The organism is Thalassospira profundimaris, assembly GCF_003326675.1.
Taxonomy (GTDB): Bacteria; Pseudomonadota; Alphaproteobacteria; order Rhodospirillales; family Thalassospiraceae; genus Thalassospira; species Thalassospira aquimaris.
On the sequence record NZ_JPWF01000018.1, the window covers coordinates 1 to 84,281 of the forward strand.

72 protein-coding genes are annotated in these 84,281 nt (G+C 52.3%); 35 read left to right on the forward strand and 37 right to left on the reverse strand.

From position 1 onward, the window contains the following. Positions 1–87 precede the first annotated feature (87 nt). Together TH19_RS19520 and araD are read right to left on the reverse strand one after the other, a co-directional pair. Complete coding sequence (locus TH19_RS19520; RefSeq protein WP_114104039.1) at positions 88–999, reverse strand: dihydrodipicolinate synthase family protein; 912 nt, start codon at positions 997–999, stop codon at positions 88–90. A gap of 91 nt (positions 1,000–1,090) precedes the next feature. Continuing rightward, positions 1,091–2,836, reverse strand: coding sequence for an L-arabinonate dehydratase (araD, locus tag TH19_RS19525; RefSeq protein WP_114104040.1), 1,746 nt, complete (start codon positions 2,834–2,836; stop codon positions 1,091–1,093). A gap of 349 nt (positions 2,837–3,185) precedes the next feature. On the opposite strand from araD, the gene TH19_RS19530 reads away from it, so the two are divergent. From TH19_RS19530 to TH19_RS19545, 4 genes are all read left to right on the forward strand, one after another. Further along, positions 3,186–4,232, forward strand: coding sequence for a type 2 periplasmic-binding domain-containing protein (locus tag TH19_RS19530; RefSeq protein ID WP_114104041.1), 1,047 nt, complete (start codon positions 3,186–3,188; stop codon positions 4,230–4,232). Between the two features lie 156 nt (positions 4,233–4,388). Continuing rightward, entirely contained in the window at positions 4,389–4,814 is a 426-nt protein-coding gene (locus TH19_RS19535; RefSeq protein ID WP_114104042.1) for a tripartite tricarboxylate transporter TctB family protein, read from the forward strand. Positions 4,815–4,873: 59 nt separating this feature from the next. Continuing rightward, a complete protein-coding gene (locus TH19_RS19540) occupies positions 4,874–6,376 on the forward strand; it encodes a tripartite tricarboxylate transporter permease (protein WP_114104043.1) in 1,503 nt (500 codons plus the stop codon). Positions 6,377–6,552: 176 nt separating this feature from the next. After that, positions 6,553–7,593 (forward strand): LacI family DNA-binding transcriptional regulator, encoded by a 1,041-nt coding sequence (locus TH19_RS19545; protein WP_258548051.1) that lies wholly within the window; start codon positions 6,553–6,555, stop codon positions 7,591–7,593. A gap of 11 nt (positions 7,594–7,604) precedes the next feature. Here the strand turns inward: TH19_RS19545 and fdhD are convergent, their stop codons facing one another. The 7 genes from fdhD to TH19_RS19580 all read right to left on the reverse strand — a co-directional run bounded on the left by fdhD (position 7,605) and on the right by TH19_RS19580 (position 16,694). Further along, complete coding sequence (gene fdhD / locus TH19_RS19550) at positions 7,605–8,414, reverse strand: formate dehydrogenase accessory sulfurtransferase FdhD (protein WP_114104044.1); 810 nt, start codon at positions 8,412–8,414, stop codon at positions 7,605–7,607. Further along, complete coding sequence (locus TH19_RS19555; RefSeq protein ID WP_114104045.1) at positions 8,411–8,635, reverse strand: formate dehydrogenase subunit delta; 225 nt, start codon at positions 8,633–8,635, stop codon at positions 8,411–8,413. The genes fdhD and TH19_RS19555 overlap by 4 nt, the downstream gene beginning before the upstream one ends. 94 nt (positions 8,636–8,729) lie before the next feature. Then, positions 8,730–11,609, reverse strand: coding sequence for a formate dehydrogenase subunit alpha (gene fdhF / locus TH19_RS19560; RefSeq protein ID WP_114104046.1), 2,880 nt, complete (start codon positions 11,607–11,609; stop codon positions 8,730–8,732). 4 nt (positions 11,610–11,613) lie between these two features. Next, the gene (locus TH19_RS19565; RefSeq protein WP_114104047.1) at positions 11,614–13,170 is read right to left on the reverse strand and encodes a formate dehydrogenase beta subunit; all 1,557 of its coding nucleotides are present in this window, start codon (positions 13,168–13,170) and stop codon (positions 11,614–11,616) included. Next, positions 13,167–13,640, reverse strand: coding sequence for a formate dehydrogenase subunit gamma (locus TH19_RS19570; RefSeq protein ID WP_114104048.1), 474 nt, complete (start codon positions 13,638–13,640; stop codon positions 13,167–13,169). Before TH19_RS19570 ends, TH19_RS19565 begins: the two co-directional genes overlap by 4 nt. A gap of 131 nt (positions 13,641–13,771) precedes the next feature. Continuing rightward, on the reverse strand, positions 13,772–14,662 hold the full coding sequence (locus TH19_RS19575; RefSeq protein WP_309471255.1) for a LysR family transcriptional regulator: 891 nt from the start codon (positions 14,660–14,662) through the stop codon (positions 13,772–13,774). Between the two features lie 298 nt (positions 14,663–14,960). Next, entirely contained in the window at positions 14,961–16,694 is a 1,734-nt protein-coding gene (locus TH19_RS19580; RefSeq protein ID WP_114104049.1) for an OFA family MFS transporter, read from the reverse strand. Positions 16,695–17,163: 469 nt separating this feature from the next. Here TH19_RS19580 and TH19_RS19585 point away from each other — a divergent pair, with 469 nt between their 5' ends. Next, positions 17,164–17,586 carry a VOC family protein gene (locus TH19_RS19585; protein ID WP_114104050.1) on the forward strand — a complete coding sequence of 141 codons (423 nt, stop codon included), beginning with the start codon at positions 17,164–17,166 and terminating at the stop codon, positions 17,584–17,586. Between the two features lie 24 nt (positions 17,587–17,610). Here the strand turns inward: TH19_RS19585 and TH19_RS19590 are convergent, their stop codons facing one another. Together TH19_RS19590 and TH19_RS19595 are read right to left on the reverse strand one after the other, a co-directional pair. After that, positions 17,611–19,605 carry a cache domain-containing protein gene (locus tag TH19_RS19590; protein WP_114104051.1) on the reverse strand — a complete coding sequence of 665 codons (1,995 nt, stop codon included), beginning with the start codon at positions 19,603–19,605 and terminating at the stop codon, positions 17,611–17,613. Beyond that, a complete protein-coding gene (locus TH19_RS19595) occupies positions 19,602–21,035 on the reverse strand; it encodes a sigma-54-dependent transcriptional regulator (RefSeq protein WP_114104052.1) in 1,434 nt (477 codons plus the stop codon). Before TH19_RS19595 ends, TH19_RS19590 begins: the two co-directional genes overlap by 4 nt. A gap of 290 nt (positions 21,036–21,325) precedes the next feature. On the opposite strand from TH19_RS19595, the gene TH19_RS19600 reads away from it, so the two are divergent. From TH19_RS19600 to TH19_RS19660, 13 genes are all read left to right on the forward strand, one after another. Then, on the forward strand, positions 21,326–22,297 hold the full coding sequence (locus tag TH19_RS19600) for an NAD-dependent epimerase/dehydratase family protein (protein WP_181846489.1): 972 nt from the start codon (positions 21,326–21,328) through the stop codon (positions 22,295–22,297). Positions 22,298–22,538: 241 nt separating this feature from the next. Beyond that, positions 22,539–24,044, forward strand: a complete 1,506-nt coding sequence (locus TH19_RS19605; RefSeq protein WP_114104054.1) for an exopolysaccharide biosynthesis polyprenyl glycosylphosphotransferase — start codon at positions 22,539–22,541, stop codon at positions 24,042–24,044. 10 nt (positions 24,045–24,054) lie between these two features. Then, a complete protein-coding gene (gene galE / locus TH19_RS19610) occupies positions 24,055–25,092 on the forward strand; it encodes a UDP-glucose 4-epimerase GalE (protein WP_114104106.1) in 1,038 nt (345 codons plus the stop codon). A 179-nt stretch (positions 25,093–25,271) separates the two neighbouring features. Continuing rightward, a complete protein-coding gene (locus TH19_RS19615; protein WP_114104055.1) occupies positions 25,272–26,699 on the forward strand; it encodes a mannose-1-phosphate guanylyltransferase/mannose-6-phosphate isomerase in 1,428 nt (475 codons plus the stop codon). An 18-nt stretch (positions 26,700–26,717) separates the two neighbouring features. After that, positions 26,718–27,707, forward strand: a complete 990-nt coding sequence (locus TH19_RS19620) for an NAD-dependent epimerase/dehydratase family protein (protein WP_114104056.1) — start codon at positions 26,718–26,720, stop codon at positions 27,705–27,707. A gap of 27 nt (positions 27,708–27,734) precedes the next feature. Continuing rightward, entirely contained in the window at positions 27,735–28,583 is an 849-nt protein-coding gene (locus TH19_RS19625) for a WecB/TagA/CpsF family glycosyltransferase (protein WP_114104057.1), read from the forward strand. Between the two features lie 3 nt (positions 28,584–28,586). Then, positions 28,587–29,939, forward strand: a complete 1,353-nt coding sequence (locus tag TH19_RS19630; RefSeq protein ID WP_114104058.1) for an oligosaccharide flippase family protein — start codon at positions 28,587–28,589, stop codon at positions 29,937–29,939. Next, on the forward strand, positions 29,914–31,017 hold the full coding sequence (locus TH19_RS19635; protein ID WP_114104059.1) for a radical SAM protein: 1,104 nt from the start codon (positions 29,914–29,916) through the stop codon (positions 31,015–31,017). The genes TH19_RS19630 and TH19_RS19635 overlap by 26 nt, the downstream gene beginning before the upstream one ends. A 35-nt stretch (positions 31,018–31,052) precedes the next feature. After that, positions 31,053–31,931 carry a phytanoyl-CoA dioxygenase family protein gene (locus tag TH19_RS22440; RefSeq protein ID WP_147250798.1) on the forward strand — a complete coding sequence of 293 codons (879 nt, stop codon included), beginning with the start codon at positions 31,053–31,055 and terminating at the stop codon, positions 31,929–31,931. Then, positions 31,928–33,028 (forward strand): glycosyltransferase, encoded by a 1,101-nt coding sequence (locus tag TH19_RS19645; RefSeq protein ID WP_114104061.1) that lies wholly within the window; start codon positions 31,928–31,930, stop codon positions 33,026–33,028. Before TH19_RS22440 ends, TH19_RS19645 begins: the two co-directional genes overlap by 4 nt. Before the next feature lie 9 nt (positions 33,029–33,037). Further along, positions 33,038–34,273, forward strand: a complete 1,236-nt coding sequence (locus TH19_RS19650) for a polysaccharide pyruvyl transferase family protein (protein WP_114104062.1) — start codon at positions 33,038–33,040, stop codon at positions 34,271–34,273. A 743-nt stretch (positions 34,274–35,016) separates the two neighbouring features. After that, positions 35,017–35,490 (forward strand): hypothetical protein, encoded by a 474-nt coding sequence (locus TH19_RS22445; protein ID WP_147250799.1) that lies wholly within the window; start codon positions 35,017–35,019, stop codon positions 35,488–35,490. Further along, positions 35,468–36,655, forward strand: a complete 1,188-nt coding sequence (locus TH19_RS19660; protein WP_114104064.1) for a glycosyltransferase family 4 protein — start codon at positions 35,468–35,470, stop codon at positions 36,653–36,655. Before TH19_RS22445 ends, TH19_RS19660 begins: the two co-directional genes overlap by 23 nt. 53 nt (positions 36,656–36,708) lie before the next feature. Here TH19_RS19660 and TH19_RS19665 read toward each other — a convergent pair whose 3' ends face one another. Next, on the reverse strand, positions 36,709–38,046 hold the full coding sequence (locus tag TH19_RS19665; protein ID WP_181846490.1) for an O-antigen ligase family protein: 1,338 nt from the start codon (positions 38,044–38,046) through the stop codon (positions 36,709–36,711). A 275-nt stretch (positions 38,047–38,321) separates the two neighbouring features. On the opposite strand from TH19_RS19665, the gene TH19_RS19670 reads away from it, so the two are divergent. From TH19_RS19670 to TH19_RS19690, 5 genes are all read left to right on the forward strand, one after another. Further along, entirely contained in the window at positions 38,322–40,619 is a 2,298-nt protein-coding gene (locus tag TH19_RS19670; protein WP_181846491.1) for a GumC family protein, read from the forward strand. A gap of 3 nt (positions 40,620–40,622) precedes the next feature. Continuing rightward, entirely contained in the window at positions 40,623–41,312 is a 690-nt protein-coding gene (locus tag TH19_RS19675; RefSeq protein ID WP_114104067.1) for a tetratricopeptide repeat protein, read from the forward strand. Between the two features lie 251 nt (positions 41,313–41,563). Further along, positions 41,564–42,487 (forward strand): hypothetical protein, encoded by a 924-nt coding sequence (locus tag TH19_RS19680; protein ID WP_114104068.1) that lies wholly within the window; start codon positions 41,564–41,566, stop codon positions 42,485–42,487. Positions 42,488–42,546: 59 nt separating this feature from the next. After that, the gene (locus TH19_RS19685; RefSeq protein ID WP_114104069.1) at positions 42,547–43,809 is read left to right on the forward strand and encodes an outer membrane beta-barrel protein; all 1,263 of its coding nucleotides are present in this window, start codon (positions 42,547–42,549) and stop codon (positions 43,807–43,809) included. An 87-nt stretch (positions 43,810–43,896) separates the two neighbouring features. Then, entirely contained in the window at positions 43,897–44,430 is a 534-nt protein-coding gene (locus TH19_RS19690) for a polysaccharide biosynthesis/export family protein (protein WP_114104070.1), read from the forward strand. A 60-nt stretch (positions 44,431–44,490) separates the two neighbouring features. On the opposite strand, the gene TH19_RS19695 is transcribed toward TH19_RS19690, so the two are convergent. The 4 genes from TH19_RS19695 to TH19_RS19710 form a co-directional block, all read right to left on the reverse strand. Continuing rightward, positions 44,491–45,264 (reverse strand): metallophosphoesterase family protein, encoded by a 774-nt coding sequence (locus TH19_RS19695; protein ID WP_181846492.1) that lies wholly within the window; start codon positions 45,262–45,264, stop codon positions 44,491–44,493. 338 nt (positions 45,265–45,602) lie between these two features. After that, complete coding sequence (locus TH19_RS19700; RefSeq protein ID WP_114104072.1) at positions 45,603–46,415, reverse strand: SH3 domain-containing protein; 813 nt, start codon at positions 46,413–46,415, stop codon at positions 45,603–45,605. Positions 46,416–46,698: 283 nt separating this feature from the next. Further along, entirely contained in the window at positions 46,699–47,457 is a 759-nt protein-coding gene (locus TH19_RS19705) for an SDR family NAD(P)-dependent oxidoreductase (protein ID WP_114104073.1), read from the reverse strand. A gap of 57 nt (positions 47,458–47,514) precedes the next feature. Further along, a complete protein-coding gene (locus TH19_RS19710; RefSeq protein ID WP_181846493.1) occupies positions 47,515–48,258 on the reverse strand; it encodes a TSUP family transporter in 744 nt (247 codons plus the stop codon). 221 nt (positions 48,259–48,479) lie between these two features. Here TH19_RS19710 and aptA point away from each other — a divergent pair, with 221 nt between their 5' ends. Then, positions 48,480–49,799, forward strand: coding sequence for an omega-aminotransferase AptA (gene aptA, locus TH19_RS19715; RefSeq protein WP_114104075.1), 1,320 nt, complete (start codon positions 48,480–48,482; stop codon positions 49,797–49,799). A gap of 30 nt (positions 49,800–49,829) precedes the next feature. Here the strand turns inward: aptA and pdxR are convergent, their stop codons facing one another. Then, positions 49,830–51,344: a MocR-like pyridoxine biosynthesis transcription factor PdxR gene (gene pdxR / locus TH19_RS19720; RefSeq protein WP_114104076.1), complete on the reverse strand. Its 1,515-nt coding sequence runs from the start codon at positions 51,342–51,344 to the stop codon at positions 49,830–49,832. Positions 51,345–51,577: 233 nt separating this feature from the next. Here pdxR and TH19_RS19725 point away from each other — a divergent pair, with 233 nt between their 5' ends. From TH19_RS19725 to TH19_RS19740, 4 genes are all read left to right on the forward strand, one after another. Then, positions 51,578–52,726 carry a substrate-binding domain-containing protein gene (locus TH19_RS19725; RefSeq protein ID WP_114104077.1) on the forward strand — a complete coding sequence of 383 codons (1,149 nt, stop codon included), beginning with the start codon at positions 51,578–51,580 and terminating at the stop codon, positions 52,724–52,726. Between the two features lie 129 nt (positions 52,727–52,855). Next, entirely contained in the window at positions 52,856–53,953 is a 1,098-nt protein-coding gene (locus TH19_RS19730) for an ABC transporter ATP-binding protein (protein WP_114104107.1), read from the forward strand. A 16-nt stretch (positions 53,954–53,969) separates the two neighbouring features. Further along, positions 53,970–54,890, forward strand: coding sequence for an ABC transporter permease (locus tag TH19_RS19735; protein WP_114104078.1), 921 nt, complete (start codon positions 53,970–53,972; stop codon positions 54,888–54,890). After that, a complete protein-coding gene (locus TH19_RS19740) occupies positions 54,887–56,143 on the forward strand; it encodes an ABC transporter permease (protein WP_114104079.1) in 1,257 nt (418 codons plus the stop codon). The genes TH19_RS19735 and TH19_RS19740 overlap by 4 nt, the downstream gene beginning before the upstream one ends. A gap of 81 nt (positions 56,144–56,224) precedes the next feature. On the opposite strand, the gene TH19_RS19745 is transcribed toward TH19_RS19740, so the two are convergent. The 15 genes from TH19_RS19745 to TH19_RS19815 form a co-directional block, all read right to left on the reverse strand. Continuing rightward, the gene (locus TH19_RS19745; RefSeq protein WP_114104080.1) at positions 56,225–56,620 is read right to left on the reverse strand and encodes a RidA family protein; all 396 of its coding nucleotides are present in this window, start codon (positions 56,618–56,620) and stop codon (positions 56,225–56,227) included. Beyond that, a complete protein-coding gene (locus TH19_RS19750) occupies positions 56,613–57,044 on the reverse strand; it encodes an acyl-CoA thioesterase (RefSeq protein ID WP_114104081.1) in 432 nt (143 codons plus the stop codon). Before TH19_RS19750 ends, TH19_RS19745 begins: the two co-directional genes overlap by 8 nt. Before the next feature lies 1 nt (position 57,045). Continuing rightward, positions 57,046–57,735 carry an ABC transporter ATP-binding protein gene (locus TH19_RS19755; RefSeq protein WP_114104082.1) on the reverse strand — a complete coding sequence of 230 codons (690 nt, stop codon included), beginning with the start codon at positions 57,733–57,735 and terminating at the stop codon, positions 57,046–57,048. A 1-nt stretch (position 57,736) separates the two neighbouring features. Then, entirely contained in the window at positions 57,737–58,486 is a 750-nt protein-coding gene (locus TH19_RS19760; RefSeq protein WP_114104083.1) for an ABC transporter ATP-binding protein, read from the reverse strand. Then, complete coding sequence (locus TH19_RS19765; protein WP_114104084.1) at positions 58,479–59,465, reverse strand: branched-chain amino acid ABC transporter permease; 987 nt, start codon at positions 59,463–59,465, stop codon at positions 58,479–58,481. Before TH19_RS19765 ends, TH19_RS19760 begins: the two co-directional genes overlap by 8 nt. 1 nt (position 59,466) lies before the next feature. Then, on the reverse strand, positions 59,467–60,384 hold the full coding sequence (locus TH19_RS19770) for a branched-chain amino acid ABC transporter permease (protein WP_181846494.1): 918 nt from the start codon (positions 60,382–60,384) through the stop codon (positions 59,467–59,469). A gap of 78 nt (positions 60,385–60,462) precedes the next feature. Further along, complete coding sequence (locus TH19_RS19775; protein ID WP_114104085.1) at positions 60,463–61,602, reverse strand: ABC transporter substrate-binding protein; 1,140 nt, start codon at positions 61,600–61,602, stop codon at positions 60,463–60,465. 136 nt (positions 61,603–61,738) lie between these two features. Then, the gene (gene kynA, locus TH19_RS19780; RefSeq protein WP_114104086.1) at positions 61,739–62,584 is read right to left on the reverse strand and encodes a tryptophan 2,3-dioxygenase; all 846 of its coding nucleotides are present in this window, start codon (positions 62,582–62,584) and stop codon (positions 61,739–61,741) included. Between the two features lie 2 nt (positions 62,585–62,586). Continuing rightward, positions 62,587–63,780, reverse strand: a complete 1,194-nt coding sequence (gene kynU, locus TH19_RS19785; RefSeq protein WP_114104087.1) for a kynureninase — start codon at positions 63,778–63,780, stop codon at positions 62,587–62,589. Then, complete coding sequence (locus TH19_RS19790) at positions 63,777–65,402, reverse strand: AMP-binding protein (RefSeq protein WP_114104088.1); 1,626 nt, start codon at positions 65,400–65,402, stop codon at positions 63,777–63,779. The genes kynU and TH19_RS19790 overlap by 4 nt, the downstream gene beginning before the upstream one ends. A gap of 22 nt (positions 65,403–65,424) precedes the next feature. Next, positions 65,425–66,579 carry an acyl-CoA dehydrogenase family protein gene (locus TH19_RS19795; protein ID WP_114104089.1) on the reverse strand — a complete coding sequence of 385 codons (1,155 nt, stop codon included), beginning with the start codon at positions 66,577–66,579 and terminating at the stop codon, positions 65,425–65,427. Next, positions 66,579–67,391 (reverse strand): enoyl-CoA hydratase family protein, encoded by an 813-nt coding sequence (locus tag TH19_RS19800; RefSeq protein WP_114104090.1) that lies wholly within the window; start codon positions 67,389–67,391, stop codon positions 66,579–66,581. The genes TH19_RS19795 and TH19_RS19800 overlap by 1 nt, the downstream gene beginning before the upstream one ends. Then, positions 67,384–67,884, reverse strand: coding sequence for a MarR family winged helix-turn-helix transcriptional regulator (locus tag TH19_RS19805; protein WP_181846495.1), 501 nt, complete (start codon positions 67,882–67,884; stop codon positions 67,384–67,386). The genes TH19_RS19800 and TH19_RS19805 overlap by 8 nt, the downstream gene beginning before the upstream one ends. Beyond that, positions 67,881–68,639 (reverse strand): SDR family NAD(P)-dependent oxidoreductase, encoded by a 759-nt coding sequence (locus TH19_RS19810; protein ID WP_114104091.1) that lies wholly within the window; start codon positions 68,637–68,639, stop codon positions 67,881–67,883. The genes TH19_RS19805 and TH19_RS19810 overlap by 4 nt, the downstream gene beginning before the upstream one ends. A gap of 6 nt (positions 68,640–68,645) precedes the next feature. Beyond that, positions 68,646–70,940: a bifunctional salicylyl-CoA 5-hydroxylase/oxidoreductase gene (locus TH19_RS19815; protein ID WP_114104092.1), complete on the reverse strand. Its 2,295-nt coding sequence runs from the start codon at positions 70,938–70,940 to the stop codon at positions 68,646–68,648. Between the two features lie 203 nt (positions 70,941–71,143). Between TH19_RS19815 and TH19_RS19820 the strand changes: the two genes are divergently transcribed. From TH19_RS19820 to galE (TH19_RS19835), 4 genes are all read left to right on the forward strand, one after another. After that, positions 71,144–71,980, forward strand: coding sequence for an alpha/beta hydrolase (locus TH19_RS19820; RefSeq protein ID WP_114104093.1), 837 nt, complete (start codon positions 71,144–71,146; stop codon positions 71,978–71,980). A gap of 1 nt (position 71,981) precedes the next feature. Beyond that, on the forward strand, positions 71,982–73,937 hold the full coding sequence (locus TH19_RS19825) for a 3-hydroxyacyl-CoA dehydrogenase NAD-binding domain-containing protein (RefSeq protein WP_114104094.1): 1,956 nt from the start codon (positions 71,982–71,984) through the stop codon (positions 73,935–73,937). Between the two features lie 223 nt (positions 73,938–74,160). Then, positions 74,161–74,760, forward strand: a complete 600-nt coding sequence (locus TH19_RS19830) for a class I SAM-dependent methyltransferase (RefSeq protein ID WP_114104095.1) — start codon at positions 74,161–74,163, stop codon at positions 74,758–74,760. A 45-nt stretch (positions 74,761–74,805) separates the two neighbouring features. Then, positions 74,806–75,801: a UDP-glucose 4-epimerase GalE gene (gene galE, locus TH19_RS19835; RefSeq protein ID WP_114104096.1), complete on the forward strand. Its 996-nt coding sequence runs from the start codon at positions 74,806–74,808 to the stop codon at positions 75,799–75,801. Positions 75,802–75,830: 29 nt separating this feature from the next. Here the strand turns inward: galE (TH19_RS19835) and TH19_RS19840 are convergent, their stop codons facing one another. Continuing rightward, a complete protein-coding gene (locus tag TH19_RS19840) occupies positions 75,831–77,015 on the reverse strand; it encodes an SAM-dependent methyltransferase (protein WP_114104097.1) in 1,185 nt (394 codons plus the stop codon). Between the two features lie 11 nt (positions 77,016–77,026). Then, positions 77,027–77,983 carry a fatty acid desaturase family protein gene (locus TH19_RS19845; protein WP_114104098.1) on the reverse strand — a complete coding sequence of 319 codons (957 nt, stop codon included), beginning with the start codon at positions 77,981–77,983 and terminating at the stop codon, positions 77,027–77,029. A 144-nt stretch (positions 77,984–78,127) separates the two neighbouring features. On the opposite strand from TH19_RS19845, the gene TH19_RS19850 reads away from it, so the two are divergent. Both TH19_RS19850 and TH19_RS19855 read left to right on the forward strand, forming a co-directional pair. Continuing rightward, complete coding sequence (locus TH19_RS19850) at positions 78,128–79,327, forward strand: glycosyltransferase (protein WP_114104099.1); 1,200 nt, start codon at positions 78,128–78,130, stop codon at positions 79,325–79,327. Then, positions 79,324–80,493 carry a glycosyltransferase gene (locus TH19_RS19855; protein WP_114104100.1) on the forward strand — a complete coding sequence of 390 codons (1,170 nt, stop codon included), beginning with the start codon at positions 79,324–79,326 and terminating at the stop codon, positions 80,491–80,493. Before TH19_RS19850 ends, TH19_RS19855 begins: the two co-directional genes overlap by 4 nt. A 6-nt stretch (positions 80,494–80,499) precedes the next feature. Here the strand turns inward: TH19_RS19855 and TH19_RS19860 are convergent, their stop codons facing one another. From TH19_RS19860 to TH19_RS19870, 3 genes are all read right to left on the reverse strand, one after another. Then, entirely contained in the window at positions 80,500–81,642 is a 1,143-nt protein-coding gene (locus TH19_RS19860) for a cyclic nucleotide-binding domain-containing protein (protein ID WP_114104101.1), read from the reverse strand. A gap of 12 nt (positions 81,643–81,654) precedes the next feature. Beyond that, positions 81,655–82,290 carry a DUF6962 family protein gene (locus tag TH19_RS19865; RefSeq protein ID WP_147250800.1) on the reverse strand — a complete coding sequence of 212 codons (636 nt, stop codon included), beginning with the start codon at positions 82,288–82,290 and terminating at the stop codon, positions 81,655–81,657. A gap of 105 nt (positions 82,291–82,395) precedes the next feature. Then, entirely contained in the window at positions 82,396–83,271 is an 876-nt protein-coding gene (locus tag TH19_RS19870) for a diacylglycerol/lipid kinase family protein (RefSeq protein WP_114104103.1), read from the reverse strand. 547 nt (positions 83,272–83,818) lie between these two features. Between TH19_RS19870 and TH19_RS23285 the strand changes: the two genes are divergently transcribed. Next, a complete protein-coding gene (locus tag TH19_RS23285) occupies positions 83,819–84,013 on the forward strand; it encodes a MafI2 family immunity protein (RefSeq protein ID WP_473774335.1) in 195 nt (64 codons plus the stop codon). Positions 84,014–84,281: the final 268 nt, after the last annotated feature.

Sequence of the window (84,281 nt, forward strand, 5' to 3'; positions counted from 1 at the left end):
GCGGCTCCTGCAACCCAGTCGCCCGCGATCAGATGTTTTCCTGTCAGGGTATAGGACATGGATGTCTCCTCTGTGCGGCGGGGCCGCTTATTTCACCAGATTGTTTTGACGCATGAAGCCGACCAGTTTGGTCTGCTGTGCGTCGGTCAAAGGCCATGCAGATGGCGGGCGCGTTGCACCACAATCATCACCAAGCAGTTGAAGGGCCGCTTTGACGCCGGTCACGTTCGTGCCGTTCATTTCTTCGGCGCGGACTTCTTCAAAGGCGCTCATATCACGGATCAGATCACGGGCCTTGGCATAGTCACCGGCCTCGAGGGCTGCGTGAATTGCCATGGAACGTTCCGGCCAGACATTGATAAGACCCGATGTAAAGCCACGCGCACCAACCGCATAGAATGCCGGCGCCCAGGTTTCGGCAAGACCGCCAACCCAGACAATATCGGGGTCACAGGCATTGATCGCCTCGGACAGTTTCATGGCGTTGGGGGTTGCCCATTTAACGCCAGCCACACCTTCGATGGCACAGAGATCGGCAATCGCCTTGGTGCCGATGGTGTCATTGCGCAGATACAGCATCATCGGAAGCCCGCCCGATGCGTCGGCAATGCGTTTGATATATTCAACAACGCCGCGCGGGGCGACGAAGGGATCTGGCGGCTGATGGATCATAAGGGCCTCGGCCCCGGCTTCGGCAGATGCCTTGGCAAGTGCGCAAGCGTCACGCACGCCGCGACCAATACCGGCCAGCATCGGCGCACGACCGTCCAGCATCTCGGCCACCGATTTGGCCATGGTGATGGCTTCGTCCGTGGTCAGCGCATAAAATTCGCCGGTATTGCCATTCACCACCGGAAAATGAACACCCGCAGCAAGTGCACGGTCAATAATCGGTTTCAGCTTGGCCGGGGCAAGATCGCCATTTTCGTCATAAGGGGTGACAAGAATGCCGGAAATACCTGACAGCACGCCACGCAGATCGGCTTTGGAAAGTGCCATGGATCAATATCCCTGATTGGTTTGTTTCGTGTCGTCGGGATGGTGCGCCAAACGCCCCATCCCGGTTTCTGATTATGGGCTCCGGATAAGCCTAGAAAATATCAGGCTCGCCCGCGGTTTCACCGAATTCCGGCGACAGGAAGTCAAAATCGCAACCCTCGTTGGCCTGGGTGACATGCTTGCCAAACATCCAGCCATATCCACGCTGATAGCGCGGCTCGGGTGCCTGCCATGCGGCACGACGACGTTCAAGTTCATCCTCGTCGACCAGCATGTCCAAACGACGGTTATCAAGATCAAGCTTGACGATATCGCCGGTTTTCAAAAGGGCTAGCGGACCACCGATATAGGATTCCGGTGCCACATGAAGCACGCAGGCCCCATAAGACGTCCCCGACATACGCGCATCCGAAATACGCAACATGTCACGATGGCCCTGTTTGATCAGTGCCTTGGGGATCGGAAGCATGCCCCATTCCGGGAAGCCCGGGCCACCAAGCGGACCGGCATTGCGCAGCACCATCACATGATCCGGCGTGATGTCGAGATTTTCATCATCCACCGCCTTTTTCATTTCCGGGTAGCTGTCAAAGACAAGTGCCGGGCCCTGATGATTGCGGAAACGTTCATCACAGGCCGCCGGTTTGATCACGGCACCATCCGGGCAGAGATTGCCACGCAGAACCGCAAGCGATCCTTCATGATAGACCGGATTTGAAAGCGGACGGATGACATCATCATTATAAACCGTCGCACCTTCGAGGGTCTGGGCAAGGGTTTTACCCGTAACCGTGGTGACAGATGTATCAAGCTTGTCGCCAAGCTGTGCCATCAAGGCACGCAGGCCACCGGCATAGAAGAAATCTTCCATCAGGTAATCGCCCTTGCCCGACGGGCGGATATTGGCGATCAGTGGCGTGGTGCGGCCAAGCTCATCAAGATCATCAAGGGTGATTTTGATCCCGGCACGGCGCGCCATGGCCAGCAAATGCACAACAGCATTGGTCGAACAGCCGGTCGCCATCGCAACCACAGCCGAGTTCCGCACAGATTCCGGGGTAACGATCTTGTTCGGGGTCAGATCCTCCCACACCATATCAACGATGCGACGACCACACTGGGTCGACATACGGATATGACCGGCATCCGGTGCCGGGATCGAGGATGCACCCGGAAGGCAAAGCCCCATCGCCTCGGCAATGGCGGTCATGGTGGATGCGGTCCCCATGGTCATGCAGTGACCATATGAACGGGCAATACCGCCCTCGACGCCGACCCATTCTTCGTCACTGATGTTACCAGCACGGCGTTCATCCCAGTATTTCCAGGCATCTGAGCCCGAACCCAGAATTTTACCGGCATAGTTCCCACGCAACATCGGACCCGCAGGCAGATAGATCATCGGCACACCGGCCGAAAGTGCGCCCATCACCAGACCCGGCGTGGTTTTGTCACAGCCGCCCATCAGCACCACGCCATCAAGCGGGTGGGAGCGAATCATTTCCTCGGTCTCCATCGCAAGCAGGTTGCGATACAGCATCGAGGTCGGCTTGGTGAAGGATTCGTCCACCGAGATGGTTGGCAGTTCAACCGGGAAACCACCGGCCTGATGCACACCTTTTTTAACGTCGGCAGCACGTTCGCGGAAATGCAGATGGCACGGATTGATTTCCGACCATGTATTCAGGATGCCGATCACCGGGCGACCGGTCCAGTCTTCGGGATCAAGGCCCATTTGCATCAGGCGCGAACGATGCCCGAACGAACGAAGATCATCGGGCGCAAACCAGCGCGCGCTTCTGAGATCTTCTGCGGATTTTTTAATTTTGTCGGACATGGCGTTCCTCCCGTCATTCGGCCGCCGCGAACTCCGTCCACCGGACACAATCAGGGCGGCCTGCACTTTTGATTGATGTATTATGTATGCGCATACATTGACAAGATGTCAAGCAAACTTACATGTCAAAATGGCAGATTTATCATACGTAAAATCGCCGACAGATTCAGCAATTGACAGGCTTTGTCACAAGATGTATCAAAATATGTATGCGCATACATAAAGCTTGAAAATTTACAAGCTGACTAACAACAAGAACAAGCAACACCAACGCCTTATGGGAACCACACCATCGGGCATCGCGGGGATACCCCCACCATTCAGGAATGCGTCATTCGGGAGGACTCTTATGACCGGACTTTTTAAATCCATCGCTGCTGCTGCCGGCTTTGCCGCCATGGTTGCCTCGCCAGTTCTGGCTTCTGCGGCTGATCTGCCGAGCAATATCCGCCTTGTTATCGGTTCAAAATCGACCGGCGGTGACACCTATCAGAACAGCGCGATTGTCGCTGAAGCCCTTGCCAAGAAGCTCGACATCAATGTGAAGGTTGATGCAGTTGGCGCAGGCGAGGCCTTCAAGGCGTTGCAGCGCGATTCGCGCGGCACCACCATCATGATTTTCCATGATCAGTCTTATCTTGCGAACCTGTATGGCGTTCGCGGCTATGACGATATCTTTGAGAACTACGTTGTCGGCCCGACGGTTGCGATCAACCCGGGCAATGCGTATCTGGTTGCCAAAAACTCGCCGCTGCAGTCGATGGAAGACGTCTTTGCAGCCGCAGCAGCCGGTCAGCGCGTGCGCGTTGCCATTCAGGCCGGTGGCGTTTCGGAAATCGGTTTCTCGGCTATGAAAAACGCCGCCAAGGTCATGAACCCGGGTTCGGAAGCAAACATTGTTCCGGTCAACACCGGTTCGCAGGCTGATAAAAACCAGCTGATGTTTGATGGTCAGGCCGATGTCATCAACGGTTCGGTCCAGGCGAACGAACAGTTCACCCAGCTTGCCGCAGATGATCAGAAAGCCATGCGCTTTGTCTGGCTGACCGCACGTGAAGAAACCATCGCACAGGCGAACCCGGAAGGCATGGGCAACACCAACCGCGATGAACTTCTTGCCTTCACCACCCCGAATGTCAGCGTCACCTTTGACGGTTCAAGTGACTTCACCTTCGACAAGGAATTCTTCCTGCTGTTCAACAAGGACATGGATGCAGAACAGATTGCAACCATCGACAATGCGTTGAAGGAAATCTATGCCGAGGGTGAAATTCAGAAAACCCAGAAGGCTTCGTTCTTCATCCCGAACTACAAGCCGCAGGCCGAGGCATCGGCATATCTGAAAGCGAAACGCGATCAGTACCGCCAGGTCATCGACGCGATTGCGACGAACTGATTTCCCGGTTGGCCCGGCATACCAATGCCGGGCCACTTTTGCCTGATCTGGCGATGGCGCAAACCCATCCCACTTCCCGCTAAATAGCCCGACGTGATTTTCAACCTGTTTGAAAATCAGTACGATGGGCAAAACAGGCACATCCGGAGGCGTCCCATGTCGTTTGACTCACCCTTCCATGTGACGGTCGATTTCAGCACCTCGCACATGATTTTTCCGACGATCATTGCCGTGATCCTCGGCATATTGTTCATTTCCATTCTGATCACACGCGGCAGCACCATTCTTGCCACTGTTTCAAACGGCAACTGGTGGCCGGCCGGCATCGACCACAAGCGTTTCTTTGGTACGATTGCCCTGACCGTGATCTATTTTCTGGCCATGCCGGAAGTGGGGGATATTTTCCCCAATACCGGACTTGGATTTTACCTTTGTTCGATCCCGTATCTGTTCGCGCTAAGTACGCTTTATCTGCACGAGCGCAGCCGTCGAACCCTGATGATCGCAGGCGTGAATGCGCTGATCGCGCCAAGCGTGGTCTGGTACATCCTGTCCGAACTTTTCAATATCTCGCTGCCTTAAGGTTTCCGGTACGTCGTATCGGCCCCTTGTTTGGCGCGGATTGATCCAAGAGATTTATCATGGAACTTCTATCGATCCTGACACCGCTGTTTTTCGGACTGGTTGCCGCGGGCACCGTGATCGGCATTATTTTTGGTGCGATCCCGGGCATGACCGCCACCATGGCGGTGGCTGTCTGTTTGCCCCTGACCTATTCACTGGGTCTTGAAAATGGCCTGGCCCTGTTGCTTGGTCTTTATGTCGGGGGCATTTCGGGCGGTCTGGTCCCGGCCATTCTTTTGAATATTCCGGGCACCCCGTCATCGATCACCACCACCCTTGACGGGTATCCGATGACGCAAAATGGCGAAGGCGAGCGCGCCCTTAAGATTGGCATTACCTCGTCACTGGTTGGCGGGTTGATCAGCCTTGCCGCTCTTTATCTGTTTGCCCCGGCACTGGCCGATTTTGCGATCAAGTTTTCCTATATCGAGAAATTCCTGATCATCTTCTTTGCCCTGACAGTGATGGCAGCCCTTTCCAACAGCTTGCTGGTCGGGATTTTCAGCGGTTTTCTGGGCGTCTTTATCAGCCTGATCGGGGCCTATGACATTTCGCGGGGCGGCAATGGCGAGCTGCGCCTTGTCCCGGAATTCCTTGAATATTACCTTGAAGGCGGTTTCTCGCTTCTGCCGGTTCTGATCGGTCTGTTTGGTCTTTCGACCATTCTGATTGATGCCGAAGACGGCATGAAGGAAGGCAAGGGCCTTTCGGGTGTGAAGATCGGCGGCAAGCCGTTCAAATTGTCCGTTTTCAAGGGTCAGATCATTAACCTGATCCGGTCATCATCGATTGGCACCTTTGTCGGCATCCTGCCCGGTGTTGGCGGCAGTGCGGCATCCATCCTTGCCTATAGCCAGGAAAAGAACTTTTCCAAGAACCCGGAAAAGTTCGGCAAAGGCGCACCGGCCGGTGTGATCGCATCGGAAAGTGCCAATAACGGTTTGACGGGTGGCGCACTTGTACCGTTGCTGTCACTTGGCATTCCCGGGGATTCAACCACCGCCATTCTGATTGGTGCCTTTACCCTGCAAGGCGTTCAGGTTGGTCCGCTGTTTATCGGCAATAATCCAATCACCTGGGATGCGATGATCATTGCCATGCTGGCAGCCAATATCATCATGTTCCTTGTCATGGTTCTGGCCATTCGCCATATCGCCAAGGTCGTCACGGTTCCCAAGAACATCCTGTTCCCGATCATTCTTATGATGTGTGTGGTCGGGGCCTATACCATCAATTATGGCGTGATGTTTGATGTCTGGACGCTTTTGATCTTTGGTCTGTTTGGCTATCTCGCCCACAAGATCGGATTGGAAATCGCGCCCTTTATCATCGGCTTTATCCTTGGTCCGTCGGCCGAGATCTATTTCGTCAAAAGTCTGGAATCCTTTGGCACGCTTTCGATCTTCTTTACCAAAAGCTGGATCGCGGCATTGCTGTGGGTTCTGATTGTGCTGTCGATTGCCTTCTCCGTTTCGGTGGCACGCAAGAAAAAGCGGATGGCGGACAATATGGACGCCTGATCATCCGCCTCAAAGACAGGGCAAGAAGCAACAGTCCCTCCCTGTGCTGTAAAGTGGCCCTTACCCGAGCCACGCTTCTTGCCCGCCATTTTGTGCTGATGTAATAACACCTGTGTCAGTCCGGCGAAAAAGCCCGCCCCCTGACATTCAACACCCAAGCAAGAGACCAAAAACCTTTGTCATCTGCGCCCGGAAAAACCGATCAAGCAACCCTTGCCGAAATCAAAAGCGGTACAGTCACGATGGAAACCGTCGGACGTATCGCAGGTGTTTCGCAGGTGACGGTTTCGCGTGCGCTGAATGATCCGAAAAAGGTTTCGGCCAAGACCCTGCAACGCATTCAGGATGCCATCGAGCTTACCGGCTATGTGCCCAACATGGTGGCCGGCGCATTGGCGTCGCGGCGCAGCAAGCTGATTGCGGCCCTTGTGCCATCAATCACCAACGTCATCTATTCCGACCTGATGCAAAATTTCATCAATGTCATTCGCGGGTCGGGTTATCACGTTTTGATGGCGGAAACCGGCTTTTCGCAGGACGAGGAACAGGCGGTTGTTTCGACAATGCTTAGCCGCCGTCCAGACGGGATCCTGCTGACCGGTATCCATCATTCATCGGGCTGCAAGAAGATGCTGCTGGGGGCTGGTATTCCGGTGATTGAAGTCTGGGACATTACGGAAAACCCGCTTGATGTCTGTATCGGCTTTTCACATATCCGGGCAGGCGAAGAAATGGCCCGCTATGCGGCGGGCAAGGGTTATGACAAGGCCCTGATTGTATCGGCAGGCGACGAACGTGCATTACGACGCAAGAATGCCTTTGCCAATCAATTCACACAATTGACCGGCAATGCCCCGATAGAAGTCCTGTATGAAGCAGGTGCAACCATCGAACGCGGGCGTAATGGCCTTCGCAGTGGTTTGGAAAAGGGATTTCAGAGCGGCATTATCATGTGCAGTTCCGACCTTTTGGCGCATGGCATCCTGATCGAAGCACAGGCGCGCGGGATTAAAATCCCCGAGGATATGGCAGTTCTTGGATTTGGTAATCAGGACTTTTCGCCCTTTACCTTGCCCGCGCTGACCACAGTTGAAATCAACCGTCCGGATTTGGGCCGACGTGCCGCCGAGGCACTGGTGGCACGTATTGAAAACCAGCCCCTGCCCGACAAGTCGATTGATGTCGGTTTTGAATTGATTGAACGCGCCTCAACCTGACCCGAAACAGATCAGGCAAAACGCCGAAACAACCCGCGCCGTTCACGACAAATAAGCGTTAGTCCCGCCTGCCGTGCAAGGTTCACCGCGGTCAGGGTCGGCCCGGACAGGGTCACAAGCCCGCCCACCCCACATTGCACGGTTTTGGTGACAATTTCATAAGAACAGCGGCTGGTCATCAGAACAAAGCCGCCTTGTGTATCAATCCCCTGACGGGCAACAGCGCCCAGCACCTTATCAAGGGCGTTGTGACGACCGATATCCTCGCGGACCAGTTTGATGTTACCGCCAGCATCGACAAAGGCGCTTGCGTGCAAAAGCCCGCCACCTTCGCGATTTCGGGTTTGATGATCGGGCAATGCGTCAATGGCCTGTAACACGATATCCTGGGCCATATTGCCCGGCGTTACCTTGCCGATCTTGTCCATTGCCACCGCATCAAGCGATTGAACCCCGCACAGACCACAGCCGGAACGGCCTTCAAGGGTGCGCTGACGATCCGCAAGACGGTCAAACACGTCTTCGTGCAGATCGGCCTCGATCACATAGCCCTGAAGGGTTTTGCGCACATCGCGAAGGGTAATCTGGGAAATGTCATCGGCGATCCCTTCGGACAGGGCAAAGCCGACCATGAAATCTTCCAGATCATGGGGAGATACCATCATCACCGCATGGGATTTGCCATTAAACGTCAGTGCAGCCGGAACTTCCGGCTGCAAGATCATTGGCGCATCGTCATTACCGTCATCACGTGAAATGGCCCGTGCAAGATCAACATCACGGCCATCAAGAATGCGGTTCTCGGAAGGTTTTGGTGTCATGCAGGTTCTTTGACCTTACGGATCAGGGGGGCTGCTTCGAGAACCAGCGGATCAAATCCGTCATGTCCGGCAGCAATCAGGTCAAACAACTGTTTGCGCATCCGCGGTTCCCAGAAATCGCTGATATGACCGGCAACGCCGGTTGCGCCTTCATCCTTGGGCTGGGATTTGAAAAAGGTCGCGATCTGATTGGCCATATAGACAAGCTTGTCAGGTGCCATTGCTGTTCACTCTTTGGCTTATACTTTTCAACAGATACAGGATTTGCCAGATATCGTGCGTAAGGGAGTATAGCACAATATCTGGCAGGGTATCCTATTCGGCGGCATCCACACGCGGTTTGATCCGCCGCGATTGTTCGGCCTGACGGTCATATTCCACCTGCCATTCCGACGGCCCGTTGCTTGACGAGACCTGAACGGCTGTGACCTTGTATTCCGGGCAGTTGGTCGCCCAGTCAGTAAAGTCGGTGGTGATTACGTTGGCCTGGGTTCCCGGATGGTGGAAGGTTGTGTAAACCACACCCGGTGCGACGCGATCAGTAATGGTGGCGCGAAGGGATGTTTCGCCCGACCGCGATGCAAGGCGGATCCAGTCACCTTCGCGAATGCCGCGCTGTTCGGCGTCATGCGGATGGATTTCCAGAAGGTCTTCCTTGTGCCAGGCGGTATTTTCGGTCCGGCGGGTTTGTGCGCCCACATTGTACTGGCTCAGAATACGGCCCGTCGTCAGAAGCAGCGGGAAGCGCGGCCCGGTGCGTTCATCGGTTGCGACATATTCGGTAACAACGAACTTGCCCTTGCCGCGAACAAAGCCATCCATATGCATGACCGGCGTGCCAAGCGGCGCCTTGGCATTACATGGCCACTGTACCGAACCTTCACGTTCGAGAAGGTCATAGCTGACATTGGTGAAACTTGGCGTGGTTGCGGCAATTTCCGCCATAACCTGTGACGGATGGGTGTAGTTCCAGTCAAGTCCCATCGCACGGGCAAGGTTCTGGGTGACTTCCCAGTCGGCAAAGCCGTTCAAAGGCGTCATCACCTTGCGAACACGGTTGATACGGCGTTCGGCGTTGGTGAATGTCCCGTCCTTTTCAAGGAAGGTCGAACCGGGCAGGAACACATGGGCATAGTTCGCGGTTTCGTTCAGGAACAGGTCGTGGACGACAACACATTCCATCGCCGCAAGACCGGCCGCCACATGCTTGGTATCAGGGTCGGACTGAAGGATGTCCTCGCCCTGAATATAGATACCCTTGAAGGTGCCTTCGACGGCAGCATCAAGCATGTTGGGGATACGAAGCCCCGGCTCGTCATTCAGTTTCACACCCCAGATATCTTCAAAGATATCGCGGGTCGCACTGTCCTGAATATGGCGATAGCCCGGCAATTCATGCGGGAACGATCCCATATCACAGGAACCCTGCACGTTGTTCTGACCACGCAGCGGGTTCACGCCAACGCCCGGACGGCCGATATTGCCGGTCGCCATGGCAAGGTTGGCAATCGCCATCACGGTGGTGGAACCCTGGCTGTGTTCTGTCACACCCAGACCGTAATAGATTGCACCATTACGGCCCGCCGCAAAGCTGCGTGCCGCCTTGCGCATAGTTTCGGCATCAACGCCGATCATGTCGGCAATCGCTTCGGGGCTGTGGCGCGGATCGGACACAAAGGTTGCCCAATCCTGGAATTCATCCCAGTCGCAACGTTCGCGAACAAAGGCTTCGTCAAACAGGCCTTCGGTCACGATGACATGGGCAAGCGATGTCAGAACCGCAACGTTGGTGCCCGGGCGCAGGGCGATATGGGCGACTGCTTCGATATGCGGGGAGCGGACCAGATCAATCCGGCGCGGATCAATCACGATCAGTTTCGCCCCCTGACGCAGACGTTTTTTCAAACGCGAGGCAAAAACAGGATGCCCGTCGGTCGGGTTGGCGCCAATCAGAATGACAACATCGGTCTGTTCGACAGAATCAAAATCCTGTGTCCCGGCCGATGTGCCAAAGGTGGTTTTCAGGCCATACCCGGTTGGCGAATGACAGACACGCGCACAGGTATCAACGTTGTTATTACCGAACCCGGCACGGATCAGTTTCTGAACAAGGAAGGTTTCCTCGTTCGTGCAACGCGATGACGTGATCCCGCCCAAGGCACCCTTGCCGTATTTGGCCTGAATGCCCCTGAACTTGTCAGCGGTAAAGCGAAGGGCTTCTTCCCAACTGACTTCCTGCCAGGGATCATCGACACTTTCGCGGATCATCGGATTAAGGATGCGGTCCTTGTGATTGGCATAGCCATAGGCAAAACGCCCCTTCACACAGGAATGGCCACGGTTGGCCTTGCCATCCTTGAACGGCACCATGCGCACCAGTTCCTCGCCGCGCATTTCGGCCTTGAACGAACAGCCGACACCACAATAAGCACAGGTGGTAACAACCGAATGTTCCGGCTGACCAATTTCAATGATCGACTTTTCCTGAAGCGTTCCGGTCGGGCAGGCCTGAACACAGGCACCGCAGGATACACATTCGGAATCAAGGAAATCTTCGTGCATGCCCGGTGAAACACGGGATTCAAAACCGCGACCTTCGATGGTCAGGGCAAAGGTCCCCTGTACTTCTTCACAGGCCCGCACACAGCGCGAACAGACAATGCATTTCGACGGGTCATAGGTGAAATACGGGTTGGTGGTATCCTTTGCCATATAGCGCGGATTTTCTTCGCCGTTCTGGCGGACCTGAACGTGGTTGCCACCTTCATAGCCATAGCGCACATCGCGCAGACCAACCGCACCTGCCATAGCCTGAAGTTCGCAATCGCCATTGGCCGCACAGGTCAGGCAATCGAGCGGATGATCGGAAATATAAAGTTCCATCACCCCCTTGCGGATTTTCTTAAGCCGTTCGGTCTGGGTATGGACAACCATGCCATCCGATGCCGGGGTGGTGCAGGATGCCGGCGTGCCGTTGCGGCCTTCGACTTCGACCAGACACAGGCGGCAGGAACCGAATGCATCGACCATATCGGTCGCACAGAGTTTGGGAACCTGAATACCGGCTTCCATCGAGGCCCGCATCACCGATGTGCCCTCGGGCACAGTCACGTTCTTGCCATCAATGGTCAAGGTGACGGTTTTTTCGGATTTGGCGGCGGGGGTTCCGTAGTCAACTTCTTTGATCAAGGACATCGTATCACTCCGCAGCTATATCAAGCGCACGCGGCTTGAAATCATCAGGGAAATGGTTCAGCGCACTCAGGACCGGATAGGGTGTAAATCCGCCCAGTGCGCACAACGATCCGAACTTCATGGTTTCACAAAGATCGCGCAGCAGATCGACCTGTAATTCAGGGTCTTCGCCACGTTCAAGTTTGTCGACAACTTCGGTGCCACGGATCGATCCGATCCGGCATGGCGTGCATTTGCCACACGACTCAATGGCACAGAATTCCATGGCAAAGCGGGCCTGTTTCATCATGTCGACGGTATCGTCAAACACGACCACACCGGCATGACCGATCAAACCATCGCGCTTGGCGAATTCTTCGTAATCAAACGGTGTATCAAACAGTTCACGCGGGAAATAGGCACCCAACGGACCACCAACCTGAACGGCCTTGACCGGACGCCCCGATGCCGTGCCACCGCCGATCTGTTCGACGATTTCGCCGAGCGTCATGCCAAAGCCGACCTCGTAAAGACCGCCATGTTTGACATTGCCGGCGATCTGGATCGGGATGGTGCCACGCGACCGGCCCATGCCGAAATCACGATAATATTCAGGGCCCTTTTCAAGAATGACCGGCACCGAACACAATGAAATCACGTTATTCACAACCGTCGGACGACCAAGGAAACCCTGAAGGGCGGGAAGTGGCGGTTTGGCGCGGACAACGCCACGCTTGCCTTCCATGCTGTTAAGAAGCGAGGTTTCCTCGCCACAGACATAGGCCCCTGCCCCCATGCGGACTTCCATATCGAAGACCTTGCCCGACCCAAGGACATTGTTACCTAGAACACCGGCAGAACGGGCAACTTCAATCGCCTCGTTCATGATGCGGATGGCATCGGGATATTCCGAACGGGTATAGACATATCCCTTGGTTGCCCCGGTCGCCAGACCGGCAATGATCATGCCTTCGATCAGGACAAACGGTTCGCCTTCCATGATCATGCGATCGGCAAAGGTGCCGCTGTCGCCTTCGTCGGCGTTACAGACGATATATTTTTGATCGCCATCCGCCTCGCGCACGGTATTCCATTTGATCCCGGTCGGGAAACCGGCACCGCCGCGCCCACGCAGGCCACTGTCGGTGACGGCCTTTACGATGTCGGCCCCCGACATTTTCAGCGCATTTTCAAGGCCGGTCAAACCGTCCTGGGCGCGGTAATCGTCAAGGGAAAGCGGATCAATGATGCCGCACCGCTGGAAGGTCAGACGCGACTGGCTTTTGAGGAACGGGATATCCTGGGTGCGTCCCAGAAACAGTTTGTGCGCCCCGCCAGCCAGGAAATCTGCCTCAAACAGGGCGTCGATATCATCGGTGCTGACCGGGCCATAGGCAACACGACCGCGCGGTGTTTCCACCTCGACCATCGGTTCAAGCCAGTACATGCCAAACGATCCGTTGCGCACGACCTGAATATCGGCACCGGCTTTGTCTGCCTTCTGGACGATGGCCGCGGCAACCTCGTTTGCGCCAAGGGCAACGGCACCGGAATCAAGCGGTACATAAACCTTGATACTCATGCCCCCACCTCATTGAGAATGCGGTTCATACGATCACTGGTGACGCGCCCGACAACCTTGCCATCAACCATGGCGGCTGGTGCACAAGCACACAGACCAAGACAGAAAACAGGTTCCAGCGTGATCTTGCGATCCGCCGTGGTTTGCGACCAATCCACCCGAAGGTGACGGCGCACCTGATCACCAAGGGCATCCGCCCCCATTGCCTGACAGGCTTCTGCCCGGCAAATCTTGATGACATGCTTGCCCGCCTTTTCTTCGCGGAAGTCGTGATAGAAACTGGCCACCCCGTGGACTTCCGCCCGGCTGAGGTTCAGTTTTTTGGCAATTGTCTGAAGCGCGCCTTCGGGGATATGGCCGAACTCCTCCTGCACTTCGTGCAGAATAGGAAGTAACGGGCCTTCCATTGTAATCAGCTGATCACAAATGGCCTCGACGCGGACATTCTGGTCCTTGGTCGTTTCCGACATGCAAGCCTCTCTCTCATGCATGTTGCAGTTATCATTATTGTTTTTTTTAGTGTCGGGCATCTTGGGTGCCCGTTCAATAAAGCCATCCCGTTACGCGATAGCGAAAACCTATCAAGGCGCAATCAGACGGCTCAAAGTTCCGAAAGCAGCTTTGCCTCTTTGAGCAAAGCCGACACAACCGGGGTTGCCGGTTCACGTTTGGCAGCAATCATTCCAACAAGATGCGACGCATCGGGTTCAATGATCGGGATGGATTTCACCCGGTCATGCAGACTGAATTCCTGGATCATCTTGACCGGCATGATGCTTGCCCAGTTTCCCGTGTGAACATGGGTAAACAGCGCAATCATTGAATCACTTTCCAAAGTCGGGGCAACCCGGGCACCGGCTTCGTTAAGGTGCTGATTGATGATGCGGCGGTTTTGCATATCAGGCGTCAAAAGGCAGAGCGGGAATTCTGCGGCTTCGCGCCAGGTGATGCTTTCACGATCACCGATATCATCGAAATTCGACGTCACCAGATGATAGCGTTCATAATAAAGCGGGATCGAGGTCACCCGTCCCAGCGGTTCATTATCAAGATAGGTAATGCCAACATCAATTTGCAGATCGTCAAGCAGCGCCTGAATCTCGGTCGAGGTGCGCGACAGGATCGCAAATGTCACATCGGGATGCTTTTCGCGAAACGGGGTTGTCAGTTCATGGATCATCGAAAGTGCGGTTGGAACCACGGCAATCTGAACCTGTCCGGTAAGGCCGAACCGCATGGCGCGCATTTCATCGCGCATGGAACGGGTGCTGCCGACGATATGGCGCGCCCATTCCAGAACACGTTCGCCTTCTGGTGTGAGGCCCTGATAACGCGACCCGCGCTTGACCAGAACCACGCCCAGATGGTCTTCAAGCTGGCGGAGCGCACTGGACAAAGTTGGTTGTGTAACGCCGCATTCTTCGGCGGCATGTCCAAAATGCTGCTCGCGTGCGAGCACCATAAACATTTCGAGTTTGTCGATCATTTCCATTCCGGCATCCGGTTTGGCGCGGGATGCTCTGCACTGCGTTGAGACCGGCCTTTTATCAAGCCGCTTGAAGAGATGAGAAACACCCGCATCTGTTGTGCGTGTTCTGGTTGCAGGATAACCGATTATCCCCACGGGCTAAAAGGTTATTCCTGCAACAGAACGCGGGGGCAGGCTGGATGAACGGAACCTTCCCCCGGGACATGACCGTGGTAATCACGTCCCCGAATGACTGACAAAATGGGCGATGTCAGTCAAACAGGCGTCGATTGCAGGGTGCGGCAATCGACGCCCAAGGTCCTTACGCTTTGGAAGTTGCTTCCTTACCGGCGGCTTCGCCACCTTCCTGCGTTTCCATGTAGTGCTTGTCGTGGATCGGACGCACCATCTTGTTGGCGATCAGTGCAATCGCCAGAAGTGCCGCCATCGCATACATGGTGGTGTTATAAAGGCTCGACGTCGGATCAACCGTACCGGCCGGTGCGATTTCCATCAGACGACCGATGGTAACGGTTTTGGCCGCAACCAGCTGATCAAGCTGTTCGACACCTGCACCGAATTTGGCCTGGAATGCCGCCGGATCGACCTTGCTTGCCAGATCCTTGATCGAGTTGGTGACCGAGGTTTGACGCAACTGGGTGATCGCAAGCGGACCAAGAACGCCAGCCGTGCTCCATGCGGTCAGAAGACGACCATGGATACCGCCAACATATTTGGTGCCGAAAACGTCGGCCAGATAAGCCGGGATGGTTGCAAAGCCACCGCCATACATCGTGAAGATGATCATGGTTGCGGCATAGAACATGATCAACCAGGTCACAGCCGGATTGACACTGACCTGTTCTGCGGCAAACGGGATCGACAGATAAAGTGCGATACCCAGAATGAAGAAGCAGTAATAGGTGTTCTTGCGCCCGATATAATCCGACATGGATGCCCAGAAGAAGCGGCCACACATGTTAAAGACCGAAATCATGAACACATAGGTCGCCGCAAAGGCCGAGTTGACCACGAACGGCAAGGTCGTGCCAAAGATTTCAGACATCATGGTTTTGGCAACGCCAATCACCCCGATGCCCGCCGTAACGTTAAAGCACAGAACAATCCACAGCAGATAGAATTGCGGGGTTTTCAGCGCCTGATCGATATGGACGTTTTTATGAGTGATCATACGCTTGGATGCGGCATCACCAGTCGGCGGCGTCCAACCTTTTGGCAACCAGCCTTCACGCGGCACACGATAGGAGAAGGATGCAATCATCATGACAATGAAATAGGCAATGCCAAGCGTAAAGAAGGTTCCAGCGGCACCGGTGTTGCCTGTGCCAGCGACATAAACGCCTTCCTCGATCGGAACCGGGGCAGCAGCGACCTGTGCGGCACCAGCCACCACAACTTCAACCATCTGACCGCCTACTTCAGCCATACGTTTGCCACCTTCGGTAACAAGGTTAACGGCACTTTCCGGGCCAAGATATTCCGGCACCTTGTAGAAAGCCCCAAGCAAAGCTTCCTTGATCGGGGTTGCGATCATCGCACCACCGCCAAACCCCATGATGGCCATGCCTGTCGCCATCCCACGCCGGTCAGGGAACCAGCGGATCAGGGTTGAAACCGGTGACACATAGCCAAGACCAAGCCCGGCCCCACCAATCACGCCATAACCAAGATAGACCAGCCACAATTGATGGGTAGCAATCCCAAGGCCACCAATGATGAAACCACCGCCCCAGCAAAAGGCGGCAACAACGCCAACCATACGCGGGCCAACTTCTTCAAGCCACTTGCCCCCGAATGCGGCGGCAAGACCAAGACTTACAATGGCAACAGAGAAAATCCAGACAACAGATTGAAGGCCCCAGTCGCCAGAGCTTGCCGCGACCACACCAAATTCCTTGATCAGCGGCGGGTTGAAAATACTCCAGGCATAAACGGAGCCGATACATAGATGAATTGCAATGGATGCTGGCGGTACTTTCCAGCGATTGAAATCGTCGCCTGCGACGATATGTTGTTTCTTAAGCTTGTCAAACATGACGTTTTTTTCCTCCCGGCATTATGATTTTTCTTGCCTTGCCACCCCCCGGTTGAAGGCATTGTGCAGGGCAACCACGGTAAAACCCGGAATTCTCAACGTCGCAATCGCTGTGCCACACGACAAAATTCGCACATTCCTGCGACCCACTCGCAGAAATTGCTGATATTGCAGCGCACGCGCATGGACAAAATGTCCAACTTTTTAAACACTCCAAAGTAGCAGTCAGACAAAATGTCCACTCGCAGATGCAACATTTCATGCCCTGCGGATACACCGCCCTGCCCGGCGCTATTTGATCGGGACTTTGCATTTTTAAATGCGATCTGATAGCCGTAAAGGGTCAGAAACAGGTTAGGTCGGTGCGGTTGGCCCGGCCCCCGCGAATGCGGGTCCTTCCGCTGCAATGTAACGGCCCATGACTTTCAGGATGTGTGCATCGGACACACGCCCACAGAAAGGAATGGCCATGCAACAGCAAATCTCTGTCATCACACTTGGTATCGAAAACCTTGACCAGTCCCGGCGGTTCTATCAGCACGGTTTTGGCTGGAAGCCGGTATTTGAAGATGCCGATATCAGCTTTTATCAGATGAATGGCTTCGTGCTGGGCACATGGTTAAAGGGCGCGTTGCTTGACGATATGCAGCGTCCGGCAATCACCGGGGCCTCGGCCATATCGCTTGCCCATAATGTCGCAAACGAAGATCAGGTCAGAAACCTGATGGATCGTTTGCGTGCGAACGGAGGCACGGTGCTGCGCCCGGCCGATGCACCACCCTATGGGGGATTGCGCGGATATGTCGCCGACCCGGACGGACATGCATGGGAAATTGCATGGAACCCGGCATGGGCAATTGATGCCAACGGTCATGTAACATTTGGCGTTTAAGGGCATCGGGACCAGTGCCCTGCTCTAGCCTGCTTCGGGGAGCCAGATGGTAAAGGTCGTGCCCATGTTTGCCGTACTTTGAACATCAAGCGTGCCGCCCTGACGATCAATCAGGGTCTTGGTAATCGACAGGCCAAGACCCGTCCCCTGCTGACGCTTGGTGGTATAGAACGGATCGAAAATCCGGTTAAGCACCTCCTCGCTCATACCGATGCCGGTATCACGGATCGTCATCAGTACACCCGGGCGACCATTGCGCTCGGCATCGTCGTCAATCAGGGTCAGCGTGCCGCGGTCCGGCATGGCATGCAGGGCATTGACCATCAGATTGACCAGCACCTGTTGCAATTCGGTCCGGTTCATCAGAACCAGACGGGTCGAGTGATGTTCGCGTATGACGTCGATATCTGCCCGGCTTAGAAGATGGGCGACCAAGGGCATGGAATCCTCGATCACCTGCGCGACACTGTGGCGTTCGACAAAGCCTGCATATTCTTCGGGTTTGGCAAATTGCAGAAGCTTGGTGACGATCAGATTGATGCGATTGACCTGCTCGTCAATCAGGCGGAATTCGGTATTGGCGATCCGGGCATGATCGCCCAGAAGATCGCGAACCACATCCAGATTGCCCTGAAGAACTGCAACCGGATTGTTGATTTCATGGGCCACACCGGCGGTAATTTCGCCAATTGCCGCCAGTTTTTCCGACATGATCAGTTGTTTGGTCGTGGTTTCCAGTGCCTGATTGGCTTCGCGCAATTCGCGGGTTCTGGCATCGACCCGGGCGTTAAGCTGATCATTCCATGCACGTAGGCGTTTGTCACGTTCCTGTACCTGATCAAGCAATTCATCAAGATGATCCGCGACAAGGGCAATTTCATCTTCGACCTGATCAAGGTTGGTGCGGGCGGACAAATCACCACTTTCGACCCGGACGATGGTGTTGGTCATCCGTTCAAGCGGTTTGAAAATACCGCGTGCCCAGCGCAGGAAAATCGGTACAGACAATGCCGTAACAAACAGGAACGCCCCGATCAGGATCAGCATGCTTTCATATTTGGTCTGGGCAAAGGGGGCTTCGAGGAAGCCGACATACAGCATCCCGACCCGCTTGCCAAAGCTGTCCTTGATCGGCTCATAGGCCGAAATGTACCAGTCATTGACCACAAAGGCGCTATCGAGCCAAACCTTGCCGTCTTCAAGAACTGCTTGCCGTACCACACGTGAAACCCGTGTCCCCAAGGCACGACGATTTGCGAACAAGCGAACATTGGTACTGATCCGCACATCATCAAGAAACAGGGTAGCTGTTCCCTGACTGCCTTCAGGCAAGCTGCTTTGGCGATAGACCAGATCGTTGATCGTATCGATAAAGCCCAAATTCTGGTTAAGCAGAATACCCCCGACCAGTGCCGCGGTTTGCCCCGATGGCAGTTCGACCGGGCTTGCCGAATGCACCACCATGCCGCGGGTTTCGGTATTGCGTGCTGTGGGTACTGCATTGGGGGTTTCAACCAGATCAAGGCGCGCCCGTGCGGCCAGATCGGGCGAAAATGCCATCAGGTCTGTGTTGCTGAAGATATCGACACTGGTCGATGACCGCCCGGCAAAGGCACTGGCAATGACCGGCCAGTCGGAACTGTTGCTGCTGGCAGATTTGTCGGCAAGATACAGGAAATCAAGCCCAAGAGCCTTTTGGCGCTTCGCCAGCAGGTCTTTGACCCCGTCCGGGTCATTGGCAGACAACACATTGCGAAAGGCGACAGATTGTCCAAGGGCCGCGATCTGTTCGCCGGTATTATCAAGGATATGCGTGAAATATTGATGGGCAATCGTCAAATCGCCGCTGACCTTTGAGGTCAGCAACGCATCAAATTTCGAATTCCAGCGCACCATCATCGTGCCCAGCAACAGGGGCAGGATCACCAGTGTTGGCAATAATGCGATTGCCAGCAGCTTGAAGCGGACAGAACGGGTGCGTTTGGCCTTGCCGGGTTTTGATCCGGAAAACAGTATCATTCCTGTTCCCAGCTTGCGCATTTGCGATCAATGGTCTTGCGCGATACGCCCAGACGCCGGGCGGCTTCATTGCGGTTGCCGTTGGTTTTATGCAACATCGCCAGGATATGGCGGCGTTCCATTTCATCAAGGGTTTCATCGCCTTCGACCTGTGCGCCGTGATCGGCCCGTTCATCGCGGAATTCATCGGGGAACCGCCCAAGGATAAGGGTGCGTTCAATCAGGTTGCGCAATTCGCGCACATTGCCCGGCCAGTCATAACGGGTCAGCCCGGCCCGCACGGCCCCATCCATCGGGACCTGGCGCACGCCAAGCTGTTTGGACAATTTGGTCATGAACAGTTCGGCCAGTTCCAGCACATCATCGCCACGTTCACGCAAGGGCGGCATTTCGATATGCATGACATTGATGCGGTAAAACAGATCGGCGCGGAAACGGCCGGCTTCGACCTCGGCCTCCAGATCGGCATTGGTGGCAAAGATAAAGCGCAGATCGACCGGCGCTTCACGTTCCGAGCCGACCGGGCGGATACGGCGGCTTTCGATTGCGCGCAAAAGCTTGCTTTGGGTGGCCAGTGACAATTCGCCAACTTCATCGAGAAACAGGGTTCCGCCCTGTGCATGCATGAAAAGACCATCACGGGCCGATTGCGCACCGGTAAAGGCGCCTTTGACATGGCCGAACAATTCGGCCTCGATCATTTCGGACGGAATGGCGGCACAGTTAATCGGCACGAACGGCTTTTGCGCACGATCCGAAAGGGAATGAAGCGAACGGGCGGTAACTTCCTTGCCCGTGCCGCTTTGCCCGGAAATCAGGATCGATGTCGGAAGTGGTGCCACCCGGGCAATCGTTTCGCGGATTTCCTGTACCTGCGGAGAATAGCCAATCAGCTTATCCCGCAAAAGGACATGATCCGATGTTGCGCGCAATTCATGGCGCAAAACATGGTTTTCCCGACGCAACCGCATGCGATCCAGACAACGGGCAACCGCGTTTAAAATCTGATTGGAACGAAACGGTTTGAGGACAAAATCAACCGCACCAGCGCGCAAGGCCTTGATCGCGGTATCAAGATCGGCATAGGCCGTCATCAGGATGGCGTCGGAGAAAAAGCCGATTTCCCGTTGTTCGGTCAGCCATTCGACACCGCTTTTGCCCGGCATGATGTTATCAAGAATGACGACATCGAAATGATGCTGATCAAGCAAGGCGGTTGCTTCTTCGCAATCAGCGGCCTCTTCGACCCGCTTGGCGCGCGGGCCCAATGTGCGGACCAGAAAATTGCGCATGCCCGGTTCGTCGTCGACGATCAGGATCGATGCCTTTTCAAGCCACGGACCAAATTCCGGCCCCGGCCCGCTATATCCCGCGTCATTGCCAACAGCGGTCGCAGCCCCGTCGGACGCGCCCAGAACGCTTGATTTCATGATGTTCCTCCGCAGAAACTTATTTTTGTTTTTTAAAAGCTTAGATCAGCGGAGAGAGAAAAGCAAAGTGGATCAGATTTAAGGCAACATGCTTTAGCCCCCCTACCCCAATGCATAATTGCCATGCGACGAAGAATTTGGTAATGATTGCGCATCCACACACGAAATGCGCCCAGATGCCTTTTCGGTGTGGATTTTTTATTTCCGCAAAACGAGATCGCCCTTAACAGGACGCACAACATGCGCCCGCATGATCCGTTATGCCCGAATTCAGGGGAAAGGAACATTCCATGACCAGACTGAATTACGATATCACAGGAAAACGCATATATATTGCCGGACATCACGGCATGATCGGACAGGCCATCATACGCCGGTTACAGCAGGAAGATTGCACCATCCTGACGCGTACACGCCGCGAACTTGACCTTTTGCGCCAGGCACCGGTTACAAGATGGCTTAAACAGGCAAAGCCGGATGTTGTGATTATTGCCGCAGGCAAATCAGGTGGATCAAGGGTGCATAATGATCTTCCGGGGGATTTTCTTTATGAAAACCTGATGATTGCAACCAATCTGATACAGGGGGCCTTTGAGGCGGATGTCGAAAAGCTTTTGAACATTTCGGCCCCGTATATTTACCCGGAAAATCCCATCTTGCCGACGCCGGAACATCAATTGCTTATGGGTAAACTTGCCCCCGCATATGAAAATGCAGCAATTGCCAAATTGGCGGCGTTAAAGCTTTGCCAATCCTATCACCAGCAATTTGGTGCGGATTTCACCACAATCATTCCACCCGAAATTTACGGCCCCGGCGATAATTTTGACCTGCTTTCAGCCCGAACCATCCCGACAATCATCCGTCATATCCATGATGCAAAATGCGAAGGACGACACATCGCCAAATTGCCGGGGCACGGTACAGTCGTGCGAGAATTTTTATACGTGGATGATTGCGCCGATGCAATCATAACCATCCTTGAACATCATCGCCGCAACAGCCCGATAAATGTCGGCACCAGCCAAAGCATTCCCATTTCCACACTTGCCTTCATGATTGCCGATATCGTCGGGTTTGACGGCAAAGTCGACTTTGCACGCCAGATTCCGCAGGGCGCGGCAGAACGCAATATGCAGGGAAATACGATCAGGATGCTGGGCTGGTCCCCGGCGCATAGCCTTGAACAGGGGCTTGTCAAAACCTATGACGCCTTTTGCAATGGGTACTATCGGGAAAATAAGTTGAAACTTGTATCCTGATTGAACAATCAGCTCCGGCCCATGGCACACCAAGACCGTGGGCCGGAGCTTTCGATTTTTGCTGCAACGTCAATTGCCCCATACTTTGTAGAGGCAACCTACACCAAAAACATCACAAAACTATACCATTGAACAGGTTTTAGATATATTAAAACCTGTTAATCCTCTTCGCTCTTGACCGACAACGATACTCGCCATCCAACCATAAGGTGAGATTAAAAATAAAGTTGCGGTTGGCGCCATGAAAAAAGCCGGGGAACAGACAGACCCATTGGGTACGGTTTGGAACCTTATTGATCAGGGTCAGCTTTGGGGAGCTGCGACAGTGCTTGCGCATAGCAGAAGCCACGTGCTTCTACGCGATTTAATGGCGGTTTCGGACGTCGTCGTTCTTTTTGCTTCTGCGATGCTTGCATCCTGGTTGCGATTTGGCACATTCATACCGACAGATCATCTTTTGATGCCGGCATTTGCCGCGCCATTATTTTATATGGCGGCCATGATGGTTTTGCGCGGGTATCACACCCTTGATCCGCAAACATTACAGATGGGCCTTTTGCGGCTTTGCTGCGCACAGGCCATTTCCTTTGCCTTGTTGCTTGGCATTGCCTATTTTTCCAAGGTATCGGATGATTTTTCCCGTTTGTGGACGGGGTATTTTGCCATTATTGGTGTTGCGTCCCTTATATTGCTTCGGCTTTGCGCCTTTGGTGCGATCCGCGCCCTTGGCAAACAGAAATCCTTTCGCCCCAAGATCGTCCTTATATCGTCAAACCCGACGCCATCGATCCTTGAGATGCTTGAACAACGGATCGGGTCCCAGCACCAATACCGGATTATTCATCGCAGTATTATAAACGGCGGTAAAACCGGCACAGCCGACCTTCAGGCCGAACTGAACAAAATCCGGGCACTTGCCCCGGATATGATCATCTTGGCAATCAGCCAATCGGACCGGGCACGTTTTGCCGATCAACTTGATGATATTGATGCGATATCGGCCGACATCCTCGAAGTTGGCGATTTAACAAGCCATATGTCGCCTTGCGCCCCGGATCACGATCTTTTGCTTGAACCGGGACGCGAATGGATTGTGATGGCAGGCCTTCCCTTCATTCGCCGTGCCATGCGCCCGTTTGGGCAACGCGGATGGTGGATCAAGCGTGCCGAGGACGTCATCCTTGGATTGATCGCAGTAATTATTGCAGCCCCCGTCATGCTTGCCGTGGCATTTGCCATAAAGCTGACAAGTGCCGGACCGGTACTTTACGTGCAGAAACGCCATGGTTTTAACGGCGAGACGATACGCGTCCTGAAATTTCGCTCCATGTATGTCGACCAGTGCGCCACGAAGCGCGATGACACCGTTCCACAAGCAACCCGCAATGATCCGCGCATAACCCCCGTTGGCAAATTCATCCGCAAAACAAGTTTGGATGAATTACCACAATTGTTTAATGTATTGCGCGGGGATATGTCACTGGTTGGGCCGCGCCCGCACGCGACACAGCACAACACCGCCTATCGCACAAGGATTGACGGATATTTCGCCCGGCATCGGGTGAAGCCGGGAATTACTGGTTGGGCGCAGGTTAATGGTTGGCGCGGGGAGACAGACACAGACGAGAAGATGCGGCAGCGAGTGCTGCATGACATGTATTACATTGCCAATTGGTCTCCAATATTAGATGTCCGGGTTTTAACCCTGACCATTGCCACTTTTTTCAAGCAAAAAAATGCTCATTAAGAAATCTACTATGACAACATCAAAAGGCACTATTTTATTAACTGGCGGACTTGGATATATCGGCAGCCATACCGCTATCACATTAATAGAAAACGGATATGAAGTTGTTATTGTTGACAACTTGAGCAATAGCTCCCTATCAACATTAGGGAGAATCGAGAAAATATTATCAAAGAAAATTACGTTCTTCAAATCAAGTATCGATGACAAGAAAACACTAGACAACATATTCACAAACATCGAAATTGATGCTGTGATTCACTTCTCCGCATTCAAATCAGTTACTGAATCCGTACAAAATCCACTAGAATATTACAAAAATAATGTCTCAAATTTCATAGATTTTCTTAAAATTTGCGACGAACATGGTATGAACCGTATTATCTATAGTAGTAGTGCGACGGTATATTCCCCGAATGCTTCTTCGCCGATTACCGAGGACGCAGCAACAGGCCCTGTAAATCCTTATGGAAACACAAAGCTGTGCGGTGAAATGATTTTACGTGATCTTTGTTCTGAGCAAAGCAATTGGCAAGTCGGGATCTTAAGATATTTCAACCCTGCTGGAGCCCACGAAAGCGCATTAATCGGGGAATCACCACGTGGAACACCCAACAATTTGATGCCTTATATTGCAGATGTAGCCATCGGAAAACGAAACCATTTAAACATTTATGGCGATGACTATCCAACAGTCGACGGCACAGGCGTCAGGGATTACATCCATGTAATGGATTTGGCCGAAGGACACCTTGCTACACTTGAATACTTACTTCACACAAAGGAAAGTGTGACTTTGAACCTTGGAACTGGTACGGGAACAAGCGTTCTACAATTGGTAAAAACTTACGAAAATGCTAGCGGATACAAGATCCCTTATCACATGACAGATAGGCGTCCGGGGGATATCGCTGCTTGCTATGCAGACCCAGAACGCGCAAAGAGACTACTTGGCTGGAAGGCCAAAAGAAGTATCCACGACATGTGCCTCTCAAGTTGGAAATGGATTTCCCAGAAAACTGAATATCAAAGGTCAGAATCGGAATGAGACGCACTTTCAATGTTCGCCCCTTGTCATCCAACGCGCCAAATCCATCTTAGGAACCCTAAGTGAAATTGAGAAAAAAGGAGGGGGCGAAAGTTGTCACAAACGCAAAAAGCCGGGGGACATAAAGCTCCCACACTCTCCAACGATAGGCCTGCTCATAAAATCGAGGATCCCTCACAGTGACAAAACAATTGCTCATCCCAGTTATTCTGGCTGGCGGCCAAGGCACCCGCCTATGGCCCATGTCACGTGCGAGCAGACCTAAACAGTTTTTACCGCTGACAGGTCAGATCAGCCTGTTTCAAGAGGCCCTTCTACGGGTAGCACAAGATTCACGCTACGACGCACCAATAGTTCTGACAGGGGAGCCCTATCGCTTTCTTGTCAAAGAGCAGGCAGCAGTAGTCAACGTCCAGTTGCGGGACATTTTGCTTGAGCCTTCCCCGCGCAACACAGCTGCGGCAATTGCTGCCGTTTGCGCAGCACTTGAAGAAGAAGGTGAGAAAAACGCACTGATTCACGTACTCGCATCCGACCATCAAATAGAGATCGGAGATGACTGGAACAGTGCGATTGATCACGCAACCACAGCAGCCAAGAATGGCCGCCTCGTTACATTCGGGATTACACCAAATGAACCGGTGACAGGATATGGTTATATCCGTGCAGGCAAAGAGAAAGATGGTGTAGCACCGGTCATACGCTTTATAGAAAAGCCGGATCGGGAAACAGCCGAGAAAATGATTGCTGAAGGCGGGCACTACTGGAACTCAGGCATGTTCCTATTTGCTATTCAAACTTTCCTAAAAGAATGCACACATCTTGCATCAGAGCTACGAATAGCTACCAGGAATGCGGTCAAGAAATCCATACGCGACCTAGATTTCCTCCGCCTTGATGCAGAAAGTTTCGCTACAGCAGAAAACATCTCCGTCGATTACGCAATTTTCGAGAAGACTAGTAAGGCAAGCGTTGTACCGACGGCAATCCGTTGGTCAGATCTAGGGAGTTGGGAAGCAGTTTGGAAGGCCGAAGTTCCGGACGAGAATGGCAATGTTATTCGTGGCAAAGCAACGCTTTCAGACACAAGAAACGCATTGGCGATCACGGACGGTCCACATGTGGCCATCAACGGGCTTGATGATGTCGCGGTCATCGCAGCAGCAGATGCAGTGTTTGTTGGTCGGCTTTCGCAAGCACAAACGATGGGCTCATTCGTTAAACATCTTAGGGCAAATCCCGCCACGCAGGCAATCACAGAAATACATGAAACAGTGTATCGGCCCTGGGGTAGCTACACGACACTCGTTTCCGGAGAGCGTCATCAGGTCAAGAAAATCACCGTCAAACCCGGTAAGCGTCTTTCGCTACAAAAACACCATCACCGCGCTGAACATTGGGTGGTTGTAAAAGGTACTGCCGAGGTAACTGTAGAACACGATATCAGAATCTTGCATGAGAACGAAAGCACTTTCATCCCCATCGGGGCAATACATAGGCTTGGAAACCCAGGAAAAATCGTTCTGGAATTGATAGAAATCCAGTCGGGAGCTTATCTTGGCGAAGATGATATTGTACGGATCGAAGATGAATTTGGAAGAGTATAAAAGGAAAGGATGAAATAGGTGAAAACAGCATTGGTGACTGGCGGTGGTGGCTTTATTGGCGCACATCTGGTTTCGCGCTTGAAACGTGAGGGCTTCTGGGTGCGAGCGGTTGACCTCAAGTATCCGGATTTTTCAGAAACAGATGCAGATGATTTCGTGATTGGCGATTTGCGCGACCAAGCTGTCTGCAGCCGAGTTATTGATAGACGCTTTGACGAAGTTTACCAGCTTGCGGCCGATATGGGTGGAGCAGGATATATATTTACGGGCGAACATGACGCCGACGTCATGCACAATTCGGCAACTATTAATCTCAACATGGTTGATGCGTGCCTGAAGCGCAACATCAAGCATGTGTTCTATTCTTCCTCTGCCTGTATGTATCCCGCCTACAATCAGGAAGATCCAAACAACCCTAACTGCGCAGAGGACTCCGCCTACCCAGCGGCACCCGATAGCGAATACGGTTGGGAGAAGCTTTTCTCCGAGCGCCTTTATCTGGCGTTCAACCGGAACCACAACATGGAATGTCGCGTTGCGCGCTACCACAATATCTTTGGACCGCAAGGGACTTGGGAAGGTGGCAAGGAGAAAGCTCCGGCAGCCATCTGCCGCAAGGTGGCTGAAGCACAAGGCGGTGGGGACATCGAAATCTGGGGTGACGGAAACCAGACAAGATCCTTCCTTTATATTGACGAGTGTCTGGAGGGAACAACACGCCTTTTGCGCTCTCCATATAACGGGCCATTCAACGTAGGGTCTGACGAAATGGTAACAATCAACCAACTCGTCGATATGGTTTCACATATCGCCGGCAAGAAGCTTCACAAGAACCACATCCCAGGCCCTCTCGGCGTACGCGGACGCAATTCAGACAATAGACTAATTGCCGAGACACTTGGCTGGAAACCTTCGTCCCCTCTAGTGAAAGGGCTTGAAAAGACCTACGCGTGGGTAGAAGAACAAGTACGCAGAAAACGTGGCGAAAATCAGCCATCTACTAAATAAGTAAGCGTAGAGAAAGAGAAGAACCTGATGAGCGCTAACTCCCACAACAGCATCCCCCGAATGCAAATCCTTGGCATTTCCGTGAGTGTAGTAAATATGGCGCACGCAGTAACTACTTTCATTGAATGGGCTCGCACGGGAAAGGCAAGAAAGGTATTCGTGCGCGATGTGGCAAGCCTGATGCTGGCCGTCAAAGAACCACGCTTGCAAGCCTTGCATGAAAATGCCGACATGGTAACGCCAGACGGCATGCCTTTGGCATGGATAGGGAAATTGCGTGGATACGGGCGAAAAATTGGGCGTGTTTCCGGCGCAGATATTGTCGATGCAGTCTGCGCGGCTTCGCTAAAAACAGGACAAACCCATTATTTTTATGGCGGACAGGAAGGCGTTGCCGAACGCATGGCCGCCAATCTGGCTCATAAATACCCTGGCCTGAAAGTGGCCGGGACGTTTTCTCCTCCCTGGAGGGAAATAGGTCCTGCGAGTGAACTGACGGATGAAATACGTAACGAACTTGACGCCATCCGCGCAAGTGGCGCAGATTTTGTTTGGATCGGCTTGTCAAGCCCCAAGCAAGACTACTTTATATCCAAGGCTGCCCCTTATAGTGGACGGGGCGTATTCTTCGCCGTAGGCGCTGCTTTTGACTTTCATTCGGGAAATGTAAAGCGGGCACCAGTGTGGATGCAAAAATTAGGGCTTGAATGCATCCATCGGCTCTTTAGCGATCCGAAACGTCTCTGGCGACGATATATCCTGCTCGCGCCGAAATTCATATGGCTTATCGCACTGGAGAATTTAGACCAAGGTAAAGCCAGTCGTAACAAATTGCCTCAAATTCGCTCGAGACGCCCAAAAAGCAGGACACGCTAAACTATGCTCGCTTTTACGAACAGCTTTATACGAAAGCTTCCATTCAAAATGGTGCAGAATGTTGGCGCTCTTACAATAGTCCAGATCACGAATTATTTAGTGCAACTGGTGAGCTTACCTTGGCTGACTAGGCATTTGGGAAACGAAGGTTGGGGGCACTATGCCTGGACCCTCGTAATAGTTGAATACTTCACTATATTGATTAACTGGAGCTTCTCCCTGCATGGCGTTCGTAAAATTGCTATTTTACAAACGGATCGCACGGCATTGTCGCGAGTTTTTTGTGCAGGCTGGACGATCCAATTGGGCTTAGTTCTACTATCTACCCTAGTATGGGGCTGTCTACTAACTGCTGTGCCATTTTTTGAATCCTTTAGTCCTTATACCTTACCTGTTACGGCTCAAATATTTGCAACGGCACTGTTTCCCGTCTGGTTGTTGGTTGGGATTGAGCGAATGAAAGATATAGCCGCCATTCAAATACTAATTAGTATATCGAGCCTTCCCTTGATTTTATTGCTAGTTGACGATCCTCACGATGGACCATTAGCGATGGGCATAGTCGCAGGATGCAAGATCGCAGGGGCAATTGTTGCAATTATGTGGATAGTCCAGCAGAAGATCATTTTGTGGCAGTGGCCCACACGCAACGATTTAAGGGTTGAGTTTCTAGAAAGCGGATCTCTTTTTATCTCGAGAGTTGCAGTTGCACTATACACGATATTAATACCTACGCTTTTAGGAACGTTGGCTGGCACAATTATGGTCGGTTATTATGTACTAGCAGATCGTATCCGCAAAATAATCACTCTCATTCTCGACCCCTTATCCCAATCTCTAGCCCCCCGCATAAGCCATCTCTTTGCGCATGATGCAGTCAGAGCGTGGAAACAACTCCGCTTTTATGCCGCGTTAGTTCTAATGATATCAGGGGCGGGCAGCATCGTTTTGTGGCTGTGTGCAGAAAAAATCGTCAGCTTAATTGCTTCAGATGGATTTACGGAAACGGTAATCCTATTGACTTGGTTTGCACCATTGCCTCTGATTACCAATATCAGCTTAATTTTGTCCCGCCAGTTATTAATACCGTTTGGACTGTATAAAATAATAAATGGTGTAACACTGATTGCTGCCTTTTTAAGCCTAACCATCGCGATACCATTGATAACACTTTATGGTGCCAAAGGGGCCGTCATGACAGTCCTCACTGTGGAAACTTGGATTACGACCGCAATGGGAATTATGGCGTGGTGGAAAATCTCCCATATGAAAACCCTCCCTCTATCACCTAACCGCCCTAGAACGCCAAATACCGCAATGGAGCAAGTCAATGTCACTCGTTCGGTTCGCCGCTGACTACATTAGAGATGTCGCGGTTCATGATTTTCATAATGACCGGCGGCATCCTAGCTTCATCAATTTTTCCGTATCCAATCGCTGCAATGCCAAATGCGTCATGTGCGATATATGGCGCTACAAAAGCCAAGATGCCACAGGAAATGAACTTCAAGGGATATTTACCAATCCTTATTTGCATAAGATCCGCGATTTTGGGATCACTGGAGGAGAACCCTTCATTAGAGCAGATATAACCAACGTCATTGAACAAGCGATAACTAATATTCCAAACCTGCGTCAAATAGCCATTACTACAAATGGATTTAATACAGAGCGCATCAAAGCAACCTTGCCCAAAATGATAGATTTGGTTCGCCCGAAATCGATCAAGCTATTGATAACCGTTTCCGTTGACGGACTGGGGGAAACTCACAATCAATCTCGTGGTGTCCCAAATGTTTGGGACAAAGTAAAATGTACTTTAGATTATATCCAAAAATTAAAAGATCCAGAAATATCATTATCAACAGCCTGCACCATAAGTAGAGTTAACGCCAACATTGAACAATTACAAAATCTTGACACTTACATGAAAGAAAATAAAATTCCTATTATCTACAGACTAGCCGTTTATGTATCACGAATATACAATAATGAATTAATGAAAGTATGGGGAATCAGCCCAGAAACACCAGAAGCACGTGCTGTAACTACTTTTTTAAAGGAAGTAGTTTCTTCATCACGCTATAGCGGGCGCTCAGAGTTTTATAACTTTATCATAGCCTATTTGTCCGGTCACTATAACATTGACACTATCCCTGATAACATTCGCCCGCGCTGTAAAGAGCAATATGACGGGGGAATGCTGGACTCAAATGGAGATCTTTATGTCTGCTCTGTATCCGGTCAGAAGATAGGTAATGTTTTGACAGATCAAATTGAGCCTGCACAAATACGGGCAGCAAGAAAACTTGTAAGAGAAAAACACTGCAAGTCCTGCATGCATGACCATGCGATACATCCTCGCCTTCAAACTCTTGCGACTGCTCTGAGCGAAAGAATGGGGTTTCGGGCTACAAAGAAAGGTAAAATATAAACACCTCTAGTCACCATAAAACGGAGAAACCAAAAATGACATACCGAGAAGACTTTATAAAAAATGGATATGTAACCATTAAGTCAGCATTTTCAAAATCTGAATATCAACACCTTCGAAAAACAATATTATCATACGATAAAGGAAAAAGAATAATACAACCAAACAATGTTATTTCAGACCAGCATCTAAATAAGGTATTAAACAACAAACAAATAAAAGATGCATTGATCAACATCTTCCAAGAGGAAGTACTTTACTATCCTAACATTCACATACAAATGAATTCCTTCACACAAAGCGCTCATCATAGTATGAGCGGTCTACATATTGATGCTAGCTCAGAACTAACATCACGACGATGCGCATTGACAGACACTTTACCGAGGTGGGTAAATATTGGAGTTTACTTACAAGATTGGAACAATGGTGGCTATGGCGGAGGCATCATGATCCTTCCGCAAACACATAAACTGATACGTTTTTTATGCCGCTGGGAATGGGGGGCAAAACTCTCAAACTTTATTGTTCGTTTGTTGCGTCGGGCACCCGATTTTTGTGGAAAAACAATCCCCTCTAACTCAGGTGACGTTATCATATTCGACAATAGACTTATGCACGCCTCTCTATTAGGAAAAAAAGCAAAGGCAATGCTTCTCCCGTCGCACGAACCACATCAAAACAAGATCGATGCGATTCCAGAACATTACAGAAAATATGCATTTTATTGGTTTGCCGGACCTCAACGCTGGTGGGAAGAAGTCATAGAGTTCAATTTTTATGCGCGTGTCCTTTCGGACGATCAGGTTTTCTCCGAAGATGCATTCAATTACCAAACATTTAAACAAGCCCAACACACTCAAGACTGGCAGCAACAGATTGCCAAGAATGCTAGTTCGGAGCGACACGATTGACAAAACAAACAGTAGCACAATCTCCCCCTCGCATAGCAATTATCATACATTCTCTTAATGTTGGTGGGGCAGAACTAGTCGCTAGAAATTTGGCACTCGCACTACAAGGCCAAGGATTTCAAATTATGATTTTACCTCTAAGGCCAGCACCGAACAATCAAGCATTCACCTGCTTGCACAGCTCTTCCGTTCATATAGGCCAATCGTATGCACAGCCTATCCGCAATTTTTCGCATTTACGGCAATTACGTAACTGGACACTTCGTCAGTTAAATGATTTTGGTGCTGATGTGATCCATTCTCACGGTGAACTTGCAGATATGGTTAATGCTCTTTTACCTAGGAAAGATTTTATTAGAATACGCACAACACATAATGAACGTTTTTTAGGGAATAAAATTCCTTGGCAATGGCTCTCCGTCTTTATCGAGAACATCCTGACAAGAGCAGGAAGGTTTGACCATGTGATCTGCATATCAAAGAAAATTGAGCAGCAGATACATTACCAAAGAAAATCTATAATCTATAATGCGTTAACGACATACACAACCAATCGACTGAAGAAACAATCTAAGCGCAAACCAGACGTAAGAATTATTGGACGCATTTCGGCACAAAAGGCACAATATGCATTCATTGACCATTGCCGGAAGAGTTTTGACAGCTTACGAAACTTACCATTTAATCTGACGCTGATTGGCAAAGAAGATGATACTTCTCTTTCCCGAAAAATAGAACAAGAGTCGTGCGGACACGTCCGTTTCAAAGGGCTTTGCTCCAACCAAATAGATATGTATAGAGAAGCCGATTGGGTGATCATTCCCTCACAGTACGAAGGATTATCATCTGTTATGGTAGAGGCTGTGTGTAACGGAATCCCTGTAATTTCGATGCCAGTTTCAGGCGCTGAAGATGTACTTTCTCTAAATGGCTTAGGCTATTTTGTGACGAACTATGACGAAATGATTGAGGTTATTTTAGGCACCAAACCCTGGACAATTCCCATTGAAAAGCGAATTGCTCTTTCAGAGCAATTTTCAATTGAGAAAGCTTCCCTGAGCCACGCCCAACTCTATGACAGCTTTTTCTGCAAATAGAGGCCACCCATGAAATTGTTAGATGTGAAATTACGAATAAAAGCTCTCATCAAATGGCTGAGGTGGCGCTGGCATTGCTTACGCGCAACAGGAAAACACATGCCTAGAGGAACATACCCTGTTTTCTATGTAGCAGGCTGGTATGGAACCGAGACAGCGGGAGACAAACTTATTTTACTCGGCATAGCTCAGCAAATCTGGGCCGTTAATCCAAAAGCTTCAATCGTTTTGATAACGTCAAACATTTACTATTCCGTGTCATCAATCAATGAGTTGGCTTCATTAGCTTCGTCTAGCGGATCGCACCCTGAATTGGTCTCCCAATTATTGAACCAAGTTGAAGTCCGTGGAGATTTTATTGTACCACGCCTAGGAAAAGGTGACATTCTAATTTTCGGTGGCGGCCCCATTATGGATGATGCAACGTTATTTTTGTGGTTATGCTGGGTTAAACGCTTGCATCGAAGAGGCGGTGTTTCAGGAATACTCGGATGCGGATGGGGGCCTTTACGGCTTAAACTGACGCGGCGCTGGGCTCAAGAACTTGTCGATGCCGCGGATGGAACAATCTTACGGCAACACAGCAATATGGTAACTACAACTAGCTTAGACCCCTCCTTTCTAACCTGGCCCATTATCCGACATTATCGCTCAGACAGACGCAACGGAACTGCAATTAATATACGATTTGTACCGAAACAATATGGGGCCCCACCTGCGAAAAATATTAATCAACAAATTACATGGCTAGAAGACAAACTAAGCTGGCTACAAACTATCGTACCATTATCCGGCGTCTCAATATTTTCCACACATGAACTGGATCAGGAGGGAGACCTTAAAACCACAGCTACTCTTATGTCACACTTTAAAAAGAATGTCGACATGACCCCACCTACTCTGCATGATATACTATCATTATTAGGTCATTCTCAATTCAGTATTGCCATGCGATACCATGGAGCTATCATTTCTTTATTGATGGGATGTAAAGTTCTAGGAATTGACTATAATAAAGGCGGAGGAAAACTAAGTTTTTTATATAATGACCTTGGATTTTCTACGCCACCAGCAAGCTTATTTGATGGTGACAGCCCCAACAATTATCAGATTGAGAATTGGAATACCTTAGATACCGAAACTATCGAAGTGTCTCTCATTTCTGCCGAGAAAACATACCAAAAGCTGGTAGAGAGCTTAGTCGAGAAATTAAAAGAGAATATTACGAAACCTAGAATACGATGACCCAAATGCAGAACTTAACGTTAACATCATCAGCTCACCCTACCAAGACAAGGGGGCTAGACTGGTATTGCGCATCCATACTTGCGTATATGATATTTTACCCACTGCTACGCCCACTTGGAACTCCGGTACTTTTGGTTGTATGTATGTTAGCAGCTCTAACCTGCATACAGGGTCGACTCAATCCGTTAGGACATCGTTATCTTCCGTTTCTATTTTATGCTGCGGTGGTTCTGACACTTTCGCTCATGCGAATCATGCCTCAGTCATGGACTCAACATCATGATAACTTCTCCGCTATTCGGCATTTCGTACCATTATTAATATTACCGTTTATCTTCACGACTTTTCGTCTTTTTTTTCTCCATAACTTTGACCGACTAGAAAAGAATGCCTTCTCAATTACCTTATTACTATATGGAATCCATCTTCTTGTCTCTTCGGTATCCACAAGCATTTCAGATGATGGATACGGAAGTATTTATACTCTCGCAAACAATACAATTACCTTATGGATTTCACTTATATTACTCATCTGCAGGAAGAAAACACCATCATTTATCGCAATCCCCTTGCTCGCATGCACTTTTGTCTTGGCCTCAAGCTCCCAAACGCAACTAGTTGCTCTAATTTTACCTCTATCTCTTCTGGTAAAGCGTAATGGACTCTACGCTTTGATCGGGATAAGTATTGCACTAACGGCATTTTTGCTCATTGCTCCAATTTACCCCTACGAGCTATACGTGATTGACGACAATTCCGGCGTCCGTGCTGTCATGTGGAGAGACGTCTGGCGTCTTCTATCGGACTCAAACGGATTAGGTGTAGGCTTCGGAACTGAATACATCACAAATCAGTTCTATGCCCTCACAACAGCAAATTGGGGGCTTGAGAATTATCACGAGGACTTTCTTTATATTGGAACGCATAGCACTATCTATGACATGTCTTTACGCTTAGGAATTCCTGGTCTTTTTCTTTTCTTGGTCTGGCTCTTACCAATCGTTTTCTCTCGGCGAAATATCCCTACCGGCTCAGAACACTCAATGTTCTGGACTGCAGGGTGCATTTTCATCATCATGAACACCGTAAATGTTGGAATTTATTCGATTAATTTCCTCTTTAGCAGCGCAATAACCCTCGGCTTCATGCAAGCTTTGCGTGACCGTGCTGCGTTAAACTACGGATCGCATTATGCGCATTCTCGTACTTCATAACACCTACCAAGAGTCCGGCGGAGAAGATGCCGTTGTAGCAGCGGAGAATGCGCTGCTAATGCGCGGAGGACACGATGTACATTTAGAAATAGTTTCAAACGATTCAATCCAAGGATTGTTATCAAAACTACATACCTTTCTCACTACACCTCATAGTGCAAGACGCAAAAGCTGGATGCGCGATCTAATCGCGCTTCACAAACCGGATGTGGTACATATACATAACTTTTTTCCGCTCCTCACCCCAGCTATTCATGAGGCAGCAAGTGAATCTGGCGTGGCCGTGGTGCAAACTTTGCATAATTACCGCCTCCTTTGCGCAGGAGCATTGTTTCTGCGCGATGGTTCAGCTTGCGAAAAATGCCTTGTTGGGAGCAACATTTGGAGTGTAGTTCATCGTTGCTATCGTAGCTCCTTGCCCGGTTCAGTTGCAATTTTCCGAATGCAAAACAAGGCCCGACAACAAGAAACATGGCAACGCCATGTACATCGCTTCATCACATTAACCGATTTTGCGCGGAGAAAATTCATCGCAGGCGGCTTACCGCATACACGTCTTAGCGTTAAGCCAAATTTCGCATATAATACAATCACCTCCGAGCAGAATTCGCGCATTGGCGCACTTTTCGTAGGTCGCCTTTCGCCGGAAAAGGGGGCAGATATCCTCCTAGAAGCCTGGAGGAACTTACAACATGTTCCTTTGACCATCGCGGGAGACGGGCCCGAGCGCGCGCGGCTGGAAGCCTTGGCTCCACCGCATGTCCGTTTCCTTGGGCAATGCAAACCAACAGAAGTGTCGAACATGATGGCAAAAGCACAAGCACTTGTAATGCCCTCACTTTGTTATGAGGGTTTTCCGATGACATTGGTTGAAGCTTTTGCCAATAACCTTCCCGTAATTGGATCTAGGCTTGGCGCAATAGAGGAACTGATAGAGGACGGAATCACCGGACATCACTTTGCCCCCGGTGATGCTGCGGATCTTACCTCCATCGCAACGCACGCCTTCGCTAACCCGGCGCGCCTTTCTGCTATGGGCCAAGCCGCACGCAGCAGATATGAAGAACATTATACGCCCGAGCGCAATTTGGAGATTCTCGAGGCGATTTATAGAGAAGCGATAATTGAAGCTCGAAATCATATATCCACGCCCAAAGATATCTGATCTGCAGCGGCCTTACTAACAGTTCAAGCTCACACAGTAAAACAGCGTTTCAGCTAGCCCTTACTAGGCCAGCTTTGGGACCAGCCCAATGCAAGAACAAACATTAAACATATACCCATCGCAGGAATCTGGACGCTGAAATCGACAAGACTATGAACGGCAACAATCAAAGCAGAAGCCGTACCCAAAATCGGGTAAATCTGATCGCGATGTCGAGAAACAACGCCCGATACATTTCTTGCAAAAATCACAATGAACGTGGCAAGAACCATAATCAGCGAAATTAGACCTGCGTCAAAAGAAAACTCAAGATAACTGTTATGCGCTAAATCCCATGTGGCCCAGGCAACATTCTGTGGCTTGAACTGACGAAAGCCACTCTCAAAAGTTCCGTAGCCATACCCAGTTGCCGGAGACAGCTGGATACCCTGCATTACCCCTTCATAGACAGCAAAGCGAATGGTCCCGTCTCCCTCAGCGTACTCAAATCGCTGATCCAAGGCATCACCACTAAACCAGTAGCCGACCACTAGCAGGCAAACGACGCCACCGGCAGACCTTCTGGCCAATTTTCGAGGCAAAACCCTGCTGACGGCAAGGCCAATTAAGACGACGAATAAACCGAGCATACCACTAGAGAAGCCAGCACGGGAATGTGTCAACATCAACGCCGTCCCAGTCATCAGTCCCCCGACGACAGGCAACCATGCCTTTTTCTGAACACCATCCGTCATCAGTCGCAGCATTTCCCGCCACGTACTACTCTTTCTTACGTCATGCTCAAGTACATTCACGAGCACAACAATTGAGGACGCCAGTCCCAGCGCAGCATAAGTTGCGTAACTATTACGATTAACAAATGTACTGGTTAGATCCCCCCGATAGCTTGTCTTATCGAACCAAAGGACCTTCTCCCAGCCACCGAAGAACACAACAAGCCCGTAAATCGCATAACACGTCGAAACGATGACGAAGAATTTAAGCATCATCGATGCGTTCTTGCGATCCCGTCCATGGCGCGCTGCAAGCCAGAATACTCCCGCATAGGCCAGCAGCACCATCAATGCATCCCATGTCATTTCGGGACTGATCGTTACATAGTTCGGAAGCAACTGTCCAAGTTGTGCACTGACCTCTGACCATATCGGGTGGGCGATATCGGTAAAGATATCCGGTGTTGCCTGAAGGATAATCCAGATGATGACAGGTAGGAACAGAAGGAACGGCAACGCGACGCGGCCCATGAAGCGGCTTTCGCCGCGCACCGGATCAAATCCGGCGGCAACGGCATCAAGCAAAACAAGAACGCCGACCCAAAGCGATAATATGGACCAAGCCCAAGGGCGGTTTGAACCAAACGGCAAGGGTGCAAGTGCAATAAGTACAAGCAATCCATAAAAGCCTATTCGCCGTAATATATGCACGCTATTTGCCCCTGCCTGTCCCGTGTGATCATTACCGGAATTCAGTATCCCAAACCTCATCGTGTTATACACAGCCCCGGAAATGCTGCAAACCGATTTGGTCATGAACGTGAAGTGACCGTGAATTTGATCAAATTATGGTTGTGAACTATTGCCGTATATAAACAAATTCCGTATAGGTTTGAAACTTGCGCCACATTATTCGATGTGGTCGTAACCGGGTCAGAATTTGGGGAACCGTTTTGAATAATACGACGAAGGTCAGCGGCGTGGCCGATAACGGCGCGCTTGACGTCAAAACATCGCGCTTGAAAAACCTGACAGACCGCATTTCGCAATCGGCAAATGGCGATGAAATTGATTTGCAGGAACTGCTGCGCACCCTTTGGCGCCGAAAATCACTTATATTTTCTGTTGTGGCAATCCTGACCGCCCTTACCACCCTTGTCGTGTTTCAGGTTACCCCGAAATATACAGCAACGACCAACGTGATCATCGATGGCCGTAAAAATAACGTTGTCGATATCGAAAGCGTGATGAGTGGTATGTCAGCCGAAATGGGCGCGCTGCTTAGTCAGGTTGAAGTTATCCGATCAACATCCCTGATCAGACGTGTTGTTGAAAAGCTTAACCTTGAAAACGACCCGGAATTCAACGCAGCAATTGCCAAAAAATCGTGGCTCGCAAGCTTGTTGGACCCAAAAACATTTGTTCCGGACGATGTCTTGCTTGCACTTGGTTTGACCGACAATGAAATCATCCTGAGCCAGGATGAACTGGCCGAACAAACGACCAACCGCGTTGTCAACACTGTGCAAGAAAGCATGGAAGTTGCCGTTGTTGGAAGATCACAGGTCATAGCCATCAATTTCACATCCGTAAGCGCACGAAAATCGGCATTGATCGCCAATACAATCGCCGATCAATATATCGTCGATCAGCTTGAAGCAAAATTCGAAGCAACCCGTCGCGCCACATCGTGGCTTAATGATCGTCTGGGCGATTTGCGTCAACGGGTTGAAGTATCGGAACAGGCGGTTGAGGCGTATCGCGAAACCATATCGGCGCAGTCTGGTCAAAGCAGCTCTATGACTGAGCAGCAGATATCGGAACTGAATTCCCAGCTGATCCTTGCACAGGCCAACCGCGCAGAAGCACAAGCACGCTTAAATCAGGTTCAACGCCTGCTAAACAGCAGCTCTGACATTTCATCTGCCGCAGAAGTTTTGAACTCACAGCTGATCCAGCGTCTGCGTTCACAGGAAGCCGAAGTCATCCGAAAGGTGTCGGAGCTAGAATCCCGCTACGGTGATCGTCACCCCCAGATGATCAAGGCCCGGGCAGAGCTGACCGACCTGCGTGCCTCGATCGAGGGTGAAGTTCGTAAAATTGCCCAAAGCCTGCGCAACGAAATGGGTGTTGCCGACGCCCGGGTTGCGACATTGCGCCAAAGCTTAAACCAGCTTGAAGTCAAGAACAGCAGTCAGAACCAGGCAGCCGTTCGCCTTCGCGAGCTTGAACGCGAAGCCAATGCAAACCGGTTGCTTTATGAAAACTTCCTGTCACGTTTCAAGGAAACCAACAATCAGGAAGACCTTCAGGAAGCCGACGCCCGCATTATTTCCCGCGCCGAAGTGCCGGTTGATCCATCCGCCCCGAAGAAGAAACTGATTATCGCGGTTGCGCTTGTCGGTTCCCTCTTCCTGGGTGTGGTCCTTGTGTTTGTTCTTGAACAACTCGACAATACCTTCCGGGGTGCAGAGCAGATCGAACAAATGACCGGCATTCCGGCAATCGGGATGGTGCCGCTGTTAACCGGCACGTTGCTTGGTCGAACGGATGTCGGGCGATACCCGTCACAGAAGCCGGGATCAGCAACAACTGAGTCCGTCAGAAGCCTTCGCACATCCCTGATGCTGTCCAATGTTGATGCCCCGCCAAAAGTGGTTGGCATCACGTCCACAGTTCCGTCAGAGGGTAAATCCACACTGGCGGCATGGCTGGCGCAAGTCGCAGCAACATCCGGTCAACGTGTCTTGCTTGTCGATTGTGACCTTCGCCGTCCAACCGTGCATAGAACTTTCAGTGTTGATAACGAACACAGCATTGTGGAGCTGTTGGCCGGTGAATGCCAACTTGATCAGGCCATCAAGAAGGATGAGGAAACCGGTATTTACCTGCTTCCGGCAAAGAATACCCAGGCCAATGCGCTTGATCTGCTGTCATCGGCCCATATGGCAGATAACGTCAAGGCACTTCGGGAACATTTTGACTTTATCGTTCTTGATGCCCCGCCTGTACTTGCCGTTTCTGACGCCAAGGTCATCGGCCTGATGGCGGATAAAATGCTTTATGTCGTCAAGTGGGATGGCACACCGCGCGGCCTTGTTCAGGCGGGCCTGAAGGAAACTGTTGAGTCCGGTATTGACCTTGCAGGCACGGTTCTTTCGCAAGTCAATGTCAAAAAGCACTCGAAATACGGTTATGGCGACTATGGTTATTATTATGGCCGCTACAAAGATTATTATTCGAGCAAGTAACGGATGAAACGTACAATTTTGCGCCGGCTCCCCGCGATTATCGGGTTGGTCGGCGCAGTTTTTCTGCTGTCACTGGCCGTCCCCAGAACCATCAGTTCAATCACTTACGAACTGACAACACCCGTTTTCGACAATAGAAACAATCCACAGATTTCCGAAGAACAACTTCTGGAAATAAAAGACGATCTTCTTTATGCGATCTCGTGGGTCGACAATCCGGTAACCTGGTCAAGACTGGGATATGTTTATCTTGCACTTGGCAACCGATCCACTGCCCCCGATCAAAAAACACTTAATCTGGAAGAAGCTGAAAACGCATTTACCAATGCAGTCGCCGGATCACCGATGGATCCATATTACTGGCTGCGCCTCAGCTATGCGCGGCTGCTTTCCGGTGGAAAAAACGATGGCAGCGCGGTTGAAGCCCTGAAAATGTCGCTTCTTACGGGCCCTTACGAGCGCCCCATTGCCGTTGAACAAATTCAATATGCCGCCCTGCTGTGGGATCAACTGGACGATGAACAACAAAATATTGTTCGGGAAAAAGTTCGGTGGATTTCCGGGCTGGAAAATAAAAAGCTTCTGACATTGGCCAAGTCCAATATCGAGGCTATGACAGTAATCCTATCTGCCTTGGCAGATGGCGATTTGAACCGGTTCACACGATTTATCAAAGCATTAAACAAAACCTAACCCCCACCATCGCATCCTGTCCGATTGCCAAGACAGAATGGGCATGCAAGTTTAAAAACACCAACCTGTGGTATAATTGCAACTCAACGTGGTGTTTACGTGCCGCAACACAGAAAAACAGTGACAAAACAATTGATCAGACAAATTTGTTCCTGTAATTTTCTGATGATATAAGATTCGTCGTGCTGAGCTGCTTCGCGAATAGCGGACTCTTGGTTACGCAAGATCCATTATTTGGAGACTTTGGGAACATGATGTCTATTCGCAAGTTGACCTTCGCAACTGCACTCGCAAGCGGCCTTCTCATGGGGGCAGCCAACCTTTCAATGGCCCAGGAACAGCCGGCAGGATTGTCGACCGCCATCGAAGCACAAATTATCGCGGCTGCAGGAAATCCTGACGCGCTTGGTGCAGCTGTTGCCACCCTTGCACAACAAAACCCGACCCTTGCAGCAGCAATTGCTGCGCGCGCAGCACGCGCAAACCCGGCAGCCGCCGCACAGGTCGCCCAATCCGTTTCACAGGCAGTACCGACCGCCGCAGCATCGGTTGCGGCATCGGTCACAACGGTTGCGCCGGCATCAGCAGCCGCCATTGCAGGTGCAGTGTCGACCGCCGTGCCGGCCGCAGCTGCGCAGGTCGCAACAGCCGTTGCATCCAAGGCACCAGCTGCAGCCGCACAGGTAGCAGCAGCAGCAACACGTGCAGCCCCACAGGCCGCCGTTCAGGTTGCTGCGGCAGTTTCGCGGGCTAATCCAACCGCAGCAGCGCAAATCGCGGCCCAGGTTTCAGTCGCTGCGGCGCAAAGTGGTTCAACGGCGACGGCTGGTACGATTGCAGCAACGGTTGCTGCATCATCACGAACCAGTGCCGCAGCCGTGCTTACTTCCGTCGCGGCAGCAACCGGTAACTCGGTTGCATCTGTTGCCTCTCAGGCAGCGCAGGGCGCAGCGGAAGCCGCAGAAGCAGCTGCAAGTGCGGACGCGACTGTTGCCGAAGCCAATGCCGCATCCCAGGAAGCGGATAACGCTGTCGAGACGGCGGAGGCACCTGCAACGGATACAGCCACAACAGAAACGGCGCAGAACGATACGACAGGCGAGACTGAAACTGAAGAACCTGCCGCTGAGCCTGAAACTGACAGCGAAGCACAGAACAACGCAAGCCCGACCTGATTTCTAGGTTTGTTAACTCTATCCAGTTATTACTACGTATTTACTAAGGGGAAATAGACGTGAGTTTTCTCAAAGGGGGACTTCTTTCGACCGTAGCTGCAGGTGCAATTGCCGCAGCCGTCGTTACACCGGTCCATGCCCAGGAACAGGTCAATCCGAACCAGGGCGTCGCACAGCGTACTGCTGAAGGTTATGATCCCGTAGGGATGCCGGTTGGCTCCTTCCGCTTCTTCCCGAAAGTAGAAGTTGTCGAAGATTACAACGACAACATCTATAAATCTGACACAGACGAAAGTGACGACTTCATTACCAAAGTGAAGCCGACGCTTAATCTTCGTTCAGACTGGAATCAGCATTCCTTGCAGTTTGATGCCGGTGCCGAAGTTGGTCGTTATGCGTCATCCGATGATGATGATTACGAGGACTACAACTTTGGTGTTCGGGGACGCTATGATGCCTCCCAGGCATTAAAGTTCAATGCTTCCGGGAAATATTTGTTCGGGCATGAAGACCGTGGTGGCGATGATGTTGCGACCGACGCAGCGGCTCCGGTTGAATATGAACAGATGGACGGTGAACTTGGCGTAACCTATAAGCCGAACCGCTTCAGCATCGGTGCACGTGCAACTGCCAAAGACTACGATTATGATGATAACCGTACTCTTCTTGGCGGCACCACCAACAACGATGACCGTGACCGGTTTGAAACTCTTGGTGAAGTTCGTCTTGGTTACGAAATTCAGGACGGTTACGAAGCCTACCTGAAGTCGAGCTACAATGACCGTGATTACGATGATCGTGTAGATGACAATAACGAAAATCGTGATTCGGATGGCTACAAGGTTCAGGCTGGTATCGCCATTGATCTTGATCGACTGATCCGTGCAGATCTTGCCGCCGGTTGGATGGAACAGGATTACACAGACAGCAGCCTGCGTGATGTAGACGGTTATTCCCTTGATGCACGTGTGCGTTGGAACTTGACGGAACTGACCACCATTCGCGGTACAGCTTCCCGTTCAATCAACGAGACAACCACAGCAAATGCGTCCTCGACCATTGGCACCAACTTCGGTGTTGGCGTTGATCACGAATTCCTTCGTAACCTTGTCGCCAAAGCAGACCTTAAATATGGTCTGAGCGAGTATGAAGGCCTGACCCGTGAAGATGACAAATACACCGCATCTGTTGGGATCGATTATAAACTGAACCGCAACTTCTATGCTGGTGCCAAGTACCAGTTTGAAGAGCGTGATTCCAACCAGAACACCAATGATTACGATCAGAACATCTTCACCATTACCCTTGGTGCACAGTTCTAAAAGTATCAGACAGCTGTTCCTGTCTTGGTCAAAATGCTATAGTCCCTTCGGGTAAACTCGAAGGGACTTTTTTTTACAGGGTTGAAAATGCGTCACATTTTTGGATTTTTCATTGCGGCTTGTGTAGCAGTATTGTTGTCATTCCCTGCAACAGCCCAGCAACCGACTTACACCCTTGGCTCCGGCGACAAGGTCCGCGTTACCGTATTTGGTGAACAGGATCTTTCTGGTGAATTTGAAATCAGTGGCGATGGCCAGATATCGCTTCCGCTGATTGGCAATCTTGATGCCGGTGGGAAAAGCCTTCGACAACTTAAAGAGACAATGGAATCCGCCCTTCGCGAAGGTTACCTCAAAGACCCCAAAGTCGCGATCGAAGTTATGAACTATCGTCCATTTTATATTCTGGGCGAAGTCAATGAACCGGGTAGCTATCCGTATGTCAGTGGCATGAGCGTTTTGAATGCGGTTGCGCTTGGCGGGGGCTTTACCTATCGCGCGGATAAGGAAGATATCCTGATTATCCGGGGCGGCGATGAAAGCCGGAAGCCGGAAAAGGCAACACCGGAAACGGTTGTTCTTCCGGGCGATATTGTCCGCGTTGAAGAACGGTTCTTCTAATCGCTTCGCGACAACAAACCACCTTTGTGATTTGGCCCGGCATTGCCGGGCCTTTTCGGTTTAAAGAATGCTGTAGCTGTTCTGTTCAAGTCGCAGGCAGGTCAGATTGCCACTATGGTAGGCACCTGTATCGATACCAATCCGGTTTGGTCTAAAAACCGGCTCTTCTGTTATCGTGTGGCCATGCACTACAATATGTGAGTATCCGCCCATATGGCCAAGAAACGGTTCGCGGATCCAACGCAGGCTTTCGCCAGTTTGCTGGTCAATCGGTTGGTCCGGATTAATCCCGGCATGGGTGAAATAATAATCACCAAAGACCACAGCATCTTCGAGAGCCCGATAAAATCCCAGATGCCCACTTTCATCAAGCTTGTCGAGAAGATCTTCTGCCGCCTTGGCAAGTTTCTCGGGCGTCATCACACCAGGCGGCATTCCGACACCATAGCTCAGCAGCGTTTCCGCCCCCCCATATGTTAACCAGGATGTCGAACCAACCGGGTCGTCGAGAAACCGCATCAAAAATTCTTCATGATTTCCCATGATCACATGCTGTCGAGCACCGGCTTTCTGGCTGGCTATCAGTAGGTCAATAACTGCCTTACTTTCTGGTCCCCGATCAACATAATCGCCCAAATAAACGACGGTCTTCACAGATCCTGTCGGCACTTCGTCACGGTCAATCTTTTCGATCACGGCTCTCAGCAAATCCGCACGCCCGTGAATATCCCCAACCGCATACACAACCTGCCCGTCAGGAATAAGAGCCTCGCCGAGTAGAACTGTCTTGGATGATGGCTTATCAGCACGTTTTTTCGAGAACCAGTTGAACAAGTTTTCCTCCCGCTTCTGGCCTATTGAAGATAGGCATCCGGTTGAAGGATACCTAAAGCATATTGCCTTAAATCTGATCCACTTTGCCGGAGGCATCGTTTTGTCCGGCAAGGAAAGGTTTGCAGAGCGTAGCGGGGCTACGGTCAAGAACCTTGACGCTGCGGGGCAAAACGATGTCCCGGCTCGAAGGGTTTGATTTTGGCGGCCTTTGGCAACGTTACACCGCTTGAACGATGCGCCGCATCGTCCTGTGCGCTGTGCCTTGCCAAATGACACGCCAAAAACAACCAAAGTGAACCAGATTTAAGGCAATATGCTTTAGCCCCCGACAGTCACGATTACTTGTTCGCAACAAGCGACATAGCGACCCAAACGCTATAAACCTTGCCATCCTGACCTGAATAGGAGAACCGTCCCCAGCCGTCCTGTTCTTCCATCAACTTAAGAGGAGTTGACGACGGCATTTTGAACGCGATGTCATAACCGGTTCCCGGTCCCATGCGGGCATTTACAGTATCTGACGTCGTGTGCCAGATTTTGACATCCTCAACCGGCAATGCCGCAGCGTCATTGCTTGCCGCGGCAACTTCTTCGGCTGCGACTTCTTCCTTCACCGAGACAGCGGTTTTTTCCGCTACGGCTGGTGCAGCCTCTGCCATGACGTCAGACGCAGATTGCCCCTGCTCCTCGCGGGCGGTGCTTGTTTCCGCCTCAGCGGGCATGGCCGCATCGCTTTGCGTTGTCTGCGTTCCGGATGGTTCAGCATTGCCCGCGGCACCGGTAATCAGTTCAATCTGACGCCCGTCAACTGCCAGCTCCACGAGCTGCCAACAATAGCTGCCACCGGTCAGGCCGCAGGTATATGTTACACGCCCATAGAATGGCGGAGTCACACTTTCCTTGGCAAGGGTGCCGCGGAAGTTCCATTCAAACTCGCCCATGCGGTTGCCGGGCACAAGCATGGTGAGGCTGTATTCATGGAGCTGAAGGGTTGGCTGCAGAGCTTCAAGGATACCTGCATAAATCTCGGCCGGGTTCGGCGAGAACTTGCCTTCCTGTTCTTTCATGATGTCCAGACGATGCTGATAATATCCCCAGCCCCCAGCACCAATTGCTGCCAAAAGGACCACAAAGAAAATCAGCTTTTTCATTACCGTCTATCCAACCTGCTGTCTGAAACCATTGCTGCGCGCACGGTCAGTTTTATCCACACCGGGCTTTCCTCCCTCACTTTTTCGGGGATTTGCGACCGGCAATTTAACCTTCGGTAATCTATAACGAAAACAGCAGGAAACTACAAACAACTTGGGAATATTTAAGGCGGTTCTTTATGGGAAAGAACAATACAAGAATGGCATTCAGGTAGCCTGCACACAAAGAAAAGGGAGAGGAAATAACAACATGTCCCTCCCCCCAATTTGCAAGCCGGAAATGTTAGCCCCCTTTGCGATGAATTGCAAAAGGGGACCAGCTTTGGCTGACGGGCATGACTTCAAGCGAATTGACATTCATATGCGGCGGCAGGCTTGCCACCCAGAAAATGGTTTCGGCAATGTCTTCGGGCTGGATCGGGTCGGCCCCGCGATAGAGCTTGTCATAGGCTTCCTGATTGCCACCCGTGCGCACAAGGGTAAATTCACTTTCGCACAGCCCCGGCTCGATGGACGTTACGCGCACGCCGGTTCCGGCAAGATCACAGCGAATACCCAGCGAGAATTGCTGCACAAAGGCCTTGGTCGCGCCATAGACATTGCCGCCCGGATAGGGCCAGTTCGCCGCAATTGACGCAAGGTTGACAATCGCGCCTTTGCGTTCGATGAGTTTGTCGAGCACAACTCGCGTCATCGCCACCAATCCCTTGGTATTAGTGTCAATCATCGTCATCCAGTCACTAAGATTGCATTCCTGTGCCGGACTTGTTCCCAATGCCAGACCGGCATTATTCACCAGCAAATCAATCGCGGAAAATTCGGGCGGCAGACTGTCGATTGCCTTTGTGATTGCATCGGCATCCTGAATATCAAAGCAAAGTGCATGGGCAACACCCGCCCCGCCCAGCTCGGAAACCAGTGCATCCAGACGTTCGACACGGCGCCCGGTCACGATAACTTTCCAACCTTCGGCGACAAAACGGCGGGCTGTTGCCGCCCCGAAGCCGGCAGTTGCCCCTGTGATCAATGCTGTCTTTGTCATGATTGTCTTCCTGTGGTCAAAGGTTGAAACCGGCGGCCGGACGACGGCCTGTGGAAACTAAATGCTGATAAGAATGGTCTGGGTGATGCCGAAAAACGCGATCAACATCAAACTGATGGCACAAACGCGACGCCACATGGTCGCTGTCATCTGTCGATAAATCTTCTCGCCCGGGAAATAGGACAACACGGCAATCCCCAAAAGCGGCAAAGCCATCATCAAGAAACCGTCGGGCAACATTCCCGCCCCGGCACGGGTTGCAAATCCAAGAATGTCCACCGCCCCGAAATAGACTGCAAGCGTATTGCGAATGCGGTTGTCCTGCGTTCCCCCGGCCAGCAACCAGGCGGCCGCCAACGGCCCGCCGACTGCAAATCCCGACATCAGGATACCGACAAAACATGCCAAAACCGCCCCGATGACAAAATGCCCCATCCAGCGCGGCGGGTGATGTAGCATGGCAACGATTGCGGCAATGGCAATTGCGCAGTTCGTGGCAATCCTTGCCGTCTGATCATCAAGCGACACCGCGACATAAGGACCAATCACAGCCCCGATCAAGCCAAAGAACAGAAGGATTGAGCAGGCCCGCCAGTCAATTTTGGATCGGTCAAAATCACGCAATATCAGAAATGTCAGGGTGATATCGATCAGAAGAATAATCGGTGTTGCCGTTTGCGGCGGCAAAATTGCCGATAGTCCCAGTGCTGCCAAAAGCGCAAAGCCAAATCCAGTCACCCCGCGAAACAATGCGGCAATCGCAACCACCAGACCGGGCAAAATCAATTCACTTATCGTCACGTCCGATCGTTCCCCAGCTCGTTCCCCGGCAAAATCATTCTTACCATTTCCTGTTAGGGCAAAGCGCCTAGCCGGGCTAGTACCACCAGAATGCTTTTGATGGATCCACAATCCCCACTGGACCCACCTATTGTTCCATTCTGGCACTATGGCAGCAAAATCAAACCACGTTAGATAACGCAATCAAACTGCATCGCTGACACGCCAGACAGGAAGAAAGCATGACTGTACTTGCCAAACCGAACATGACCAACCATTGGATGCCGTTCACCAATAACCGTATGTTCCGCGAAGAACCGCAAATGTTCGCCAAGGCCAAGGGTGTCACATACTGGACACCGGAAGGTCGTGAAATTCTTGATGGTGCGTCCGGTCTGTTTTGCTGTGCGGCCGGCCATGGTCGCCCGGAAATTGCCGACGCGGTTCACAAGCAACTTTCGACACTTGATTATTCCCCGCATTTTCAGCGTGCCGCACCGGTTTCCTTTGAATTTGCCGAAAAGCTTGCTGGCATTCTGCCCGATGGCATTGATCGCGTGTTCTTTGCCGGTTCCGGTTCCGAGGCCGTCGATACCGCAATGAAGATGTGCCTTGCCTATCACCGGGCAACAGGCAATGCACAACGCACGCGCTTTGTATCACGTGCCTGGGGATATCACGGGGTCAATCTTGGTGGCACATCATTGGCCGGAATGGTCAATAACCGGCGTGATTTTTCCGGTATCACCTGTGACGTGGTCCATATGCGCCACACCTGGACCGAAGAACAGCGCTTTACCCGTGGTCAGCCGGAAACCGATGCCGATCTTGCCAATGATCTTGAAGAAATCTGCAAGACCTATGGCGGGGATACGATTGCTGCGGTCTTTGTCGAACCGATTGCCGGATCGATTGGTACCATCGTTCCGCCAAAAGGCTATCTCGAACGGCTTCGTGCCATTTGCGATAAATACGGCATTCTTCTTGTCTTTGACGAAGTGATTACCGGTTTTGGCCGTACAGGTTCTGCTTTTGCCTCCCAGGAATTCGCGGTAAAGCCGGATCTGATCACCATGGCCAAGGCCCTGACCAACGGCGCCATTCCAATGAGTGCGGTTGCCACCAGTGCCGAAATTCAGGCCGCCGTGTTCGAAGCAGCAGGCGATGCCGACCGCCCGGAATTCTTCCACGGATATACCTATTCCGCCCATCCGGTTGCCTGTGCCGCCGGGATTGCGGCGCTTGATATCTATGCCAGTGAAGGTCTGTTTGACCGTGCCAAATCCCTGTCGGCACATTTCCTTGATGGCGTGTTTGGCCTGCGCAACCTGCCCCATGTATCCGACTTGCGCGGCTATGGCATGATGGCGGGTATTCAGCTGACACCGGGCAAGGCGCCGGGTGAAAAAGGAAGCTGGGTCCAGCGCGAATTGTTCAAGGAAGGCCTGCATGTCAAGGCAACCGGGGACGCCCTGATCTTTGCCCCGGCACTGGTCAGCACCGAAGAAAACATCAACGACATGATTGCCATCCTGCAAAAGGTTCTTGGCACCCAGATTTAATGGGCTGACTTTCGATCTAGGGATCGCGCCTTAACCGGTCGCGGTCCCTTTTTGCATGTCAGTCGCCACCGCGTGGATCGCATCGCGAAGCTGCCCAATCCCGGCGGCAATCAGGTCCTTGTCAATTGCGGCAAAGCCCAGCCGCAACCGGTTACGCGGTGCAGTGTCTTCGTTGGCATAATGCACATCGCCCGGTTCAACCAGCACACCACGCTTGGCTGCTTCGCGGTGAACCGACCATGCATCCATCCCCTGTGGCAATATGACCCAGACGGCCGACCCGCCGGTGGTTGCGGTGACATGAATGTCGGGCAACTGTCTGGACAATTCCGATTGCATGATTTGCCATTTTTCAGACAGACGATCCCGTGTCCGGCGCAGATGGGCATCAAGATGCCCTTCGCCGATAAACAGCGCCATGGCGCGCTGATCCTGTGCGGATGGGTGGCGATAGCTCAGCCGCCGCAAAGCCCGAAGCTCCTTGATCAGTTCGCTATCGGCCAGAATGTAGCCAATGCGCAATCCCGGGAACATCAGTTTGGTCAAGCTGCCGATATAGATGATGTGGCCCGAATTATCATAGCTTTTAAGCGCCGCACGTTGATGGCCAAGATAGTTCAGTTCGTGTTCGTAATCGTCTTCGACAATGATGAAGTCATCCTGGCGGGCCCGTTCGACAATTTGCAAACGACGATCAAGTGACATGGTGACACTGGTCGGGCATTGATGCGAAGGCGTGGTATAGACGACATCGCAATCGCGCAATTGCGCGGAACTTGCCAACCCTTCGCTATCAATCGGCAATGGCACGATATCCGCACCCGTGGCCCCGAATATATTACGGGCATCAACATAGCCCGGATCTTCAACCCCGACCTTGCGCCCTGCCCCGGCCAATAATTGCCCGACCAGAAACAGCGCATTTTGCGCCCCGATGGTAATCAGCAACTGTTCAGGATGCGCACGCAAACCGCGATGGGGAAGAATGCGGGTGATGATTTGTTCGAGCAGTTTCGGGTCATCCATATCGACCTGATCACCGACCCAGCTTTGCGAATGGGCGAGACTTCCGGCCAGACGCATGGAATCCCGCCAGCGCGATATGGTTGCCTTGTCCGGGGCCACCTGCCCGTAAATAAACGGATAGGGAAAATCACGCCAATTGGCGGGCTTTACGATGTTACGTGCCTTTGACGGACGGAACTGCAAATGCCGGTTCCAAAGATCCGGATCACGTTGCGGGGAAAACAGCGATGCGGTTCTGGTGTCCACACTGAGGCGAAGCTGTTGACGAATATATTGTTCATTGACGAAATGCCCGCGCCGCCAAACTGCTGTCAAATAGCCGTCATCCAGCAATCGCTGATAAACCAGCACCACCGTATTGCGCGAGACCTTCAACGCCGAGGCCAGATCACGGGTCGATGGCAATGGTTCGTGCGATGGAAGTCGTCCTTCCAGAATCGCATCGACCAACCCCTGATGGAGCTGCTGTTGCAGGGTTTGACCACTGATCGTCGGGTCTTCCAGACGGATATCTAGCATCGGGTACTACCGGTTTCTTTTGGCACTGCAACAGACTAGCCGCACTGGCACCATAGTTTTTGCCTTGTGGCTCTATTACTAGAGTAACCGGCAGTTATACCATTTTGTCAATGACCTAGAATGCGAACCAGAACCGTAAACCAATACGGTCGGTCCAGGGAGAGATGTCTGTCAGGGGGGCGCATAGTGCGCCGCACAAAAGGGAAAAATCCCGGCTATCAGGAGACATACGGATGACCAAGTTCAACTCCGGCCCAAAAATCAACCGGCGCACACTTCTTAAAGGTTCGTTGGCCGCCGGTTCTGCGCTGGCCATGCCAGCCATCATCAGCAGAAGTGCCCTTGCCTCTTCGGGCGAGATCAACATTCTGATGTGGTCGGACTATCTGCCCGAAACTTTCCTTAAATCATTCACCGATGCCACCGGTATCAAGGTCAATTACACCGGCATCGGTTCGAACGAAGAAATCATCAACAAGCTGAAAGCATCCAAAGGTCGCGGCTTTGATATCGTCTCGCCGACCAACAACCGTGCGCTTCAGTGGAAAGCACTTGAGCTGCTTCAGCCGTTTGACATGACCAAGATCGCCATTGATGCCGTCAACCCGGCCATGGGCAAGATCGGCAGCACCGACTGGGGCTTTGTTTCCGGTGAAACATTCTGGCTGCCACATATCTGGGGCACCGAAGGCATGGCATGGCGCACCGACCTATTCAAGCCGGACGGCATGTTCCCGTCTTATGGTGATGTCTGGTCCGAAGCCAATGCCGGCAAAACCATGGGCCGCGCGCATTCCATGATGCTGGGGGCCGGTCTTTACATGGAAACCATTGGCGAGCTTGAGCCGGGCGACATGTGGAAAGCCTACACCTCCGAAGATGCCATGCGTCCGATCTGGGACAAGGTTTCGGAATTCTGCATTGCGCGCAAAGGCAATATCAAACTGCTTTGGAATGATGCCGACACGCAGAAAAACGGTCTTCTGAACGAAGGCGTGATTGTTGGTCAGACCTGGGATGGTCCGCCGCTTGCGCTTAAAACCGCGGGTGAGCCGGTCATGTATCGTGCCCCGAAAGAAGGTGCAATGGCATGGGTCGACGGCATGGCAATGCCAACCGGTGCGGCCAACACCGAACAGGTTTACGAGTTCATCAAATATGCCTTCAAGCCGGAACTGGCAGGCGAGGCGATTGACCATCATGGTTACAACTCGCCGGTTCTCGGTGCTGACAAGTTCGCGGGCGAAGCCTATGCCAAGAACTTTGCCGATGCCTATCCGGGCGATGCACTTGCCAAGCTTAACCCCTGGCCGTCCGAACCGCAGTGGTATGCCGATATCCGTACGGAATATGCAAACCGCTTCGAAAGTGCTGGCGTCTAGGACATTTCCGTATCAGGGCGGCACGGCACAACCGCGTGCCGCCCTTTTCCGTTTCCAGTTTCAGAATACCGAACTGCTGCCGGTCTCCCGGCTGGCAGGGTTATGACATTTGCAGGGGTTGGCACCTTTATGACCAAAGAGATTTCGCTTGAGCATGTTTGGGTCGAATTCGGCGAATTTACTGCCGTCCAAAAAGCTAACCTTAACATTGCCGGGGGCGAGTTCTTTTCGTTCCTGGGGCCGTCGGGCTGTGGCAAGACAACCTTGCTGCGCTGTATTTCCGGTTTTCAGGAACCCACGCGCGGGCTTGTCAAAATTGGCGGCAAGGATATGAAGGGTGTCGGCCCGAACAAACGCCCGACCGCCCTGATTTTCCAGAACCTTGCCCTGTTTCCATTGCGCTCGGTTGCCGACAATATTTCATTCCCGCTTGAAGTCCGCGGGGTCGACAAGAAAACCCGGCGCAAGCGTGCCGATGAATTGCTTGAACTGATTGCCCTTCCCGGTCAGGGCGACAAGAAAGTCAGCGAACTTTCGGGCGGCCAGAAGCAGCGCGTTGCCATTGCCCGCGCCCTTGCCGTCGAACCCGATATTCTTTTGCTGGATGAACCGCTATCCGCACTTGATCTGAAATTGCGCCAGCATATGCGCACCGAATTGCGCGCCATCCAGAAACAGGTTGGGCTGACCTTTATCTATATCACCCATGATCAGGGCGAAGCTTTGACCATGTCTGACCGTATTGCAGTCATGAACAAGGGCAAGATCGAACAGATCGGTGATGGCAAGACCATCTATGACCATCCATCAACCAGCTTTGTCGCATCCTTTGTCGGCGAGAATAACGTTCTTGAAGGCACGGTTTTGACCAATGACGGCAAGATGATGCAAATCGATGCCGGCCTTGGCACGCTTTTCCATGTCGAAAGCCACCCGGCTGGTGGTCCGGCCCTTGCCCCCGGTGATGCCTGTCAGCTGTTTGTAAGGCCCGAGGCCCTTAAGATTGCCAAGAGTGACAACAGCCTCAATCAATTTGAAACCCGGTTCGTCACCGAAGAGTTTGAAGGCAATATGCGTCACATTGTCCTTGATGCCCAAGGCAAGAAGCTGAAGCTTTCACTGATCAATGACGGCACCCACAGCATCGGCGCCAGCGCACCGGTCAAACTTGATTTCGCACCGGCACTTGGCATCGCGCTGAAACCCGGCGAACTGGCCAGCGCGTAACAAGGGGTGCTTATCAATGCGTGATTTGTTTTATGACCTTGTGAAACGCAACGGGATGGCTGTTTCCATCTATCTGATGGTGGCGGTCAGTTTGTGGGTGTTTCTTCTGATTATTCTGCCCCAGTTAACCATGCTGGATTATTCGTTCCGCTTTAATCTGCCGCCGGGCAAAATCGGCGGACCGGAAGACGTTTATACCCTTGATCAATATCGGTATTTCTTTCAGGGCAGCGGATCATCGGGCGGGTTGAATACCCTTGATATCGGCATCCTGTTCAAAACATTGATGTCGGCGGTATTTGTAACGGTCTTTGATCTTTTGATCTGTTATCCGGTGGCGTTTGTTCTGGCGAAATCATCGACCGGGGCGAAGGCACGGTTACTGGTTCTTGCCCTTATTGTTCCTTACTGGATCAACGAAATCCTGCGTGCCTTTGCCTTTCGCATCCTGTTTGGCAGCACGGGCGTGATCAATGAAGTCGGCATGGGACTTGGTCTGTTTGACAGTCCGGTTGATTTCATCCGCGAAGATGTCGCGCTTTATGCCGGGCTTGCATATGCCTACATCCTTTTGATGATCTTCCCGCTTTATAACGCGATTGAAAGCCTTGATCGCAACCAGATCGAAGCCGCACAGGATATGGGGGCGAACTGGTGGCAGGTCCATTCCAAGGTCGTCATCCCCTATGCCAAGCCGGGGATTGCATCCGGCATGACCATGGTCTTTATGCTGACCGCCGGGGCGTTGGCTGCACCGCAAATTCTGGGTGGTCCTTCGAACCTTTGGTTCACGCAGCTTGTCTATCAATGGTTCAATTCCGGGGGTAACTGGCCGCGTGGATCGGCCTATGCGATGATCCTGCTTGTGGTGTGTATTGCGCTTGTTCTTCTGACCATGCGGATCTTCAAGGTTTCCATCGGGGAGATCAAACGATGAAGATCAAATCCCCAACCGCAGTGATCCCCGGCATTTATCTGGCGCTGTTCTTTGCCTATTTGTTCGGCCCCCTGATCATTATGGTGATCACGGCGTTCAATTCGTCCAACTTCCCGCGTGTCTCGCCATGGGAATGCTTTACCACCGACTGGTTTGGCAAACTGGTGGCCGATGACAAACTGATCGAAGGTCTTGGCAATTCGCTTTTGATCGGTGTCGGTGTGGTCGCCGTTGCCATTCCGATTGGACTGGCCGCCGCCATCATGCTTTCGCAGGTTGGGCCAAGATTGCGCGCATCCCTTTACACGATCTTTATCGCGCCAATCCTTGTGCCCGGCGTGGTGATCGGTCTTTCGACCCTGATTTTCTGGGATCGGATCGGGACGTTTTTCAACGCGCCTTATGAAAGCTTTTTCTATGACGGCACGTTTCTGACCATCTTTGGCCAGGTCACCTTCATTGCCGCCTATTCCATGCTGGTGTTTTTATCGCGTATCCAGCGGTTTGACACCACCCTGACCGAGGCGGCCCTTGATATGGGGGCGACACCGACACAGGCCTTTGTCAAAGTGCTGTTGCCGTTCATGGCCCCGGCGATTGGTTCGGCAACTGTCCTTGCGTTTCTAGCATCGCTTGAAAATTACAACACCACCGTTTTCACCATCGTTTCAAGCAGCACCTTTACCACGGTTCTGTCGTCAAAGGTGCGATATGGCCTTGATCCATCAATCTCAGCCGTTGCGGTAATCATCATTTCCATCACTCTGATCGGGGCGATCATTTATGAATGCCGCAACCGGTATCATTCCAAGGGATGGTCATTGGTGGTTGCCGAACGTCCGGTGCTTAAGGTTGCGACCCATCCGGGATCCGTTGCCGCCGTTCTGGGCCTTCTGGCAATCGGTGCGGTTCTGTTTATCCAGAACCATGATTCCAGTGCCTGCACCGCGCAAATTCTGGAAGACAAACGCGCCATCCAGCAAAAGCTGATGGAACAGCAATCCCTTGATACGCCAGCAGTCACACCGGCCCCGACGACGCCGAAACTGGGCCCGCTTGGCGGGGAAGATACCGGTGGCACAAGTGCCCCAAGCCCGTTTGGCGGAAATGCTGGCAGCATCTTTAGCCCGGAAAACTTGTCGGGATCGGCAGGCAGCACACCATCAACATCAGATGCCCCGACGTCGCCCCCATCTTCGGGCGTCGGCGGGATATTTGCCCCGGAGAACCTGACAGGTTCGGGCGCGAATTAGGGGGCACATTTCCCCCGCACACAAGAACGACAAAGGGCAGCATCACGCTGCCCTTTGTTCATCAGACCAAGATCATTCCGATCAGTTCGGAATAACGGCCGTGCCTTCGATCTCGAGCAATGCTTCGTCTTCGACAAGGGCACTGACCACGACCATGGTCATGGCCGGGAAATTCTTGCCAAGAACATCGCGGTACGCGCGGCCAACTTCGCGCTGTTTGGCAAGATATTCCTGTTTGTCGGTGACATACCAGGTCAGGCGGGTCAGATGTTCGGGTTTGCCACCCGCTGCATCAAGAACAGCAGCGATATTTTTAAGCGCCTGTTCCATCTGTCCGACAAAATCCTTGGCAACGAAGACCTGATCTTCGTTCCAGCCAATTTGTCCGCCGATATACAGGGTGGCACCTTGTGCAAGCACACCGTTTGCATATCCCTTGGGCTCTTTCCATCCGTCTGGCTGAACGATTTTATGCATTGTTTTCTACCACTTGATTGATTTCTTTTTCGATTTTGGCACGCAAATCATCTGGCCATGCCACTGACTTTCCGGCCCCTTTTTTGGTAAAGACCAGTGTTACCGTTGTTTTCAGGCGTTGCTCGTCACCTGCGAAAGCTGCAATTTCCAGCTCAAGACTTGATCGTCCGATCCGCATCGGTTCCAGACGAAATTCCAGCTGATCACCCAACATGCTTGGCGCGGTAAAGGCGATGGTCAGCCCCGCGGTCGGGACTGCTGCCTGCATCGGACCATGCATGGTCGGAAACCCGCATCCGATGACCGTGTCAAACCATTCCTCGACCGTCGCATTCACCATCTCGAAATAGCGCGGATAAAAGACAATCCCCGCCGGATCGCAATGTTGAAACAGGACTTTCTGCCGATAGGTGAAAATAGCCATATCAGACCCCCAGATACCGGTCGGCCAACTCGTCGGTCAGCTCGTTCACGGCACCAGTCCATGCCGTGACGCCCTTTTCAACGACGACATAGCGATCAGCAACCCCTGAAAGTTCCTTAAGCGACTTGTCGACCACAAGGATCGTCAGGCCCGACTGTTTAAGCTGATTGATCGCCGCCCAGATTTCCTGACGCACCACGGGGGCAAGCCCCTCGGTTGCTTCATCAAGGATCAACAAACGCGGATTGGTCATCAATGCGCGCCCGATGGCCAGCATCTGCTGTTCGCCGCCCGAAAGGGTCATGGCCTTTTGATCCCGGCGTTCGGCAAGGCGCGGGAACAGTTCGGCGACCTTGTCAAAATCCCATTCACCGGGACGGGCCGCAGCGATCAGGTTTTCAGTAACACTTAGACGGGCAAAGCACCGGCGACCTTCGGGCACCAGACCAAGGCCAAGGCGGGCCGCCTTGTGCGATGGCATCTTTGCAAGGTCGTGACCGGCAAAACGGATCGACCCATCACGATGTTCCATCATGCGACAGATGGTTTTGATCGTGGTGGTTTTGCCCATGCCGTTACGGCCCATAAGGGCAACCGCTTCGCCCTCATTGAGCGTCAGATCAATGCCAAACAGGGCCTGCGATGCGCCGTAAAATGCAGTAACGCCACTCAGTTCGAGAAGTGCAGTCATATCAGGCTTCCTCCCCGAGATAGGCACGTTTGACATCTTCGTTGCCACGGATTTCATCAACCGTACCGGTCGCGATAATCCGGCCATAAACCAGCACCGAAATCCGGTCGGCGAGTGCAAAGACCGCATCCATGTCATGTTCGACCAGAAGGATCGGGGCCTGTGTACGCAAACCATCAAGGAAGCCGGTCAGACGTTTGGAGCCCTCAGGCCCCATACCGGCCATAGGTTCATCCAGAAGGAACGCCTTGGGTTCAAGCGCAAGGGCAACCGCCATTTCAAGCTGTCGACGTTCGCCGTGTGAAATATCGGCCGCACGCATCTGCGCACGATCAGCAAGACCAACACGTTCAAGCTGCGCCATCGCCGGTTCGACCAGTGACTTGTCACTCAGAACCGGACGGAAAAAGCGAAACACCTTTCCACTGACCGACTGGCGCGCAAGCATCACATTTTGCAGAACCGAGAATTCCGGCATCAGGGATGACACCTGAAACGTTCTGGCAAGTCCCATGCGCGAACGGGCAACCGCATCAAGTTCGTTGATCTTCTGACCGTCGAAATGAATGTCACCGCTGTCGGATTTGATTTCGCCCGCGATCTGCTTGATCAGGGTCGATTTCCCGGCCCCGTTCGGACCGATCAGGGCATGAATTTCGCCTTTGCGAAGATCAAGGGTCACATCATCACTGGCTAGCAGAGAACCGAACTGTTTGGTGATGTTTGACAGCGAAAGAATGGCATCAGGCATGTTTACGCTCCCCGGCCAGAACACCGACCAAACCACCGCGGGCAAACAGCACCACGATCAGCAACAACACACCAAGCGGGAGCTGCCAGAATTCCCAGACACTGCCAAGCAGATGTTCAAGGATGATATAAAGTGCCGCACCTGCAAGCGGACCGAACAAACGTCCAACCCCGCCCAGAATGACAAAGATCATGATTTCGCCCGACATGTGCCAGGACAGCATTGTCGGACTGACAAAGCGATTAAGATCGGCATAAAGCGCACCGGCAAGGGCCGTAATCATTGCCGAAATCACAAAGGCAACCAGACGAATACGGAACGGTGCAATGCCCACCGCGGTCATGCGTTGCGGGTTCTGACGTGCCCCCTGAAGGGCAAGACCAAAGCGCGACCGGATCAGTACCGCCGAAAACAGCATCACGATCCCCAGCATTACCGCACAAAGGGCAAAGAAGCTGATCGGATCAAGGGTATTGATCCCCGGGAAGCCGTTGCGCACATAGATCGACAATCCGTCTTCGCCACCATAGGCCGGCCAGGAAATGGCGAAGTAGTAAATCATCTGTGCGAAGGCCAGCGTGATCATAATGAAATAGACACCACTGGTCCGAAGCGTGATCGCAGCAATCGCCAATGCGACAAGTGCGGAGACCACAAGGGCAACAATCCAGATTACAATCATCTGGGTCGTGCCTTCGATCAGGAACGGGCTTTCCATGATCGGTTCATAATTCAGCGCGTGGCTGGCAAGAATGCCTGCGGCATAGCCGCCTATGCCAAAGAACGCCGCATGACCGAATGACACAAGGCCACCAAAACCAAGAACAAGGTTAAGCCCCACACCGGCCATGGCGAAGATAGCCACCTTGGTCGCAAGGGTAATGATGAAAGGTTCATTCATCCCCATCGCAATGACCGGCACAGCCACAAAGGCAACGGCAATGATGGTGTTGATAAGTGTTTCGCGGTTCATTGTCATATCAGGCTTCCGTCCCGAACAAACCGCTTGGACGCAGGAACAAAACCAGCGCCATCACGATATAAATCAACATGGATGCAAGTGCCGAGCCGACAGCCGTGGCACTGGACGGGTCAAGGAAGGTCGCAAAGGCATGCGGCAACAGGAAACGGCCCATCGTGTCGGTAAAGCCGACCAGAAGGGAACCGATCAAAGCCCCCTTGATCGAACCGATCCCGCCAATGACGATGACAACAAAGGCCAGAATAAGCACCGGCTCGCCCATGCCGACCTGAACCGACTGGGTGGTACCGACAAAGGCACCTGCAAGACCGGCAAGCGCCGCACCAAGGGCAAAGACAACCGTATAAAGTTGATCAATATTGACCCCGAGGGCCGCAATCATGCCACGATCCGCCTCGCCCGCACGGATGCGGACACCCAAACGGGTCTTGCCAATCAAAAGGAACAGGCCCACCGCCACGACAAGACCGGCAATAATGATCGCCAACCGGAAAATCGGATATTCAAGCGCGCCGGGCAGGACCACCGTCCCGGTCAAAATATCCGGAACGCTGAGGAAAAGCGGGAAGGAACCGAAAATCCAGCGGGTTCCTTCGGAAAAAACCAAAATAAGGGCAAAAGTCGCCAACACCTGATCAAGATGATCACGGTTATACAAGCGGCGAATAATCAGCATTTCGACCAGCACACCGGCAAGGGCGGCCGCCATCAGGCTGGCAACAAGACCAAGCCAGAATGAACCGGTCCAGGCAGCAACAGCAGCACAGGCAAATGCACCAACCATATAGAGCGAGCCATGGGCCAGGTTAATCAGCCCCATCACACCGAAAACAAGCGTCAGTCCGGATGCCATCAAAAACAACATCAATCCCGACTGAAGGCTGTTTAACAGCTGCTCCAGGAAAAGAGAGAACATTATTGGAAACTCCGTCACAAGGTGGTCGGGGGCCGGTCTTTAACCGGAACCGGCCCCCGCCGTCTTGTCAGCCCGTGATTACATCGAGCATTCCGACGCATAGGCATCGGCATGGTCAGAAAGCGCAATACCAACGATTTTGTTGGTCAGAACATCGCCTTCCTTGACGACTTCACGAACATAGATGTCCTGGATCGGATGCTGGTTCGGACCAAAGACGAACTTGCCGCGTACCGAACTGAAGTCGGCTGCACGAAGCGCATCACGGAAAGCTTCCTTGTCGGAAATGCTTGCCTTGCCCATTGCCGAAAGCAGCAAATTGGCAGTATCGAAGCCATAAGCAGCATAAAGCGACGGCAGGCGACCATATTCGGCCTGGAAGGTTTCGACGAATGCCTTGTTGGTGGCATTGTCGATGTCTTTCGACCAGTTCGAGGTATTCTTGAAGCCGATTGCATCATCGCCAACCGCACCAAGGATGCCCTGATCCATCGAGAATGCCGGACCGATCAGCGGGATGTTCACACCGGACTGTGCGTACTGTTTCATGAACGCAATGCCCATGCCGCCCGGAAGGAAGAAGAAGACGCTGTCTGCACCCGATGCGCGGATCTGGGCGATTTCAGCGGCATAGTCGGTCTGACCAAGCTTGGTGTAAATTTCTTCGGCAACGTCACCCATGAAGAAGCGCTTGAAACCGGCAAGGGAATCTTTGCCTGCCGGATAGTTCGGCGCAAGGATGAAGGCGTTTTTGTAACCGGCACTCGAAGCATAGCCACCGGCTGCTTCATGCAGGTTGTCGTTCTGATAGGAAACGCTGAAATAGTTGGCGTTGCAACCTTTGCCAGCCAGCTGCGACGGTGCCGCGTTAACCGACAGATACAGCTTGTCCTGGGCAACCGCAGACGGCACAACTGCCATCGCAAGGTTCGACCAGATGATGCCGGTCAGAACGTCTACTTTTTCCTGCTGGATCATTTTGTCTGCAAGCTGAACAGCAACGTCCGGCTTGCGCTGATCGTCTTCGATGACGACCTGCAGATCCGGATTGTTGGCCTGTTTGACTGCCAACATAAAGCCGTCACGTGCATCGATACCAAGGCCCGCACCACCGCCCGAAAGCGTCGTGATCATACCAACCTTGACCGGTTCTGCCTGCGCTGCACCGGCTGCAAACAAAGCAGCAACTGCTGCGATGGTTGTCTTCATACCCTTCATTTAAGCCTCCGTGTTAATACATTCAGTTTTTAGCAACACGTTGATCCCACGACATTTATGTCTTTTTGCGTCGTGGTTCTTGTGAACCTGATGCCTGCCCCTGATTTTGCAGTATTTGCATCGGGTCCGTCCATCCTCAAAGCGCGGTTCGCACCCGCCAGAGTTCCGGAAACAGTTCTACTTCCAGCATTTTTTTCAAGTAACTGACACCACCGGTTCCACCGGTCCCGCGTTTGAAACCAATAACGCGTTCGACCGTGGTCACATGGTTAAAGCGCCAGCGACGGAAGTAATCTTCGAAATCAACCAGCTTTTCAGCCAGTTCATAAAGCGACCAGTGTTTTGCCGGATCGCTGTAAACCTTGTGCCAGGCGGCAATCACCGCATCATCAGGCGTATAAGGAGCCGAAACATCGCGGTTCCGAATATGATCGGGAATTTCAATGCCTTCGCCCGCGACAAGATTAAGGGCCTCGTCATACAAGCTTGGTGTTGCCAATTCGGCCTTAAGCATTTCCATGATGTCTTCGCGATGCGCATGCGGTCGCAACATGGCCTGATTGCGGTTGCCCAGCATGAATTCGATCTGGCGATACTGATAGGACTGGAAACCCGATGACGGGCCAAGCGCATCACGGAACGTCGTGTAATCACTTGGCGTCATGGTACGCAAAACGTCCCATGCGTTATTAAGCTGTTCAAAAATCCGCGACACACGTGCCAGCATTTTAAAGGCCGGGCGCAAGTCACCACCACGAATGGCCTTGCGTGCCGCGGTGATTTCACGGATCGCCAGTTTCATCCACAATTCGGATGTCTGGTGCTGAATGATGAACAGCAATTCATCATGGGCATCCGATTGCGGGTGCTGTGCCGTCAGGATCGCATCAAGGGACAGATAATCCCCATAGGACATCTGATCGGAGAAATCCGTGCGGGCACCTTCGGTGCTGGGATCATAAGGGGTGGTTGGTTTTGCCATGATCAGGTCACCGCATTGCGTTTGTGAAACTCCGGCTTGTCCCAAGCCCTGGTTTCCATGATTTCAGCAAGGATTTTGACCGCACCATCAACATCGGCATTGTCAATATAAAGCGGGGTAAAGCCAAAGCGGATCACATCGGGTGCACGGAAATCGCCAATCACGCCTCGCGCGATCAATGCCTGCATGACGGCATAGCCTTGATCAAACTTGAACGACACCTGCGATCCGCGGTTTGCCGCATCACGCGGACTTGCAAGTTCAAGCATCGGGCAGCTTGCCTCGACACCGGCGATGAACTGTTCACAAAGTTCGATGCTGCGCGCACGGATATCGGCCATTTCAACGCCGTCCCACGCCTTCATTGCTTCTTCCAGAACCGTCATCTGAATGACCGGCGGCGTACCGACACGCATGCGCGAAACATCGGGTGCCGGGGTGTAATCCGGGTCAAAGGCAAACGGTGCCGCATGACCAAGCCATCCCGAAAGCGCCGGGCGGGCAACCTTGGCATGATCCGGACGGACATAGATAAAGGCCGGGGCACCGGGACCACCGTTCAGATATTTATAAGTACACCCCACCGCAAAATCTGCGTTGCAGGCGGTCAGATCAACAGGAACCGCACCAGCCGAATGCGCAAGATCCCAAATCACCAAGGCACCGGCAGCGTGCGCCAGATCGGTAATCCGTTTCATGTCATGCATGCGGCCCGTGCGATAATCCACCTGGGTCAGCATCAGCACAGCCAAATCTTCGTTGATCAGGCTTTCGACATCTTCGGGATTTGGGGTTTTAAGAACATGCCCCTTATCCAGACTTTTGATCAGGCCATCAGCCATATAAAGATCGGTCGGGAAGTTGCCGTTATCAGAAACGACAACCTTGCGATCCGGGCGCATTTCAAGCGCACTTGCCAAGGCCTGATAGACTTTGATCGACAGGGTATCGCCCATCACGACCGTACCGGGTGCCGCCCCGATCAAACGGGCGACAAGATTGCCGACGCGTTCGGGTTGCTCCATCCATTTGGCTTCGTTCCAGCCCCGGATAAGCATTTCCCCCCATTCCTTTTCAATCATCTCCTTGGCACGGTTTGCGGCCGTTTTCGGCAGCACGCCAAGCGAGTTCCCGTCAAGGTAAATGACACCTTCGGGAATATGGAACAGGGATTTGGTGGCGGCAAAGTCGGTCATACAGACATTTCCTGTTTCAGTCTGAAGCGCTGGATTTTTCCAGTCGCGGTTTTTGGCAGGGTCTCGATAAAGACGATGGAACGCGGATATTTAAACGGCGCGATCGTCGCTTTTACATGATCCTGAAGCTGTTTGGCCATCTCTGGCGTGTCTTCAAAACCGGCGGCAAGAACGATATGGGCCTGAACAATGGTGCCACGCGCCTCGTCCGGTGCGCCAATCACGGCACATTCGGCAACGGCGGGGTGGGCCAACAGGGCTGCTTCAACTTCGGGACCGGCAATATTATAGCCCGACGACACGATCATATCGTCATTACGTGCTGCGAAATGGTAATAGCCGTTTTCATCGACAAAGAACGCATCCCCGGTCAGGTTCCAGCCATCACGCACATAGACGGCCTGACGAACATCATCCAGATAACGACAGCCCGTCGGACCACGCACAGCAAGACGGCCCACAGTCCCGACCGGAACTTCGTTCATGTCATGATCAACAATCTTGGCTTCATAACCGGAAACCGGACGCCCGGTGCAGGCCGGGTGACTGTCGCCAAAACGGTTGGAGATAAAGATATGAAGCATCTCGGTCGCGCCAATGCCATCAAGCATCGGCTTGCCGGTTTTGGCCATCCATGCCTCATACACTGGGGCAGGAAGGGTTTCACCGGCCGAAACAGCGGCACGCAGGGATGAAAGATCAGCCCCCTCTTCCATGGCCGAAAGCATCACCCGATAGGCCGTCGGTGCCGTAAAGCAGACCGTCGCCTTATAGGTTTCGATGATTTCGATCATGTTGGGCGGCGATGCCTTTTCAAGCAGTGTCGCTGTTGCCCCGAAACGCAGCGGGAAGATCGCAAGCCCCCCCAGACCAAAGGTAAAGGCAAGCGGCGGTGATCCGACAAACACATCATCGGGCGTTACATTCAGCACTTCCTTGGCATAGCCATCGGCAATGATCAAAAGATCACGGTGGAAATGCATGGTGGCCTTGGGGCTTCCCGTCGTGCCCGACGTAAAGCCAAGCAACGCAACGTCATCTCGCCCGGTTTTGACTGCCTCGAACTTCACCGATTTGGTCAGGGCTATCCGGTCAAGCTCGGCGTCATGATTGGCAGTCCCGTCAAACCCGATAACCTTTTTCAGAAACTTGCTATCCTTGGCACAGGCCACCATTTCGTCCATCAGACGGGTATCGCACAGGGCAAATTCAATTTCAGCCTTGTCAACGATCTGACCCAGTTCGCCAGCACGCAGCATCGGCATGGTATTGACCACAACCGCACCGGCCTTGGTCGCAGCAAGCCAGCAGGCCACCATCGCCGGATTATTGGCCGAACGGATCAGGATGCGGTTGCCCGGTTTAACACCGTAATCTTCAACCAGCGCATGGGCGATGCGGTTGGTCCAGTCGGCCAGTTCCTTATAGGTACGCTGGCGACCATTGCCGATCAGGGCGGTGTTATCCCCAAAGCCCTGTTCGACCATTTTATCGGTCAGCTCGACACCGGCATTCAGATATTCGGGATAGTCGAACCCATCCAGATTGATTTCCGGCCATTCATTAAGCGGCGGGAGCTTGTCCCGGGTGAAGCTATCGGTATGTGCAGTTGGTCCGAGCATTGTGAAGTCCCTGATACAGCCATTATTGCGCCAGCGTTTGCCGTGCGATGATTATTTTCTGGACGTCGGATGCGCCTTCATAAATGCGAAGGGCGCGAATTTCCCGGTAAAGCGATTCAACGATGTGGCCACTGCGCACACCATCGCCGCCATGAATTTGCACCGCCTTATCAATGACGGTTTGCGCATGATCGGTGGAATAAAGTTTGGCCATCGCGGCTTCGCGACTGACCCGTGCGGCGCCGCTGTCTTTAAGCCATGCAGCGCGATAGACCAAAAGTGCAGATGCATCGATATCAAGCGCCATATCGGCGACATGCCCCTGCACCATCTGAAGATCAAACAATGGCGCGCCAAACAGTTCGCGTTCCTGAACCCGCGTGATGGTTTCATCAAGGGCACGACGGGCAAAACCAAGGGCAGCGGCCGCCACGGTGGAGCGGAAAACATCAAGAACCGACATAGCGATCTTGAAGCCATCCCCGCCCTTGCCAAGCAGACTTGATGCCGGAATACGGCAATCGGTGAATTTCAGGCGAGCAAGCGGATGCGGGGCAATGGTGTGCAGACGTTCTGCAATTTCAAAGCCCGACAGGTCTGCGGGAACGATAAATGCCGACAGGCCCTTGGCACCGGGTGCTTCGCCAGTGCGTGCAAAGAGACAATAGAAGTCGGCAATGCCGCCATTTGATATCCAGGTTTTCTCGCCATTCAGGATAAAGTCATCGCCATCGCGCTTTGCCTCTAGCGCGATATTGGCAACATCCGATCCAGATTGCGGTTCGGTCAAGGCAAAGGCGGCCATCGCCTTGCCGGAACGGACCTTTGGCAGCCATTCGGCTTTTTGGTCGTCCGTACCAAACAGTGAAATCGACCCGCTGCCCAATCCCTGCATTGCAAAGGCAAAATCCGCCAAACCGTCATAACGGGCAAGCGTTTCACGGATCAGGCAAAGTGATCTGACATCAAGCTTTGAATTCGGATCGGCCGGATCAATCGCAGCATAACGAAGCCATTCCCCACCGGCCAAACGGACCACCAGATCACGACACGCGGCATCGACATCACCATGATCAATGCCATCAAGATTGGCAGATGCCCATGCATCAAGGCGGGTCGCCAATTCACGGTGGCGATCTTCGAAAAACGGCCAGTCAAGGTAGGATGTATCAGCCATCAATTCCCCTCAAACACCGGTTTTTCTTTGGCGACAAAGGCCTTGTAGGCGCGATTGAAATCTTCGGTCTGCATGCAGATCGCCTGCGCCTGTGCTTCGGCCTCGATGGCCTGTTCAATCGACATGTTCCATTCCTGGGCCAGCATGGTTTTGGTCATCATGTGGCCGAAATTCGGGCCCTGAGAAATGCGGGTCGCAAGGGCGATTGCCTCGGCTTCCAGAACGTCGGCTTCTACCAGACGATTAAAGAAGCCCCACCGTTCGCCTTCTTCGGCCGACATGGAACGGCCGGTATAAAGAAGTTCTGCTGCACGGCCCTGACCGATGATGCGCGGCAGGATGGCACATGCGCCCATGTCACAGCCGGCAAGACCAACACGGGTGAACAGGAACGCGGTTTTGGATGCAGCCGTTGCCAGACGAAGGTCAGATGCCATGGCAATGATTGCCCCCGCACCTACACAAACGCCATCCACCGCCGCAATGACCGGCTTGCCACAGGCAATGATTGCCTTGACCAGATCACCCGTCATGCGGGTGAATTCCAGAAGTCCCTTCATGTCCTTGTTGATCAGCGGGCCGATAATGTCATGCACATCCCCGCCAGAACAGAAATTGCCACCGTTCGACCCAAACACCACGGCCTTGATATCATCGGCATAGACCAGATCGCGGAAGGTATCGCGAAGCTCGGCGTAGCTTTCAAAGGTCAGCGGGTTTTTGCGATCCGGGCGATCCAGTGAAATGACCGCAACGTCGCCTTCCATGCGCCAGTTGAAATGGGTTGGCTTGATGTTGGCCATCTTAGTCATGGTGGGGCGCCTCGTTATGGTGAGAGATGGTGCGAAGAATGCGAATAAGGGCATCGGCATCGGGCGATGACAGATCGGAAAACAGATCGGAAACCCAGCTTTCATGAACCAGTGCGCGTTCGGCGAAGTCTTTCTCGCCCGCCTCGGTCAAACGCACGATGGAGGCGCGGCGATCATTTTCGACTGGCAAACGGACGACCAGCCCCTCGGCAACCAGACGATCCACGATCCCGGTGACATTGCCGTTCGAAACCATCAGCGATTTGGAAAGCTCGCTCATGCGCATGCCGTCGCGTTCGCGGTAAAGGGCAGCAAGCACATCAAAGCGTGGCAAGGTTGATCCGAACTCGACCCGCATTTTTTCACGAAGTTCGCCTTCGATCTTGCGCGATACTTTCAGAATCTGAAGCCATGCCCGCAGGCGTGCCTTGGAAATATCAGACGTTTCGTTCCCACCCGGCCCGGTGGCATTTTCGGATTTGTTCATATTCATGCTTCTCCTCCCGACACCGAAATGGTCTGGCCGGTGATCGATCCTGCATTTGAACTGCACAGCCACATAACGGTATTGGCAACTTCATCAGGCTGGATAAAGCGGTTCTGCGGATTGATTTTGGCAAGGCTTGCGCGTGCCTGATCACGGCTCATGCCGGTTTTCGCAACGATATTTTCCACCGATTTTTCAAGCATCGGTGTTTCCATAAAGCCCGGGCAGACCGCATTGACAGTAATCGGACTATTGGCAAGCTCAACCGCCATGCCCTTGATCAGACCGACAACACCATGCTTTGCCGCGCAATAGGCCGTGACATAGGCATAGCCCTTAAGCCCGGCGGTTGACGCAATCGAAATCAACCGGCCTGGTTTCGCCTTGTCCATCACAGCCAAACCTTCGCGGAAGGTCAGGAACGTTCCGGTCAGATTGACATCAATGGTACGTTTCCAAAGATCGACCGAGGTTTTTCCAACCGGCGCGCTTTCAGCCATACCGGCATTGGCAATCACCAGATCGGGTGCACCGATGGTATCAACCATGGTGGCAAACATATCGCGCACCGACGTTTCATCGGTTACATCAGCCGCGATTGCCGTGATGTTTTCATGCTGGGCGACCTCGGCCAGAATATCGGCCCGACGGCCCGAAACCGCGACCTTAACCCCGGCATCGGCCAGCATCCGGGCCATAACCGCCCCGACGCCGGAACCACCGCCGGTAATCAATGCACGCTGAATGGCAAGATCACCCATCACGAATTACACCTTTCCGGTCATGACATCGGCACGTTCAGAAAGACGCCACATCTGATCACGTCCGGCATAATAAGGGGCTGGCCAGTTTTCGGTTCGATTGCCAAGATTGGCCGCCTGATGCAACGTCCAGTATGGATCGGCCAAATGCGGACGGGCCAGACAAACAAGGTCTGCACGCCCCGCCATCAGGATCGAGTTGACGTGATCGGGTTCGTAAATATTGCCCACCGCCATGGTCGCCATTTTGGCTTCGTTACGGATACGGTCCGAGAACGGCGTCTGGAACATGCGCCCATAGACCGGACGGGCATCCTTGGTCGTCTGACCAGCAGAAACGTCACAGATATCAACGTCGTTGGCCTGAAGAATACGGGCGATTTCGACCGCTTCCTCGGGGGTCACACCAGCATCACCGACCCAGTCATTGGCTGAAATACGCACCGACATCGGCTTGTTCGCAGGCCATGCTGCACGAACAGCATTAACAACCTCAAGCGGGTAACGCATCCGGTTTTCAAGCGATCCGCCATATTCATCATCGCGGGTATTGCTGACCGGGCTGATGAAGGATGACAGAAGATAACCGTGCGCGGCATGGACCTCGACCATGTCAAATCCGGCGCGATCGGCCATTTCGGCCCCCGCGACGAACTGGTCACGGACCATATCCATGTCTTCGCGCGTCATTGCCTTGGGCACCGCATTGCGGTCCGACCAGGCAATGGCGGATGCCGACAAAAGCGACCAGTTACCGTCTTTTAACGGGGCATCCATTTCTTCCCAACCCAGCTGGGTTGAGCCCTTGCGCCCGGAATGACCGATCTGCATGCAAATTTTGGCATCGGTTTCGGCATGGACGAAATCGGTAATCCGTTTCCATGCCGCTTCATGCGCATCATCATAAACACCCGGACAACCCGGCGTGATGCGGCCATCGGCCGAAACACAGGTCATTTCGGTATAGACCAGACCTGCACCGCCCTTGGCACGTTCGGCGTAATGGATCAAATGCCAGTCGGTCGGGCAGCCATCCACCGCCTTGTACTGGGCCATCGGCGAAACAACGATGCGGTTTTTAAGTTCCATATCGCGGAGTTTGAAGGGCACAAACATCGGATGGCGAACCGGCTCGGACGCAGGCAGTCCTGCCGTGCGCTGGAACCAGCCTTCTGCGCCTTCGACCCAGTTTGCATCACGCAGGCGAAGGTTTTCGTGGCTGATGCGCTGTGATCTGGTCAAAAGCGAATAGGTGAACTGCACCGGATCGAAATCAAAGTAACGCTCGATCTCCTCGAACCATTCCATCGAGTTGCGCGCGGCCGACTGCAAACGCAGAACTTCAAGGCGACGCTCGTCCTCATACTTGGCAAAGGCCGATTTCATGTCCGGTTCGGAATGCAGATAGTTTGCCAGTGCGATCGCACTTTCAAGGGCAAGCTTACTGCCCGATCCGATGGAGAAATGCGCGGTCGCCGCAGCATCGCCCATCAGGACAATATTTTCATGCGACCAGCTTTTGCACAGAACGCGCGGGAAACTCAGCCAGGCCGAACCACGAATGTGGTGGGCGTTGCTCATCAATGGATGACCGCCAAGATGATCCTTGAAGATCGCCTCGCAGGTTGCAATCGACTCTTCCTTGGACATCTCGCCAAAGCCGTATGCGTCCCAGGTTTCCTGCGAACATTCGACAATGAAGGTCGCGGTTTCGTTATCGAACTGATAGGCGTGCGCCCAAACCCAGCCCTTGTCGGTCTGCTCGAAGATGAAGGTAAAGGCATCATCGAATTTCTGATGCGTGCCCAGCCAGACGAACTTGCATTTACGAGTGTCAATATCGGGCTGGAACTGGTCGGCAAATTCGGTGCGGGTCTTGGAATTCAACCCGTCGCAGGCAACGACAAGGTCATATTCCTTGGCGTAGGTTGCCGCACTTTCGGCCTCGGTCTCGAACCGCAGATCGACACCCAGTTCACGCGCACGTTCCTGAAGCAGGATCAAAAGCTTTTTGCGGCCAATTCCACAGAAACCATGCCCGGTCGAAACGGTCTTTTCGCCGCGATACTGAACCGCGACATCATCCCAATAGGAAAAGTTGGCGCGAATGGCCTCGGCACTTTTGGCGTCATTGACCGCAAGATTGTCGAGAGTTTCGTCAGACAGCACCACGCCCCAACCGAACGTATCGTCGGGCTTGTTGCGTTCGATCACCACCACCTCATTGGCGGGATCACGCAATTTCATCGAGATTGCAAAATACAGTCCCGCAGGACCACCACCCAGACAAGCTACTCTCACCAGCTTTTCCCTTCCTGATTTGTTTGGTTGTTTCGGGAAACTGATAAAACGGTACGCCTCGTTTTATTTTATTTCAAGCACAAATATTTTAAGTTTGAAATATCTTCGGATTTGCCTAGAATTTGGCCTATAAACGAAATGCGCACGCCCTTATGATCCGGGCGATACGTGCCACCACACCAAAAGATCAGGGATGAAAGCACATGATTACCGACTGGGATGATGCCTATGCCAATGGCGACCATATTGCCAATGCCGGAACCTTTCCGGGCATGTGGACAGAACTATCATCCCGGTTCCGCGACACCCTGATCACCGATGGTCGCGCCGAACTTGATATCGCCTATGGCACGGCAGATCGCGAAAAATATGATCTGTTCCTGCCCGAAGGCACGCCCAAGGGTCTGGTCGTTTTCGTCCATGGCGGTTATTGGAAGGCGTTTGACAAATCAAGCTGGTCGCATCTTGCCAATGGCGCAGTTGCCAAAGGCTGGGCGGTTTGCATGCCGAGCTATACGCTTGCCCCGGATGCCCGCCTGTCCCAGATCACCCGTCAGGTTGCATCGGCAATCAATCATGTCGCTGGCCGCATTTCCGGTCCCATTCATCTGACCGGCCATTCTGCGGGCGGGCATCTTGTCAGCCGCATGGTATCAAACACCTCGCCTTTGGCACCGGGTATTCTGGCACGGGTTGAAAATACGGTTTCAATTTCCGGCCTGCATGATTTGCGTCCACTTTTAAACACGTCGATGAATGATGTTCTTGGCCTTGATGAAGAAGAGGCCGCGATTGAAAGTGCGGCCCTTTTGAAGCCGACCCTACCCTGCTCGATCACGTGCTGGGTTGGTGCGGATGAACGCCCGGAATTTGTCCGTCAGAATGACCTGCTTGCCAATGTCTGGACCGGGCTTGGCGCATCGACCCGTTCGGTTCATGCACCGGACAAGCATCATTTCGATGTGATTGCCGATCTTGCCGATCCCGAGTCTGATCTTACGGCATGCCTTCTGAGCCCGATCTCGGATGAGGATAACTGATATGAGCATCGTCACCCTAACACGCGAAGGCCATATTGGCGTTATCACGATCAACAATCCCCCGATCAACGCAACCAGCCATTCGGTGCGCGCCGGTATCGTTGATGCCCTTGATCAGATCGACGGAGATCCCGCGATCAAGGCGGGCATCCTGATCTGCGAAGGCAAAACCTTTATTGCCGGGGCGGATGTGACGGAATTTGGCCAGCCCCCCAAAGACCCGATCCTGCCCGATGTTATCAAACGGCTTGAAGCCACGACCAAACCGGTTATTGCCGCCATTCACGGCCATGCACTGGGCGGCGGGCTTGAAGTTGCCCTTGGCTGCCAATACCGGATTGCCGACAAATCGGCCAAGCTTGGCCTTCCTGAAGTCAATTTGGGCCTGATCCCCGGTGCAGGCGGCACAGTTCGCCTGCCGCGTCTGGTTCCTGTGACCGAGGCCATCAGCATGATTACGTCTGGCAAACCGGTTTCAAGCACCAAGGCCAACGAGATTGGCCTGATTGATGCGATTTGCCACGGCGCGTTGCTTGACGCTGCCAAGGACTTTGCCCAGACCATCCTTGATCGGGATATGCCGGTCGCCCTTGTTGATCGTATCCCGGTCAATGCACCCGATAGCGCGGAATGGGACGAAATCATTGCATCGGCCAGCAAGAAGGCCCGCGGTCAAATCGCGCCGGTTACCGCCATCAACGCCATTCGACATGGGATTGAAAATGGTGCGGAGGCGGGCCTTCTATTTGAACGCACAAAATTCGTTGAATTGCGCGACAGTGATCAGTCAAAAGCGCTTCGTCATATCTTCTTTGCCGAGCGTTCGGTTGGCAAGCTGCCTGAACTTGATGGCGTTGAACCGGCAACGATTACCGAAGTCGGTGTGATCGGCGGCGGTATCATGGGGGCCGGCATTGCGACCGCGTCCCTTCTGGCCGGATTTGATGTCATTATCATTGAACGCAATGAAGAAGCCTGTGCCAATGGCCGCAACACCGTCGAAAAGCATCTGTCAGGAAGCCTTAAGCGCGGATTGATCAATCAGGATCGCTTTGACCGGTTAATGGCTGCCCTTTCAACCAATACCGACTATGCCGCCCTTGGTACGGCCGATCTGGTGGTCGAGGCCGTCTTTGAAGATATGGGCGTTAAGCATGATGTGTTTGGCAAACTGTCCGAACATTGCAAACCCGATGCGGTTCTGGCGTCCAACACGTCCTATCTTGATATCAACGAGATCGCGGCAAAATGCGTTAATCCGGGGCGTGTGATCGGGCTTCATTTCTTCTCGCCCGCCCATATCATGAAGCTTCTTGAAATCGTCCGCACCACGCGGGCCGATGCCAAAAGCCTTGCAACTGCCTTTGCCTTTGGTCGTGCCCTTGGCAAAATTTCTGTGCCATGCGGAGTGTGCGACGGCTTTATCGGCAATCGCATCATGTCGGCCTATCGCAAGCATTGTGAATATATGCTCGAAGATGGTGCCCTTCCCCATCAGATTGATGCGGCAATGGTCGCATTCGGTTTCCCGATGGGCTTGTTTGCCATGCAGGATATGGCCGGACTTGAAATTTCCTGGGCCACCCGCAAACGCCTTGCACCGTTCCGCGGGATCGCGGAACGCTATGTCGCGCTTGGTGATTACCTGTGCGAGCTGGAACGTTTTGGCAAAAAGAACGGTCTTGGCTGGTATCGCTATGACGAAAATGGCAAAGCCCAACCGGACCCGGAGGTTGATGCACTTGTGATTGCAGAATCAGAGAAAAAGGGCATCGCCCGACGCAATTTCACCGATGATGAAATCATCGATACGATCCTTAGCGCCATGCGCAATGAAGGCGACAAAATCCTGAGCGAAGGCATCGCCAACAGCCCCGATGCCATTGATGTCGTCATGATCAACGGATATGGCTTTCCCCGCCACAAAGGCGGGCCGATGTTCCTGACCCGAAAGTAATACTCAGTCGGGCAAGGCAGCATGTCACAACATATTGCCTTTCCCGATCATCGGCCGTCCTCTGTATCGCCAGAACTGCGTGATTTCAGCTCACCCGACCGTTTTCCTTCGAACAAACGCAATTAAACCTTTCCGTTACAAATATTTAAGGGATAATCGCCAAAGTTTATCCCTTAATGGCAGCACGGCAAATGGGACATCTTGCGAACAAGGTTGCGGCTTTATGATACGCCCCCTCATTACCTGGACAGATCAGCCGCGGCAAAACGGGATCATTGCAGCCATCACGCAGGTGCTTGATCAGGGTCCGCTTTCCATTCTTGATATGGGGTGCGGTCACGGGCAGCTTGCCATGCGGCTTAAACAAGGGAATCCCGACTGGGATATAACCGGCGTTGATGTTGTGGTTCAGCCTGATTGCGCCATTCCGGTTTCTGCCTATGACGGTACAACCATCCCGTTTCCCGATCAGTCATTTGATGTGGTTTTGTGTGTTGATATGCTTCATCACACAGATGATCCAACCGCAATCCTGAAAGAAGCCGGCCGTGTCGCGCGCAAATCGGTCATTGTCAAAGACCACATTGCCGACAGTTGGTGGGACCATCGGATGCTGACCTTTCTTGATTGGATGGGCAATGCCGGAACCGGTGTGCCTTTGCCCTACAACTTTCTGTCATCGAAACAATGGCAATCGATCTTTGAGCGTTCCGGACTGCGCGAAAGCGCAATGGTACATCCCTTGCGCTATTGGCCGGGCCTTGTCGGGCACGTGATAGACCGCCAGTTTCATTTCGTTTCGAAGCTTGCCAAACAGGGCTAAGCGGGAATTCATCCACTTCATCGGTCAAGGTAAGAATTCAACGGCATGAGCACACAGAAAAAAGTCCTGGTTACCGGTGGCGCTGGATATATCGGCAGCCACGTTTGCAAAGCCCTTCACGCGAACGGGCATATTCCGATTGTTTTCGATAATCTGAGCACCGGACATGAACGCTTCGTCAAATGGGGACCGTTGCATTTGGGGGATATCACCAACCCCGATGACCTGAATGATGCCTTTGCCAAACGTCATCCCGACTTGGTCATGCATTTTGCCGCCAGTGCCTATGTGCGGGAATCGGTTGCCGATCCGATGAAATATTATGTGAATAATTGCCTTGGCTCATTGCGTCTTCTTGATGCGATGCAGTGTCACGGGGTCAAGCACATCGTTGTATCTTCGACTTGTGCCGTCTATGGCGATTGCAAGTCTCTTCCGATTGATGAAAGCACCCCAAAAGACCCGCAATCGCCTTATGGACGCTCGAAGCTGTTTGTCGAACAGGCCTTGCGTGACCTTGGAAACGCATCCGATCTGAAATGGGTTGCCCTGCGCTATTTCAATGCGGCCGGATCAGACCCCGACCTTGAGATTGGTGAGGATCACACGCCTGAGACCCATATCATCCCGCTGGCGATTCAGGCGGCCTTGGGGATGGCCCCGGCCTTGCAGATTTTTGGTGATGATTTCGACACGCCCGATGGTACGGCGATCCGCGATTACGTTCATGTCAACGATCTTGCGACCGCACATGTCAATGCCATGACCTATCTTGAAAATGGTGGCGCGTCATCGGCGTTTAATCTTGGGACCGGCACCGGAACATCGATCAAAGACATCCTTGATACCATCAAAAGACTAAGTGGTCATGACGTGCCGCATTCCGTGACCGCAAGAAGCCCGGGCGATGTCCCGGCCCTTTATGCATCAGCAACCCGGGCAAACCGGTATCTTGACTGGACGCCAACCCAAAGCTCCCTGGACAATATCATCAAGACGGCGCTGAACTGGTATCGGCATCACCGAACCGGGAAGGGTTAATCCCCGGTTCGGTGTCCGGATATTTCCGGTTATTGATACATATATTCACGGGTCAGAGGCATGTCGTTCTTCAAACCGTTCGAGAACAGGACATGGAACAACCGGTTTTCGCCATACCGGAATGACGCCGCACTGACCTGGAAATACAGGTAATAGCGACGCGCAAATTCTTCGTCGTAATGTTCGCGGATCCAGTCGACATTGGCGTTAAAGTTGTCAAGCCAATGGAACAGGGTCAGTTCATAGTTCATCCGCAAGTTATCAACGTCGATGACGTTCATTTTCTTTTTGCAGATACCGTTGATAATGTTCGTGATATCAAGCACCTGCGCGCCCGGGAAAATGTATTTGTCGGTCCAGGGATCGGCATTATGAAGCTCGTCATTGCCAACCATGTGGATCAAGCCCAGTGAACCGGGCTTCAGGATTTGCTTCACCTTGGCGAAAAATACCGGCAGAAATTTAAGCCCGACATGCTCAAGCATGCCAATTGACACCACCTTGTCAAAGACGCCTTCGACATCCCGGTAATCTTTCAGCTCGACCCGGATTTTATCCTGCAAACCCAAGCTTGCGATTTTCTTGTTGGCATATTCGACCTGTTCGCGTGACACGGTAACACCGATACCGGTAACACCGTAATTCTGCGCGGCATGGATCAACAAGCCCCCCCAGCCGCAGCCAAGATCGGCAATCGTTTCACCTTCCTGCAAGCGCAATTTGCGGCACACCAGATCAAATTTGTTGGTCTGGGCTTCTTCAAGGGTGTTGTTCGGGTCTTTGTAATAGGCACAGGTATAGGCCATGGTCGGGCCAAGCAGCCGTTCGTAGAAATCATTGCCGACGTCATAATGGTGGCTGATGTTTTTCTTCGATCCCTTAAGCGTATTCTGATTAAGGAAATACTGCACAAGAATGTTCAGCTTGGCCTTCCAGGACATCTTGTATTCGGTATAGCCAACCCTGAAACCGAGCTTGAACAGAAGCTGCATGTCACCTTCAACATCAAGCATCCCGGTCATATAGGCTTCGCCAAAGCCCAGGAAGCCATCGGCCAGCGTTTTCGAAGCGGCCTCTTTCTCCTTGAACCAAAGCGTAAATGCCGGCTTATCGCCAATCTGAAACACATCATCATCCCAAAAGCGCACGGCAAAGCTGCTTTCGGGATCGGTGTGATGCATTGCCTTGGCAATTTCCTGAATGGCATTCTTCATTATGTTTCCCTCTAAACCTTCTGCTCTTGTTCCAGGAGTTGCTTCTTCTGGTATTTCGGCCCTTTGATCAGGTCCCAATACGATGAAACAACCGAATTATTGTAGGCGGGTATCGTTGCCTTCAGATGTTCGTGAAGGGCTGGCAAATTATGATACGGAACGCCCGGATACATGTGATGGGCCGTATGATAGCGGAACCCGATGGGCTGGATGATCACGGCAATCGGGGATTCAATCGTGAAGCTGTCATACATTTGATCGTCGGAGGACGAGCTTTCGGCATGCCTTTCGAGTTCATGTTCCAGCGGAATGCGCAATACGATCAGCAACCAGGCCCCGACCAGCACCGCATAAACGATCCCGACAAACTGCGGCAGGAACCAGACCAGCGCGATCAGATACAGCAATGATAGACGCGACAGCCAGACGACCTCGTTCTTCTTGGCATCGGGCACCGGGGTACTGGTCGAAAAGTTCAGATATTTTTGCGAGAACCGGTCGATCCGTTCTTCAAGCTCCATGCCGCCTATGCTGGTAATCAGCGTCTGAAACGTCCCGTAAAGCGGCGTGACAAAAGGCAAGATCAACAGGACAAAAACGGCAAGCTTCGGATTGCTGCGCACCAGCAGATATTGCGGATCTTTGTCGGTTCTGAAAGTTCCGGTCTGATGATGAATTTTATGCGGCTGGGCAAAACGGGCTGATGGCACCATGATGATGCAGCCGATTGTCACGTGCCAGAACCAGTAAAAAACCCGCAAGGCCTTACTATTGGGACGATGCGCCAATTCGTGGCCGAAAATCCCCGCACGGTGCAGACCAATGACACACAGAACATAGCCCGCAAGATATAAAAAGTCGCTTGTATAGATCGTCAGGGTGAAACCGCCAACGCACATCGCCATCGCGGCCAGCAGGTCGCGAAAGTAGATGGCGGGTTTTACCTGGAAAAAGCTTTTATCAATCATGGTCAATCAATTGCCCACACAGAATGACGCAAAATTTCATAATCATATTCCCCCTAATCCCTTGCAGAAAATCACAACATAGATTTATTGTCCAATACAACCTATCGTTTAAAATTCAATGACATCCGGTATTTAAACCCATCCATGACGCCCGATAGCCCGTTACAGGCCCCAAAGGATCAACCGTTCGATATTGTCGTGCTTTCGACTGCGGCACTTCCCTGGCGAACGGGACCATCAATATTCTCGGTCTGGCATGCTGGCGGGTTTGCAAAGCTTGGCCATAAGACGGCTTTGGGCCTGCCGTGGCTGGACCGAAAATCGCAAATAAAGCTTTGGGGCAAGGAGCTGTTTAAAACCCGGCAGGAACAAGTCGACTGGGTTCGCAAAGAAGCCGAACATATGAATGTTCCTGCCCTGCCCGAGATCTTTTTCTTTCGCGGTGTCTTTTCAAAATCGACCTACAGCATCTTCATTACCGAGGACCCGTTCAAAGCAGGTCCCCAAGCCAAGTATTATGTGGTGCAAGAACCCGAACATTTCGGATGGCTGCCCGTTGTCAGCCCGCGCAAAGACCTGAAAGCGGATAAGATCCTTGGCATTGTCATGACCAATTACGGTTTCTATATCCGCCGTCCCGGGCGTCCGGATCGGGCCTTGTTTGCCAAGATGGTGGAATGGCGGAACAAACAACTGATGCGCAAACACACTGACATCATTGCACCATTGTCACCAGCCGTTGATCTTGATGATCTGAACCATCCGGTCGTGCGCCAGCAGGTCACCGGTGTCCTTGACAGCTTCAAAACCGTTTCCCCGGTATCAGAAGCCAACAAAGGGGTCTATTTCATGGGCCGTCTGGTCTGGGAAAAGGCGCTGGATGTTGTGATCGATACTGCACGCGATCTTGATCTTGCCATCGACATCTTTGGCGAAGGTCCCCACCAAATTGAAATGCAGGAACGGGCGCACCGAACCAACGCGCCGGTCCATTTCAAAGGCCCGGCCTATAGCCCCTGGGAAACGCTTGCCGATTATCGGGTCTTTTTCAATCCATCCCTGTCAGAAGTCCTGTGTAGTACCACGGCCGAGGCACTGGTTGCCGGACGCCACGTTGTGATCCCCGATTGCCCGGCCAACACGCCGTTCTATGATTTGCCAAACGTCCATGTGTACCGAACCGTTCAGGAAATCCCGGCTGCCATGAACAAGGCCCTGTCCACTCTGCCGCTGTCGCCGTCAATGGCACGCGAAAGATTTGACTGGGCAAATGTATGCAGCTCTATCGTTGATCTTTTGCAATCACCCGATGCCGCCCCCATCAGCCAGAAGGCCCCGTTATGACAGAGCGTAAGCATATCTCGGTGATCTATACGATGGCCGGCGGGGGGCATTTGAAGGCTGCTGAATCCTTAAAGGAAGTTCTCGAATCAACCGGGCGTTACCGGGCGACACTGGTTAATCCCTATGTCGAACTGATGCCCCATCTTGATCTTTGGAAACGCATCACAAAACGCACATCGGAAGATATCTATAACCAGACGATCATCGGCGAAGGCAAAACCGGCTTATTTTGCCTGACCTATTACGCCGGCATCCTGCTGAACTTCAAGCTTGCCTACAAGGAGGGACGCCAAAGGCTCGGCGACTATTTCAAGGCCCAAAAACCCGATATGGTCATCAGTGTTCTACCGATGCTGAACCGCGTGATTTTCGATGCTGTGGAAGATTATCGTCAAACCACCGGTACCCCCCAATCGATCAAGGGTGCAGTTCTGATCACGGATTGGACCGAGTTTGGTCAGCATATCTGGTTCCCAAAGGGACGCGATTATCACGCGATTTGCGGAACAGATGAGTCGTTTAAAAAGGCCAGTGCTTATAAAAACCTTGCCGGGCGGGTCCATCCCACCCAAGGCATCCTGTTAATGCCGTCATTCCAGGACAATAGCGCAGCGCTTGATAAACAGGCCGCCAAACAGGCCCTTGGCCTTGATCCGGCAATGCCGGTCATTTGCATGCTCTATGGTGGTCAGGGCAGCTGGCGCATGAAAGAGCTTGTCGAAACAATGATCGCCAAGCCCATGCAAGCACAACTTCTGCTACTTTGCGGACGCAACGCCGCTCTTGCTGACACACTGCGCAATATGGACATCCCCTTCCCACATCAGATTGTCGGCTTTACCAATGAGGTCGCCAAATATCTGGGGGCCTCCGATATCTTTGTCGGCAAGCCTGGCCCGGGCAGCGTCAGCGAGGCGCTGCATTTCGGACAAAGGATGCTTCTGGATCGTACAATGGCACTTCCCCAGGAAATGCCTGTGCTTAAATGGGTGGTCAAACACGGGGCGGGATCGGCATTCAAAAGCAGAAACTCGTTCTTGAATGCCTTGGCCGGATTGCTGGATAAAACCAATCGCAATCAGGATCCGGTAAAGCCACGCCCCAATACGGCGTCCCGACAAATCACCTCCCTGATTGACGGGATTTTTTCATCACCTGATGTCTGACCGGTCTTAGATCATTCCGCTCCAGAAGGCGGCACCACCGGCAAAGAAATGCACCAGTGTCGGACCAACCAGATTACGATGACGCAGATAAAGCATTCCAAACAGTATGCCCGAAACGGCCGTCATCAACACTGCCGTCACCCCGAAATGCAGATGGAACACCCCGAACAGCACAGACGCCAGTACCACTGAACGAATGCCGCGCTTGTCATTAAGGAACCGCTGGAATGAGGATTGCAGGAAGCCGCGCGCGATCATTTCCTGCAACAAACTGTGGAAGAAATAACTCAGCGTCGGCCCAAGAATAAAGGGTGCCGGCGTCTTTTCCTTGATGCCAAGTTCCTCCATCGCCCAGGCCGCGGCAAACACCACAGCCATCGAAATGATGGAAAAGACAATGCCCTCCCAGAAGGATTTCTTGAACCCGACCTTGGTCCATCCCAGTTCACTGAACGGGATACCCATCTTCCGGATCACGAAGAAACTGGGCACCAGAATGATCATCAGATATTGCCAGGCAAATGTCTGGGTATAGATATTCACCTTCAAGACATGATTGGACAGAATGTCGTTGACGACCATGCCAATCGCCATGACCCCCATCGTATAAAGAAAGAACTGGCCAAAAAGCTGCTGATCCTTGATCGCGATCATCTCGCGCTCCATGGAGGCAATATATTTGTCGTTCTGTTCGCGCATCCGTCCGGTTACGGCAACGGCAAGACTGCCGCGCAAGTCCGACAGGATTTCTTCACCGTTTGGCAGTTTAAGGATATCTGCGGGATTAAACTCGATAAGGTCCGTATCTTCGGCCACCCGCGCCGATGCGGATCGCGGCTTTCCATCCAGCAGGGAAATTTCGCCAAGAACCCGCCCGTCATGAAGATCGCCCAACAGTCTTTCTTCAAGACCGTCATGGGCTTCGCGGTAAACAACCACATGCCCTTTGCGAATATAGTAAAACGACGTCGTCAGATCGCCTTCGGTAATCAGCTGTGTTCCGGCCGGGGCCGGATAAACGCGCATGATTGAATGTAATGTCCTAAGCGTATCTGGCCGTACATCGGGAAGAACCTTGGCAATTTCATCCAGACTGACCGGTGTTTGGCCGGTTTCGGCCGCTTCGTGGTTTTCCACTTTTTCCCCCATGATCTTGCCTCTTTATGAAACCGCCACATCACGGTCCAGTTTCAATCCCCCAAGATAGAAACAAAGAACGGCAGGCATCAGTACAACATGATAGGTCGCATATATGCCAAATCCGGCAAACAGCTCATAGCCGATAATCGGCAGGGACGAAGCAACAAAGGTAATGATCACCCCCAAAATCATCGCAACTGATCCTGTCCCGGTTCTAAGCCCGACCAAACTCAGCGCCAGCAACAATATCATGGCCGCCGAATAGCTTCCCATCACGATAAAGAAATTATCGGACATGAATATCGCAATGATCACGGCAATATTGACCAGACCGGCAATCCCGATCACAGCCTTACCAGATTTGGGGCCAAGGAACTGGATCGCCGCCACAACACAAATAAAGAACGACGTCACCGCTGCACAGGCCCGGGTCGCGATTTTAAGCGGTTCATGCATCCAGTGCCCGGCTGTCTCAAAGAACCCGTGATCAATCGCACCTAGCAGGAAGGTTAGCGCAATCAAGGTCATGGTAATCGCCCAAAACCAGGCGGCGGATTTCTTTGCAATATCGGAGCGCATCATAAGACCGGCGGCAAATGCCTGCAAACACGCCAGAATAACGTCGGTCAGCGCCGAATAGGATAATTCACTAAGCATATCACCACAGGGCCCAAGCCCCGCCTTCATCTGAAAAGTTGATATTCCATAAGGCACCAAACACTGTCTGCCTTGGCCTGTTTCAGGTATCTGACATTGTCGTCTTCAAGGGATCAGCACGTCATAACGATGATTGTTCGATCTGATATCGACCGGCAATCGAAGGTAAACATCCCCGTCGCCTTGCACCGGGCAATCCGTATCCTCTGTTTCAATCCTCACATGGCTTGCTTCCACCACCTCGACATCCGCACTGTGATGCAGGCGTCCGAAAACAAGGGCTGTGCAATATCGCAGGATTGACCAGAAATTATTCCGTCCCAAAAGGTAAATCTGGAAATCGGGTTTGGAAATCCCGGTTTTGTACCCCAGCCGATATGACCCGCCATAATACTGGCCATTCATCACAATCACCGATTTCGCAATATGGGTCTGCCCGTCACAGGTCACCTGATAGCTGTCCTGCTGACAGACCCCGATCGTTTTCAACAGGGAGACGATATAGGCCAATATACCGATCTTCTTCTTAAGCTCGACATTCAGACGTGCAACCGACTTCGCATCAAAACCGACACTTGCTGTCATGGCAAAGCGTAAGTCGTTCATACTACCAAGATGCACCTGCTGCTGACGCCCCTGTGTCAGAGCCTGCTCGAAATTACCAAATGTCACGCCAAGTTCCCGTGACAGTAAATTGACTGTCCCCAGTGGGATAATTCCGAACGGCACAATCAGGTGATCGCCAAGTCCATTCAGGACATTGCTGATGGTTCCGTCGCCTCCGGCAATCAAAACCGCATCATGTCCGTCCAGCTTCTCGATATAACTCTGACAGGGACCATCGGTCGGCCGTCTGGCTTCTGTATGGGCATTGCAAACGTCAAAACCTGCTTCGATCAGCTTGGCAATTGCGTGATCGACTTTCGCGGTAGTTACACCGCCGGCACCGGGATTCCAGAACAACAGTATTTTTTTGATCATTCTTTTACTGTGACCCTGCGGAATTAAATCTGGCCATTCCCAATCGCATGCGTTCCCTCAAACTATTCATGCACAGGAAATCTGCGGTCACTCAAACCTGTCGGTTATTATCACCCTAAACACAGGTACTTAAAGCAACCTTTTCTACCCTGAGGCAAGCTATTTCAGGTTTATGATCTGGATACATTCAAGAATTGGGCAGGAAGAACGCAGGTTCAAAGACTGTGATGATTCTGATGTTAAAGACCATCATGCACGAACAGGAATACCTTTTGGAGCAATGAAAAGGAAATGCACTAATATTCGGCGGCAGTGGATTTTAGAGCTGAAATTAGCGATTACATCGATGACAAAGATAAAGTCAGACCGAGAGTTTCAAAGGGTACAATGCTCTACGATAAGGATGGCGAAGTTCATGTTGTGCCAGCGAGGCCGTGATGGAAAATGAATTTGACACGAACTGGAAGGCGCGCCTCATCTTACAGAGGTGCCTTTTGGACATGATTACACCAAATATACGCGGTATAGCCTGCTGTATAAAAATAGGGTGCTACATATTTTTTATGTATTTGAGGGGGTTCTTAGTGAAAGAGACATAGAAAACTATGATGAAGTGGAAACGCTTGCGATTTCACATTATCCAGACGGATACTGCATAAGAACTGAAGCTATTTCGATGGATGTCGGTGAAAGAAGGTATTGTAAGCCAGAGTTTGAATGGGTTTACCTGCGGCAAGAATAAACAGTGCGATGGAAGATCATGACCGCTGTTTAGCTCACTCTGCTCCGGAATTTGGCTTTGAAAAAGAACCTGCGCAGTCTGCGCGCGGCTTCGCCGTGCTCGACCTTCAGACTAAAAACGTGCCACTGGCACGTTTTCTATACGTCTTCAGCCTTCAAGTTATGAGCACAGGCTCATAACGCAGGAATACCGCAGGTTCGAATGCTGGCCCAAGACTAAAACGACAAAACCCCGCCGGATGGCGGGGTTTGTCATTTTGGTTGCGGGG

Bases quoted from the DNA above. Each gene is read 5' to 3' on its own strand.
- TH19_RS19520 (WP_114104039.1), bottom strand. From the start codon at position 999: ATGGCACTTTCCAAAGCCGATCTGCGTGGCGTGCTGTCAGGTATTTCC.
- araD (WP_114104040.1), bottom strand. From the start codon at position 2,836: ATGTCCGACAAAATTAAAAAATCCGCAGAAGATCTCAGAAGCGCGCGC.
- TH19_RS19530 (WP_114104041.1), top strand. From the start codon at position 3,186: ATGACCGGACTTTTTAAATCCATCGCTGCTGCTGCCGGCTTTGCCGCC.
- TH19_RS19535 (WP_114104042.1), top strand. From the start codon at position 4,389: ATGTCGTTTGACTCACCCTTCCATGTGACGGTCGATTTCAGCACCTCG.
- TH19_RS19540 (WP_114104043.1), top strand. From the start codon at position 4,874: ATGGAACTTCTATCGATCCTGACACCGCTGTTTTTCGGACTGGTTGCC.
- fdhD (WP_114104044.1), bottom strand. From the start codon at position 8,414: ATGACACCAAAACCTTCCGAGAACCGCATTCTTGATGGCCGTGATGTT.
- TH19_RS19555 (WP_114104045.1), bottom strand. From the start codon at position 8,635: ATGGCACCTGACAAGCTTGTCTATATGGCCAATCAGATCGCGACCTTT.
- fdhF (WP_114104046.1), bottom strand. From the start codon at position 11,609: ATGTCCTTGATCAAAGAAGTTGACTACGGAACCCCCGCCGCCAAATCC.
- TH19_RS19565 (WP_114104047.1), bottom strand. From the start codon at position 13,170: ATGAGTATCAAGGTTTATGTACCGCTTGATTCCGGTGCCGTTGCCCTT.
- TH19_RS19570 (WP_114104048.1), bottom strand. From the start codon at position 13,640: ATGTCGGAAACGACCAAGGACCAGAATGTCCGCGTCGAGGCCATTTGT.
- TH19_RS19575 (WP_309471255.1), bottom strand. From the start codon at position 14,662: ATGGAAATGATCGACAAACTCGAAATGTTTATGGTGCTCGCACGCGAG.
- TH19_RS19580 (WP_114104049.1), bottom strand. From the start codon at position 16,694: ATGTTTGACAAGCTTAAGAAACAACATATCGTCGCAGGCGACGATTTC.
- TH19_RS19585 (WP_114104050.1), top strand. From the start codon at position 17,164: ATGCAACAGCAAATCTCTGTCATCACACTTGGTATCGAAAACCTTGAC.
- TH19_RS19590 (WP_114104051.1), bottom strand. From the start codon at position 19,605: ATGATACTGTTTTCCGGATCAAAACCCGGCAAGGCCAAACGCACCCGT.
- TH19_RS19595 (WP_114104052.1), bottom strand. From the start codon at position 21,035: ATGAAATCAAGCGTTCTGGGCGCGTCCGACGGGGCTGCGACCGCTGTT.
- TH19_RS19600 (WP_181846489.1), top strand. From the start codon at position 21,326: ATGACCAGACTGAATTACGATATCACAGGAAAACGCATATATATTGCC.
- TH19_RS19605 (WP_114104054.1), top strand. From the start codon at position 22,539: ATGAAAAAAGCCGGGGAACAGACAGACCCATTGGGTACGGTTTGGAAC.
- galE (WP_114104106.1), top strand. From the start codon at position 24,055: ATGACAACATCAAAAGGCACTATTTTATTAACTGGCGGACTTGGATAT.
- TH19_RS19625 (WP_114104057.1), top strand. From the start codon at position 27,735: ATGAGCGCTAACTCCCACAACAGCATCCCCCGAATGCAAATCCTTGGC.
- TH19_RS19630 (WP_114104058.1), top strand. From the start codon at position 28,587: ATGCTCGCTTTTACGAACAGCTTTATACGAAAGCTTCCATTCAAAATG.
- TH19_RS19635 (WP_114104059.1), top strand. From the start codon at position 29,914: ATGTCACTCGTTCGGTTCGCCGCTGACTACATTAGAGATGTCGCGGTT.
- TH19_RS22440 (WP_147250798.1), top strand. From the start codon at position 31,053: ATGACATACCGAGAAGACTTTATAAAAAATGGATATGTAACCATTAAG.
- TH19_RS19650 (WP_114104062.1), top strand. From the start codon at position 33,038: ATGAAATTGTTAGATGTGAAATTACGAATAAAAGCTCTCATCAAATGG.
- TH19_RS19660 (WP_114104064.1), top strand. From the start codon at position 35,468: ATGCGCATTCTCGTACTTCATAACACCTACCAAGAGTCCGGCGGAGAA.
- TH19_RS19675 (WP_114104067.1), top strand. From the start codon at position 40,623: ATGAAACGTACAATTTTGCGCCGGCTCCCCGCGATTATCGGGTTGGTC.
- TH19_RS19680 (WP_114104068.1), top strand. From the start codon at position 41,564: ATGATGTCTATTCGCAAGTTGACCTTCGCAACTGCACTCGCAAGCGGC.
- TH19_RS19690 (WP_114104070.1), top strand. From the start codon at position 43,897: ATGCGTCACATTTTTGGATTTTTCATTGCGGCTTGTGTAGCAGTATTG.
- TH19_RS19700 (WP_114104072.1), bottom strand. From the start codon at position 46,415: ATGAAAAAGCTGATTTTCTTTGTGGTCCTTTTGGCAGCAATTGGTGCT.
- TH19_RS19705 (WP_114104073.1), bottom strand. From the start codon at position 47,457: ATGACAAAGACAGCATTGATCACAGGGGCAACTGCCGGCTTCGGGGCG.
- aptA (WP_114104075.1), top strand. From the start codon at position 48,480: ATGACTGTACTTGCCAAACCGAACATGACCAACCATTGGATGCCGTTC.
- pdxR (WP_114104076.1), bottom strand. From the start codon at position 51,344: ATGCTAGATATCCGTCTGGAAGACCCGACGATCAGTGGTCAAACCCTG.
- TH19_RS19725 (WP_114104077.1), top strand. From the start codon at position 51,578: ATGACCAAGTTCAACTCCGGCCCAAAAATCAACCGGCGCACACTTCTT.
- TH19_RS19730 (WP_114104107.1), top strand. From the start codon at position 52,856: ATGACCAAAGAGATTTCGCTTGAGCATGTTTGGGTCGAATTCGGCGAA.
- TH19_RS19735 (WP_114104078.1), top strand. From the start codon at position 53,970: ATGCGTGATTTGTTTTATGACCTTGTGAAACGCAACGGGATGGCTGTT.
- TH19_RS19740 (WP_114104079.1), top strand. From the start codon at position 54,887: ATGAAGATCAAATCCCCAACCGCAGTGATCCCCGGCATTTATCTGGCG.
- TH19_RS19745 (WP_114104080.1), bottom strand. From the start codon at position 56,620: ATGCATAAAATCGTTCAGCCAGACGGATGGAAAGAGCCCAAGGGATAT.
- TH19_RS19750 (WP_114104081.1), bottom strand. From the start codon at position 57,044: ATGGCTATTTTCACCTATCGGCAGAAAGTCCTGTTTCAACATTGCGAT.
- TH19_RS19755 (WP_114104082.1), bottom strand. From the start codon at position 57,735: ATGACTGCACTTCTCGAACTGAGTGGCGTTACTGCATTTTACGGCGCA.
- TH19_RS19760 (WP_114104083.1), bottom strand. From the start codon at position 58,486: ATGCCTGATGCCATTCTTTCGCTGTCAAACATCACCAAACAGTTCGGT.
- TH19_RS19765 (WP_114104084.1), bottom strand. From the start codon at position 59,465: ATGACAATGAACCGCGAAACACTTATCAACACCATCATTGCCGTTGCC.
- TH19_RS19770 (WP_181846494.1), bottom strand. From the start codon at position 60,384: ATGTTCTCTCTTTTCCTGGAGCAGCTGTTAAACAGCCTTCAGTCGGGA.
- TH19_RS19775 (WP_114104085.1), bottom strand. From the start codon at position 61,602: ATGAAGGGTATGAAGACAACCATCGCAGCAGTTGCTGCTTTGTTTGCA.
- kynA (WP_114104086.1), bottom strand. From the start codon at position 62,584: ATGGCAAAACCAACCACCCCTTATGATCCCAGCACCGAAGGTGCCCGC.
- kynU (WP_114104087.1), bottom strand. From the start codon at position 63,780: ATGACCGACTTTGCCGCCACCAAATCCCTGTTCCATATTCCCGAAGGT.
- TH19_RS19790 (WP_114104088.1), bottom strand. From the start codon at position 65,402: ATGCTCGGACCAACTGCACATACCGATAGCTTCACCCGGGACAAGCTC.
- TH19_RS19795 (WP_114104089.1), bottom strand. From the start codon at position 66,579: ATGGCTGATACATCCTACCTTGACTGGCCGTTTTTCGAAGATCGCCAC.
- TH19_RS19800 (WP_114104090.1), bottom strand. From the start codon at position 67,391: ATGACTAAGATGGCCAACATCAAGCCAACCCATTTCAACTGGCGCATG.
- TH19_RS19805 (WP_181846495.1), bottom strand. From the start codon at position 67,884: ATGAATATGAACAAATCCGAAAATGCCACCGGGCCGGGTGGGAACGAA.
- TH19_RS19810 (WP_114104091.1), bottom strand. From the start codon at position 68,639: ATGGGTGATCTTGCCATTCAGCGTGCATTGATTACCGGCGGTGGTTCC.
- TH19_RS19820 (WP_114104093.1), top strand. From the start codon at position 71,144: ATGATTACCGACTGGGATGATGCCTATGCCAATGGCGACCATATTGCC.
- TH19_RS19825 (WP_114104094.1), top strand. From the start codon at position 71,982: ATGAGCATCGTCACCCTAACACGCGAAGGCCATATTGGCGTTATCACG.
- TH19_RS19830 (WP_114104095.1), top strand. From the start codon at position 74,161: ATGATACGCCCCCTCATTACCTGGACAGATCAGCCGCGGCAAAACGGG.
- galE (WP_114104096.1), top strand. From the start codon at position 74,806: ATGAGCACACAGAAAAAAGTCCTGGTTACCGGTGGCGCTGGATATATC.
- TH19_RS19840 (WP_114104097.1), bottom strand. From the start codon at position 77,015: ATGAAGAATGCCATTCAGGAAATTGCCAAGGCAATGCATCACACCGAT.
- TH19_RS19845 (WP_114104098.1), bottom strand. From the start codon at position 77,983: ATGATTGATAAAAGCTTTTTCCAGGTAAAACCCGCCATCTACTTTCGC.
- TH19_RS19850 (WP_114104099.1), top strand. From the start codon at position 78,128: ATGACGCCCGATAGCCCGTTACAGGCCCCAAAGGATCAACCGTTCGAT.
- TH19_RS19855 (WP_114104100.1), top strand. From the start codon at position 79,324: ATGACAGAGCGTAAGCATATCTCGGTGATCTATACGATGGCCGGCGGG.
- TH19_RS19860 (WP_114104101.1), bottom strand. From the start codon at position 81,642: ATGGGGGAAAAAGTGGAAAACCACGAAGCGGCCGAAACCGGCCAAACA.
- TH19_RS19865 (WP_147250800.1), bottom strand. From the start codon at position 82,290: ATGCTTAGTGAATTATCCTATTCGGCGCTGACCGACGTTATTCTGGCG.
- TH19_RS19870 (WP_114104103.1), bottom strand. From the start codon at position 83,271: ATGATCAAAAAAATACTGTTGTTCTGGAATCCCGGTGCCGGCGGTGTA.